This window comes from Lacrimispora amygdalina (assembly GCF_900205965.1).
Classification (GTDB): Bacteria; Bacillota; Clostridia; order Lachnospirales; family Lachnospiraceae; genus Lacrimispora; species Lacrimispora amygdalina_A.
This window is the reverse complement of sequence record NZ_OAOF01000003.1, coordinates 346,029-433,730: the sequence shown is the minus strand read 5'-3', so window position 1 is coordinate 433,730 and position 87,702 is coordinate 346,029. Positions and strand designations below refer to the sequence as shown.

Below are 87,702 nucleotides of genomic sequence, written 5' to 3'. Positions count from 1 at the left end.
CCAGCGTTCATCCTGAGCCAGGATCGAACTCTCAAATTAAATGGTGTTCAATCCACGGTCAAAATCAACTACTAGCTAATTTATTTCCCGTTTTACTTGTTGTTTGGTTCGTATACAATCACTTGTATTCGTTCTGAATTTTCTCATTCAAAGCCACTCAAACATGGCTTATTTATTAGAATTTTCAGGGTTTTACATACTGTTCAATCTTCTGTTTTCAAAGTGCTTTGCATCTTGCAGAAACGCCTGTCTCAACTCAATGCTGACGCAGAAGGAGGGATTTGAACCCTCGCGCCGCTACTAACGGCCTACTCCCTTTCCAGGGGAGCCCCTTCAGCCACTTGGGTACTTCTGCAGTAAGCTGATTTCTATGTTATTAGCGGCTAAAACCTGCCAACGGAGAGGGTGGGATTCGAACCCACGCGCCCTTGCGGACAAACGGTTTTCAAGACCGCCTCGTTATGACCACTTCGATACCTCTCCAAACGCGCTTTTACATTTTAATAGAAGTTTGTACTTTTGTCAAGCACTTTTTTCTATTTTTTCAAATCTCTTGGAGCTTTTTTTCTCTCAATTACCGGCTTCATCAGCGGCAACTTCGATAGTTTATCATTGTTTGTTTCATCTGTCAACATATTTTTACATATTTTTCAAATAATTTTTAACACCCTAATAAATACTCCAAAAGACGTTGCTTTGCCTGCTCAGCAGTGCTAAAGTTTTCTTTTATTCCAGTTATATAATACAACGCATCCTGCCATACTTTTACTGAATAATCCATTGCCGGAATATCAGAAACAATAAAACGGAACTTCCCCTTGGCTGTGGCTCCCCGCAGATCTGATAAATACATGCAGCCCAATTCTGATGCGATCCGTTCCAACAGCCCCTCCCTGGTGCCTGAATCCGTTTCTTTCCTGGTCTTTCCAGTTTCCATCTAAATGTACCTTCTTTCCTGCTTTTCATCTGTCGAAACAACTGATACTATCTAATAGCCATATGATCCTGATAGCGGATCTCTTAGTCTGATTATACATTACATACTTTATATAAATAATAATATTGTAATGAATGCAACATGTCAAGTGATCGAATGCATTATTTACTACACATATTTCATTCAATGCAATACTATGGAATCAGGAGGAGTTATCCATGTATATAGACTTCAATTTTTCCAAACGCCTCTCAGAGCTCAGGGCTCAAAAAGGTGTATCCGCACGTGATATGAGTCTTTCTCTCGGACAGAACCCCACATATATTCATAAAATAGAGAATGGGCGGGCACTTCCGTCTATGATGGGTTTTTTCTATATATGTGAGTATCTGGATATTGAACCTGCCGAATTCTTTTCCCGCGACATAAACTGTCCGGCCAAAGTCAAAGAACTTATGGATGATGCACAGCATTTAAATCGAGAGCAGCTTGAACACCTTCATCTGATTGTCAGGGATTTGTTAAAAACAGGTGAAAAAAAATAAAAGGAAGCTGCTCCTACAGCATTCCTTTTATCTGCTTTCATATATTCTGTTCAGAAATATACCGGCGATCTCTAAATCTTCCGGTGTAGTCACCTTAATATTGGTATAATCGCCCTGTATTAATTTCACCTTTTCTTTCGTCATGGTTTCCACTACCATGGCATCGTCCGTAACCCCTTTTTGAAACTGTTCTGAATCCATGAGTCTGGTATAAGCACGAAAAACCAGATCGTAGCGGAAAGCCTGAGGGGTCTGGATCTGCCAAAGGCTGTTCCGGTCCGGAGTTATAGCCGCATATCCGTTTTCATCCGAAACCTTAATGGTATCCTTAACCGGCATTCCAACAACACACGCCCCATATCTGATTGCTGCAGATTTGGATGCATTAATGATCTCTTTCGTAACACAGGGTCTTGCACCGTCATGAATAAGCACATAGGCACAGTCCTTTACCGCTTTTAATCCGGCATAAACAGAATGATACCGCTCTTTGCCGCCTTCTGTTATGCAGGAAACTTTGCGAAACCCATAGCGGTCTGCGATCTCGTTCTGACAGAATGAAACCTCACCTGGACCGGTTACCAGAACAATCTCATCCACAGAGCTATCTTCAAATGCTCTCAGGGTATAATAAAGAAGGGGCCTGCCGCACAGCTCCATATACTGTTTGTGGATCTGGCTTCCCATACGGGTTCCTTTTCCTGCTGCCAGCACAACTGCTGCTGTTCGTTCCATATTCCGTTACCTTTCCCCCAGTTTGAGATTGGGCACTGCGTTTAAATCCCAGCCGGCCCTGGCACCATTAATATATTCATAATAGGCTGCCGTACCGATCATGGCAGCGTTATCGGTACAATAGACGGGAGACGGATAATAGAATGAAATTCCATTTTTTTCGCAGGCATTCTTCATCCCTGCACGGAGAGCGGAATTAGAGGCCACTCCCCCTGCGATCGCTACTTTATTAAAACCATATGCCTTTGCCGCATCTACCGTATGGGATACCAGAACATCAACGACCGCATTCTGGAACGATGCCAGTAGATCCGGAATATTAATTTCTTCTCCCATCATATGGGCATGATTAATATGATTTAAAACCGCAGACTTTAACCCGCTGAAGCTGAAATCGTAAATATTCCCTTCCACTTTTGCTCTGGGGAACTTGATCGCGTGTGGATTGCCCTCTTTTGCCGCTTTATCAACCTTAGGCCCGCCGGGATAACCCAGCCCCACAGCTCTTGCTACCTTGTCAAATGCTTCGCCTGCCGCATCATCTCTGGTTCTTCCCAGAATCTCAAATTCTCCGTAATCCCGTACAATCACCAGATGCGTATGGCCGCCGGATACAATCAGACACATGAAAGGCGGTTCCAGATCGGGATGCTCAATAAAGTTAGCGGATACATGACCTTCTATATGATGAACACCTACCAAAGGCTTGTCTGCCGCATATGCCATTGCCTTGGCTTCTGCTACTCCTACCAAAAGCGCTCCCACCAGTCCTGGTCCGTACGTAACTCCGATTGCATCCATCTCTTCCAGCGTAAGCCCTGATTCTGTAAGTGCAGACTCGATGACCTGATTGATCTTTTCTATGTGCTTTCTTGATGCTATCTCAGGAACCACACCTCCATATAAGGTATGAAGATCGATTTGTGAGGAGATTACATTGGATAAAATCTCTCTTCCGTTCTTCACCACTGCCGCCGCTGTCTCGTCACAGGAGCTTTCAATTGCAAGTATATAAACATCATCTTCTGTATGATTCTTCTTCATGGCCATACCCTCATTCCTCATCAAATTCCAGTTCCAGTGTCCAGGCATCTCTCGCAGCCTTTGCCCTGGGGAAAATCTCACGGACTTTATCCATAAACTCCTCCGGCCTGGTTAAAGAGGGACTGTAGTGAGTCAGCCACATCTGCCTTGGCTGAGCTTCCTTTGCCAGTCTGGCGGCCTCATAAAATGTCATATGACGGTACTCTCTTGCTTTTGCCTCTTTCCCATCTTCTCCGTACATGCCTTCGCATATGAAAAGATCGGCATCCTTTGCATATTCCGCAATTACGGGTACGGGTCTGGTATCAGTGCAGTAGGTTACCTTAAGCCCACGCCTGTCCGGTCCTAAAACCATGTCAGGGGTCAGGATCTTACCATCATTGTCGATGGTTTCTCCTTTCTGCAGACGGCTCCAGAACTTTTGCGGAATACCGGCTTTACTGGCCCGGTCCACATCAAACCTTCCTGTTCTTGGAATGGAAATGGAATAACCATAGCAGACAACGTTATGATTGACGCGGTATGCATCAATTACGTAAGGCGCCATGGTTATCTTCTCCCTGTTTTCGGAGAGTTCAATAAATTGAAGTTCAAACGGAAGCTCCGGCGCAATGGTACGTAGTGCTCCCACCACCCGCTCAAGCCCTTTTGGACCAATCAGAGTTAAAGGTTCTGTCCGCTCTGCATTCCCCATTGTCAACAGAAGTCCGGGCAGACCGCTGATGTGATCCGCATGATAATGGGTAAAACAGATGATATCGATGGGTTTTGGGCTCCAGCCCTTTTCTTTTAATGCAATCTGGGTTCCTTCCCCGCAGTCAATCAAAAGATTGCTGCCATCACACCGGGCCATCATAGCTGTCAGCCAGCGGTATGGCAGAGGCATCATGCCCCCGGTTCCCAGCAAACATATATCCAACATAGAATTTCCTCGCTTTTGTCTCATTCAATGGGCATTATAAAAAAACTGCCACATAAAATCATAACACAAAGCAGAGGGAATTAGCAACTATAAATATTCCAGCTGTTCCTCTACCTCCACCGGTATCTTAAACTCAGATATCAATGCATCATAGCAGTTTTCACATAAATCAAAATGATGGATCTCCCCATCTTTCTCTGAAAAGAAGTCCCACGCGTGGTTGATGTTTATAACCCCTTCCCTGGCAATCCCTTCTGACACAATAATTTTTTTGCCGCAGCAGTTGCAAACAACTGTTTCTAGCTGACCGCCGTTTTTGTACTTTCTCATCTTAGTCTCACCTTTCCTTTTACCGCCCAAGCTTTTCTTTCCAGACATACCGGGATGCCTGCAAGGCGTTCCTTTTTCGCATTTTCCAGCTTTATCCCTTAATTTCTCTCCCCGAACGCCGGGATAGAAAAAAGGGCATCCTTACTGGATACCCCTACATTATAAACGGTGTTATGCCTTATTTTTAGTGGTAAATGTTTCAAATATCGCGGCAAACCATTATGACTGCATCTTCACACGGATTGAGGTAATAGTGCTTTCGGATCCCTTCTTCCGTAAATCCATAGGATCTATAAAGGTTTCTGGCCCGCTCATTGCTTTCACGGACCTCTAAAAATATAGATTTTACATCTTTTTGTCTGGAATAAAAAACCAGCTGGTCCATAAGTTTCTTAGAGAGGCCCCTCCCCCTGTATTCCGGACGGACTGCAATCCGAAGCAGTTCACATTCATCTGCCACAATCCGGAACACACAGTATCCTGCTGCCCCTTCTTCTGTCAGCAACAGCCAGGTATCCAGACCGCTCTTTAAGCTGTTTTCAATCATCCGCTCAGACCATGGATCCATAAAACACAGCTGCTCGATTTCCAGAATAACGGGAATCTCTTCCGAAGTCAGTTCATGAACCATATTATTCTCCTTTTAATGCCTCTTCTCTCTCCCGTTCTGCCTGCGGCTTTCGCAGATAATCGGGAGCATGCTCCGCTGCAGTGACTGTTTTCCCCTGAGAAAACAGGCGGGCTCCATAGGCCGCCACAGCACCTGCCCGCTGTCTGTTAAGATGAGCAGGGGCAAATTCAAACGGGACCTTCATGAATTCTTCTATACTTTCTTTGCAGACCGGTACTCCATCCCCAGAGAAAATCACGCTCTGTCCCATGGAATTCAGCTCTTCAATTAATTCCCTGATGTCCATGGCACAGGATTCCTTTATCACAGAAAAGCCCTTGCGGTTATCATAAATACCGGTATAGACCTGGTTTCTTCTGGCATCCATAATCGGACAGATGATAGATGCACTGCCGTAAAACTCAAAAGCCATGGCATCTATGGTAGGGACAGAAACCAGCGGCTTTTTCAGTGCCAGACCCAGACCCTTTCCTGTAGCAGAACCGATCCTGAGACCGGTAAATGACCCAGGTCCTGCAGAAACTGCTATGGCATCTATATCTTCCAAGCGGATACCGGTCATGGTGACAATTTCGTCTAACATGGGCAGCAGTGTCTGGGAATGGGTCTTTTTAAAATTAACCGTATATTCTGCAGTCAGTATGTCATCCGTCAGAAGTGCAACAGATGCAACGAGAGACGAACTTTCAATTCCTAACAGGTTCATTTACATTCCCTCCACGGTGATTTTTCTGTAGTCAAATCCTTTTTCCAAATCTTTTTCTATTGTTACTGTAATAACGCGTTCCGGTAGAATATCTCTGATCAGTCCGGACCATTCAATCAGTGTAACACCTTCGCCATAAAAACAATCTTCATAACCAATTTCATCCATTTCGCTGACATCACCAATCCGGTATACATCAAAATGATAAAATGGCAGACGCCCATCGTCATATTGCTTCACGATTGTAAATGTAGGGCTGTCCACCGGCTCTTTAATTCCAAGACCTGCGGCAAACCCCTGGGTAAAAACAGTTTTCCCCACTCCAAGATCTCCATTTAAGCAAAAGACAGAGGAAGGCTGTGCGTCTTCTCCCAGTTTTTTTCCAAATTCATAGGTTTCTTCAGGTTTCCAGCTTTCTATTACCATCACTTATATCCTCTTTCGCCTCTCAGGAGGCAGATTCTCTTTTATGAATGCAGTCAGTTCTGCTGTTTTTTCACCTGTCACAGAATCCGGAAGCAGATAGGCATGAATCCGGTCCATATAGATAATCAGCATAGTTCCGATTCTTTTGACTAAAACCACATCTTCCCACAGCAATTCAAGCTTTTCCTGCCCCTGGGTTACCACAATGCCTTCCGCTGAGATGGAAAGAGTCATCCCATCATGAATCACAGACCGTTTTGCCTGCCTGGCTGCCTTCATATAGAGAACAAACGGCTGCCATACAGTAAACATCAGTACACAGACCACTAAAAGAAGGCGGTAAGGAAGCGTTGCCGTCCTCCAGGTTGTCGCAAGCGCATACAGCGCTGCAGCACTGAAAAGGATACTGAAAATCCCCTGAAATCCCCGGTACGAATGATACATGGAGAATTTCCAGAGATCTTTAGCTGTAAGTTTTATATCTAACACAAGCGGATTATTTTGTTCCACGTTTTCCTCCTTTTGCACAGCCGCAAGCTGTATCTCTTAGAACTTCATGGTAAGAGCAATTCTCTTCTTAGGAATATCTACGCTTATCACTTTAACTTCCACGATATCTCCCACACTGACCGCTTCTAACGGGTGTTTAATAAATTTGTCCGATATCTGGGAAATATGAACCAGTCCGTCCTGATGAACACCGATATCCACAAAAGCACCGAAGTCAATAACATTTCTTACGGTTCCCTTTAACACCATTCCCGGCTGTAAATCCGTTATCTCCATAACGTCTGTTCGCAGGATTGGTTTTGGCATCTCATCACGGGGATCTCTGGCCGGCTTCTCCAGCTCTTTTACGATGTCACGAAGGGTAATCTCACCAATCTCCAGTTCCTCAGCCAGCTCTTTATAGTTATGAATCTTCTTACTGATTCCGTTTAATCCGCCATTCATCAGCTCTTTGGCCTCATATCCCAGCTTCTTCAAAAGCTTTTTCGCGGCATCATAGGATTCCGGATGAACGCTGGTAACATCAAGAGGATTCTTTCCTCCCTGAATTCTCATGAAACCGGCACATTGCTCAAATGCTTTCGGTCCCAGCTTTGCTACCTTTAACAGCTGGCTCCTGCTTTCAAACGCTCCGTTCTCCTCCCGGTAAACCACAATATTTCTGGCAATGGGCTTTGAGATACCGGATATATATTCCAGTAAAGAGGCAGAAGCTGTGTTTAAATCCACGCCTACTTTATTCACGCAGTCTTCCACAACTCCCTGTAATGCTTCACTTAAATGCTTCTGATTCATGTCATGCTGATACTGCCCCACACCAATGGATTTGGGATCAATTTTTACCAGTTCTGCCAGAGGATCCTGCAGTCTTCTGGCAATAGAAGCAGCACTTCTCTGGCCTACATCAAAATTGGGGAATTCTTCTGTTGCCAGTTTACTGGCGGAATAAACAGAAGCGCCTGCTTCGTTGACTATAATATACTGAACCTGCCCGGGGATCTCTTTTAACAGTTCCACAATAATGGTTTCCGATTCTCTGGAGGCAGTTCCATTCCCAACAGAAATCATGGATATTTTATACTTTTTAATCAGTTTCTTTAAAACTGTCTTGGCTTCCTCCACTTTATTCTGAGGTGCCGTAGGATAAATGACAACGGTATCCAGCACTTTTCCAGTCTCATCAACCACCGCCAGCTTACAGCCGGTACGAAAGGCCGGGTCCCAGCCAAGAACTACTTTACCGACAATAGGCGGCTGCATAAGCAGCTGTTCTAAATTTTTACCAAATACACGAATCGCTCCATTTTCCGCTGTTTCCGTTAAATCGTTTCTGATTTCCCGCTCAATTGCAGGTGCGATCAGACGGTCATAGCTGTCCTTTATGACTTCCCTTAACACAGGAGCAGTTACAGGATTGTCCATGGTAATCACCTGTTTTTCCAGATAACGGAGAATCACTTCCTCCGGAGCCAGGACCTTCACAGTCAGAACCTTTTCCTTTTCTCCTCTGTTAATGGCAAGAATCCGGTGTCCTGCTGTCTTCTTTAAATCTTCCTCATAATGATAGTACATCTCATAAACTGATTCCGCTTCCTCATCTTTTGCGGTTGAGAAAAGAGTTCCCTGGTTCATGGTTGTACTTCGGATGTAAGTACGGTATTCTGCCTGGTCCGAAATCCGTTCCGCAAGAATATCCATCGCTCCACTCACTGCTTCTTCTGCAGAGGCTACTCCCTTTTCTACTGATATATAATCCGAAGCAGCTTTAAGAAGCGGTGTCTTTATCATCTGAAGGGAAATCAAATCTGCTAACGGCTCCAGCCCCTTTTCTTTGGCTATCGTAGCCCTTGTCCTTCTTTTCTGCTTGTAAGGGCGGTATAAATCTTCCACTGCAACCAGGGTCAGGGCATTTAATATCTTTTTCTCCAATTCCGGTGTCAGCTTCTCCTGTTCCCGGATGGATGACAGTACCTGTTCTTTCCGCTCCTCTAAATTTCTTAAATAACGAAGCCTTTCGTCTAAGTTACGCAGAACTTCGTCATTTAAAGAACCGGTAACTTCTTTGCGATATCTTGCGATAAAAGGTATGGTATTCCCCTCATCGATGAGTCTGACCGTCTCTTCTACCTGGTTCCTGGAAATGGAAAGTTCTTCCTGCAAAATCTTTATGATATCCATGCTATACCTCTTATTTTTCATAGTTGGTTCAATTCAACTATTATAATTCATCATTCTGAGTAATGCAATACCCGTCTGGACACAGCGGTTATTTCGTGCTACAATCATACAATACAGTTATATCAGGAAAATCCTGGATGTTCTTATGTACTATACAAAAACGAGGTAAAATTAATGGGAGAAAATTATAACAGCAACAACGGCATGCTTCCGCAAACACCGAATACCGGATCGTTTTTTGCATTCTGGTCTGTCCTTTTCGGCGGTCTGGGACTGCTTACAGACTGTCTTCCCTTATTCAGTATCTGGAACCTGCCCGCAGGTCTTATATTTGGTCTAACCGGTATTGCTCTGGCCGTATTATCTAAGAAAGGAAAGCCCTTCAGCCATCAGGCACAGCTTGGTCTGATTCTTTCCATTATTTCTGCTGTCTGCGGTCTTTTACTGGCATTATTTATCATATTTGTCTATGATGTCATGGATACCAACACTCCTTTGGGGCTGTATTTCAGACAGGTATTTGAAGCAACCACTCAGGCACTGATGCCCACCTCCGGGAAATAACCTTATTTTAACGGGGGAAGCAGATCAATTCCTTTTACCACCAGCATATAATTCTTAAAAATCCAGTTTATGATCACAATAGCAGCACCCATAAGAACAAGTATCCGTTCCCTTTTTCCATGGTCAAACGGGTGCTTTCTTTTTTTTGATACCAGCCGTATGGTTATCTCTGCTATGAAAACCAAAACAGTATAAAGGACCAGCGGATGATACTGAACACTCATCCGCAGGTCCCCCTGTAACAATGTCCGGACTGCCCTCGTTCCCCCGCACCCGGGACAATAAAGCCCGGTGAGGGAATGAAAGATACAGACGGATCCTAATTTCAATATTTTTTCTAACCAGATCATTCGTTCTACCTTCCTTTAATCTGCAAGATCAAAGGCATCATGAACCGTTCTCATGGCGCGGTTTACGTCTTCTTCGTGAAGCAGGACCGTGATCCTGATTTCAGAGGTCGCGATCATCTTAATATTGATGCCCGCATTGTAAAGCGCTTCAAACATCTTTGCAGCAACTCCAGGATTACTCGTCATACCTGCACCGATGATTGAGACCTTCGCCACATCTTCCTCACTGGTTACACCCTGGGCTGTGATCCCTTCCTTATGCTCATTTAAAAGCTCCATGGTTTCCTTTAAATCCGGCTTTGCCACCGTAAAGGAGATATCTTTTCTTTCTTCCCTGCCAATGGACTGGATAATGATATCAACGTTAATGTTGTGTTTTGCCAGAAGATTAAAGATCTTAAATGCGATTCCAGGTTCATTCTTTACCCCGATCACTGAAATACGGGCTACATTTTTATCTGCGGCAACACCGCTCACCAGCATTCTTTCCAATTTTGTTTCCTCCTTGACGATGGTACCTTCTTCTCTGTTCAGACTAGACCGTACGACCAGCTGGACTCCATATCGTTTTGCCATCTCCACCGAACGGTTGTGAAGTACCTTCGCCCCCAGAGATGCAAATTCCAGCATCTCGTCATAGGAAACCTCCAGAAGCTTTCTGGCATCAGGTACAATATGGGGATCAGCCGTATATACCCCATCCACATCTGTGTATATCTCACAAGCGTCTGCATGGAGCGCAGCAGCAAGTGCCACGGCAGTCGTATCCGATCCTCCCCGTCCGAGAGTCGTCAAATCGTCATATTTATTAATGCCCTGAAAACCTGTGATAATAACGATTTTTTTCGCTTCCAGTTCATGCTGGATCCGTTCCGTATCTATCTTTTTTAATTTGGCCATCCCATAGGCTGATGAGGTATGCATGGCAACCTGTGCCGCGTTTAACGATACCGATGGTACTCCCAGAACATTCATAGCCATGGACATCAGTGCGACGCTGATCTGCTCACCGGTTGCAAGCAGCATATCCATCTCTCTCTTGGGAGGATTGGGATTGATCTCATGGGCTTTGGCAATCAGACCGTCGGTCGTCTTTCCCATTGCCGATAAAACCACTACCACCTGATTGCCTTTTTCATATTCCTCGATGCAGCGTTTTGCTACATTGAATATTCTTTCTTTGTCTGCGACGGAACTACCGCCAAATTTTTTAACAACTAACATTGATGCCTCCTGGCGAAATTAAATTTCTGCGCGGATGCGCTGTCTGATCCCGGACAGCTTTTTCGCTCTTAACCTGTATTCTTCTTCCGTCATAACTTCAGTCATAACTGCGAATTCGTCCATATGATCCAGTTCCGTGACTTCTACCTTTCCAAAGGCATCCTCTGCCTCACTGAGCCGTTTGGCCGCAATCCCCTTAATCCGTACGAAATGACGAAATGGCACGCTGTCCATGGAAGAGAGCTTCAGACTGTTTCCATCCCAGCCCATCTTCACATGATGATCCGGGTTTTTAAGGGCTTCAATAATATCCGCTACTACGGCACTGGCTGTTGGGAGCTTTCCGGCTCCGCTTCCATAAAACATGGAAGTACCCAGCATATTTCCCTTTACCAGAATGCCGTTGTAAACATCATTTACTAAATACAGCGGATGGTCCTTTCCAATCATGACCGGAGCTACAAAGGCATGAACTGTATTCCCGCTGATTCTGCTGGATCCAAACAGTTTAACAGAAGTTCCAAGAGCTTCGGCATAACGGAAATCAACGTCCGTTATATTTGTTATCCCTTCTGTATAAATATGCTCGTAATTCACTTCGTGTCCCGTGGCAAGGGCAGTTAATATGGCTATTTTCCTGCAGGTATCATGTCCTTCCACATCTGCCTCCGGATTCCGCTCCGCGTATCCCAGTTCCTGGGCTTTTTTAAGTGCCTCTTCAAAGGTCTCTCCGGCTTTGTCCATTTTGGTCAGTATGTAGTTGGTGGTACCATTTAAAATACCTGTGATCTCTTCAATTTGTTCACCGGCAAGAGATGTATACAAAGGACGGATAATAGGAATACCGCCTCCTACGCTTGCTTCAAATAAAAAATTAACCTTATTATCTTCTGCTGTTTGTAACAGCTCTGTTCCATATGCAGCCACCAGAGCCTTGTTGGAGGTAGCCACATGCTTACCTGCCTGCAGGCTGGCTTTTACAAAAGGATACGCCGGATTTAAACCACCCATGGTCTCAATTACCATGGATACCTCCGGATCTTTCTCTATAACGGAAAAATCATGAACAATCTTCTTTTCAATGGGTGTACCGGGGAATTCTCTTAAATCAAGAATGTACTTCACATTCACCGGTTCACCAACTTGTCTGGCAATGATATCTTTATTCTTATCCAGAATCTCAACAACACCTGATCCGATAGTACCATAGCCCATAACTGCAACATTCATCATATTCTCACTCCCTGGCTAAAATTTTTACGTAGTGGACCCCATCCTTTTCTTCCATATCCTCAACCATCTTCGAAACATTCCCTGTTGTTTCAAGAACCTCCACGCTTATTGTGAGGGTGGCAACGCCGTTGACCGGAATACTTTGATGAATGGTTAATATATTCGCGCGGTACACAGCTACCACATGAAGCAAATCGGATAAAAGACCCGGCTCATCATCCATCTGCATTACCAGCGTAATGGTCTTACCCTTGGCATTGTCATAAAACGGAAAGATATCATCTTTGTACTTGTAAAAGGAGCTGCGGCTGATTCCAACCCTGTCTGTAGCCTCCTGTACGGTGATAACCCGTTCCGATTCCAGTAATTTTTTTGCCTCAACTACCTTCAGCAATACTTCAGGTACAGCCTTCTGCTTTACCACAAAATATTTACTTTTATCTTCCATAAAAAAATATCTTCCCTTCTGTGTCCGCATCGGAAATACATCTGTGCTCATAGGGAAGATATTATCATATTTATAATTGGTATGCAACTATTTTTATATTTATTTTTTTCGGTATTGAAAAAAATGCATGAAAAAACTAGATATCTGCAGAATCCTCACCAGCTTTTGCTCCGGTACTCAACCAACGGAGATAGGCATACATAAACTGGTCCAATGCACCATCGAGAACGCTGTTTACATTGCCGGTTTCTGAATTGGTCCTGTGGTCTTTCACCATCGTATAGGGCTGAAGCACATAGGAACGAATCTGGTTTCCCCAGCCGATTTCCGTTACATCTCCACGGATTCCTGAAAGCTTTTGTGCATTCTCCTGCTGCTTTAACATATAAAGCTTTGCTTTCAACATCTGCATCGCCTTGTCCTTGTTCTGGAACTGAGATCTCTCATTCTGACACTGCACCACAATTCCAGTCGGAAGATGAGTGATACGGATGGCAGAGGAAGTCTTATTGATATGCTGTCCGCCGGCTCCGCTGGAGCGGTAGGTGTCAATTCTTAAATCCTCATCATTGATATCCACATCAAGATCTTCTTCAATATCCGGCATTACATCACAGGATACAAAGGATGTCTGGCGTTTGCCTGCCGCATTAAACGGGGAAATCCGTACCAGACGGTGCACCCCTTTTTCTGATTTTAAATAACCGTAAGCATTCATACCATTAATCTGGACAGTCACGGATTTGATACCTGCTTCATCTCCGTCAAGATAATCAAGCACTTCTGTCTGAAAACCTCTTTTCTCAGCCCATCGGCAGAACATGCGGTAAAGCATGCCGCACCAGTCACAGGATTCGGTTCCGCCGGCACCTGCATTCAGCCTTAAAATGGCATTATGGCTGTCATACTCACCGGAAAGCAGGGTATTAATCCGCATCTCTTCCAGTTTTTCCTTTAGTTCAGCCAGCATTTCGGCCACTTCCGGAATCAGGGACGCATCGTTTTCCTCGTTCCCCATCTGGATCATGACTCCGATGTCTTCAAACTGCTGCTCTAAGTCTTTGTAGCTTTGTACGGTATCCTTTAAATTCTTAGCAAGCTGGACGATTTTTCCCGACTTTTCCGGATCTTCCCAGAAGCCAGGTTCCTCCATGGACTTGTCTAACTCATCGATTCGCTTTAACTTGTTATCTAAGTCAAAGTGAATCCCTCACTTCCACTAATGGTTTTTCATACGTCGATAATTCGTATTTGTACTGATCTAATTCTACCACTGTGTCACCCACTTTCTGTTTTTTAATTTATCAATATAAAATTGGGGTCCGGTCCCTAAAAGGGAACGGACTCCAATCTCATAAAAATACTATACTAATTTACGTCCGCAGCACTGCTTATACTTTTTGCCGGAACCGCATGGACATGGATCATTGGGATAGACCTTATTTTCAGCCTTTTTCACCGGTGCCTTCACTGAGCTGTCATCCTTATTGGTTCCTGTCACCTTGGCAGCAGGTTCACGTTCCACCTTCTGCTCCACTCTGATGTGGAAGAGAATACGTACGGTATCTTCCCGTATGGCTGCTGTCATCTCATCAAACATCTGATAGCCGCTCATCTTATATTCCACAAGGGGATCTCTCTGGCCATAGGCCTGAAGTCCGATTCCCTGGCGCAGCTGGTCCATATCGTCAATATGGGACATCCATTTATTATCAATCACTTTCAGGAGAATTACGCGCTCGATCTCGCGGATCTGCTCTCCCTCCGGGAACTCTGCCTCTTTCGTTTCATAAAGCTTAATCGCTTCTTCTTTGAGCATATGCTTCAGCTCATTCTTTCTCACTTTTCCGTCTTGCGGAATGGTAATTGGCTGAAGAGGGATTACAGGAAGAAGAAGGGTATTCAGTTCATTTAAATCCCATTCTTCCGGTGGCTGTTCGTCGCTGATGGATAAATCCACCGCATTCTCCACGATGTCAGTGACCATCTTTAAGACAACGTCACGCATATTATCTCCGTCAAGAACCTTTCTTCTCTCCGCATAGATCACTTCACGCTGCTCGTTCATGACCTCATCGTATTTTAACAGGTTCTCACGGATTCCGTAGTTGTTGGTCTCTATCTTCATCTGTGCCTTTTCAATGGCATTGGACAGCATCTTATGCTCAATCTGCTCTCCTTCCGGTACACCTAATGCATTAAACATACCCACAAGGCGTTCGGAACCAAACAAACGCATCAAGTCATCTTCCAGAGAGATATAGAATCTGGATTCACCTGGGTCTCCCTGACGACCGGAACGTCCGCGAAGCTGATTATCAATACGGCGTGATTCATGGCGCTCTGTACCGATAATCTTCAGACCGCCTGCAGCTTTGGATTCGTCGTCCAGCTTAATATCCGTACCACGGCCTGCCATATTGGTTGCAATGGTAACAGCTTTATGAACACCTGCATCTGCAACGATTTCCGCTTCCAGCTCATGATATTTTGCATTTAAGACTTTATGGGGAATGCCTCTGCGTTTTAACATTGCGCTTAACATCTCGGAGGTCTCAATGGTTATGGTACCAACCAGAACCGGCTGCCCCTTTTCATAGGAAGCTGCCACTTCGTCACATACTGCTTCAAATTTTTCTTTCTTGGTTTTATAAACTGCATCTTCCTGATCAATACGGGCAATGGGGCGGTTGGTGGGAATGGAAATTGCATCCATTCCATAGGTGTTTCTAAATTCCTTCTCCTCTGTCAGAGCCGTACCGGTCATACCAGCTTTTTTGTTGTATTTATTAAAGAAGTTCTGGAATGTAATGGTTGCAAGAGTCTTGCTCTCTCTGCGCACATTCACATGCTCCTTCGCCTCAATCGCCTGATGAAGACCGTCAGAATACCGTCTTCCTGGCATAATACGTCCTGTAAATTCATCTACAATCAGGACTTCGTCATCCTTAACCACATAATCTTTATCCCGGAACATGAGATAGTTGGCACGGAGAGCCAGGATGATATTATGCTGAATCTCTAAGTTTTCCGGATCTGACAGGTTCTCTATATGGAAGAACTGCTCTACTTTTTCCACACCCTGTTCTGTTAAGTTAACAACCTTGTCCTTCTCATCCACAATAAAATCACCGGTCTCAATGATTTCTTCTCCCATGATGGCGCCCATCTTGGAGAATTCTCCGGAAGCTTCGCCCTTTTCCAACTGGTGTGCAAGAATATCACAGACTTCATAGAGCTTTGTGGATTTCCCGCTCTGTCCGGAAATAATAAGAGGAGTTCTTGCCTCATCAATTAAAACAGAGTCGACCTCATCAATGATACAGAAATCTAAATTTCTTAATACCATCTGTTCTTTATAGATGGCCATGTTGTCTCTTAAATAGTCAAAACCAAGCTCATTGTTGGTTACATAGGTGATGTCACAATTGTAAGCATCACGTCTCTCATCTGAGTTCATGTTGTTGAGTACAACGCCTACTGTCATACCAAGGAATTCATGGATTCTTCCCATCCACTCCGCATCACGCTTTGCCAGGTAGTCGTTTACTGTTACAATCTGTACTCCGTTCCCTGCCAGTGCATTTAAGTAAGCCGGGCATGTTGACACCAGAGTCTTTCCTTCACCAGTCCTCATCTCCGCAATACGTCCCTGGTGAAGAACCACACCACCGATTAACTGCACACGGAAATGTTCCATATTAAGAACTCGCCTTCCGGCTTCTCTTACAGTTGCGAACGCTTCCGGCAAGATGTCATCAAGAGTTTCTCCTGCTGCCAGTCTTTCCTTAAAAAGCTTCGTGTTGTTCTTCAATTCCTCATCCGTAAGTGCAACCATGGTCGGGCGCAGAGATTCTATTTTATCCACAATGGGATTAATAATTTTCAATTCTCTTTCACTATGAGTTCCAAATATTTTTTGAACCAAGTTCATGATTTATTCTCCTACTCTATCTTTCAATATACACCGTACAATCCTGTATATTGTAGCACTAACCCGTCTTTAATTCAACGAATTCATAAAAAATTAACATTCTGGTAATAATCAGACTTATTATTGCCAGGTACTGCCAAATTCATCAGCAACCTCCAGCAATTCATAAGAAAATTATGGTTAACCTGACACATTGCACAAAAAATTTGTTCGATTCCCGACTTTTCCACATTATCCACATCCGATTGTGTATTTTTCCCCCACTTTTATCCCCACCACCAACCCTCGCAATTGCGAAATAAATCAGTTATGCACCGAGTTATCCACATTATCCACATTTTTTCTCCACATATACCCAGCATTCCCATGCCAATGACAAAACCATTCATTTTTGTATATTTGTCATAAAATTTACTTTTTCGACGAAAAATTCCATTTTTCCCTTGACTTTTTTTTAGTCGTATCTATAGTTTTTCAATAAATTGATAAAATAATAAGAAGAGGATTTTTACATTAACTTTTCATAAATTATCTTAATATTTTACAACCACATTGAATTATTCTAATAAATATGATATACTATACCCATCTCAAGAAAAAGGAGCTGATGACTTATGCGTTTTACAATTACAGGAAGAAATATTGAGGTGACAGCAGGGTTACGGGAGGCTATTGAGGACAAGTTTGGAAAGCTGGACCGTTTTTTTGCACCTGCTACAGAAGCAACAGTAAGACTCAGCGTGCAGAGGGAAATGCAGAAAATCGAAGTGACTATTCCAGTGAAAGGACATATTATACGTGCGGAAGAATCAAGTGATGACATGTACGTAACCATCGATCTGGTTGAAGAGATCCTGGAACGCCAGTTGAAAAAATATAAAAACAAATTAATCGACAAAAAATTAAACGCACCTTCCTTTTCAAAAGCATTTATGGAAGATGAAACCGTTTCTGATGATCATGTGGAAATAGTGAAAACAAAGAAATTTGCAGTAAAACCAATGGATCCGGAAGAAGCATGTGTGCAGATGGAGCTTCTCGGACACAGCTTTTTCGTATTCCTCAATGCGGATACCGATGAAGTGAATGTTGTATATAAAAGAAAAGGCGGTTCTTACGGACTGATTGAACCGGAATTTTAAGAAAACCTTTTATTAAATAATTATAAAGCAAGGGCAGAAACCAGCATGGGTTTCTGCCTTTTGTTTTTACCTGACCAAAACGTCCACTACATAACCAATCATTCTGCCTTCATTTCACAACATTTTACTTGAATTTTTGTGATTTCATATGTATTCTTAATGTGGTTTATTATATTACATGATACTGAGGTATTGATCTTGATTAAAATAGCGGTTTGTGATGATGATAATAATATGATACAGGAATTGATAAGCAAGATATGTGATTATATGGATAAAACCAGTTATAACGCTGATATACTTGCCTTTTCCTGTGCAGAAGACCTGCTAAAATGCAATGAATCATTTGACATAGTCTTTCTTGATATACAGATGGGCGGTCTAAACGGTATGGAAGCAGCAAAACGTCTTAGGCAGTCCGGTTCAGAAAGCTTTCTTATTTTTGTAACAATTCTAAAAGAATACGTCTATGATGCCTTTTCTGTAGAGGCATCCGAATATCTGCTGAAACCGCTGGACAGTCAGCGTTTTCAATCCACTATGGACCGCATACTTTCCTATATTGAGGAGAAAAAAACAGCCGTCTTAACAATTCAGAAGGCATCCTGGTGTCAATCCATCCGTTTGACTGATATTTTATATTGCGAAGCCATTAATAGAAAAATTTTTGTTCATACAAAAAAGGAAATTATTGACTACTATTTCAGAATCAATGAATTGGAGAGACAGCTGTCACCTGACTTTTTTTGCTGTCACCGCAGCTATCTGGTTAACCTTCAGGCTGTCTGTGGGTATGAAAACGGCCAGGCTAAGTTAATTAATGGGGAGAACATTCCCGTTTCAAGACTTCGCAGGCAGGAGTTCATGGAAGCAATGCTCAACTATATGAAGAAAGGGGGAAGATAGATGCCAGTAGCCGGTCTGTTTATTGGATGGTTTGATTTTATTTACTTCTTCTGTATATTGAATGCCTGTCTGGCCTTGCTGGAAATCTGGTTTTTCGGCAGATTTACGGTACAAATTGTAAAATGGTATCATTATGTAGGTTACATTCTTCTCATCTATCTGCTGTCTGCAATTGAATTATTCACCCGGTCTGCATTTCCTGTCTCCACCCTCCTGGAGCTGGGAACACTTTTTTTTATTCGGATGGCTGGCTTTAAAATGTCCGCCGTCATCGTCTGCTTCTGCGGCTATACTGTCAATTTGCATCATGCAGGTTGTTAACGGCATATTTCAGTCATTGCTTAATATTGTATTGACACTCCTGTTTCCTTATACAATGGTTCTTACGGTAATAAGCAGTCTGTTAGTAATGGCAGCGGTATTTTTTTCCTATCAGCTTGCTCTCAAATGGCTGAAAGACAGGAAAGCACCCATGCTTCGTTATATGCTGATTCTTTTACTGCCCATACTCTTCGTGCTTCTGGTCATGCAGCAGGTTTTTACCACATACGGGAGCACCGTTACAGTCAGTTCAGACGGCACCAGAATCTCACCTGATATAAATGACTGGACGATGCTGATTATACAGATTGCTGCTTATTTATGTCTGTTTGCAGTGCTATTTGCTTATAAAGAACTGTTGCAAAGTTTTGCGCTGCAAATGCGAAATACTCTTTTGGAACAGCAGGTAAACGTCCAGGCTAATTCCGTCCAGGAGATGCAGATGCGTTATGAACTGACAAGAACATTCCGGCATGATTTAAATGGCCACTGGACCGTACTGGGCGGTTTTTTAAAGACAGGAGAAAATGAAAAGGCCTTAGAATATCTGGGGAAACTGACCACGATGTCAGATCAGCTCTCTTTTCCATGCCAGACAGGAAACGCAGTGTTAGATATGCTGCTGACAAACAAATTAGGGATCGCTCATCAAAAGGGAATAAATGTCGACTGCACAGTAAAAATACCGCCGAACTGTCTCATCAATGATATGGATTTATGCATCGTATTCTCAAATGCTGTGGATAATGCTGTCAAAGCCTGCAGCAGTAAAAGCAAAACTCACCCATATCTGACACTGAAAACCGTTCAAAAGGGGAACTTCTTTTTGATTGAAATTGAAAACAGCCGTTTGGACGATAATGTGATAATCAAAGGTTCCGGAATCGGGCTTGACAGTATAAAAGCAGTGGCTGAAAAATATAACGGCACAGTCCGAATCGAAAAAGATACGAAAATGTTCCGTCTAAATGTGCTTTTTATCATTCCACTACAATCAAACAGCATCTCATTGCAAAGCTCTTGAAACTTCATATTATACTGCATATATTTATAGTATCTAAAGATAAAAGGAGGCTTTACTATGAATATCAGCAGTATGGGGACTTATTCACCTCAATATTCTCAAGGAGCAGACGCCAGTCAAAAAGCTGAGCCTGACACCAGTGATATTGAGCAGCAAATAAAAACGCTGGAAAAGGAAAAAGGGAAACTGGAAGGTCAGCGGGATAAAGAACGAAATCCTTTCGCACTGCAGCAGAGCAGCAAATACAAAGATTTGGAAAAAAGAATTAAAGAATTGGACAAGCAGATTCAACAGATGAAAGCAGAGGCATCCTCCGCTCAGAAAAAAGCAGATAGCGAAAGCCCGGAGGCAGTCTCCAGCAGAAAACCCTTTGACACCTATATGCCTGAAAAGCAGGAATCTAACAATTAGCAGAGAGGTAAACTACACCCTGATAGTTAAGTACAGCTTTTTTACTGCATCTGACTATCAGGGTATATTTTAATTAAAATTATTTTACAACCACCCTGGTCTTCACCTTACTAAGCTTTGGGTCCAAATCCCGTTCCGGCGAAAGGGAAAATACAGGATTGCCATTGATGTCGAAATGAACCCTGTGAATTCCACTACACCGAATGTGATCCATTATGGATTCCACCCCATGGTATGCAATCATTAAATTCCCTTCCGGGTCCTCAAAAAAGGAATTGTGGCCAGGACCATATCTGTGTTCCAGAGAATAATAGGAAAGTACCGGTGTAACACTTTTGTTCCAGCTTTCCGGCTTTAACAGATCGTCCCCTGTCTTTGCCTTCAAAAGACCTAAGGCATATGTGTAGCCATTGGCCGCACCTCCGGAATATGTAACATATACTGCATCATCTGTTACAAATGCATAAGGTCCTTCATTATTGATGGTTCCCTCCACATTTTCCCAACCATAAAGGGGACGTGACAGCAGAACCGGATCACTGGTTAATTTCCATGGAAGCGTTTCATCTGTTGTTGCAATATAAAGCATTGATCCAGTATCCAAATCCGTACCGATGTGTTCCCGGTAAGACCATATCATATAGGAGACTCCCTTTACATTTAAATAAGTCATATCTAAAGTTATCCCCTTATCTGTCAGCCACGATCCATCTCTTTTCTGTATTCGTATGGGCTTTTCCCAGCTGTTTTTATCCAGTATATTTCCGCCTTTTTTCAGCTTCATTAAGTGGCACTGGGGAGACCATTTTTTGCCCCCGACTGCAAACAGAATATAAAGCTCACCACCTATGATATGAAATTCAGGAGCCCAAAAAGTCTGTATGAAATCATACTCTTCATTGTACTCAAGAATCAGATGATGTTTGGTACTCTCGTAAAAAAGCGCTTCCGGCGTATCTGCCTGCCGGACATAGAGACCCACGTCATTTACATTATCATTGGTTGAAATGAAATAATAGGATCCGTTCCACTGGAAAACGACCGGATCTGCAAATCCTCTTGCAAGGGGAAACGGATACTTCCGGTCTGCAACTGTTCCGTTCACCGTATATTCCCCCGGCAGTTTATAATTCACGCAGTTCTGATCCCAGCGGATTGCCTTTAACGCACTGGATCCATCTGAATAAAAGGCCGTTGCGCAAATCTGGTTTAGATCCTCCTCAGATGAAACCTCCACTTTTTCCGGAACAATAATCTCTGTATTCCTGACAGGTCTCCATTTTCCCACTATACGGTCACAGAAATCGCTTTTTACCTTTATACAATTACCAGGTACTGCTCCTTCCGGCCCTTGAATCTCCATAACTTTCCCTCTTTTTATAGCAGGCTGGGGAGCAGAAAGATCCGATGGATTGGTTATATCTGAGGTTGTATTATAAAAGAGACCGCCTTCTTTATCCTCCCATAATATTTTATAAAGACCAGTTGTCCTGAGGTACTGACACGATACCCATTGAACAGGAATATCCTTACCCAGCTTCAACATTCCTCGTTGGTTAAATTCTATAAAATTATCTGTTGTCCATAAGAAAACGCATCCCAGACTCTCCTGATCTTCACTCCCGTCTTCATTCACCCGGATTGCAAATATTCCATAGGAGCCGCCGGCCATCTCAAATACCCATGGATTTTTGAGCCCTTTGGCGCAGATGGTATTATTTCTGTTAATAACAGCTTCTGCAAACAGTATTCCATAATTCCGGTTTAACGGCTGATAGATGCGTCCATCTTTACTCCACCCAAAGTGAATGCTCCGCGCCAGTCCGTCCGGATATTGTTCCCTGTCGGGATGACGGGTATAAATCAGCAGTTCTGATTCTTTTTGTCTGTAAATCTGTTTCATTTATATCTTCCTCCTTCTGTCAGCCCTTCAAGGCGCCGAAGCTGGTAATAATCTATTTACTACTTTAAAAGAAGATTTCCCCACCTGGCTGTTGACTGCCAGGAGTTATCAGATTCATCATTAAACTTAGCTACACTAATTCGTTCTCCCCGTTCATTGCTGTCATTAATCTGAACATCAAATCCCATGCTTTTACCTATTTGTGCTTTACCTTTTAAAGGAATCTTTGCTTCTACCAGATACCCGTCTTCTGTCACTTTTACCGCTGACTCAAACCCTTCTCTCGTTCCATTACTTCCAAACGTTACAACGTTTTTGCATGACACGCGAAACTGTCCGTCGTCGTCCTGGTAAGAGTAGGATTTGTTGTTGTTTTCATCTAAGAACAATTCCACCGAATCCTGTTCATAGGCATTCTGACTATCCGTATTTAATACCTTATCTTTCACATTCACAAGAACATAAATATTCTTTTCGTCATAAAGTGTTTTTACAGTGCCGCACGCACCCTGCCAGGCCATAGTCATAATGTTAACCGGCTCTTCCTTTGCACTATTCCAGATTTCATCTACAGTTCCATCAATTATGGGTGTACCTTTTACCGCGGTTATGGTGTTCGGAACCGGAATTTCCTTAACAGGGTGTTTTCTTAAATACCCCTCCGGATCTGCGACTGCATAATAAGCTTCTTTGGCTTTGTAATTTCCGTCAAATAAACAGGGAAAATTAGAACTTCTCCAACTCTTTGTATCTGTATATCCCCAAAACGTCACTCTTTTTATAACATCTGAATATTGGTTATAAAGTTTGAAAAGCTGGGCATATATCTGTCCCTGAGCAATCTCCTGTTCTTTTGTAAGCCCTGATGCCTCAGCCTTGCTGACTACGACATCAAGCTCCGTTATTGATAGTTCAGCCCCGGTCTTTTTAAACAATTCCAGGGACTGTTCTACTGTAGCCACCGGCAGGGTGGTGCTGTAGTGTGCCTGCATACCGATTCCGTCAATGGGAATTCCCCTTTTCTTTAAATCAGAAAACATTGCGGCTGCTATCCGGGCTTTGTTTACATCGTTTAAATTGTAATCATTATAATACAGTTTTGCATTGGGATCTGCCTCATGCGCAAACTGAAAAGCCAGTTCAATATAATCGTTTCCAATGTTTCTCAGCCACGGAGTATCCCGTAAGCAGGATTTCCAGTTTCCGTCTGCCGGAAGTCTGGCACCATCCTGAATCGCTTCGTTTACCACATCCCAGGATAATAGTTTTCCACTATAATGCCCTGCAACATTGGAAATGTGATTTTTCAGTCTGCCAATTGCTTCTTCCCGGCTGCAAGTGGCATTCATCCAGTCAGGAGTCTGACTATGCCATGCCAGCGTATGCCCTACAGTCTGCAAACCGTTCTCCTGGCAGAATCCGGTCATTGCATCTGCGGATTCAAAAGTAAAAACCCCTTTTTCCCTCTGCATTGCCTCTGGTTTCATCATATTTTCGGGTGTAACCACATTGTAATGGCGGAGTATGATCTCTCTGTCCACTCCTGTTAAGTTAAAGCTGTTATAAATATTGCCAATCAGAAATTTCCCCTTATAGATATCCTTTAGAGGGGTAAGGTTTTCAAGCTTAACATCTTTCTTCTCCTGGTTTCCTGCGCCCTGACCGTCAGCCCAGCCCGTGCCTGTAGTCAGATTAACACAAACCACTACCCCAAAACAAACTGCCGCTGCTTTCCCCAATAACCTTTTCATCTCTTTACCTCCTTATATTTTTGCTGCAGACCGTTTCCCGTTACTTATCAGCCATGCTTAACCTGCTCAAATAAATAACTACGGTTACAGCCTTTGATATAATACCATTTTATTATTTTCACTTCTTTTCACAACCGGAGAAACCATATGAAAAATCATGGTAGATTATATGTTTTAACGAAGGCTGAAACCTGTCTTTCAATATCAAAAAAACTACTGACCTCAGACTCTAATAGTAATATGCTCCCTTCTCAATACAGTTAAAATATTTAACTGTTTTCTGTGAAGAGAGCATATCATGGCTGTTGTTAGTAGTTTTATTTAATATTTAATATTATTTTCCGTTTCGTGTCAGATAACGCTCCACGCTTGTAATTGCATTGGCACCGTCTGAAACTGCCGTCGAAACCTGTCTCAGCTGTTTGGTTCTTACGTCGCCTGCTGCAAAAATACCAGGTATATTGGTCTCGCAGTCTTCCCCTGCTTTGATGTATCCATGATCCATTTCCACTAGATTGTCAAAAGCTTCGCTCTGTGGATTGATTCCCACTGCTATGAACACACCATCAACGGAAAGTTTGCTTGATTCTTCTGTTTTGGAATTTTTAATGGTGAGCGATTCCACCTGATCTCCGCCTTCAATCTCTTCTACTACCGTATCCCAGATGATTTCAACATTCTTCTGGTTAAAGAGCTGTGTCTGCAGTGTCTTCGCTCCCCGCAGTTCATCTCTTCTGTGAATTAAGTACACCTTTTTGCACATTCTGGAAAGGAATATGGCATCTTCAATTGCCACATCACCTCCGCCTACAACGGCGGCTACCTTGTTGCGGAAAAATGCTCCGTCACAGGTTGCACAATAGGAAACACCCATTCCGGTCAATTCCTTCTCTCCAACGACGCTGAGCTTCCGGTACTGTGCGCCAGTTGCGATAATGACCGTTTTAGTCACATAGGACCGTTCCTGGCCGACAACTGTGAATTCTCCATCTGCCGCTTCTATACGAAGCACCTCATCTGTGGAGAACTCGGCTCCCAGCTTTTCAGCATGCTCTCTGAATTTTATACCTAAATCAAATCCATTAATACCTGGAAGGCCCGGATAATTATCCACCTCGTAGGTATTGAGAATCTGGCCTCCGCTGGCTACCTCTTTCTCGATCACTACCATTCTCAGTTCTGCTCTTTTACCATATACTGCAGCGGACAGTCCTGCAGGACCTGACCCTATAATCACAACGTCATAAATCTCATTCATTTTATCTACCTGCTTTCTTTATTTTGTAAATACAGATTCTTTTGTATTCATTATATCTCACCCATCTTTTTGTATGCAATGCCCTCGTTGCATTTTGAAGCAGAATTTGTTAAAATATAGGCATCATACAACGACAGAGAGGGTGGTTTTATGTCTCGAAAAACAGTACTTGTAACCGGCGCTTCCCGAGGAATCGGTAAGGCCATTGCTGTCAAATTTGCAAAAAAAGGATACAATGTGGTCATTAACTGTCTTCATAATGAAGACCGCCTTTTACAGACCAGGAAGGAACTGGAGTCCTATCAGATCTCCTGCCTCTCCTACATGGGTGACATGGGTGACATCAATCAATGCCAGGAACTTTTTTTGCGGATCAAAAAACAGTTTGGTTCTCTGGATGTTCTTGTCAACAATGCAGGGATCTCCTACATCGGTCTTTTACAGGATATGACAACTGAGGCCTGGGACCGTATTATACGGACCAATCTAACCTCCGCCTTCCACTGTTCCAAGCTGGCTATCCCAGGAATGCTGGAACGCAAGCAGGGTAAAATTATAAACATCTCTTCCATCTGGGGTATCTCGGGTGCTTCCTGTGAAGTAGCCTATTCCGCTACCAAGGGAGGAATCAATGCATTTACCAAGGCCCTTGCCAAAGAACTGGCTCCAAGCAATATCCAGGTTAACGCGGTTGCGTGCGGAGCTATCGATACGGAGATGAATCAGTTTTTAAGTGAAGATGAGCTGATCGCCTTAATCGATGAGATCCCTGCCGGAAGACTGGGAAAAGCCGAAGAAGTCGCAGATCTTGTCTATCATCTGGGCTATAAAAACTCCTATTTAACCGGTCAGATTATCGGTCTGGACGGGGGTTTTATTTAACAGGCTTTCCACATTCTGATTCATAATTGACGCGGTGCGGTGAAGTATCCCGATATCTTCTTTGGGAATATCTTTGTGAAGCTCTTCCACGAAGTACTTCCTGCACCGCCTGATCCGGTCCACAACCTCATCGCTTTTCTCTGTAAGCTTTAAGAGAACCAGCCTTCGGTCATTTTTATCTCTGTCTGCCGTGATGTATCCTTTCTCACAAAGAGAATCCACAGATTTTGCGATCAGACCTTTGGAGATGTTTCTGTATTGGGCAATCTCCGAAGCACTCTTTAATCCCCCATTATTTGCAAGAAACATCATGACTACTATTTCATTGGGGGTAAATCCATACTCTGACACCGACTGACTGCATAGTTTCTGATAGATCTTATCGATCTTTACAAAACATGCCAGACAGCATTCCTCTTCCAGACTCATTCTTTCCCCCGGCATATTCATTACAGTCTCATTCATTCCAACACCCTTACTAAATCATATGAGAAAACATCCACTCTGTATACTGTTTGAATCATTCTCACGTTATTATTAGTTCATTATTGAACTATTTACTTTTGAAGTATATCTCAGAAGCGATAACCTGTCAACCCAAAACAACAAAAAACCCGGAAAAAGTAATCTTTCTCCGGGTAATGCTTCTATCGATGCATTTATGCTTCTGGCTTTTCAACCTGTACAATGGCTGTCTTCTGCATAGGAATTCTGCAGTTTTTGTTGTTGCCGAATTCTACAATTACGGTATCATCCGTCATATCGATAATGACTCCGTAAAAACCACTGCTGGTTAATACGCTGTCACCGATCGCTATGCTGGCGAACATCTCCTGCTGTCTTTTCTTCTCTTTCTTCTGTGGTCTGATTGCAATAAAATACATAAAGCCTAAGATTACTGCAATATAAATTACCCAGAAACCCATGCCCATCGTACCGCCTGTTGCTAATAACATAACCGTTTCCTCCTTATAGATCGATTCTGCCGTATGCCTGTCTAAAGGGAGCGCTTTATTCCCCGGATGTGCCTGCTGCCATACCGGATAGCTTCCTCTCCTTATATTCTCCATAACGGTGATTCTCAATCGCTTCTCGAATCTCTTCCATCATTGTATTATAAAAATACAGATTATGCAAGACACATAATCGCATGCCCAGCATTTCTTTTGCTTTCAATAAATGCCTGATGTAAGCTCTGCTGTAGGAACGGCAGGCAGGGCACTGGCACCCTTCTTCTATCGGCCTATGATCCAGTTCAAATTTGGAATTAAATAAGTTTAATTTTCCTAGGTTTGTATAAACGTGGCCGTGACGGCCGTTTCTTGACGGGTATACACAGTCGAAGAAATCAACTCCCCGGTCTACAGACTCTAAAATATTAGCAGGAGTCCCCACGCCCATCAGATATGTGGGCTTATTCTCCGGCAGGTAAGGCACTGTCTCATCAAGAATGCGGTACATCTCCGAATGGCTCTCGCCAACCGCAAGACCTCCCAGTGCATATCCGTCAAGATCCATGGCAGATATAGTCTTAGCATGGGCAATCCGGATATCCTCAAAGGTGCCGCCCTGATTGATTCCAAAGAGCAGCTGATCTTTATTAATGGTGTCCGGAAGCTCATTCAGCCTTCCCATCTCAGTTCTGCAGCGCTCCAGCCATCTGGTGGTGCGGTCCACACTGTTTTGCATATACTCCCTGGTTGCAGGGTGGGGTGGGCACTCATCAAATGCCATGGCAATGGTAGACGCCAGATTGGACTGTATCTGCATGCTCTCCTCCGGTCCCATAAAGATCCTGTGGCCGTCAATGTGAGACTGGAAATACACGCCTTCTTCTTTGATCTTTCTTAAACCGGTCAGGGAAAACACCTGAAACCCGCCGGAGTCTGTCAGAATGGGGCGGTCCCAGTTCATAAACTGATGGAGCCCGCCAAACTCTTTAATTAACCGGTCGCCTGTGCGCACATGAAGATGGTAGGTATTAGAAAGCTCCACCTGGGTTTTAATCTCCCGGAGATCATCGGTGGAAACAGCTCCTTTGATAGCCCCCACCGTCCCCACATTCATGAATACCGGCGTCTGGATCGTCCCGTGAACGGTGGTTACTTCTGCCCGTTTGGCACGTCCGTCTTTTGCAATGATTTTATAGTTCATTTACAATTCCTTACTTTAATTTTTTGCTGTTTTTCGCAGTTGCTTTTGCATTCACACTTTTCTTATTCTTACTGGCAGTCATGACATACCACAGAGAGCCTGTGATGCAGACAGAAGAATAAGTACCGCAGATAATACCTACCATGAGCGGAAGGGCAAACTCCCGAATGGATGAAACTCCCATCAGAAACAGAACAAATACCATGACAAATGTGGTCAGTGAGGTATTAATACTTCTGGTAAATGTCTGGGTAATACTTAAGTTAACGATCTCAGAAAGCTCCAGCTTACTCTGAGTCTTTAAGTTTTCACGGATACGGTCAAAAATAACGATTGTCGCATTAATGGAATATCCTACAATGGTAAGCATACACGCAATGAACGTAGATCCTACGGACCATTTCAGGATTGCGTAGAAGGTAAGCACGATCAGTACATCATGAACCAGTGCCAGTACTGCACTTCCTGCAAAACGGATATCCTTAAACCGGAACCAGATATAAAGCAGCATGCAGATGGTAGCAATAATAACTGCAACAATAGCATCTCTCTTCATTTCCTGGCTGATCGCACCGGATATACTTTCCGCTGTAATCTTCTCCGCTTCCACACCGAAATGATCTACCATTGCTTTATTTAATGTTTCTCTTTCCTGTACAGTCAGCGTTTTTGTCTTAATAATTACTTCATTGGTTCCTGCTACCTTCTGAGTCTGAACATCAGTATCATTGGTAACTTCCCGCACAACAGGCACTACCTCAGAAGAGATCTTGTCCAGGGACAGATCCTCATTAAAGGTTACATTGGTGGAGGTACCGCCCTTAAATTCCATGCTGTAATTTAAGATATTCCCTGTCTGGGATTTGTTCACACCAAGCCATGCAAGTCCCACGATGATTACAAGAAGTGACGCACAAAACCAGATATTACGTTTGGATACAAAGTCAATGGACTTCTTGTCCTTTTTCATTCCATACATCTTTTCATTCTCAAAACCAAGCAGGAAAAGGCTGTTTAAAATGAACTTTGTTACAAACAGTGCAGTAATCATGGACAGTACAATACCGATTGCCAGTGTGGAGGCAAAACCCTTTACTGTACCGGAACCTCTCCAGAACAGCACCGCTGCGGCAATCAGAGTGGTCACGTTACCATCCACAATAGCAGACAGTGCCTTGTTAAATCCAACCTGTATTGCATTTTTTACTGCTTTTCCAGACCCGATCTCTTCTTTGATACGGGTAAAGATAATTACATTGGCATCCACCGCCATACCGATGGAGAGAATAATACCTGCAACTCCGGGTAGCGTAAGTGTTACCTCAAACGCATCCAGCAGAATTAATATAACGCCTACATAAATAGACAATGCAACAACTGCAGCAAATCCCGGAAGTAAATAAGCCAGAATCATAAATACTGCCACAATAGCAAATCCGATGGCACCTGCCTTTAAGCTGGTGGTAATGGCTTCCTGTCCAAGTTTTGCACCAACTACATTGGAGCGGAGTTCTTCCAGTTCCAGAGAAAGGGAACCGATACGGATGGTGGAAGCAAGTGTTTCTGCTTCTTCATAGGAGTCCATACCGCTGATCTGGCACTGTCCCTGAGTAATTGGTTCCTGCACAACCGGGTTGGAATAGATCTTTCCGTCATAGATGATGGCAATCCGTTTTCCAACATTGGCAGTGGTCGCGTCTGCAAATGCCTTTTTCCCTTCATCGGTGAAGGTCAGATCAACCATATATTCCTTGATACCGTTATTCTCAGTAATAACCGGCTTTGCTGTTGATACCTGATTACCATTTAAGATAACTTTTCCGGCTTCATCAGTAAATGTTAAGGAGCCGGGTTTTCCAAGCTCTTCCAGAATTGCATTGGCATCGGATACGCCGGGGATATCCACATTAATACGGTTGTCCCCTTCCTGGTATACTTCAGCTTCCGTGCTGTAATTCTGTACTCTCTGCTGCAGCTTGTAAATTGTGTCCTTCATATCCTCGGCACTTGGTTTTTCTTCCTTTGCCTGATAAGTAATGCTGACGCCCCCCGCCAGATCCAATCCAAGCTTAATGTCACTCATGGTGGTATATCCGAAATAGCCGAACAAACCAACCAGTGCCAGTGCAATAATCAGCCCTAAGAGGCCCTTGCCTTTGTTACTTTTCATGACTTTTCTCCTTCACATTATTCTTCAGCCAAAGCTGCCTTGATCATGATCGCACACTCAATCCGCTTCTTCTGCATCTCACAGCCGATTTCATAAGCATCGGTAATGCTTCCATGGAAATTATAGGAGTTGGCTGCACAGCCTCCGCTGCAATAAAACCTTGCAAAACAATCCCGGCATTTATCCTTAGCATAAACATTACAAAGTTTAAATTCGTCGCGGATCTGTGTATTTGTCACACCTGTATCTACATTGCCGAGAAGAAACTTCTCTTCTCCGACAAACTGGTGGCATGGATAAAAATCCCCCCACGGGGTAACTGCCAGATACTCGGTCCCTGAACCGCAGCCAGACAATCGTTTCGCTACACAGGGTCCCTGAGTCAGATCTATATTAAAATGGAAGAAATTAAATCCTCTTCCTTCTTTCTTCCTTTTAATATACTCAACAGCCAGCTTATCATACTCCTCTAAAATTGCAGGAATATCTTCCTGTCTGATGGAATACTCCTCTTCCTCCTGAGCAACAACGGGTTCAATGGACATGCTCTCAAAACCAAGATCAGCAAACTCCAGCACATCCTTTGAAAAATCCATATTATTCCGAGTAAATGTACCACGGATATAATAATCCTTTTCCCCTCTCAGTTTTGCAAACTTCTGAAATTTGGGAACAATAAGCTCGTAGCTGCCTTTCCCATTACGGAACGGCCGCATCCGGTCATTGACTTCCCTGCGTCCGTCAAGGCTTAACACTACATTGCTCATTTCCCTGTTGCAGTATTCCATGATCTCGTCGTTTAAAAGAACGCCGTTGGTGGTCATGGTAAAACGGAAGTTTTTATTATATTCTTTCTCTTTTGAGCGTCCGTATTCAACAAGCTGCTTAACAACTTCCCAATTCATCAAAGGTTCGCCGCCAAAAAAGTCCACTTCCAGATTCTTGCGGTTCCCGGAATTTGCAATCAGAAAGTCCAGTGCCTTCTTTCCAACTTCAAATGACATCAGGGCACGGCGTCCATGATACTCGCCTTCTTCCGCAAAACAGTATTTACATGCAAGGTTGCAGTCATGGGCAATATGTAAGCAAAGTGCCTTTACAACCGTCTTTCTCTTTTTAAAATCAACCACATAGTCATGGTAAATATCCCTGGTAAACAGTTCTCCTTCATTAATAAGAGACTGAATCTCTTCCAGTGCCTCTCTCACCTCAGGCTCTCCATAAGTCCCTGTAAGAGCATGAAGCACTTTATCCTCCACTTCTTTTGGAAGTGCTGCCGGTTCTTCCATATCCGGCACCAGTTCTGCTGCTATTTTTACAGCATCATACAGAACCGGATCAACCGAATGAACAGAACCGCTGTTGACATCCATAATAATATGGAAGCCATTATTGATATATTGATGGATCACTTGTATTCTCCTTCATTTAAATTTAACCTTTAATCATTTTTAGCAGACAAGCGAAGGAACCCCTACCGTCTAACGACCGTAGGGGCATCTGCTTATCTGCCTTATGGCTGGTCTATACAGTTATATACTAGCGGTTGCTGTTCTCGCAGCTCTGGTTTCCTACTGTACAGGATGTTTTGCAAGCTGACTGACAGGAAGTCTGGCACTCACCGCAGCCACCTTTTTTCATAGATTCTTTTAATGTACTGGAACTTAATGTTTTCACGTGTTTCATATAAACTTACACCTCCTGTGTTTACCTAATTCCCTGAGATTATACCACATGTTTCTAACCAGTGCAAGATTTATTCCCCCCTGACCAGGAGCTGAAACAATTTTTGGAACCGTGAATATATTTGAATATCCTCCCCAATGGACGAATATACTGAACCATAAGACAAGACGTAAGGAGTAATTACATGGAAAAATCAAAGCTTCAGGTCACACTTAGAAATCTGCTTGTCACCTACATACTGACCGGAGTCCTGCTGGTGGTCCTGGCCTTAGCGCTTTATAGATTCCGGCTGAAGGAAGGTCAGATCCGGCTGGGTGTCAATGCAATTTACATCATCACCTGTCTCTTTGGCGGTATTCTTATGGGAAAAAGCATAAAGCAGCGGAGATTCTTCTGGGGTCTGTTACTGGGTCTTTTGTATTTCCTTGTGCTTATGGCAGTTTCCTTTATACTGAACAAAGGGATCAATGGGTCGATGAATCAGATTCTGACGACTATGGCGATCTGCGCGGCAAGCGGAACCGCGGGGGGGATGCTAAGTTGATTACGGGTTGAAGGAAAATGAGGAGTGGTGTCCCCGCCTGCGCTCATGGCTCCGGGCGGGATAGGTGTAAGGGATAGAAAGCACGGAAATAAGGACACCGGCGCCATTCATCGGGTTTTCTTGATGAAAACCCGATGAATGGCGCCTAAAAAACGGACTTTGTATGTCCGTTTTTTGTCCTCATTTCCCCGCTTCCTCTCCCTAACACCTATCGACGCCCTTCGCAAATCGCCGCAGTCGGGGACACCACTCCTCATTTTCTCCCAAACAGTATCGGCCCGTCTGGTAAAAAAACATTAGCAGTCGGAGGGTATGTTTCTTACTCACGGACTTTATTGCTACTTAACAGGTGGTTTTGAAGACGTTGCGGGGAAAAAGGACAGAGCAAGAGGGGCAGAGACGGTTTGGAGGCGGGTTAGAACTTCTTAGGCCGGACAGGTGCAAAAAGCGTGGGCGGAAATTGGCATCAAAGCCAATTTCCGAGGAAACCCTGAGCGCGAATTTCTTTCAGAAATTCGGGTGAAGTGTTTCCGATCCCATGTTTTTTGTGCCTGTCCGGCCTTAGAAGTTCTCCCGCCGAAACTCCGTCTCTGCCCCTCTTGCTCTGTCCTTTTTCATCAACCCATCAACCCATCACCCCATCAAATCCTGATTCGGCAGATACATCCTAACTTTATCAATTCTGTTCTTATCCAGCGCCTCAACCACCAGCCTGATATCTCCAAAGCTTACTTCTTCGCCCTGCTCCGGAAGCCGGTCCAAAAGTCCGATAATCAGTCCGCCGATAGAATCGTAATCCTCTGATTCCAGCTCCAGACCCAGCCTGTCGTTTAAATCGTCAAGCTTCATGGATCCTTCCATCAGATATTCATAAGGTGCTACTTCCACCAGTTCGTTCTCTTCGTCTTCATCATACTCGTCCCTGATCTCACCTACAATCTCTTCCAGCAGATCTTCTAAGGTGATCATGCCGGCGGTTGCTCCGTATTCGTCTAGTACGATAACTACATTGTTGCAGGTCTGGCGCATCTCTATCATGAGTTCAGCCGTTTTTTTGTACTCATATGTATAGAGCGGTTCTCTTAAGAAATTACGGATATTAAAATTAGTGCTGTTGTCGTTTAGAAGAAGGTCTTTCATATTGATGATTCCGATCACGTTGTCACTGGTTTCCTCGTAAACTGGTATTCTGGTGTACATCTCTTCACGGAATATATCGATGAGCTCTTCGTATGTGGCGTTAACCTCTACCAGAGTCATATCAATACGGGGTATCATAATGTCCCTGGCTACAGAATCACCAAAATCGAATACATTGTTAATCATCTTTCTTTCTTCTGATTCTATGACTCCCTCTTCATGGCTTACATCTACGATGGTTCTCAGCTCATCCTCGGTAATGGCGTCCTGCTTTCTGTTTGGGTTGACATGCACCAAGCGCAGAAAATTGGAGGAAAGAATATGCACCACATAGATGACTGGTGTCATGATTGTCATAAACGGGTATATGATTTTCGCATACTTTAGAGAAATTGTTTCGGAATATAAGGTAGATATGGTCTTTGGTGAAATCTCGCCGAAAACCAAAATTACAAGCGTCAGAATACCGGTCGCAATGCTGATTGCCTTATTCCCCCAGATACTCATGACCAGTGTGGTGGACATGGAAGAGGCGGTTAAGTTAACCACATTGTTACCAACGAGAATCGCGCTGAGCATCTTACCCTGGTCTTCCAGAATCTTTGCAAGCGTAATGGCATTCTTGTTGCCTGCTTCCGCCAGAGTCCTGACCCTGATCCGGTTCACCGTTGTAAGTGCTGTCTCAGCTGATGAGAAAAATGCTGATAGTCCAATTAAAAAAATCAAAATAAGCAACTGTATATAGTCACTCGAATCCAAAAAAATCAACTCCTGTTTTATAATATTTTATGAATGATTGTACAATAGAAAAACGGCTGTGTCAAGAAGACAGCCGCTTTTTTAAGTTCAGCGTTCTTTGAATGCACGTACCATTTCAATGATAATGACGAGACCCGCCCCCAGAAAGATGAAGAAATCTCCCAGGTTAAAGACTACTTTTTTCAGCTTTCCGTACTGGATGCTGAAATAATCCACTACGTAATGACGGACTAAACGGTCATAGAGATTGCTGACTGCACCGCCCAGTGCTATGGATAAGGCAAGCTTCTCTGCATTCTTACCCCTGCTTCTTAAAAGACATGCAAGCATGCCTCCGATGAAGGAGGCAACTGCCAGGGGAATCATGGAAACCAGCTCCGGATGGTCTTTTAAATAGCCAAAGGAAAAGCCGGGATTGTGATTCTTGTATAGAAGGATCTTTCCGCCGGTTTCGTTTAACTCTTTGGGGAAATCAGAGTCACTCTGCTCTTCTATGGCCTTCTTGATCCATAAATCCAGAGCCGCCAGAACTCCTATGATACCGATATAGATCATAATTTATTCTCCTTTTTCTTATCCTCTCATCTGAATGAGAGGTCCGCCGTTTTTATCTAAATAAGCTCTGGTTATAATGACTGATCCGATGTTAGGATCCTTGGGGATCTCATACATTATGTCAAGCATAAAGCTTTCAAGAATGGCACGAAGTGCTCGGGCACCGGTTTTTTTCTTGATTGCTTCGTCTGCGATCCATTCCAGGGCATCGTCTTCAAATACCAGTTTTACTTCATCAAGTTCCAGAAGCTTCTGATACTGTTTTAATATGGCATTCCTCGGTTCTTTTAATACCCGGACAAGCAATTCCTTTGTCAATGTTTCTAAGGTGACTGTAATAGGGAGCCGTCCGAGAAATTCGGGAATCATTCCGAACTTTCTTAAGTCTTCATTGGTTACGCGGGAAAGTATGTTGGCATCCTTTTCATACTTGTCCTTTAATTCTGCGGAAAATCCTATGGAGGACTTTTCTTTCAGACGTTCCCTGATGATGTCCTCCAGATCGGGGAATGCACCTCCGCAGATAAATAAGATGTTATCCGTACGCACAGTCGTCATTGGAGTCATGGCATTCTTCTGGTTTGCTCCTACCGGAACCTCAACCGAACTTCCTTCCAGCAGCTTTAAAAGCTCCTGCTGCACAGACTCACCGCTTACATCTCTGCTGCTTGTATTCTTCTTCTTGGCAATCTTGTCTATCTCATCAATGAAAATAATTCCCCGTTCAGCCCGCTCTACATCGTTGTCTGCAGCAGAAAGAAGCTTTGATATTACGCTTTCAATGTCATCACCGATGTAACCTGCCTCTGTTAAAGAGGTTGCGTCTGCAATAGCAAGAGGGACATCGAGAAGTCTGGCCAGTGTTTTTACCAGATAGGTCTTTCCGCTTCCGGTTGGTCCGATCATGAGAATATTGGATTTCTCAATCTGAACGGCATCTTCCTCTTTTCCTGCAGTATCAGCCAGGTAAACACGTTTATAATGATTATAAACTGCTACGGATATGGCTTTTTTCGCCTGATCCTGCCCGATGATATATTCATCAAGCTTCTGGCGGACAGTATGGGGCGCAGGAATGTCTTTTCGCTCCATCTGCTTTTTCGGTTCCTTGTCTGATCTCTTCTTAATCTTCTGTTTCTTCGGGATCTCAAGGTCTTTGTTTAAGCTTCCGAGATCGTTGAGATTCAGGTTCATATAGGGCATTCCCGGAATCTTACTTAAATCCAGACCTCCCTGGGTCACCGAATCAAATGCTTTCTGCATACAGTCGTGGCATAAATTCATTCCGCCTGGCATGGAGACCATAGCACCGGCCTTGCTTTCCGGTCTGCGGCACACATAGCAGATTTTTTCGTATTCCTGCTCATCATCTTTTTTTTCTTTATCTACATCAGAGTTTTGGATCTCGTTCTCATCCATCTTCTCCTCCAGAATATCATTATCACTCAAAGTATAATCTCCTTTTATCTTTCATTCTATCCAGTATACCCAATTATTATAATGCATTTAAAAGACTCCTACAAGAGGAGACAGACAGTTTAGATTTTTTTAATGAAATGAAAAACTCCCGGAATTTAGATCTGAATTCCGGGAGACAATATATTTTGTATGGTTTTTATGTGTTATTACTGCTGTTTTACTTCAGCTGGCTTTTTGCCAAGTGTGATATCCACGTTGCGCTCCACATACTGTCCGTTTTCAAGTGACTGTACGGTTAGAGTGACTTTTGTACCGCCGGCATAGTATTTTAACATACCGGTTAAGTCATCATAAGTCTTGATTCCCTGTCCGTCGAATTTGGTGATAATATCCTTTTCACGCAGATCGGACTGGGATGCTGCTCCGCCTTCCACAATCTTATAGATAAAGACACCCTGAGGCATACCAAGCTGCTGGCTGGTGGTGGAGTCGATGTTCTTGCACTGTATTCCCAGATAGCCCTGATCATTGTCCGCAACCTGTGTTCTGGTTTTCTTTGTCATCAGACTGTCTATAATGGTCTGGGCCTTGGAAATAGGAATGGCATATCCCATACCTTCTACCTCAGTTGAAGAATACTTGGCTGAGTTAATACCGATTAACTCACCCTGCATATTTAAAAGAGCGCCGCCGCTGTTACCAGGATTGATGGCTGCATCGGTCTGGAGCAGATCGCGGTTTGTTCCGTCTTCAGTCTGTACGGAACGGTCAAGTGCACTGATATAGCCTACTGTTACGGACTGTCCATATCCCAGTGCATTACCGATGGCAACAACTCCCTGCCCTACTTTTAAGGTATCTGATTTGCCCAGTGAGGCAATGGCTATTTTGGACAATGTGTCGGAAGAAATATTTTTTAACGGAACTGCTATTACTGCCAGGTCACTCTCTGCATCAGTCCCTTTAATTGCCGCATCAACAGCTGTCTGATCGATAAAGGTTACTTTCAGCTCGCTGGCTCCCTGAACTACGTGATTATTGGTCACAATCAGAAGCTCGTCGTCATTTTTACCGACCACAATACCCGAACCGCTTCCTTCCCCTTCCTGCTGCATGGGTCCAAACCATGTCTGGCTTTCATACACAACCTTGCTTGTTATCGCTACAACAGAGGGCATCGCTTTATCAACAATGTCAGATACATCGTTTAATGTAGAAATCTTGGAGGTATTAGTTGCAGGTAGTGCATTATTGTCCGCTGTAGAGGGAATGGTTTCCGAACGGCTGATCTCTACCTGGTTCTTCTGGGTATAGGAACCTGCTGCCCAGTTGATTCCTACCATTGTACTGCCGGCAACAATTCCGAATACAAGAGCACCGCCTACGATTCCTGCTGCCTTTTTTGCAAAACCGCCTTTTTTTCTTTTCTTTTCTTCCTCGTGAAATGGAAGCTGATCCGGTGTTCTCTGATAGCGGTATTCCTGATAATGAGGAATGCTGTTATGAGACGGATCCTTTACCGGCTCCGGATCTCTCATGGTAAAATTAGTTGTTACTGCTTCTTCTTTATTGTCTTCCGGATTTACACGGCCTGTTTCTAAATTGTTATTTTCGTCATACATAGTACCAATCTCCTTTCATGTATGTTATTATCTCATCTGATAAACAAAGTCTACCAATGAAATGTGACCATTCTGTGATAAATTTATATTGAATATGTGAATTGAAAAAATCCCTGCATATTGTACTTTTTTTGTAAAAGCACAATATGCAGGGATATCTGTATTTTTTAAACGGACGGTGGTGCAGGAACTACAACGGCATCCGTTCCGCCGCCAGGAACAGCAGCTGATGTGGTTGGAGTCGTCCCTTGTGGCTGGGTTGTCTGCGTTTCACCAGGACCTGGAGCAGTTGTTTCTGTCTCTTCGGGAACAGGTGCTTTTGTACCTGAGGTGGTTCCTGGTCCTGCCTCAGCCGTCGTTTCATTACTGCCGGGAACAGTTGGTCTTGTTTCTCCCGGTTTTCCATTCCCTTTTGTGGTTTCAGAAGGCCTTGTTTCTTTCGTCGGACCTATCTCGCCTTCCGATGATTCTGTTGTCTTTACGGGATCTCCAAACTCATCTGTGGCTTCCACTGTTTCTTCCCCGCTAGAAGTTTCTTCTTCTTCAGTCGTCTTGGTTTCCTTCACCGTTGGCTTTGTTTCTTCTGTATCAAGCCCTTTATCCGTAGGCACATGATCGATGCTTTTTCCCTGTTTATACATGCCGGAATCAGCCGCAATCTTCGCACTGATCTTTTTCACCATATTTGATGGTACGTAATCATCCTTATCAAACAGGAACTTGTGAAGCTGTTCCACATTGGTCTCAAGAGTCTGGGGGATTACACAGTCGCCTTTTTTTCCCATCTTCGTATCTCCACGGGCAAATGGAAATCCTCCGGTTTCACCGATGTGATATTTTCCAATATCCAGAAGCAGTTCTGTAAAATCACTAAATGTTAAGTTGGAGCCGATCTGATCCACTTCCATAAGAAGAATACGGTTTAACAGTCCAAGATCCGCTTTTTTTGCTTTATCAAAGGATTTCTGCAAAACAAGGCGCTGACGTTCTGTTCTTGCAAAATCAGTATCCATCTTCCGGAGTCTGGCATAAGCCACAGCCTGGACGCCATCCAGATGATTGGGACCTGCAGATTTTAAATGGACGGAAGGAACACCCGATTTTTCAACGGTTTCTGTAATAAAGGAGTTGATATAGCGGAATTCTGCCTTGCTGATATCAATATCAACGCCTCCCAGCATATTGATTCCATCCGCAACCGACTTCCAGTTAAAGGTGACATATTCGGTTACATCCAAATCCAGGTTTCTGTTAATTGCCGCAAGTGCCTGGGCAGCTCCGCCGTTGGCATAGGCTGCATTGATTTTATTATAAGTACTTCCGTCATTTATATTCAGATATGTATCACGGAAAACGGATACAATTTTAATTTCTCCTGTGCCTCTGTTTATGTTGCAAAGCATAATCACGTCGGCATTGGTTCCTTTATTTACATTGCCGTCACGGCTGTCCACTCCGAATACTGCTATGGTCCTGTATCCGGTCATATGTTTCTTCTGTTCCGGAGACATCACCTCGTTACGTACCTGATTGGTGTTAAAATCATCGGGCTTTTGAATCGCACCCATAAGTCTCGCCACATAGGCATAGGAGAAAATAAGCGCGAGGGTAAAAACTTCCGCAACTGCAAGGATTATGAATTTACGGATCCGTCTCTTTTTTTCAGTATGAACTGCCATACGGCTGGCTAAAGCGGCCTTTTCCTGAGGCGATATTCTGGGCTGCTGTCTGGAAGCTCCATCTCCTATCACGATCTGATCCTTCCTGGCAGTTCCCGCACCAGTCCTTTGCTGTCCGCCCGCCGGCTGTCTGCTTCCGTTCTCAGTTCTTCTGGCACCGCCCTCCGGCTGCCTGCGTGCCCCACTTGCGGGCGATGGCTGCTTTCCTGCCGATGCTTGTCCCCTGAATATAGGCTGTCCTTCGTTTACAGACCTTCTTCCCTCTCTGCCTGCCGGACCGCTGGTACCAGCAGAATCTGGCCTCGAATCAGAACCGCGCCTTTCCTTTCGTTCATTCCCGCGGTTTAATTCATCATCAAATTCATTTCTCATTTACTTATCCTCATCCTAATTGTGTCGTATCCGAAATCAGTACGCATTTTTATTAATAAAACCTTTGAACATGGTAAGGAACAGGATTTTAAAATCAAATCCAAGTGTCCAGTTCTCTATATAATACAGATCATGCTCTATCCGTTTTGTAATGGAAGTATCTCCGCGAAGCCCATTCACCTGTGCCCAGCCTGTAATTCCCGGACGCACCTGGTGCTTGATCATATAGCGGGGAATCTCTTCTTTGAATTTCTCCACAAAAAGCGGACGTTCGGGCCTGGGACCTACCAGACTCATATCTCCCATTAAGACATTAAAAAACTGAGGCATCTCATCAATACTGGTCTTTCTGATAAAACGCCCGACTGGTGTCACTCTGGAATCGTGCTTTGTCGTCCATCTCATTTTTTCTTCTGAAGGAGCCTGTACCACCATAGACCGGAATTTGTACATTTGAAACGACCGGTTGTGAAGCCCTACCCTCTCCTGCCTGTAAATAAGGGGACCGGGAGCAGTGAGCTTGATCAATATAACGGTCACGAGCATAACCGGTGAAAATAAAACCAGGGCAAAGGCAGCGCCGAATATATCTACTGCCCGTTTTATCATGGCATTTACCGGGTCTGTCAGAGGCACACGCCGGATATTCACCACAGGAAGCCCCTGTAAATCCTCAATATAAGGTCTTGTGGGAATCATATTGTTATAATCGGGTATAAATTTGGTGTGTACGCCTGATTTTTCGCAGGAGGCCACTATCCGCTCCAGATCTGCATATTCGCTGATGCTTAAGGTAATGGCAATCTCATCAAGGGAATTAAGGGCGAGAATTTCATCTAAGTCACTCACCTTCCCAATGACATGAATTCCTTTATACTCAAAGCCCCACTCATTGTTGTTATCAAGGATTCCCTTGATCTGATACCCCCATTCGGGATTCATAAGAACCCGGTCAATAAAGCCTTCCGCTGCCCGGCTGTATCCCAGCAGAAGAATATGCTTCTGGTTGTATCCTTTCGACCGCATGGAGTGGAGCGCCATACGGATGAAATTCCTCTCAGCCGTCTCCAGAATCACATTGACAGCAAAGAAATAAAATACCATTCTGGTTGAAAAGTTACCTAAAAACGGGTTCTTCTTAGCCAGGAACAGACTGAGTGAAAACAGCAGAAGCCCCAGAACGTTGGCCTTTAAAATATTGGTAAACTCGTATCGTCTTTCCTGAACCCGCTTCGGTGCATACAGCTGGAAAATGCCGTAGAGGAGCAGATAGGTCGGCAAAATCAGGAGAAGCGCCGCAAAATAGTACTGTGGAGGCAGAACCTGTTTATAAGGACTGAATATCCGGTTACCCAGCAGAAGCAGAAGCCAGGCTATCACATAGGACAAAATAATGACCAGTCCATCCAGTACTACATGGAACCCGTTAAATTTTTTCTGATTATCTTTAATCATAGCAGCAAAACCTTCCTACTTGCATGACTCATACTCTTCCATGATAATTTCCCGTTTATTATACATGATATGTCAATATGATGCCATTAAATTATTCTTAAATTGACCTGACAATTTTTAGTTTCCTTTTCAGAAATTCCCATACATAGAGAAATGTGCCGAATATCAGCTCTCCCTCAATTCTTATATAATTTCCAAGGCGGGACATTTGAAACCGTACTTTTTTCGTTTTTTTCAGAGTCCTGATTCCTTCTTTCACACCTTCTATATAATCAGAAGCGAACCCGATACGGCGGAAAAACAAATATTTTACTGCCATACCGGCAAGAAGTGGAATCAGGTTAAGGATCAGCTGCAGCAGGGGCATATTTTTATAATTTAAGTACAGATTGTTTCTCGCAGCCAGCTTTACTTTAAAGGAGTTATATTTGGAACCGCTGGTTCCGCTTCCCACATGATAAACCACCGCTTTGGGACAGTACCAGTTCTCATAGCCCCATATCCTGGCCCGGTACCCCACATCCATGTCTTCCAGGTATGCGAAATGCATCTCGTCAAAGCCTCCGATTTTACCAAAAACCTCTCTCCGGTAGATGGCCGCACCGGCACAGGCAGAAAATATCCGGCAGGCCTTTTTATAGCCGCTGCTTTTCTGTCCCACCCCTCTTTGATAGGCCCAGCCCAGTACGCTGTACATATCACCGGCATCATCCATGAGATCTTTATGGTATAGCTGAATCATCTTGCTGCTGACAGAGAAAATCTTTGGGGAGCGCTCAATCGCCTTTACCATCTCCCTTACGTAATCCGGCTCCGGCTCCGTATCATTGTTTAATAAAATGACATAGGGAGTGACTGATTCCTGAATCCCGATATTAACAGCGCCGGAAAACCCTGTGTTCTCTTCCAGAAATATGGACGGAATCTTATGATCTTTCAGCCACGAAACGCTGCCGTCAGTGGAACCGTTATCCACCACAAGAAGCTCAAAGTTCTGATCACTTTGAGCTCTGAGGGCCTTAAAACACGGTTCCATAAATTTTAATCCATTATAATTTGGTATAATGATGGTTACTTTCTCTGTCATCTTAAACCTCTAACTGATAGGGTTCCCCTATTTTTTCTTTCTTTAAATCCCTCAGTGCAAAATTAGATTTGCGGAGAGTTAAATTGGGGTTGTAGTAAGGATCACCGTCCCGCAAAATATCCGGCCACTTTTCTGAGAATTTGCGGATCTCCCGGTTAAAGCGTTCCACCTTTTCCGGCGTATCCTCCAGTCCTCTGGACTTTGACTCATAATGGTAGAAAAGGGCATAGGGCGCATATACCACCAGTTTATTTAAGGAACGGATCTTCATGCAGTAATCAATATCATTAAAGGCAACTGCCAGATCTTCGGAGAATCCTCCCACTTTATCAAACAGAGACCGCTTACTCATCATACATGCCGCTGTCACGGCACTGTAGTTCCTTGCGCACATCGCCTGGTTGAAATAGCTGCTTTCTGCCTTATGCAGACCAATAAAAGTATGACCCGCAATTCCACCGAATCCCACAACCACTCCGGCATGCTGAATGGTATCATCGGAATACAAAAGCCGGACTCCGGTAATTCCCACATCTTCTCTCTGGCAATAGCCAAGCATTTCTTTTATGCTATCGGGATTAATCAGCTCCGTATCATTATTTAAGAATAAAAGATACTCTCCCTTCGCAAACGAGACGCCGAAATTATTGATGGCTGAATAATTGAATTCTCTCTCCCATGTTACGACATGGACAAATTCAAATTCCTTTTGAATCTTCTCGTAATAGGCAAATGTCTCAGGATCTGTACTGTTATTTTCCACAATGATAAATTCCAGATTCTGATACGTGGATCGTTCAATCAGAGAGCGCATGCTTAGATCCAGATCTGCGCTGTGATCCTTATTTGGAATAATCACTGATACCAGGGGTTCTCCCGGGATCTCAAATGTGGTGTGGTAAATACCGTAATCAATTCCCTTTTCAACGGAACGCACGGGGATATTCAACCGGTCATAATGGGCTTTGACTGCTCTCGCACCTGCCTCAAAGGCATACAGCTTGCTTTCCGGATTACTGGAAGTGGAATCCTGATGGCATCGCCAGTGGTAAAGTGCTTTTGGAATATGGCAGATCTTCCTGGCCTTTTCCGTACATCGCAGAATAAAATCATAATCCTGGGCTCCGTCAAATTCCTGTCTGAATCCGCCTACTTCCAGAAGGAGCTCATGGTTCACCACAAACAGATGACAGATGTAGTTAACACTGGTTAATAAATCCGGGCTGAAATCAGGCTTGAAATGCGGCTCAAACAATTCGCCTCCGTCAATATCCAGCTTATCTTCATCTGTATAAACCACATCAATCTCAGGATCCTTGTTAATGGCTTTTACACATTCAAACAAAGCATCCGGTGCGAGGGTATCGTCATGATCTGCAAGAACAACGAAATCACCTGTAGCCATCTCAATGGCAGCATTGGTATTGCCGGCGATTCCCTTGTTTTCCCCCAGGATCACGTAACGGATCCTCTCATCCTTTATGGCATAACGCTTCAGTACCCGTTCCACCCCTTCTCCCTTAGGGCTTCCGTCTGCCACGCAGACCTCCCAGTTGGTATACGTCTGGGCAAGAAGGGAATCCAGCATTGCGGCTAAAAAACGCTCCGGTGTCCTGAATGCAGGTATGACAATGGAAAGCCTTGGACTGTAATCAAACACCGTCTCTCTCTGCTTTGCCAGTTCTTCCTCCGTAGTTTTGGTCAGTGATACCCACTCCGGATAATCATAATCGCTGTCAATCCCCTGAAGCTTATGCCTGGATTTGATCATAAAGGCTTTCAGACCGTTCTCCATCAGGAAGTCCACGGCAGACTGCATGGTCTGTTTGTTCATCATACTCTTTAATCTGGCTGATTTCTTATGTGCGGAGCTGTTCTGCTTTTCAATAATATCCGCATTCAGTTTTACACGGACCGACTTATTTTCACATTGTATCACCAGAGTACGGTCTTTTTTACTGTCCCGGACATAAGGAATCCGGATGTCAAATCCCAGGTCCTTCTCTACCGTCTTCTTAAAATATATCTGGCTTACATCATCTCTGCGAACCGGCACATATTTAAACGGAACCGGATTTTCCTGCTCATCGAGCACCTGGAATTTCGCCGTCTCTTCCGGGGTCTTACCGATTACCCAGCCATTTAATACGATGGAATTATCGCGGATCCTTGCTACGTCAATCTTATATTTCATCTCTGATTCCCATCCTCCATGGAGGCTGCCGTAAGAAGCAGATCCTCATCTGTATCTTCCTTTGTTCTGCTTGTAAAATTAATCCGCTCTTCTTCAATGACAAGAGGACGTTTCATAATGCGGGCGTTGATCGAAAGAATGTACTCTCCTACAAGACCGATAAAAAAGATCTGAACAGAGCCAAGGAAGCACATGCCAATCAAAAGCGGAGCCATCCCTGCAGGGAAACGGTCCCAGTAAACCAGCTTTAAAATCAGATAAATGAGGGCGACCATCATGCTGGCAAAGGAACAGATGCTTCCAAATATAGTTGCCACACGAAGTCCCACCTTTGTGTAGGAAGTAATGCTCAGCATAGCTGCATCGTAGAGCTTAAAGAAATCATTGCTGGTTTTACCAGCTCTGCGCTTTGGCTGCTCGTAAGGGATCTCTTTTCTTCGAAAGCCCAGCTCTGCCACAATCCCTCTGAGAAAAGGAGTCGGATCGTCAAGCTGCCTTAAAACATGAATGAATGTTTTATCATACAGTCCAAATCCGGTAAAATGCTCAATCTGCTCCACATCCGATAGTTTTTTGATCATCTTATAGTAACAGCTCCTCAGCCAGTACATGATCCTGCTCTCTTTGCTGGACTTCTTGATTCCGATTACAATCTTATAACCATCTTCCCATTCTTTAACATATCTGGGGATCATGTCCACTGGATCCTGAAAATCTGCCGCCATTAAGATCGTGCAGTCCCCTTCCGACTGGAGCATGGCATAGTACGGGGAATTGAACTGTCCGAAATTCTTCGCATTCAGAATCCCCTTTACACCTGTATCCTTTGCGCATAACGAACGGATTAATTCCCTGGTCCTGTCTGCAGAATCATTATCAATAAAAATAATTTCATAACGGTATTGCTTCAACTCCCTGGCAAAAACGCCGGCAATCGCCTGATACATGGCTTCCACGTTCTCTTCCTCGTTATAGCAGGGAACTACAATGCTAATTGTTTTCATCTGTTCACTTCCCATCTGTCTGCACCATCACTTTTACTAAATCTGCGGGTTTTTCTTTCATCAGCTGGAGCGCAGTCTCCACCTGATCCAGTCCGTGCAGGTGATGGGTCACCAGCTTCTGGGGATTGATTCTGCCGTACTGAATCATTTTTAAAAGACGTTCGATCCTGACTCTCCCGCCTTTCGCCAGTTCCGTATGAATGGTTTTTCCAGCCATTCCCCTGCCGCCTGAAAATTTGGGGAACGAAAGATTACCGGTGCCGCCGTAATAATTGACGTTGGATATAGTTCCAATACCATATCTTGCCATATCAACTGCCTGGGTAAACACCTCATCCCCGCCTCCGCAGATAATGACGCCATCGGCTCCCAGACCGCCTGTCCGTTCCATCACCTGATCCACGATATTGCCGTCTTTATAGCTTAAAACTTCCGTCGCCCCAAATTCCATAGCCAGTCTGGTACATACCGGTCTGGTCCCGACTGCAATGATGCGTGCTGCCCCTAAATGCCTGGCCCCTTCCACTGCCATCAGACCGATGGGACCGATCCCCATCACCACTACCGTATCTCCAAAATTAATGTCTGCGTATTCCGCTCCGGTAAAACCGGTCGTTACCACATCCACACACATCAGCGCCTGTTCCAGGGTAACACCTTCCGGGATCTTTGCCAGAGTGGTATCCGCATCCGGAATCAGGAACCTTTCTGCAAATACGCCGGGAATAGACCGCCCCAGCTGATGACCGGAAAATGGAGCGGATGCATGTTTATAATTTCCTTCCTGTATCCCCATGGCTCTCCAGTCCGGAGTAATAGCAGGAACTGCAACAATCTCTCCAGGCTTAAAATCCCTCACCAGCTCACCGGTTTCTAAGATTTCCGCCACACATTCATGACCCAATACCAGATTCGGTGCTTTTCTTGAACCCCCTCCGTAAACGGTATGAACATCAGAGGAGCACGGAGCTACTGCAACAGGGCGCAGAATCGCTCCATATGATGTAAGTTCCGGCTCCGGCGCATCATGCCAGCCTGCTTTTCCCGGTTCAATTAAGACAAATGCTTTCATACTTTCTACTTATATCCTTTCCAAATGATTGGATTTCAACGCCAGAATCTCTACATTCTGACCAAATTTTTCCACAATAATCCGGGCGATCTCTTCCGTATAGCCCGGTGCCACGATTAAAATAACGTCTACCGGGTCCTTATGGAAATAGTCCGGTGCCACAATCGGCAGATGGGAGGCAGGTGCAAATCTGCCCTGCTTAAAAGGAGCGGAATCAATGATATATCTGGCAAATTCTCCGATTACAGTGGTGGAAGCAAGGGTAAATCCCTGATGACTGGCGCCCCAGATCCCAAGACTCTTACCCTCTGACTCTAATTTGCCCGCCAGGTTTTTCAGCTCCTCACCGATCATGACGCGGCTCTTTAACAGACCGGACACATCAAGCCTGGCCTGGCTTTTCCTCTTTCTGACAATAACAGAAAGCGTATCCCGGTTTACCATTTCCTCCTCAAGCACCTCAAAGCCAGCCTGATCTGCTGCAAAGCGCAGTGTATCAAAGGTATAATAGGCGATGTGATCCCGGATCAGCTCGTAATAACCGTCATACTTTAAAATATATTCAAGGCTGGGCACTGTAATTAAACCAACGCCCTCATCCGTTAAATTCTCTGCAATACAGCGAAGCATCCCAACCGGATCCGGCTGGTGCTCCAGATAATTAAAGGACAAAAATCCATCATAGGGACCGTTCATGCTGCCATCGGGAGCCGCTAAAATCTCCCCTTCTTCTGCAAACTGCTTCCAGACATTCAACCCTTTTTCTTTTCCCAGATTAACCAGGCTCTCCCTGTGCTCGATCCCGCAGGCAGTAACCGGAAACCCGGAAAGAACAGAAAGGAATTCTCCCTGTCCGCAGCCGGCTTCAATAAGCTTCTTCCCTTCCAGATGATAAGAATCGATAAAATGCCGGTACTGGCGTCTTCTTAACTCCACCATGGTGGTAGAAAAGCCTCCTGACCGGATTACGTCTTTATAATATGGCACAGGCTCACAGTCGAACTGTACCAGACCGCAGCGGCTGCACTGGTGCAGATTCAGACAGATGCCTCTGTCCTCCGCCAGCTCCTCCCGGCCCGGTATATCCTGTGCAGATGCCGGCATATGATCCAGTGTGAGCAAAGGCTCCCCATCAAGCGCCTGTTTACACACAATACAAATCCTATCTCTCATATCACAATTTCCCTTCCATGTCAATCCTTTTTTCATATCCATGAGTTTTCCAAATGCCCTCTGAAAAGCTTACATGGGGGGAGAATCCGGTTTCTTTCTCCAGCTTTCTTATATCCGGAATCAGATTTGCAAGCCCTTCTGCATTGGGACGCCTTCTTCCAAAGCTGTAACCTCCGTGATATCCCATGGTTTCATACATCTGCCGGATGTATTCCCTCAGAGGCTTTGTTTCAGGTTCCGGCGCTGCAACATTATAAATTCCGGAAACCGATTCTTTTTCACATTCCATTAAAAGCATCAGCGCCCGGACACAATCTTCCAGATATAAAAAATTCCACATTTGTGTACATTCTCCGAGGGAGATATATTCTCCTCTGCCAAATGCCCTTAAGCAGCTTTCCACCAGGGACCAGGGGTGGTCTCCTGGTCCGTAAACGCTGAAAATCCGTGCATGAATGTATTCCATCGAAGAAATCCCCGCCTGTCTCCACTGACTGGTCATTTCTTCGGCCTGCCTTAAAAATTCCAGCTTTGCCTTACCGTATTCAGAGACAGGACTGCAGACCGTATCCTCCGGCAGCGGACCGGTATGGATTCCGTATTCCGCCTGGGAACCACTGAAAAGAAAACGGCTGCATCCTAAACGCCTGGCTCCCTCCAATGCCTTTAAAGAGTCCCGTACGTTCCTTTGCTGGACCTCCCGCTTCATCCGGTTCTGGCTGCCGGATCCATCCCAGCCAAAATGATAGAATGCCTGACAGGGTTCCCCGATCACCTGATCCAGTGTATCAAGTGCTTCTAACTCCCGCTCTATTACTATAAATCCCGGCTGGTCTGCCGGTAAGTATCTCATGTTCTGCGAACCGGGACGTACCACACCATAGACCCTGCTTCCCTGTTTTAAAAGGCGGTCCGCCACCGCTCTTCCCAGGAAGCTGGTAGCTCCTGTTACAACTACGTTCACCGTATTTCCTCCCTGTAATAAGTCTAATCCCTGATTCGGGGTATGAGCATATTGCGCTCCATCTCTTCCTCGGAAAGGAACGGGGATAAATCCTCCAGGGGAGGAGATACCATGGTTCCATCAGGAAGACGCTTGGCCGCTGATTTTGGTTCAAAATTCTGATCCCTGCTGACAAACACCTCACAGATCACAGGTCCGTCCTGTGACAGGGTGTGAAGGAGTGCCTGGTCAATCTCACCATTGTGGCGGGCGCAGACATAGGGATACCCGTATGCAGCAGAAAGCTTCTCCATATCAGGAAAGCTTAAATCCCTGCTGTCTTCTCCGATTCCCACAAGGGGCTCACCAAAATAATTCTTCTGCGTCTGCCGGATGGAGTGATAACCGCCGTTATTTATTACAAATATCTTAATGGGGAGGCGGTGGTGTATAATTGTCTGCAGCTCCTGCAGATTCATCTGTATGCTCCCGTCTCCCGTCACCAGGATAATGTCCTCTCCCGGATCCGCCTTGGCAGCGCCGATGGCTGCAGGCAGATCATATCCCATGGACGCCACTGCAGAATTGGTAATAAAACGCTGGCCGGGCTTGATGACATACGCATGACCGCCCACAACACAGGCCGAACCATTGCCGACCACAGTAATCCGATCAGGCGGTAGATGCATACTTAATTCTTTTATAAATGCATAAATATTGACTTCCTTCCCCTCTTCCTGATCGTAATGCCTGGGAAGAACCACAGGATATGTCTCTTTCCACATGCGGCAGGTCTCGTTCCAGGTAAGAGAGCCGATTCCCTTTCCGCCCCGAAAGAGCGGTTCCTCTGCAGTTGCCATAAATTCATGATCCAAAAGGTCCTCCATCACAGCCAGAAGGTCTCTGATGTGCGCATGAATGCGCATATCCGCATGAACGGAGGGTTTCTTTAGTTCCTCCGGATCAATGTCATTGACAATTACAAAGGCCTCTCTGGCCCAGGTGGCATAATTATATCCCACCTGACGGATGCTTAAGCGGCTGGCAAGAGAAAGAACCAGATCACTGTTCTGGATGGCGAAGTTACCCGGACGGTCTCCCATCCCTCCTCCTCTTCCGGTATAAAGAGGATGCTCATCGCAGATGCAGTCCTGGCTGTTCCAGCCTGTCACAACCGGCACTCCCAGCTTCTTAACCACCCGGAGAAAGGCTTCATGGGCCTGTCCGATGCGGATTCCACTCCCTGCATTGATCACTGGGCGGGATGACTCTTTGATCTTTGAAAGGACTTCACGCACCGTATCCTTATCCGGTATCCGGGGAAGTATCTGGCGTTTTTCACCGAAACCGCACGCATCTTCGCGGATCTTTGCTACGGATTCAGCTGCCCAGCCGTCACCGCCCTTTTCATAATTATCTGCATCAAATCCGATGAGATCATCAGTTTCCACATAAGCCCCCTGGACATTTAACGGAATGTCCAGCCATGCCGGTCCCGGACGACCGGAATACGCAAGATAGACTGCCTTTTCCAGGCAGTAGCGGATCCTCATGGGATCGATTACCATCTCACTGTATTTGGTCATGCAGTCAATGGCTCTGGTAATATCAAATTCCTGATCCCCCATGGCACGTATTCCTACGCCGGACCATCTGGCAGTGGTATCATAGCGGACCTGTCCTGACAGAATCAGCATGGGAATGGAATCCAGCCAGCCGCCTAACACTCCGGTTATGGCATTGGTACCCCCGGGGCCTGTGGTAACGCAGACAGCCGCAATACGTCCCCTGATTCTGGCATAGGACTCCGCAGCAATGGCACAGGCCTGCTCATGGTGGTTATAAAGACAATTAAGCCCTTCCTGATGGCCCAATGCATCGTTTAAATGCATGGCACCTCCTCCTGTCACGGTAAACACCTGTAAGATACCAAGTTCCACCAGCCTCCGGGCAATATAATTGGATATTTTCATTCTCATGATTATTTTCTCCTTTATTAAGGAATGGTAATTATCTGTCTGTGATTATACCACACCGAACTTTATTTTCCTATTAAAGTTTTCTTACTTTCTAATTCCTTCCTGCATTTCCATTTTTCTTCCGTTTCTTTCTCCATTTCCTTAGAATTCTCCGGAATTTCCCGTATTCACGACATTACAGGACTCCCATACCAGAAGGGAAACCCCTGCCTGTCCACAACTTTTCTCCTATTTTGTAAGCGCCTTCCATATCTGCCATCAAACCACACTTTCTTTGTTCTGTTTATGTACGTTATAATCGCAGAGTAATGCAACTATGGATTTTCGGCCACGATCAAACTTACTGCAAAAAAGGAGAGAACATATTTATGAAAAAGCAAATGAAATTGATGGCTGTATTATCCGCTGCCGGTATTTTAACTGCTGCAGCCCCACAATTCGGGACCTTAACCACAGCCTCAACTGTCTATGCCAAAGCAACTGGCTGGGTAGAAGAAGATGGTATATGGAAATTCTATGAGGAGGGTGATTACGCCGCTACTGATTCCTGGAAGAAATACGGAAATGACTGGTATTACTTAAATGAGGATGGCGAGATCGCTACCAGCCAGGAAATTGATGAGTACTATGTAGACGAGACTGGAAAAAGAGTCTCCAATTACTGGGTTTCTGTCACCAATGACAGCTACTGGGATTCCCCTGATTCACCAGAAAACTACTGGCATTATTACGGAAAAGACGGAGAAGCCGTTGTATCCAAATGGCAGAAGATTAACGACAACTGGTATTATTTTGACGATCAGGGACAGATGCTTACCGGAAAGGTAGAGATCGAAGGTTCCACATATTATCTGGGTGACGAAAATGACGGCGCAAAGAAGACAGGCTGGTTTCAGCTTGAAAGCGTTGATGAATACTCTGAAAATGAATTTGCCTGGTTCTATTTTGACAAAGACGGTACCATGGTAACAGACAAGGTTGACAAAAAAATCAACGGTAACTACTACACCTTTGTAAATGGTGAAATGCAGACTGGCTGGTACAAACTTCCTGTAACAGCAACTCCTTCAGAAGCGGCCGAAAATACTGACAACAATACTTCCGCAGCAGGCTATCAGTACTATGACGAAAGCGGTGCAAGAGTCGATGGCTGGAAAGAAATCGAAGGCATCGAGGACATCAGCGCAGAAGGCGAACAGCACTGGTTCTTCTTTAAAAACGGTGCACCTTACTTTGCGAAAAAGGGTATTGAAATATTTACTGTAAATTCCGAGAAATATGGATTTAATACAAAAGGTGAAATGCAGACAGGTCTTAAAGTTGTTACTCTTGAAGACGGAACTACTGCAAACTACTATTTCGCAGACAACGGCGTTATTAAAACTGGTAAACAGTCCATCTATGATGACGATTTAGGCGAGAACCAGATCTGGTACTTTGCGACTTCAGGTTCTAAAAAGGGCCAGGGCTATACCGGCATTCTTGATGACACTCTTTACGATAACGGTTTAAGAAAAGAAGCTGATGACGATTTAAGAGTTGCTCCATATACTCTGAACGGCAAGAACTACCTGGTAAATACCAATGGTTCTCTTCAGACAGCTTCCTCTACCTCCAAGTCCACAATTAAGCCAGAGCTTGGCGCAGGCTTCAGAGATTATAAAGACACCAACGAAAAGTTCTATGTTGTTGATGTAAATGGTGTTATACAGTAATACAAAGCACCTTATAAATGAATCATCCGTTCAATTGCCAAAAAATCCGCAGCGAATTTGCTGCGGGTTTTTATTTGTTTTATACAATTGCAAGCCGATTACGTGTACAATATAGATAAATAGAAATATTTTTATCGATATCACTGTTTTTGCGTTATATTTTTGTCGATTGTACGTTATACATATAGGAGTAGGTTGTTTAATATCTAAACAAAAAAAGGAGGAGACTAATGAGAGAACTTTCCGTATACTATTGTTCCAGATGCGGGTATTATGGTTATTATCAGCTGGAAAGGAACGCGGTATGCCCGAAATGCAAGGTGGACATGCTGCCGTTGTCCATCAGTTATCAGGCTTTTATGGATTTGTCCTGTGAAGAAAGGGACGAACTGCTGTCTTCCCAGATCATTGCCTCGTCGTCTCCTTATGTGAAGCGTCTGCTTATCCCTCACAAAGTTAACAACAACCGGGAAGTCATCGCCCGAATGGGCGATCGCATTACCGAACTGGAGATTGAAAATGAAAAGCTGAATAAAACCATTGAATGGATGCATCAGACAATCTGGGAAATGGTACGCAAAAACAAAGGACTCAACATGAATGAACAGGAACATTCCCAAGAGGGGACTGATCCCTGACAGGGACATACCGGGAGTGCCCCCCTGCACTCCTTACCCATCCCCTGTCAGGCGATTTTGTCAGTACTTATGTAACGTCCGATCAATCTGTTCAGCGTCTGATTCAACCTTTCAATCACTTTATGGAGTCTCGAATTTTCTTCCATCAGCTTCTCCTTCTCCATCTCTACAATCCGCAGCTTCTCAGCATCTGTCATAAAAGATACCCCCTCCTTTTCTGCTTTACTTGTAATCAATATAAGTCCTTTCGATGTGTTTGAAAAGTAAATTTTATCGCATTTTTCGACATTTTTTATATTTTCCTGTCCAAATCCTTTCATTTTTCCATGGTGATTTTTAACAAAGTACTACATATGCCCTGTCGAAAAAAGACAGGCACTAAATGTGCGATTCCCTTAAATCTTATATTGTCGACATAATTGATATCAATTATCCTGGTTTTTTTCCCTATTTTTATAATTTATTCTTAACTTTCATATCTCGTCAGATTTTTGACAATTTTAATGCCATATATCTATTTATTGATTTTTCAACCTCAAAAAGCCGGATTAATGTCCGGCTATCAATATCTTTCTATAATCAGGTATTTCATTTAGATTCACTAGTTTTTCACTCTTGTCATAAGAAGAGGAAACTTAAGCTCAAAAAGCACTTCGTTGATACGAAACAGAATCGGAACTGATCCATCGGTCTTTCTGTCACCGGTAAGGAACCAGCAGACAACCGCATCATTGGGAAGAGACGCTGATAATGCATAACCTGCCTTTCTCAGCAGGGATTGTATCTCGTCAATCCCAAGTCCCAGCGAGATGGCAATTGCCAGCAGCGTTTCCTTTGAGGGCCGCTTCTGACTCCTGCTATACTGAAGCATCCGCTCGCTGACGTTGGCTGCCTCACAGATGGACTTGTATCTTCCCCTTCTGCCATCTAAATACTGTCTGAAATATCCGCAGAAATCGTGGTCACTAAAAATGGAGAGTCCGGCCTTATTAGCCAGAAGCTCTGCTTCCTGCGGATTTAAGCCAAACACTTTCGCGCAGGAAGAAATCACCTGTTTTTTGGATTCCCTGGCCTGAGTACTGTACGGGTGGTTTTTCCACCAGGATAAAGCCTGTTTATTTACCCCCAGTTTCTGATAAACTTCCTCAAGAAGTCTTAAGTCATTTGATACCTTGTAGGACTTTGCCAGGTTATTTATTGCTGAATAAAAGCTTTCCTCCAGTATCACGCCATGATCACTGAGCCATAGTTTCGTTTTTTCGTAGTCCATTTGATTCCGCCTTCCTGATATGCTGTCTCCGGCTTTTTTCCATAAAAATAAGCCAGCTGGTTTCTCTTCACCAGCTGGCTACATTATATCTATATTTTATTTTCCGGAGGCGGAATTTCCACAAGATGCAAAATAACGCCATAACCAGTAAGATCAGCGTGATAAACGGTTATAAGAATCCTTATAAACCTTCATAATCAACGGTTCCAATGCAGGTTAAGTTTAATGTATTCTGAAATAAGTCACATGGAGAAATGAAGTACTCTCTCATATCCTTCAGCTTTTCCAGATAGTAAACAGCGTCCTCCCGGGTTTTGTCTGCATCCTTTAAAAATGTCTTTACAAACTGAATGCAGAAACGGGTTATTTCTATAATAATGCTGTCCGGCATTTCCGGAGCGGTCAAAAGCCTTGGAGCAGCCTGGTTCTTACTCAGAGCTTCATATAACTCACTGACTGCTTCATCCACACTTTCGTCGGTTACCACCCGGTTTTCCCCATTTAAAGCAAAGATCCGGCTGTTATACCGGGCAGGATCCTTCTGTATTGCCTCCATCATCTGGTCGATCAGACAAAAACCTGTATCCCCCTTTATGTGAATCTCATATTCTGCTCCTGCTTCTTTATAACAGTGATAAGCAAACTGAGAGCACATCATGGCTTCCCTGCCCTTATAAATCGCCGCATCCTCCAGTTCCATCAAAATCCCCATGGCAAGCTTCACAAGCTTTGTTATAATGCCCTGCAGCCCGGTATCCCCCAATATGTTATTGGAGATGCAGTAAAGACCGATAAAAGGCAGCTGCGCCCGTGCATACGGCAGTTGATCGCTGACATACCGGGCTGCAATGTCCATGACCGGCTGACAGCTGCTTTTTTCCGGATTTAACCGCATTACATAGGCTGTCCTTGCCGTTCTCTTAAGAATGGTATCCTCGATTGCGCACGGAGGGGTTTCTTCAATCACAGTTCCTGTTGGTTTGCAGGGACCGCAGCTCAATGCAGTATGACTTACCGCCGATCTGGTGACCCATGCAATAATCTTTGAGATCTTGTCTTCACTTGGTTCCAGCAAAAGAATATCTCCTGCCTTCAATTCACTTACCCTGACTTTTTCGCTCATCTTTCTGCCTCCTAAAGTTAATTGAAATATTGTTTCAGTTCCTTCACCTTGTTCCGGCTGACCAGTATCACATCCGGAATATCCTTAAAATACATATCATAGGTATAATTAATCCGTGGGCGGAACCGGTCTGCCCTGGCCAGATTAGCCAGATAACACTTATGAGTCCGGAAAAATGAATTCTTTTTAAGCTTCTCTTCATAAAAATTCAAGGTTTTATTGCCACGGAAAACATGATCCCTGGTATGTATCATACAGGTCCCCTGTAATGCTTCTATATAGAATATATCAGCCGCAGGTATAAGAACAATATCTTCCTCGTTAAACCCGCAGATCATATCTAAATTATATTCATACTGCCCGCTGATCTCCTGGTATATCCCCTGCCCTGCTGCAGCGTTTTTTAATTTATGAAGACACTTGAAAAACCGTTCTTCCGTGTAGGGTTTTAACAAATAATCCACTGCATTCAGTTCAAATGCCTTAGCCGCATAACCATTATACGCTGTTGCAAAACAGATTTTGGTCTGCGGATGAAGACTGGTGATCTGTTCTGCAATGTACATTCCGTTAATTCCCGGCATATCAATATCCAGAAACAACAGATCACATGGATTTTTCAGTAAATATGCCAGTCCCTCTCTGGAATCAGTAAATGCGGCGGCTAAAGTAAACTCTCCTTTTTTCTTCAATAATTCCGTGAGATATTCAATTGAATTTCTTTCATCATCGATTACTACAACCTGCATTTAAACTATTCTCCCCTCTTTGGTATCTGAAAGCTGATCTTCGTTCCTTTTAACCACTGGCTTTCAATGACCAGTCTGCTGTTAAAACATATGTTAAGCCGGTAATTGATATTGCTGATTCCTACCCCATCTTTTGAAGTATTGCTCCGGCCTATGGTCTCAAGGACTTCCGGAGGGATTCCTTTCCCGTTATCCTCGGCACATATTACCAGTGTCTCTCCGTTTTGTTTAACGCTGATGCGGATTTCCAGCTCACCGGATTCATATCCATGCTTAATGGAGTTTTCCACAAGGGGCTGTAAGGTAAGGGGAAGGATGACATTTGAAAGGAGTTCATCCGGCGCATCAATGATAAGCTTTAAGGCACCATTCATTCTCACATTCTGCAGTTCTACATAGGATCTCACCAGATCCAGCTCTTCCCTTAGCTGATAAAGCATATAGGTCCTGTAATCAAACCGGTACTTCACCCTTAAAAAATCAGACAGACACATCAGCATATGTTTCGCTGTCTTAACATTGGTGTCCATGAGGCAGTATATATTATTTAGAATATTAAACAGGAAATGAGGGGAGATCTGAGCCTGCAGAGAGGCGATTTCCATCTCATGGGCAAGTTCCGACTGGCGGAAGGTGTCTTCCACATTAACTGCCAGAACGTAGCCCTGGCTAAGCAGGAAAAAGAGTACACCAAAATAATAGAAATTAAAATCACTTATGTAAGCTGCATCAATGTTATGCTGAATATCCACAATTTGTAAGATGCAGGACAGGACATATACACAATACCCCAGAAAAATCGGGCCGGCATTCGTCTTTTTCAAACGAAATGCTTTAGCAATCAGCAAGAAATAACAAAGCGCATTGATCACCATAACCGGCACAAAAATCCTGTCATCATATAAAACAGGCATGACCGGAAGAAAGATTAAAACAGCAGTATAAACAAAATCCAGACCCTTTAAAAAATAAAGGGGATGAGCTTTACCCAGCTCTGGAAACATACTCCACAGAAAATACTGAATGGCTACGATCTGGACCATAAAGGACACATACTCAATCTTTAAAACTGCTTCTATGGTTAAAAATGGAAAAATACTGACCAGGCTCTCACCATCTATAATGGAAGCAGCGACCAATACGGAGATACAAAAAATCCATAGATATACAGACTGTGCTTTCTTATTCAGGCACCAGTTAAATACATACAAATAACACGCCATGCCGGCCAGAATGCCAATAAAGCCTATATTTTTCATGAGATTGAACAGTTGGAACCGGATAAGAGGTGCCTGTCTGCCAAAATAGACAGGAAGTACGATGCCTCCGTTGTTGCAGTGAAAATTAGAAACCTTAAGACGGATCACCAGATCCTTTACATCTGTATGAAAGTAGACAAACTGAGATGTCCAGCTTGGAATTTCAGAATTCTTATCCATTCCAATCCTTCCGTTCTCAAGAATCCTTTTGTTATTAACGAAAAGTTCATATGCGCTGGAAACATAATTAAGCTTCATGCAGTAATCTCCGGGAGCGGGGACTCTTAGACGGAGTTCATACACGCCGATGCCGTGCTTTTCAAGTTTTTTCCCATTTATTACCGTCCCCCGCCAGCTTTCCGGCACCATTAATGTACCTGCCGGCCGGGAGCCGTCAGTAACGAATGTACCTTCATAAAATTTCCAGGTACCATTTAAGCGGATTGCCTTTTCTTCTATGTTCTCATTTGACAGGTTTAAGAATCCGTCTGATATGGGATATGTAATATATTGATTTCTGATACTGACCAGCCCTGATATAATGCATACTGACAGAATTAAAAATAACAGGGCGTTTCTACTTTTTTTGCGTTTTTCTTTCATTATTTTTATCTTCCCTCAGACCAGTTGCATTTTTGTTTCATTTTACTATCTGAGGAAAAATATGGCAAGATAAATATTTTTCTTCTAGTCAAACATAAGAAAAAGAGCAGGCGGTTATTGATGCTGCTTACCGCTTACTCTCTCTCATTTTTCGTTTCTGGGAAAAGACAGGTTAAGAAATACGAACCCCATCCGGTCCTACCCGATGTCCATCCGGAGTTTCCGTATTTTTCAGCATGGAACCTTTTGTTCCGTCTTCTGCCTCGCTGAAATAATACCACTTTCCTTCTATCATATTCCATCCCATATACATGTAGCCTTTTTTACCGTCACTGACCGGATTTAAATAATAGACATTTCCTTTGTATTCAAACCAGCCAGTTATCATGTAGCCTTTTTCATCAAAGAAATACCAGTCCTTCGAACCCAGCCAGTCCGTATACACCCATGTGTTCGCTACTCTGCTTCCATCTTTTCCGGATAGTCTCCAGCCAGTATCATCCTTGTTCCAGGTACCGGGATAGTAATGATCCTCGTCTCCGCCCGCTGATTTCCTTCCAGGCTCTATAATCTCCCTTTCATCATCATCGTCATCGTCATCACTGCTGTCATCCCGCGGCGGTTCTTTCACCCTGACAGTAAATTCATCTTTAAACTCTTTCTCATCACCATTGCGGTCGGTTCCATAATAAATAACTTTCACGTGCCGCGTTCCTGTTCTGGTAAGATTATATTCCAGATCATACTGATCCTCTGATAAAGCAACTTTTCTAACAGCATTGGAAGGACTGGCTTTCTGATATTCTGTTACCTCAAGCCCCTGGGTATCCAAATCCTCTCCAAGCGTATAGCTTACCTTATCCGGTCTCTTTGTCACTTTGATCCGAAGAGTGTAGTATTCCTGCTCTTCCTCTTCTTCCAGGACAGTTACCTCAACGGTTACATCCAGAGAGATACCAGCCGGGTTGATTACGTTATCCGGCAGCTCTACGGTTCCATCTACAGTAAATGTCTGTTCTTCACTTAAACCAGGATCATAGGAACTGGAGTCCAGATCCCAGTTCACATCCGCCTGAACGTTACCGTCATCGGTTCCCAGCAGTACTTTAGCTGGTATCCCCAAAGCGGTTACTGTTTTGGCAGTCCCGTTTGTAATGCCTTTTACGGGAGAGATTGAATAAATCCGCTCCAGTGTTTTATCAGTCAGTGATTCTGCATCAACGGTTACTTCTGCAGTGACAGAAAGGGATACCCCATCCGGGTTAACCACTTTGGCAGGAAGGCTCACTACGCCCTCCACCTCGAAGGTCTGAGCTGTTTTCTGGTCCGGATCATAGGTACCAGATTCCAGGTCCCAGGTAACACCGGCTGATATATTTCCCTGATCAGTTACAAGAATCACATTGAGAGGCAGATTCAGTGATAAGACCGTTTTTGCTGAGCCATTGGGAATGCCGGTAATGGGGGTTACCGGTACAATGCTCACCAGAGTCATATCCGCCGGCAATTTAGATTTAACCGTTACACGGACTGTTACATCTAAGGAAATACCATCCGGATTACTGATATAGTCAGGAAGACTGACTGTTCCTTCCACATCGAAGGTCTGCTCTGGCTCCTGATCCGGATCATAGGAGCACGCTGCCACATTCCAGGTGACGTCTGCGTCTTCAGGTCCTGAATCAGTAACAAGTCTTACTGTTTCAGGCAGGCCGAGTGCAGCAGCTGTTTTTGCTGAACCATTGGGGATTCCGGTTACTGCGTCAGGCTGCGTGACTGATCTGAGTGGGATTTTTGTTGCTGTAATTGATATAGTAAATGTTTCGGTTGATTCCAATCTCCCGTCAGAGGCTTTAAATACCAGGGTGTGGGATCCTGCCGAAGTAACTGTATAGTTAAAGTTATCATCGGCTGATACTTCAGGGTTATCGTCAATCTTTACCATAAAGTTCAATGGATCATCGTCCGGATCCTCAAATACATTTTCCAGGCCTATATAAAATTGGGAATTTACCGAAGCTGTAAATGACATTGATTCTTCTAATCCACTTTTCCTGACCGGTGCACGGTTTGGCTGTTTTACATTCAGTGTTACTGTGTATGTGTCCGTGGAGTCATCAGTACCGTCATTTGCTTTAAATATTATGGTGTATGATCCTGTGGCGGCAGGGGTAAATGTATAGTCTTTATTGATGATCTCCTCCGCATTTTCATTTACCTTTACTTTATAAGTCAGGGGGTCCTGATTCTCATCTTCAAATATCTCTGTTAAATCAAGAGCATATGCCATACCCACAGTTAAACTTTCATTTACTGATTCCTCAACATTACTTTTTCTTACCGGAGGGGTATTTACTGCTGTAATGTTTACCTTATAGGTGTCTGTAGAGTATGCACTGCCATCATAGGCTCTGAATCCCAGCGTGTATGCTCCTTCAGAAGCAGGGGTATAGGAATAGTCCCCGGCCACAGCCTTCTCCTCTCCTCCGTTCACACTTACCACATAAGTTAATGAATCGCCGTCGGCATCTTCAAAAATTGTATCCAAATTAATTTCACAGGCTTTATTCACTGCAATGGTTTCCAGCTTTGTATCACTCACACCAGACTTTCTAACGGGAGGCGTATTAGGTGCCTTCACATTTAGTGTTACTGTGTAAGTATCCGTGGATTCATCATTTCCGTCATAGGCATGAAATACCAGTGTATACGTTCCGATTTCTGTTGGGGTGAAAGAATAGCTGTTTCCAGTCGACTGTACGGCCCCCTCATTTACTTTAACCTTATAAGTCAGTGGGTCATTATTTGTGTCTTCAAAAATTGTAATTAAATCCAGTAAATATGGTGAATTGACCGTCCTGTCTGATGTATCAGAGGCGGAAACTCCGCTTTTTCTGACCGGAGGATAATTCACATTAACAGTTATAAAGACTGGTTCTGATGCGTTGTTGTTATCTGAAACAGATACCATTACAGTTCTGGGGGTTGTATTGGGATTTACTGTGTTTGTATTCCTGTATACAATAGCTTTAATCAAAGCTGCTACACTGATATCACCGGCATCGGCATTTAATGAAACGGACAGGTTCATTTCTGCCCCCCCTGCTGAATACGTTCCAATAGATGTTCCGTTATATAAGACAGAACCACCAGACAGGGTAATGCCGCCTGTCTGGGCAATCTCCAGTACATCTTCTGAAGCGATGCCATTACCAGTAATGGACGCAGTGAGCGAGCCGCCTTCGTAGGTTCTGCCAAAACCGGAATCTACCTTTACTGTTATATCCTGATCTTTATCCAGTGGTATTGGGGGACCACTTTTTGTAAATACCGCTAAATCATTATTCATATTAGTTATAATGGGGGGCGTGGCAGTTGGGGCAAGCGATACACTTAAACCATCAAAATCGATATAGTGGTATTCATCAATTTCCTCTGTAGCTGCTTCTAAGACCAATCGAATCATTTTAGCCCGAGGAGTCAGATATACATTATTGACTGAAACGGGGTCCCAATCTCCAGTCTTGTATTGGGCTGACGCAGATGAACTGCTGATTGGGGATCCCGTTCCAGCAGTATTATCATACACTTCAATTTTTAGCTTACCTGTATCATTGGAGAATTGTAATGCAATCTCACCAGATGCTGACAGCATATAATAACCAGGAGTAACCGGTAAATCCTTATAGATCGTACCTTTACTGTTATCTCTTGTATTATAAAATGGGCAATACTCAAACATATCTCTTGTTCCATCAATTGAATCTGTAGGAGAAATAATATTATACTGAAATATATCAATATTCTGATACCAGTTAGTTCCTGGACTAGTTGTGCTAAAATCGAAATCATTTCTTGGATCAAACTCCCCAACCCATCCTGCTGTTGATTTTGCGTCCCTGTCATCCTCACTTAAAATCTGTCCTGTCTCAGCATATACGCTTATGGGAACAGCGCAAATCAACATTGCTGAAATGAGAACGCAGCTTAAATAACGCTTACTTTTAAAAACCATTCTATCACTCTCTCTGTCAAAATATAAAATTACGTGCTTTTATTTATATTAAAGATATAATTTCTACTGTCATCTCCGGTTTTTGAGGTAACAGTAACATTGATTGGATTCAAGCCCTCATTTAAAGGAATCTGCTGGCCGCTGCTATATACAACATCATTTAAAGTGATCTCAACCACTGCCTCCGGATCTTCACTTGCCGGTATCACTGCAGTTTCGGTAAGCCTGCTGGTACTCAGATCATAACTATACGTTGTTTTTTCAAATACGGAAAAACGCAATCCTGCTAATTTCACAGAGGTCAGATAGGGACTGCTGGCCCTTGTAACTGCGACCTGGTAGGTTACAGTAACGCCATCTGCCGAAGTCACCTTAATCTCTACTGTATTAGATCCATTATTCATCTCAACGGTGGCTTTTCCATCTGTCAGTCCCTGCCCGTTTACCGTGATAACTGCTGTCGCTTTAGAAGCAGCCGGAATCACTGTAATCCAATCAGAGTCGAATCCCACATTGGAAACATAGATAAATGTATCCGGGTAAAATCCAGGAGTCAGCGCTACATCATTCCCATTGTTATCTTTTATTTCCAGCGAAGACAAAACGGCTGCATCTGCTTCTATCAGTTCCAGTTCCATAATGGATGCCGCTGCCCGGTTAGCTTTTAATCCTCCCCCACCAGGAACGTAAAGTCTGAAATATCTGGCACATACCGGGCTTGGAAGTACTCTGGTACATAGATTGCTGTTGTTCCCAGTCACAGAATCCACAATGGTCCAATTGGTGCCGTCTAAGCTGCTCTCCAGGCGAAATGATGTCATACAATAGTCCACCGGCCAGCCAGCCTGATTTCCCGGACTTTTTACAGTCCACTGGCCAATCCAGCGGGAATTCTTTAAATCAAGGCTCAGCCACCCTGGCAGAGCCGCACACAGCCATCTGGAAGTGGGGTCGCTGGTTATACCGTTTACTGCTCTGTAAGGTACATAGGGATCCACATAACTGCTTGCAGTGATATATGCATTTAAAGCCAAATTGTTACCCATATTTATCTCATCAATCCTTTCAGGTAAATTGAAATTAGTTATTTATCGGTATCAGCGGTTGACTAATACCGATCAGGAAACAGACCATCTGTCACTATTACATAGTGAACATGAGGGTTGGATTCAAATCCCTTTAAATTGGGGACGCAAAATGTGGTAGAACCATTGCCTCCATACGTAGATCCGATTAAAGCAAACAGTGCCTGAAACATTTGAACCGGGTACTCCTTCCCGTCACAATACAGGGTGCCTGCTGGCGCAAACATATAGGGTACAGGAATGATTTCACCTATTAAAAATTCATCCATGCATTTTCTCTCCTTTCCTATCTGTGATGAAGAACTGATGAATCATCAAGATCTTTGGGGGTACAGGCCCTGAGCCGCTATGTAATATTTCATCTGGTTTGTCATGGCAAGTGGATTGGCGTTTCTTAAGTCGGGGATGTTAAAAGTCGTCGTTCCATTGCCGCCAAATGTAGTTCCTATGAGAGAATATAATGCCTGATTTTGCATGACCTGCAGTGATCTTCCATCGCAGAGGATCCATCCTCTGGGTTCAAAATTGTAGGGAAACAGCTGTATCTGGCCAATATATGGGTCCATAAAAAATTCCTCCTTTTTCTCCTTCTTATAGACAGCGTGGGTAAAGCCCGGACATTGGGAGATGAGCGGGGATGCAGCGTTATACCATGCTGTTGATACCTTAGGATACTATATTGGGAGGGGGAGATACACGAAATAAATTTTGACTTTTGGGATTTCTAAATAAGAATATAAAGATAATAATCAGATTTTAGTTTTGTTTCTTCGAGGACAGCGCCCCGGATATCTTAAACAAACTGCTCCATCATGTTTTCCTGATATCCGGGATGTCTGTATTCTTTTAAAAGTGCTGCTATTGCTGTCAATCTCTCATCTGTAAGACCATCAAGCATCTTAAGCCGTGATTCACTGATGTCTTCCAAAGACATGGATTTGAGATATAATTCTTCCTCATAGTGCCAAAGCTTAAGCTGATTTCCATAGCGGGAAACCAGCTTCTGGGCGATACTAAGCCCTTCCGGATCAAAATCCCCGGCATAATAAATTTCTTTTCCGCTCTCTGCCAGCAGATCCAGCAATACAACCACGGAAAGGCGGAGCTGGCCGCCAGAACAGACGCAGGTATAATCCTTCTTATTCCGTTCTGTAAGGCTGGAAAAAACAGAAGGATTTTCTACTACATAAATCTCATGTCCAACTGGTGTTACAGATTCTAAATAACTTATATTCTGCAGTGTTAAAATCTGGGATTCCTTTCTTTTTACGTACACTTCCATTCCTTCATGAAGAACTCCGCCCGATATAAATCCCCTGATTCCATGACAGAGAACCCAGTTATTTAAATCATCTTTCATAATCCCTGCACGGTAAAGCATTCCGGTTCTGCCTTCCACTGCGGTCTTATAAGGGCTGCTTTCTCCCAGAAGTGTGCGGATTCCAAGTAAAAGGTAGGTCAGACTTCTTTTTCCTTCATCGAAATAATGGGGATTCCCGGAAACAGAGGCGGCAAACACGGGAAGCCTTTCATAAATGCCTGAAAATACCGGGAGCTGATTGATCCCTCTGCATATGACAGGAAGCTGATTCTCCAGCCAATCAGGATTGGAATGGTAATCTCTTACCATCATAGAGTTTAAAACGCTCCCTTTTACCAGAGCGTCTTTTAACCACGTTCCTGCATAAGTCCCCTGAAAGAGGCTTTCATACTGCCGGAAATAATTCTCCCTCTGGGCTTCTTCCTTTGTTTTTCTGTCTTTATTTGAAACCAGTGTGTCATTTAAGACCGCAGATACAAGCGTCTCTAAGCTGCAGCCTGCAAAACGCGTCTGATCCATGGATTTTTTAATACGTTGGACCGTAATGGACAGCGTTTTTCCCGGTTTTACCTCCATCTGAAGAAAACCTTCCAGTGACTTCGCCTCTTCCTCAGTCAGTTCCGGAATAACAATACTTCCGCCCAGCCTGGAAAGGGACTGGTATTTTTCCCTCAGTCCCTCCATTAAGCGCCGGAATCCCGGACAGCTGAAATACTCCACTGCCTCCTTAAGGAGCTCATCCCCGTTCCATTTCTCCATCCTTTGCGGGCCTCCGTACCTTTCCATTCCAGATATAGGGCAGCACTGAGACAAATTTGGCATTTTCCTTCCGCAAAAGCTGGTAAATCGCAAGCTCCGGAACGGTCTCGCAGTCTCCCCACAAAATCTGTGAATTAATAATAAACTCAAAATCCATATCAACCATGAGCCGGAACATATCACTGATGTTCTGCTCATCCACACCGGCAAATGCCTCATCTAAAGACACCAGCCTGGGCGCGTCGTCTCGGGCACCGTCATATTTGGCCACTACAGATGAAAACAGAGGAACATACATGGACATGGCCTTTTCTCCGCCGCTGAAGGTGAAGAACGCATTATTGGTAAGCTCTTTTCTGTTTTCTCCCGTTTTCTGAAAAAAGAGCTGAAATTCAAACCACTTTCTGTAATCCAGTACCTCTTTCATGACTGCATGGAAGCTCCGGACACTTCCTGTATCCTCCATGATTCGCCGCGCTTCCTGGACCTTGGTCTGAAAATGAAGGGACAGCTGTTCCAGTTCCTCTTCCCTCATCAGTCCTGCGTCCTTTTTCAGCAGCTCTACCAGTTCCCTGGTATCCAGCTGACCTTCCTCCTCCGCTTTTTTCTTCTTCCACACCAGACTCAGCTTCAATCCGCTGGAGGTATTCATACTGCCCATGAGCCGGTTCATCTTTTCCACCCAGCTCTCACTTTTATAGATTTTATAACGGATTTTCTTGCTTACTGTATTGGCCAGTACATCTTCAAACAATGTTCTGTCGCTTTCTTTTACAAGACTTTTCTGAATCTCCACATCTCCCGCAAGGCCATCTAGAAGAGTATCATAGGATACCTCTCTGCCCTTATATTTGGCAAGTATGACAAGACGTTTAAATTCCGGCTCTATTGTCCCTCTCGGCAGATCCTCGTAATCTTCTTTCCCGAACACCGGCTGAATGGTCAGGTTATAGTCCACCAGTTCACTTAAATTCTCGTAAAATCTCTGCTGGAGCAGGCTGCTTAATTCTCCGCTGCTTCTTAAACTTTCTGATTTCAGCTGACGCAGAACGCTGCCCGCCGCTTCAGAAGGATTCTCCCATGATAATCCTTCCAGTCCGCTTACAAAAGACAGATTTTTCTCATCAATAAGGGCCTTTTTAAGAAGTTCCAAATCCAGTTGTCTTTTTTCCTTCTGCTCCCGAATGGCAATCAGCCTGTCCTTACCGAAATTATAATCCTTTTCATAACCGCTCTGCTTTAAATAACAGTCCTTTAACTCATCCGGAATGGCAGCAAGACGTTTGATGCAGTATTCCAGCTGTTCTCTCACAGCTTCATAATCCTTTGCTTTTAACTGTTCGTCACACGCGGAAATTGTACTGTTCAGGCTTCCTATTTCCCGATTCCTTCTGCCGATCTCATAGCGGACCTCATCAAGAAGAATAAAAATCTCTTCCATACGGTCTTTTAAAACCTGTACATTTTCAAGCGTATGAAGATATGACTGATGCAGCAGCTCCAGGGTTCCGATGGAATCATAATAAGACAGAGCTTCCTCTTTTGCTTCTCTGTATATAGAGAGCTCGGCCTTTAAATAAAGCCTTTTACTGTTTTCCGCTACAGCCAGTCCTGCTTCCGTCAGTTCCTTTTGAAGCAGGGAAACTTTCTTTTCCTTCTCCTCTAAATCTGCTTCCAGTTTCTCTATGTGCTCCAACGTCTCATGCAGCTCACTGACCGCCTCCCTCACATCAAACTCTGAGGGGTATCTGGAATATTCTTCCTCAAGACATGTAATTCTATCTCTGTTTTCTGTCAGCTGTTTTTTTGTTTCTTCCAGCTTTCCGGAGTATTCAGAAAGCTCTTTCTCTAAATCCTGTATCTTTGCCAGGCGGTACTGTTCCCTAGCTCTGACACCAATAAATTTTGCTTCGTAGGAATGGGTAATGGTACCTTTTAATATTCCCAGACCAAATCTTCCCTCTTCATCAATCCAGGTCTGACCGCCGGCTGCCGTAGCAACCGCTCCCAAAACATCAGAAAGCTCCTGATAAAATACAATGTCATCCACATCAGAGGAGACCTCCAAGAGTCTGGCAATATTCTCCTTCACCTTGCCGATATCACCAAAGATATAGGTATCTCTCATACCCTCTCTGGCTGCCAACACCTGCTCCTGGTAATTTGCAGGCACAACCACGGCATCCAGCATACCCATGCAGGAGAGCGCCTCCTCCAGCCGGTTTCTTTTACCTGCATCAAGAGCTTCTGCAAAATCCACAACCTTATAAAAAGGATAGTAAGGGATGCGTTTTTCCTTCAGCCACAAACGGTTTGCAAGTACAGGCTCCTGTTTTTCAGGCTCAGGGTCCTTCCGGTTCTTCCAGTCCTCAAGCTCCTTTCTCTTGTTCTCACAATCTGCTTCTTCCAGATCTCTCCGGTGCTCCAGCTCCACACCTGACTTTTGAAGTGATTGAAGGATTCTGTCTTTATGCTCCCGAAGCAGCTCCCTGGCTTCAAGGGAGTCAGTCAGTGTATCGTAGGAACGGATTCTTGAGGTATAGTAACGTTCTTCCTCCTCGGAAAGTATCAGCTGCTGATTGCTTCTGACCCACTTATAAAATGCCTCTTCCCACTCACTTTTCACTTCTCTGCACTGCTCTTCCTGATCCTTTTTAAGGAGAAGCAGGCGTTGCTTTTCCTGTCTGGTTTTCTCCAGTCCGACCAGTTCCTCCTCCTGCTTTTCAGCAATCCGCTGCCTTTTTTCCAGGAGACCGATTCCCAGATCAATATCGCGCCGGATCGACGCCATCTGGTCTCTTAAGGTATGAAATGGATATGGCACAGTAATCTCTTTCTTTAAATCGCCGGCCATAAACATATGCTCATCAAAGCTGAGCACCTGAAGTCCTGCTTCCATCTCATCAAGGGCTTCTTCTATCTCATTTTCCTGCTGCTCCAGTTTATCCGTCTGCTCTTTTAAGGCATGGGAAAGCTCGGTTTCCTTCCTGGTTCTCTCCTCCAGACTTTTTTCCTTTTCCTCCAGCTCCTTCTTTGCCTGAAGAAGCTTATTTTCTGCCTCCAGCTTTTGTTCCATCAATTTTGAGAGATCACTGCTGTCCAGACGTTCCTTTTTTTCCTGAAGTGTGTTTTGTTCTATATTAAGGGCTTCTTCTTTCTGAATTTCCTGCTGACGGTTCTGGCTGCTTTCTTCTATCTCCTGCTGTACCCCTGAATATTCCTTCTCATATTGCCTGTATTCCTGATCCGCCTTCCGATACTGATCTGCTTTTTCGTACAGCACTGCACGATTGTACTGCTGATAGACTTCATTGATTCTGTCCGCTGCCTTTTTGCCGGTTTCCAGCTCCGTAAGCCTTGTCTTTAAATTATCCATATTCTCAATCGCCTCTGACATGGGGCGAAGGTCTTCATCGGATAGAGGTGATAAGGAACCGCTTAATATCTCGTTCAGTACGGTGGGTTTAAAGTCCTTAGAAAGCTTGGGCGTACGAAGCTGTATGAGCAGATCCACCAGTTCCTTGTACTCTTCCACATTTTCATAACCGAAAAGAGTATCGTTGACCAGCTTCATATAGTCGTTCTGACCATCGATTACCTGACCGCCTTCTCCCAGACGGTTGGTAAGCTCCACTCTGCTTAAGGTAATCTTATTTTTCAGTTCTTTGTAAAGGAAAAAATCCCTTCCTATGCGCCGTCCATCCCGGATAATAAAATGCCAGGAATCCAGCTTTTTATTTCTCTTTGCACAAAGTCCGATCCCAATCGTAATGTAGGAATCGCTGTCCTTTCGCTTAAATTCCATATATAAATAGCCGGTCCGCTCTTCCCGTCCGTCATTTTCCTCAAGAAGGTAGTTCTCCAGCTTTCTGGCTCTGGTCCCGAAGGGATCCAGACGCTCCGCTGCCTTGTTGCCGTCTAAAAGCAGGGGAATAAAGCTCTGCATGGTAACAGACTTTCCCGATCCATTGGAACCGCGCAGCAGCAGACGCCCATCCCGGAAATGAAATTCTTCCTCATCGTAATACCAGAAATCAATCAGTCCGATCCGGTTAATCACCCATTTACTGGTTTTCATTGGTATTGTCCTCCTCGCTTAATTGTCCCAGATAACGCTCCGGATATCTTCCTGTGAGCTTACCCGCCACAGGCATAATTTCTGCTTCTTCTGTGACCGGATCAATTCTCAAAAAATCCAGATCTTCCATCTCTTCTATAAGAATCTTTATAAACTCATGGTCCGGCATCTTACGAAACGCCTTTGAAAATCCGCTTCCATATTTCGCCCTTGTGGTCCGTATGATATCCTCTAGCTTGATCAGCGGAAGGGCGATTCTTTCGTTGACTCCTGTCTTTAGCTCCCCTGCTTCAACCTGACATCTGATCTCTCCATGGAGAAGCAAAACAGCGTCAGATAAGCTGTTTCTGGCCGGAAATATTTTTCCAAGATCTCCTGTTTCCCCAAGGATTAAATAAGCACTGGATTTGTAAACCTGAAGAGAAGCATCGATTAACTGTTCCAAATCATTCTCAATGACACTCCGGTAATTCTTTACATAGTTAAAATCCTCATCCTGCCCGTTCTCCCGGTACAGACCAAGGGAAAGCAGCAGCTTGCGGTATACCCTCTGCCGCCTGATCACACCTCTGTCTTCATTCATGTCCAGCCATTCACTCTGAAAAAAGTCAGACACTGTTTTATTCATACTGATATCCCTGGTAAACGTTCTTGTAAAATATCTGGAAAGGCCTGTATTTTCATATAAGGCTTCTGTCTCTAGATCAGCAGCAAACTGATCCCCATTCCCGTCATCCATAACAAACAGATCGTTTTTCATACAAAACTTCATCACACGTACCAGTCTCTGACGATTGGAAAAGACGGTCCACGGCATCTCCCCTTCCGGATAGTTCCCGGTAATATATTCCGTCAGCTGGGAAAGAACAAACTGTTCCTCCGCTTCCTTGTCTTCCAGAAACATAAGAATCACGCAAAAAAGAGCATAATCAGAGGTGTCCTTAAATTCCCTGATCCCCATCCAGGGAAGTGCTTCTCCCGGCAGCTTCTCAAGCTTTACCAGGCTGCTGTTGCTGATAATCCGGTATCCCAGCTTTTCCACAAGGAAGGGACGGATCTCACTGATTTCATCCTTAATACGGTAATACTTATCCCTGTCCCGGTATTTGGATATCCACCTCTCATTCATCAATTCTTCCAGTATATTCACAGTTCCTTTTCCTCCTCAAATCGAAGCACAAATGCTGGCATCTCAAAGCTGCCATCCTGGCAGTTTACGATGCAGCGTTCTCTGGTCTGCGGGTTTTCCACACGGTAAACCCTCCCGTCTCCTGTTTTCCCCAATCCGTCACCTTCCAAAGCCCTGGCAAGCCAGCGAAGGAGAATATTCCTGGCACTTTTTTCAAGAACAGGAAGTTTATCAAAATGGATTTCTCCGTCTTTTAAAAAGCTGTCCATCATAAACTGCTCCCTCTCCTGCTTTTCCATCTCCTCTTTTCTGGCCTGCTCCTTCTCTGCAGAATAATCTCTGATGAAGCTGCGCTCTGCTCTCTCTTTGTACTCCCGGATCCTGGGGGCTATCTCCAGGATACAGGGAGGTTCTTCATAAATCCCTGCATTGATGCTGTCCGTGGTCTTTTCGAAGTTCCCCTTTAAATGCATAGGTCTTTCCACACCAAATACAACGGCTGACAGGCAATGCGCCTCCTTAAGATCACTGCAGGCTAAAAATGTCTCACACAGCTTTCTGTACTCCTCCTTGCGGTTTGCGCCGCTTGTAAACTGCTCACTGATCTGGGTGGCATAGCGGGTGATTCTCCGGATGCTTTCATTGGTCATGTCAAATAACCGGGAGGCCTCACTGGGCACCCCGGCTGTCTCCATAAACCATTCTTCCATACTTGTAAAACGCCCTCTGGTGCGCTCGTAAAGTTCTTCTCTGTCCGGTTCCATATCCAGACGTGGGATAGAAAGCTCGTATTCTACTGTTTTTTGAAAAATCAGTTCAAGGACCGGGGGAGTAATGCGTTTCATGATCTCCTCGATTACTCCTACATTCAACTGGAGACCTTTTACGAAGGAGCGGAGATATTCAATGAGCTTGTCCTTATACATGAGAAACTGGGCGGTCTTCATTAATTCCTCCGCTCTTGCGCTGTTTAAATCTCTCATGTAGTCCTGATAGTTCTGGTTGAGGCGGATGAAATCGTTGTTTAAGCTATTCCACCAGCCGTAAACTTCTAAGGGGGATTTTTCTGATATTTCAAAGATTTTTGATAGTTCCAGCCGTATTTTTTCAAGGAGAGTAGGCTCGAGGGAGGCGCCTTCCACGAAGAGTTTTTCTAACCGAATGGTCATTCGCTCGATCTCTACCGAATATTCTGCAAGTTGATAACGGTACTGCCTGTTTTTAAAGGCTTCGATGGAGGTCACCCGCTTGGTATCCTGCATGGTGAGAAGGTTTCCCCAGTGGACCAGAGCATCTAAATCCTGGCGGCACTGGTCGATGGTATAGTCGGAGAATTCCGGGTGGGATGAGAGTTCGCGGTGGATCTCATCTTGTTCCATCCAGTACTTGATCTTCTCATACTGCATATAGAAATAGCGGAGAATGACACGGTAACGTCTGGCATTCTCCGCCGTTAAATAGGCTGTTTCACGAATTGGCTTTAATAGTTTATCGGTTAATTCCATGGCTTTGCTCCCTGACTGCGTATTCTGTTGTTATGATAGCAGATGGGGGGAGGGAATTCAATGGTTACAACGATAATTTTGTAATTTATCCTGAAAATAGTTCATGGGAATCGTAAAATCAAGCTCCAGAAGTATAAACGGAGTCCATAACAATATATCCCAACACTTTCTTATTCATATTAAGAGCCGTCTCCAGTTCTTTTTCAATCTCTCTCATTTTAGACTGTCGGCGCACTACTACTAAAATAACAGCATCATACATCTGTAAATTTTGTAAACTTTTAGCATTATGAAGAATATCAGTTCCAAATCCAATCTTAAGTTCACTTAATCTTTGCTGGATTTCTCCAGAGAGATCAGCCAGGCGGGTTTCTTCTACTATTCCGGTTAAGTATATGGATTGTTCTGCCTCTAACATTCCATGGATGCTCGTTGCAGTAAGATCACAGACTAAATCATCTGGGATCAATTCTTTTCCTTCGATCATATCCAGCCAATTATCAATAGCTAAGAATGCTTTCTTTTTCCTATTTTCCTTAAAACTTCCCAAATTCCTCAGACCAAACCGATTCTTCAAGTCCTCATTGGTATTTATTTTTCCATTGAGCAAATATACAACACATACAACAAATGCTACTAAAAATGCTCCGGCAAACCAGCCAACTATGCCATACTTTACTCCTGCTTTCACGATCGACATCCTGGATAAAGCAATTGGCTTATTAGGTTTTTCTAATTCTTTTAATCCCTTTTCCGCATCTTCTAAGTTTTTATTTGTAGCAGCCAAATCTTCTACCTTTTGTTTTTGGTAATCTGCTAATGTCTGATCAGTAACTACACCAATATCCTGATTCATGACAGATAAACTATGCTGACCTAAATGATCCTGAATGTCCGGATACATAGACTTTAAATTATCTACAATCTCATTTAAAATCTTGCCTGCTCCTTCTTTATCTGTATAGGTAACACTTACATTCAGCATATTGCTATCATAGTCTGTTGTAACTTTTATCAATTCTTTTAAATAAATCAGATCAATTCCCATTTCATCGGATAAAGTTTCTAAAAATCCCCCCTGCTGAATCGCGGATGCATACGCCTTTACTACTCCATCTGCAAAATCCACAGGGGTTACAGTTATCCCATTCTCTTCTGGAATCTCTGCCATTTTAACAAAGACATCCACAGAAGCAGCGCCCTTATTATAAGGGTCTATTTTCAGCAATATGGAATTTTCCTTATACTTTTCCTGATATGCGATACTTGCAGTGAAACTGTCAATATCGCGTTCATATCCTTTCTCGGATTGCTCATACTTCTCTTTATCAGTCTGATACTGCTCTTTAAGCTCCGTAATATATGCTTCATCATTCTGATTCCTTAACTCTTTTACGCATTTGTACCCTCCCAATATTATCGCAAAGGCAAAAGCAAAAAGTATAATTGGGCGCCACTTCCTAAAGACCGCAAACATTAGATCCTTTAAATCTATTTCCTGCTCATATGTGTTATTTTCCATTTTTTTCTCCTCTGATATGTTTAAAGTCTTGTTCTAGCGGGATCCTTTTCCTGTCAGGACAACCCAGACTGTCAAAATCAAAATCTTAATATCCTTTAAAATAGACCAGTTATCAATATACTGCATGTCTAACTTAACGACCTCATCAAAATCTTTGATATCACTGCGTCCGCTGATCTGCCATAAGCCAGTAAGACCAGGTGTCATGCTAAGCCGGCACTTATGTTTGGCTTCGTACCGTTCAAATTCATCCACTGTCGGTGGTCTGGTCCCCACTAAGCTCATATCCCCTCTTAAAACATTCCAGAACTGAGGCAGTTCGTCAATGCTGGTATTACGAAGGAATCTTCCCACCCTGGTAATTCTGGGGTCATCCTCCATCTTAAACATAAGACCTTTGACCTCATTTTTTTTCATAAGCTCTTTCTTCCTCTGTTCCGCATCCTGATACATAGAACGGAATTTATAAAACGTAAACTTTCTTCCATTTTTTCCGACTCTGGTTTGTCCGAAGAAAATAGGACCAGGAGAATTTAATTTTATTGCGGGAGCTACGAAGATGGTTGCGATTCCAAGTATTATTATTCCCACAAGGCTTCCAACAATATCCAGCATTCGCTTGAGTAATATTTGCCGGTTAGAAAATATATTTCTGGCAAACGTAACAACCGCATATTTCCCAACTCGGTTCAATACTTTTTTACCACTTGAAGGGATATTAAAGATATCTATATTTAAATCAACAATCACTCCCATATTTTCAAGTTCTGATATCCATTCCCTTAAGACTGGTTCCTGCATTATGGTGCTATCATTTATGAACACTTCATCAACGTTATGATGAACGACATAATCAAGAAGTGTTGTTCGGTCAGCTACAATCGGTAATCCACATACAGCTTCCCCGATCTGCGATATATCGGTCAATACCACTCCCACCAATATGCGGTTCCACTCGTTATAACCAATAAGATTCTCTAGTACAGTTTCTATCTTCATGGAAGTGGTTGCTATTAGAAGGCGGCTACTATATTTACTTGTTTTATAAACACGGGTCATAAATTGCTTAAAAAGAATCCTGAACGAAAAAGTTAAAACTATATTTATTACAAAAAAATAACCGAAAACCAATCGTGACAGCTCAGACGATTTATGAATTAAAAATAGAATTAATATCCAAGATATGGTAAATATACATTGATTACGGACTACGGATACAAATTCTTCAAAATTACCCCTTCTAAAAAAATGGTGATTAAAATCAGTAAAAAAATTTAATAATCCATATAGTAAACTAATGAGTGTGATCTGCCATATCTGATCTATATGACTATTTCGACCAAATAAAAAACCATAGCGTAAACAATATGCTATACCACTACTAATCCAAATGGCTATAAAATCTATTAATAATATCAGTAATTTCTCAACTGATTTTCTCTTTTGATACATATTTTTACTCCTTTTACCGCACTCTAGTTGCATATTATACATAAAACATCTATAATCATTTTAACAGATTCGCCATTAATGAACAATTAAGATTTTTATAATTTTTTACTGCTAGTATTTATCTCCATCTTGATTAAACAAAAAATAAAGAAGAACTGACATGTACTGCACTCAATTATTTTACATCTTTAATTATAAAACTTATACAAAAAGTGTATTTAATTCTTTTGCTATTATACCCTCTAAATATTCGGCCTCTTTGGAGTTTCCTGCACTGATAGAAATGTAAATCTTCAATTTAGGTTCAGTTCCTGAAGGTCTAATAACTACAGAACAGTTATCTTCAAGCAGAAATTTCAAAACATTTGACTTTGGAAGACCAGCTAATCCCAGACTATAATCAAGGCAACTAAGTACCCTTTTTCCTCCAATTGCTTTTATTCCATCACGAAAGTTTTCCATAATTTTTTGCATTTTTGCAAAGCCCTCTGCCCCTTCAAATTCAAAAGAATGCAAGGTATTTAAACAAAAACCATATTGAAGATACAATTCATTCAGTTTTTGTAACAGACTAACTCCTTGAGCTTTGTAATAAGCAAACATCTCACAGATCATAAAGGCACTATCAACTGCATCTTTGTCTCTAACATGCGAGCTACTTAAATAGCCATAACTTTCCTCGAATCCAAAAATGAACGAATTTATCTTTCCTTTTGCCTCCAGTAAGCCAATCTGCTCTCCAATAAACTTAAAACCAGTCAAAACATTAATTGTACGCACTCCGTAATTTGCTGCAATGCGTTCTGCCATATCAATGCTTACAATAGTCTTAATTAAAACCGGGTCTTCGGGCATCTTGTTCATTTTCTGACGTCGTGAACAGATATAGTCAAGCAGAAGCATTCCAACTTCATTCCCTGATAACAATCTGTATTCACTATTTTCATTTTTTACAGCAATCCCCACACGATCACAATCTGGATCTGTTGCCAAAAGTAAATCAGCCTTATATCTTTTTGCATATTCCATTCCTAGTGCCATTGCTTCTTTCATTTCAGGATTAGGATAAGGACAAGTTGGAAAGTTACCATCTGGCTGTTCCTGTTCTTTCACCACCGTAATATTCATATAACCTGACTCTTTTAAAGTACGTAAAACAGGCTTTCGACCAGTGCCATTCAACGGTGAATATATTATTGATACATTTTTATCCAACACCACATCATCAGACAACATTGTGTGTCTCTTTATTTCTTCTACAAACGCAGTAAAAACATCATTTCCTATATTGGATATTTTCCCTGTCCTTAAACCTGTTTCAAAGTCCATAGTCTTAACATCATGAAAAATATCCAATTTATTAATTTCTGTCAATATCTGAGTCGCTGCTTCAATAGTTATCTGGCAACCGTCTGATCCATATACTTTATACCCATTGTATTCACAAGGATTGTGAGATGCAGTTACCATGATCCCAGCAGCACAGTTAAGCTTTCTTACCGCATAAGATAAACATGGTGTGGGCATAAGCTCTGTGTAAATTTCTACCTTGATTCCATTAGCAGCAAATACTCCCGAAGCCACCTGTGCAAATAAGTATGACTTATTACGTGAATCATAACTGACTGCAATCTTTCGGTCTTTCTCCACAAAGTTTTTTATCACATAATCTGCAAGACCCTGAGATGCCTTTGCTACCGTATAGACATTCATGCGATTAGTGCCCGCACCAATTATACCGCGAAGTCCACCAGTACCAAAAGCAAGATTAGTATAAAATGCATCCTCTATTCTTTTTTTATTCTCTGCTATTTCTTTCAGCTCTATTATTAAATCATTATCAGCAGTTGCCTCTGAACACCAACGCTGATATTCCTTTTGAATACTACTATCCATTTTCATCCTCCTGTGATTTGAATGGAAAATTATATGGGGACACGCTTAAATGCTTAATCCGAAATTAATTAAATTCAAACTTTTGTTTGTCATGTACACTGATTTCAGTTCCTAATTGCACTTCTATCACATGAAGTTCAGTATCTGCAATGATTGTATGTTTACATCCTGCAGGCATCGTCACTACATCACCTGCTTTTACTTTTTGCTCTACCCCATCCATAACTGTTCTGCCCTCACCATAAATGATTGTCCAAACTTCATCTCGGAACTCATGGCTATGATAATTCATTCTATGTCCAGAATTTAATGTCACTTTAATGGTCATATTATTTTCTTCTATATCCAACACGCGAAAACTTCCCCATGACTTTTCCGCAAACATTATTTGTTGGTCTATGGCATCCACAAAAGGTTTGATATAGCTAGACTGATCCTTATCAGAAACTAAAATTCCTTCAGGACTTGCAGAAACCACAACATCTTTTAATCCCATACAAAGAACAGGTACATTTAGTTCATTTACTACATGAACATTCTCACATTCTTCATTAAAAATCGCCTCTCCAACAGCCTGGCCAGCCATTGACTCTGTTAGCGTATTCCATGTACCTAAGTCTTTCCACTGACCCGCAAAACGCATGACCTTAATTTTCTCTTCGTGTTCAACCACAGCATAGTCGAAACTGATTTTTTGTAACGTTTCGTACTTACTGAAAAGATCTTTATAATCTTTAAAGTGAATCAGCTCATGGGCACGCTGTAGAATATGTCCTAAGCGAAAAGCAAAAACTCCTGCATTCCAAAGCGCCCCTTGTAATATATATTCTTCCGCAACCGTTTTAACTGGCTTTTCCTTAAACATGGATACGCTGCTGACATGATTCTTATTTTCTGGAATGATATATCCGTACTTTTCGCTTGGATAAGTCGGCTCAATTCCCATCAGTACCAGGTTGGCATCCTCAATTTCTACTAAATCACCTAATTTTTTTATTGCCTGAAAATAGTCCTCATCCACATAAGGATCAACTGGGCAGACAACAACGGATTCATTTTCGTCCACTCCTTGAATATCATGAAGATATGCACAAGCCAGCGCTATTGCAGGAAACGTATCTCTTCTACATGGTTCAATACTGATGCCGACTTCATCTCCCAATTGATTATGTATTGCAGAAACCTGAGATTTGGAAGTAGCAATTGTAACTACAGCATCTGAATCTATACTCTTAATTTGGCGATACACACGTTGAACCATAGATTCATAACCATCTTCTGTTTTAAAAATCTTTATAAACTGTTTAGACCGAATATCATTTGATAGCGGCCAAAGTCTTTTCCCAGAACCGCCAGATAATAATACTATATTCATCCAATTCTTCCTTTTCATCATCAAACTTGTACATAGAATTGTTGCTGTTTGTATTCATCGCTCTGCTCTTATTGGATTTTTTAAGAAGTCCTCATAAGACAATCGGATGCCATCTTCGAGAGTTGTCTTGTATGTCCAACCCAGATTAGCTGCCTTAGAAACATCTAACAATTTACGAGGAGTACCATTGGGTTTACTGGTATCCCAACGGATTTCTCCATGATATCCAATAATCCTGGCGACCAACTCCGTCAGTTCTTTTATAGATAATTCTTTGCCGGTTCCTGCATTTACAGTCTCATTTCCACTGTAATGATCCATTAAAAAGACGCATAAGTTTGCCAAATCATCTACATACAAAAATTCTCGTAAAGGAGAACCATCCCCCCAGCAGGTAACATACGAAAGATTTTCTTCTTTCGCCTCATGGAAACGACGGATCAATGCAGGCAATACATGGCTATTAGTTGGGTGGTAATTATCATTAGGGCCATATAGATTCGTAGGCATGACGGAAATATAATCTGTTCCATATTGCTTATTTAAAAATTCACAATATTTCAATCCAGAAATCTTGGCTAAAGCATAAGCCTCATTACTTTTCTCCAATTCAGAAGTAAGCAGACAGTCCTCTTTCATTGGCTGAGGAGCCAGCCGTGGATAGATACAGGAAGATCCTAAAAACTCCAGTTTTTTACACCCATTTTTCCATGCAGAATTAATAATATTCATTTCCAAAATCATATTTTCATACATGAAATCTGCTAACGCATTCTGGTTGGAGACGATCCCCCCTACCTTCGCAGCGGCTAAAAATACATAATCCGGCTTTTCTGCTTCAAAGAATGACTCAACAGACTCCTGACGGCATAAATCAAGTTCTACACGTGTGCGAGTTATTATATTGTTATATCCCTGACGCTCCAGTTCGCGAACAATGGCAGAACCAACCATGCCGCGATGACCGGCTACGTATATTTTTCCATTTTTATCCATAAAACTTACTCTCCTTTAATTACAGATAATATCCATTAGTTCAAGGCTGTTCTTACTGCCTTTTCTTTTTTAGCAAGCTCACGATCATGCTCTGCCATAATACTAACAAGTTCCTCGTAACTGGTTTTCTGTGGATTCCAACCTAAAACAACCTTTGCCTTTGTTGGATCCCCCCATAGGTTATCCACGTCTGTTGGACGAAACCACTCAGGATTTACACATACCAACATTTTCCCAGTCGCTACATCGTATCCCTTCTCATTCATATCAGAACCGTCCCAGCGAATTTTAATACCATTAGCTGCAAACGCCTTTTCAGTAAAATCACGAACCGTATGCTGTTCCCCTGTGGCAATCACAAAGTCTTCTGGTTTATCATGTTGTAACATCAGCCACATACATTCAACATAGTCTTTGGCATATCCCCAATCACGTAGAGAATCCATGTTCCCTAACTCCAGATGATTCTGTAAACCTTCTGCAATGCGTCCAGCCGCAAGTGTAATCTTACGAGTCACAAAATTCTCACCTCGACGTTCAGATTCATGGTTAAAAAGAATTCCATTTACAGCAAACATACCATAAGCCTCACGGTATTCCTTAGTGATCCAAAAACCATACTGCTTTGCAACAGCATAGGGGCTATATGGGTGGAAAGGAGTCGTTTCTTTTTGTGGAACTTCCTCTACCTTTCCGTACAATTCAGAAGTGGAGGCCTGATAAACTTTTGTTTTTTTAGTCAGACCAAGAATGCGGCAAGCCTCCAGAATACGTAAAACACCAAGTGCATCCACATCACCGGAATATTCTGGTACATCAAAAGAAACCTGAACATGACTCTGTGCTGCTAAATTATAGATCTCATCCGGTTGAACAATACTAATAATGCGTATTAAAGATGAGGAATCAGAAAGATCTCCATCATATAAAGTAATAGCATTCTTAGCAATTAAATGATTAATTCGAGTGGTATTAGACATTGATGAACGACGTGTAATTCCATGAACCTCATATCCCTTATCCAACAAAAATTCCGCCAAATAGGAGCCATCCTGACCTGTAATACCTGTAATTAATGCTTTTTTCATCATAGTCCAAACCTCAACTTTCATTTATTTATAAATTTCTCTTATATTTTGCTCTTATCAAATATTATACACAATTCTAAACAAATTTTCAAATAGCCAACGTGATAATGCCAAATCTTAATTTCCGCCTTCCCTTCTTAACACATTTATGAGCATTCTGGCTTTCATTGGTTCTTTACAATTACACGTTATTCATTATTTTTACTCAAAAGCCCACTGTTTTTTACCAACTTGTATATTAATATACTAAATAACAATCACAGTGTTATTCCTTTATCCTATAACTTTGGGAGGATTCATTGAGAACTTTTACATTCTCTAAAAAAGATATTTAACCCATGCTATATTGAAAGATGTTTTATTTAAAATTATTCTAATCGACTGACATATAAGCAATGAAACAAGTACTCCTAATAACCCAACAATGTAATGATTATGAATCGATCTTGAAATCAATCTATCTATGATGGAAAAGATAAATCTGTGTAGCGCTAATAATAAAATAGTATTTTGTCCAATTAAAGCCAATCCTTTAACTACAAATGTATCTTCAAATATCTTACAAACAAGTGCATAGCTGCTTGTTCCAAGAACTCCTATTATAATAGTGTCAGCCAGCAAATTATAATTCCAACCGGCTGTAACTTTACTGCAAATTAATTTCTGCAACTACATATATTACCTATCGGTACGTGCTGTATTTTACTGCACGTTTTTTTCTGTCTTTCTATTGACCATTTCTTCTCATTCCCATATAGTTTTTAATGTAACCATAACAACAAAAAAAGAGAAAGAACAGCCCTTCCTACAGTTCGTCCTTTCTCTTCACCAAACTAAGCGCCGCATGCAGGTCCCGGTTCAGGATCTATGTCCTATTTATGGTTGCCTGTCAAAAAGCAGTCTGCTTAAGTCCATCTCTATGATAAGAAAAAACTCTCTGTTTTGCAAGATTATTCGTATAAAAACTTCATCAAAATTTTTATTTCTTGATTTCATGCGCTCTTTTCAGCCCAAAACCGTGGAATGTCCCATCTGTCATTCCAAAGGAAACTGTAAGATTCACGCTTCCTATTCCCGATCAATCATAGATATCATCCATGGAAAACCGGTCTATCAGGATATCTGTGTTACAAGGATCATCTGTGAAAGCTGTGGTCATTCCCATGCCATTCTTCCAGATACTATCATTCCTTATTCCCAGTATGGTATCTTTTTCATTCTCCGTGTTCTTGCGGAGTACTTTACTCACCTTAAAACTGTGGCTTCTCTTTGTGAAGCTTACAACATCACTCCTTCCATGCTCTATCGGTGGCGTGACATGTTTCTACAAAATCGTTCTGTCTGGCTCAGTATTCTTGATCAGAAAGAGCAACTTCCAAAGGATTTTATCAGATTTCTATGCCTCATGGAACATTTCTCTGATTTCTCCTCTGGTTTCTTCCGGCTTACAGGCTCTTCCTTTTTGCAGAGCCACGCGAATCCCACTGCACTTTTTGGCCGGAAGCATTTCTGACCTGTTTTAAATTCCGTTTTCCACACAACGTGGGAATAGGCATCTTTTATTCTACGGTTTACCATAGATTCATAACCAATGAAGGAGGTAAACATGCCATGAATGAACATAACAATCTATCAAACGCAGCTGCTGTTGCACAGTTTCGATTTGCCCTCATCGCTCCGGTGATCCAGGACTTATTTCCTGATGTTTCCAAAACCGCCTATTACAAGAGAGTCACTGAAAAACCCTTGATTCTTCCAGACGGTACAACAAAAGTCTACGATTACAAAACCGTTGAGAAATGGGTCTCTCAGTACCGTCTTGGCGGCATTGATGCCTTGATGCCAAAAGATCGTGTTGATAAAGGCACTTCCCGTGCTCTTTCTGATACTGCAATTGAAGAAATCTACCATTTAAAAGAAAACTTTCCAAGGCTCAATGCCACTCAGATTCACCAGAAGTTAATTGCTGATTCCTTTATCCCAGCTTCCGTATCTGTAGATGCCGTTCAGCGTTTCATCAAACACAATGATTTAAAATCAGCTAGAAATCCAAATGTCCGCGACCGCAAAGCCTTTGAAGAGGATATGTTTGGCAAAATGTGGCAGGCTGACACCTGTTATCTTCCACATATCACGGAAGACGGGCACTGCCGCCGTGTTTACTGTGTCATGATTATCGATGACCATTCCAGACTGTTAGTAGGCGGTCAACTCTTCTATAACGATAATGCTGCTAACTTTCAGAAAGTATTAAAAGATGCCATTGCTACTTACGGCATTCCCGATAAACTTTACGTCGACAATGGTTCACCCTATTCTAACCAACAGCTTTCCATGATTTGTGGAGCAGTTGGTACTGTGCTTTTGCACACCAGAGTCCGTGACGGAGCTTCCAAAGCAAAAGTAGAACGCCATTTTCGTACACTGAAAGAACGCTGGCTTTATACGCTTGATATTGAACGCATTTCTTCACTGGCTGAATTTAACAGCCTTTTAAAAGACTACATGCGCTCTTATAACACAACCTTCCACACAGGTATTGACTGTACTCCTTTTACCCGCTATCAGTATACAAAATCTCATGTAAGATGTCCTGCATCCAGAGACTGGCTCAATGAATGCTTCCTCAATCGTATTTCCAGGAAAGTGAATAAAGATTCCACTGTTTCCATCAACAAGAACAGCTTTGATGTTCCTATGCAGTTTATTTCTATGAAAGTAGATATTCGTTATCAGCCAAATGACATGGATTCTGCCTTCATCCTCTATGACGGTAAGCACTTTCCTCTTCTTCGAACGGATAAAAATGCCAACTGCCATACCAAGAGAAACAACGCACCATCGATTGACTACTCAAAGATGGGAGGTCCTTCTAATGTATAACGACTTTTACGCACTTTCCTTCAATCCCTTTGATAAATCCATTTCTGAGAAGGACTCCTTTGCTTCCAGAGACTTTAAAGAGATGTCCCACCGACTGGATTACTTAAAAGATATCCGTGGTATCGGCATCTTTACTGCAAGACCCGGCATGGGAAAATCCTACTGCCTCAGATGCTTCTCCAAAAGTCTGAACCCCAATCTTTACCATGTAGCTTATTTATGCCTGTCTACCATCTCTGTTGCAGAATTCTACAAGCAGTTCTGTTCTGTACTTGGGGTCAGTGATAAAGGTGGTAAAACTGGCATGTTCAAAGCAATTCAGGAGCAGATCTACTACCAGTACAAGGAAAAAAGGCAGCCACTTTTGCTGGTCATTGATGAAGCACAGTATCTGAGTACTGGAATTCTCAATGACATCAAAATGCTGATGAACTATGGTTACGATTCCATGAACTGTTTTACCCTAATTCTTTGTGGAGAATCCCACTTGAATGACATTCTCCGTAAACCCGTTCATGAAGCTCTTCGCCAAAGAATTACTGTCCACTATAATTACGCTGGACTTGATGACAAAGAAGTTGCTGCTTATATTCTGCACAAGCTAGAACGTGCAGGAGGCTCTAAATCCATCATTGATGATGCAGCACTTGCCTCCATCCATGGTTATTCACAGGGAAATCCCCGGTTAATTGATAATCTAATGACCGATGCCATCGCTTTTGGCTCTCAGGCTGGCAAACATACTATTGATATAGATGTTATTCTTGCAGCTGTAGATAATCAAAATCTTTCATAATGAAGTTTTTATTTTTCAAGGTTCAAAGGCTGTGAGCTGTGGCTCATGGCCTTGTTTCAAAGCAGGAATATCCTGTCTTGAAACAAGACTACGAGAGTGTGCAGTTGTTCAGGTATTTTTGCGCAGTTATAGATGACACTGCGCAGTCTGGTCGGTATCAGTCGGGAATTTAGTTTGCCGTTATTCCCGACTGTAATTCGCCGTCTGACATAATAGTTAGGACAATACTTAAAACACCATATTTGCCATATTCTCTAACACTTATATTAATTCCAGGATTAAAATAAGCCAATAATATATATATAATTACTATACAGTATATTACCAATTTTTTTTGATTAAGATTTTCCAAATTAATTCTACGAATTAATAATCCAAATAGCATAAATACTGTTCCCAAAAAAGCTGTGTCAAGACTCCATGGCAAAAGAACTGGTAAAAAGGACATCCAGATAGTTATAGTTATACATATTATACAACTAAACAAAATCTGCTTACGATTCGATTTGGGTATGAATTCAAATATAATAGATGTAACAAACGCCGCTGTTAGGTACCACAGCGGACTTACCTCATTCGCTAAAAAACGTATATTTTCATTTGCTGTTCTGGGATACAAACAATATCTCGAATATAATAAACTTATCATCCCAAATAATGTGTTATTTAGAATATTTCCACTTCTCATATATTTAAATACTGCCAGAAGAATAACTAATACGATTCCATAAAAAAAATAAGGAATGAGTAGTCTATTTATTTTATCTGTCAAATACTTCTTTATTCCCTTTTTACTATAAGTATATCCTGTAGATATAAAAAATAGCGGGATAAAACATGCATTAAGTACCCTCCCCAAATAAGGAATCACGAAAGAATGACTAACCATTATTAAAATTATACCTATGCCCTTTAAAGCATCTAACCACCGCAACCGATTCATATATCTATACCAACCAATCTATAATTCAATTTTCATACCTCTTTCCAATTTCATTAATGTTTTTTCAATAATTTTATTGCCATTTTAAATATTATCTTTTGTTCTCTAAGTTCAGTCATTAATATAATTAAAATAATCACTACAATGAGTTCGCATAAAGAACCAACCATAAGAAATCGCACTAGCTTATTTGAGATAGATAAATAATCACTAGCTCTCGTGCATATAAACACAGTTCCAACTAATATAAAAGCATATATCATATTTCGCCACCAGTATTTAAGATATCTTCCTATATTCTGTTTTAAACAAAATCTATATACCACCCAACTCCGTCCAATCCAGAAAATCATTTGACTAATGACTGTTCCTATTAAAACTCCAGGTATACCCCAAAAACCTACTAATATGAGCGATGATAAAATATTAGTTGTAGCACCCAATATCTCTATATTTCTTTCCATTCTAAATAAACCTGCACCATTTATAAAGTCAGCTGTTGCACTATGTACCAAATGTATATAAAAATCAACGCCCAATAGAATAGGAACCGCTCTTGGCATTACATACTCATTACCAACCCACATAACAATAAAATCATCAATTAATAAAAAAAAGGGAACTACTAAAATCATTGCTAATATATACCGAATATGCGTATATATTAGAAATGTTTCTTCCTTTTTTTTATTGTCATATTCATCCACAAGGTAGCTTCCAATTATAGGAATCAAAGGGCTCAGTATGCTATTTGTTAGATTTTTAATACTGTTTGTTATAGTGGTATAATTTACAAACCATGTAACCATTGATGTTCCCACAAAAGCAGAAATTATTAAATTATCAGTTGACGTGTAAATATATGAAGCAATCCTACCAGCAAAAACATTTTTTGCATCATTCAATATTACTTTAAATATCTTCTTATTCAAATGCTCTGAATGTAAATATGGATGCTTATGAGAACTATATATATGCACAATTATATTCGAAATTATTGACTGTCCAATTTTTAATACAAGGTATAGATAATAGCTTTTTAGCTTAATAATGATAATACATTGAACAATATTTATTAAAGTATTAACTAACATATCTATCGCTTTAGATATATAATCATGTTGATCGGCGTATAATAAAGTGCGTTTATATGCAAAAAAATATGTACTCGCAGATGCTACTGCTTGCAATAAAAAAAATATATATATATCATTTGTAATTTCAATACCTTTAATAAAAAAGCTTAGAAATGGCATAATCAAAAGAGAAGTCAAAATAAAAAATATTCCAATACATCTATATATCAATTTAAATACATTCATCACAGAATTTATGAGTATTGTATCTTTTTCATATATAGGTTTATATAAATTAAATGCAACTGCGGATTGAAATCCCAACTCAGATAATGCTAATGTATTAAGAATAGATGTAAAAGTTCCGTTAATTCCCAATATTTCAGATCCAATATATTTGATAAATATTGTTCTAGTTAGAAAAGTGAAAAATAATGTTATAATTTGACTTAATAATCCCATAAAACTATTGTTATATATGCTTTTTCCTCTATTCAATGGTTTTATCCCCAATGTCTATAATCTTCCAATCATCCTGATATAACTCAGAAGTATCTATATTACTTCTCATCCAGATTGAAGGAGCATAAACTAATTTATTATTATTATCATTTAAATACTGCGCCCACCAACTAAATGTGCTATTAGAAATAATAAAATGTCTGCAAGATTTCATTAAGATAAAATCATCTAAATCAGAATGACAAGTATCAATTAATTCCAGATTTATATATTTTATACAATATGGAAATTTATAGTTGTTTTTAATGTAATTAGCGTCATCTATAGAATTAGTAAAAATATAAAAAACAGGGTTTACTAACTCCTTTAAAGCTGCATCCATTGCCCTTTTATAATAATCCAAATTACAAATATTAAGATGTGCATATTGAGCCTCAAGATAATCGCCTCGTCTCCAATGAACACATACTGAATTAACCTTTTTGATTTCTTCCTGTAAGACCAGTACTGATATTGATGATTTCTCTTTTAACACAAAATCAGCTCTTAATATATCCTTAATATCATCAAAACATCGATGAGATTGAAATAGACCCTTTACATATTTATTTTTTGATAAACAAATTTCAGTTGGATAATAAT

At 42.7% G+C, this 87,702-nt stretch carries 75 protein-coding genes and 2 tRNA genes (1 of these 77 cut by a window edge); 14 read left to right on the top strand and 63 right to left on the bottom strand.

The features are described from left to right. Nucleotides 1-266: 266 nt before the first annotated feature. From CRO04_RS06815 to CRO04_RS06805, 3 genes are all read right to left on the bottom strand, one after another. Nucleotides 267-355, bottom strand: a tRNA-Ser gene (locus CRO04_RS06815). 42 nt (nt 356-397) lie between these two features. Beyond that, nucleotides 398-483: transfer RNA gene (locus CRO04_RS06810), tRNA-Ser, on the bottom strand. A gap of 178 nt (nt 484-661) precedes the next feature. Next, entirely contained in the window at nt 662-937 is a 276-nt protein-coding gene (locus tag CRO04_RS06805; RefSeq protein ID WP_097003470.1) for a hypothetical protein, read from the bottom strand. A 218-nt stretch (nt 938-1,155) separates the two neighbouring features. Here CRO04_RS06805 and CRO04_RS06800 point away from each other — a divergent pair, with 218 nt between their 5' ends. Then, on the top strand, nt 1,156-1,482 hold the full coding sequence (locus CRO04_RS06800; RefSeq protein WP_097003469.1) for a helix-turn-helix domain-containing protein: 327 nt from the start codon (nt 1,156-1,158) through the stop codon (nt 1,480-1,482). A 27-nt stretch (nt 1,483-1,509) separates the two neighbouring features. Here CRO04_RS06800 and ispD read toward each other — a convergent pair whose 3' ends face one another. The 9 genes from ispD to CRO04_RS06755 form a co-directional block, all read right to left on the bottom strand. Next, nucleotides 1,510-2,217, bottom strand: coding sequence for a 2-C-methyl-D-erythritol 4-phosphate cytidylyltransferase (ispD, locus tag CRO04_RS06795; protein ID WP_097003468.1), 708 nt, complete (start codon nt 2,215-2,217; stop codon nt 1,510-1,512). A 6-nt stretch (nt 2,218-2,223) separates the two neighbouring features. Further along, nucleotides 2,224-3,261 (bottom strand): tRNA (adenosine(37)-N6)-threonylcarbamoyltransferase complex transferase subunit TsaD, encoded by a 1,038-nt coding sequence (gene tsaD, locus CRO04_RS06790; protein WP_097003498.1) that lies wholly within the window; start codon nt 3,259-3,261, stop codon nt 2,224-2,226. A gap of 10 nt (nt 3,262-3,271) precedes the next feature. Next, nucleotides 3,272-4,183, bottom strand: coding sequence for a ribonuclease Z (locus tag CRO04_RS06785; RefSeq protein WP_097003467.1), 912 nt, complete (start codon nt 4,181-4,183; stop codon nt 3,272-3,274). 87 nt (nt 4,184-4,270) lie between these two features. Beyond that, the gene (locus CRO04_RS06780) at nt 4,271-4,513 is read right to left on the bottom strand and encodes a hypothetical protein (RefSeq protein WP_097003497.1); all 243 of its coding nucleotides are present in this window, start codon (nt 4,511-4,513) and stop codon (nt 4,271-4,273) included. Between the two features lie 199 nt (nt 4,514-4,712). After that, nucleotides 4,713-5,144, bottom strand: a complete 432-nt coding sequence (rimI, locus tag CRO04_RS06775; RefSeq protein WP_097003466.1) for a ribosomal protein S18-alanine N-acetyltransferase — start codon at nt 5,142-5,144, stop codon at nt 4,713-4,715. A 1-nt stretch (nt 5,145) separates the two neighbouring features. Beyond that, entirely contained in the window at nt 5,146-5,850 is a 705-nt protein-coding gene (gene tsaB, locus CRO04_RS06770; protein ID WP_097003465.1) for a tRNA (adenosine(37)-N6)-threonylcarbamoyltransferase complex dimerization subunit type 1 TsaB, read from the bottom strand. Continuing rightward, nucleotides 5,851-6,276, bottom strand: a complete 426-nt coding sequence (tsaE, locus tag CRO04_RS06765) for a tRNA (adenosine(37)-N6)-threonylcarbamoyltransferase complex ATPase subunit type 1 TsaE (RefSeq protein ID WP_097003464.1) — start codon at nt 6,274-6,276, stop codon at nt 5,851-5,853. A gap of 3 nt (nt 6,277-6,279) precedes the next feature. After that, nucleotides 6,280-6,786, bottom strand: coding sequence for a YcxB family protein (locus tag CRO04_RS06760; RefSeq protein ID WP_166432490.1), 507 nt, complete (start codon nt 6,784-6,786; stop codon nt 6,280-6,282). Nucleotides 6,787-6,822: 36 nt separating this feature from the next. Continuing rightward, complete coding sequence (locus CRO04_RS06755; RefSeq protein WP_097003463.1) at nt 6,823-8,964, bottom strand: Tex family protein; 2,142 nt, start codon at nt 8,962-8,964, stop codon at nt 6,823-6,825. 174 nt (nt 8,965-9,138) lie between these two features. Here CRO04_RS06755 and CRO04_RS06750 point away from each other — a divergent pair, with 174 nt between their 5' ends. Continuing rightward, the gene (locus CRO04_RS06750) at nt 9,139-9,528 is read left to right on the top strand and encodes a sodium:solute symporter (protein WP_097003462.1); all 390 of its coding nucleotides are present in this window, start codon (nt 9,139-9,141) and stop codon (nt 9,526-9,528) included. 2 nt (nt 9,529-9,530) lie between these two features. Here the strand turns inward: CRO04_RS06750 and CRO04_RS06745 are convergent, their stop codons facing one another. From CRO04_RS06745 to secA, 6 genes are all read right to left on the bottom strand, one after another. Next, nucleotides 9,531-9,878, bottom strand: coding sequence for a DUF2752 domain-containing protein (locus CRO04_RS06745; RefSeq protein WP_097003461.1), 348 nt, complete (start codon nt 9,876-9,878; stop codon nt 9,531-9,533). Nucleotides 9,879-9,893: 15 nt separating this feature from the next. Beyond that, nucleotides 9,894-11,102 (bottom strand): aspartate kinase, encoded by a 1,209-nt coding sequence (locus CRO04_RS06740; RefSeq protein ID WP_097003460.1) that lies wholly within the window; start codon nt 11,100-11,102, stop codon nt 9,894-9,896. Between the two features lie 18 nt (nt 11,103-11,120). Then, nucleotides 11,121-12,335: a homoserine dehydrogenase gene (locus CRO04_RS06735; protein ID WP_097003459.1), complete on the bottom strand. Its 1,215-nt coding sequence runs from the start codon at nt 12,333-12,335 to the stop codon at nt 11,121-11,123. A 4-nt stretch (nt 12,336-12,339) separates the two neighbouring features. Then, the gene (locus CRO04_RS06730; RefSeq protein ID WP_097003458.1) at nt 12,340-12,783 is read right to left on the bottom strand and encodes an ACT domain-containing protein; all 444 of its coding nucleotides are present in this window, start codon (nt 12,781-12,783) and stop codon (nt 12,340-12,342) included. Between the two features lie 136 nt (nt 12,784-12,919). Then, nucleotides 12,920-14,057 (bottom strand): peptide chain release factor 2 gene (gene prfB, locus CRO04_RS06725; protein ID WP_097003457.1). Its coding sequence is split into 2 segments (ribosomal slippage): nt 12,920-13,981 and nt 13,983-14,057, totalling 1,137 coding nucleotides; the frame shifts between segments, so codons are not numbered across the junction. An 89-nt stretch (nt 14,058-14,146) separates the two neighbouring features. Continuing rightward, complete coding sequence (gene secA, locus CRO04_RS06720; protein ID WP_097003456.1) at nt 14,147-16,717, bottom strand: preprotein translocase subunit SecA; 2,571 nt, start codon at nt 16,715-16,717, stop codon at nt 14,147-14,149. Nucleotides 16,718-17,331: 614 nt separating this feature from the next. Here secA and hpf point away from each other — a divergent pair. From hpf to CRO04_RS06695, 5 genes are all read left to right on the top strand, one after another. After that, nucleotides 17,332-17,859, top strand: a complete 528-nt coding sequence (gene hpf / locus CRO04_RS06715) for a ribosome hibernation-promoting factor, HPF/YfiA family (RefSeq protein WP_097003455.1) — start codon at nt 17,332-17,334, stop codon at nt 17,857-17,859. Between the two features lie 198 nt (nt 17,860-18,057). Further along, complete coding sequence (locus tag CRO04_RS06710; RefSeq protein ID WP_097003454.1) at nt 18,058-18,765, top strand: LytR/AlgR family response regulator transcription factor; 708 nt, start codon at nt 18,058-18,060, stop codon at nt 18,763-18,765. Further along, nucleotides 18,766-19,086, top strand: coding sequence for a hypothetical protein (locus CRO04_RS06705; RefSeq protein ID WP_097003453.1), 321 nt, complete (start codon nt 18,766-18,768; stop codon nt 19,084-19,086). Nucleotides 19,087-19,174: 88 nt separating this feature from the next. Next, nucleotides 19,175-20,110: a sensor histidine kinase gene (locus CRO04_RS06700; protein ID WP_166432489.1), complete on the top strand. Its 936-nt coding sequence runs from the start codon at nt 19,175-19,177 to the stop codon at nt 20,108-20,110. A gap of 57 nt (nt 20,111-20,167) precedes the next feature. Beyond that, nucleotides 20,168-20,521: a hypothetical protein gene (locus CRO04_RS06695; protein ID WP_097003451.1), complete on the top strand. Its 354-nt coding sequence runs from the start codon at nt 20,168-20,170 to the stop codon at nt 20,519-20,521. A gap of 79 nt (nt 20,522-20,600) precedes the next feature. Here the strand turns inward: CRO04_RS06695 and CRO04_RS06690 are convergent, their stop codons facing one another. From CRO04_RS06690 to trxB, 3 genes are all read right to left on the bottom strand, one after another. Then, the gene (locus CRO04_RS06690; protein WP_097003450.1) at nt 20,601-22,424 is read right to left on the bottom strand and encodes a family 43 glycosylhydrolase; all 1,824 of its coding nucleotides are present in this window, start codon (nt 22,422-22,424) and stop codon (nt 20,601-20,603) included. Between the two features lie 59 nt (nt 22,425-22,483). Next, a complete protein-coding gene (locus tag CRO04_RS06685) occupies nt 22,484-24,175 on the bottom strand; it encodes an endo-1,4-beta-xylanase (RefSeq protein WP_097003449.1) in 1,692 nt (563 codons plus the stop codon). A 334-nt stretch (nt 24,176-24,509) separates the two neighbouring features. Next, nucleotides 24,510-25,433 (bottom strand): thioredoxin-disulfide reductase, encoded by a 924-nt coding sequence (trxB, locus tag CRO04_RS06680; RefSeq protein ID WP_097003448.1) that lies wholly within the window; start codon nt 25,431-25,433, stop codon nt 24,510-24,512. 150 nt (nt 25,434-25,583) lie between these two features. On the opposite strand from trxB, the gene ymfI reads away from it, so the two are divergent. Next, nucleotides 25,584-26,315, top strand: coding sequence for an elongation factor P 5-aminopentanone reductase (gene ymfI / locus CRO04_RS06675; protein ID WP_097003447.1), 732 nt, complete (start codon nt 25,584-25,586; stop codon nt 26,313-26,315). Here the strand turns inward: ymfI and CRO04_RS06670 are convergent. The 6 genes from CRO04_RS06670 to scfA form a co-directional block, all read right to left on the bottom strand. Next, a complete protein-coding gene (locus CRO04_RS06670; protein WP_242974361.1) occupies nt 26,274-26,780 on the bottom strand; it encodes a MarR family winged helix-turn-helix transcriptional regulator in 507 nt (168 codons plus the stop codon). The two genes, ymfI and CRO04_RS06670, sit on opposite strands and share 42 nt — an antisense overlap. A 194-nt stretch (nt 26,781-26,974) precedes the next feature. Further along, on the bottom strand, nt 26,975-27,271 hold the full coding sequence (gene yajC, locus CRO04_RS06665; RefSeq protein WP_097003446.1) for a preprotein translocase subunit YajC: 297 nt from the start codon (nt 27,269-27,271) through the stop codon (nt 26,975-26,977). Between the two features lie 55 nt (nt 27,272-27,326). Beyond that, a complete protein-coding gene (gene tgt, locus CRO04_RS06660) occupies nt 27,327-28,469 on the bottom strand; it encodes a tRNA guanosine(34) transglycosylase Tgt (protein WP_097003445.1) in 1,143 nt (380 codons plus the stop codon). Between the two features lie 10 nt (nt 28,470-28,479). Then, nucleotides 28,480-30,639, bottom strand: coding sequence for a protein translocase subunit SecD (secD, locus tag CRO04_RS06655; RefSeq protein WP_097003444.1), 2,160 nt, complete (start codon nt 30,637-30,639; stop codon nt 28,480-28,482). Between the two features lie 17 nt (nt 30,640-30,656). After that, on the bottom strand, nt 30,657-32,051 hold the full coding sequence (scfB, locus tag CRO04_RS06650; RefSeq protein WP_097003443.1) for a thioether cross-link-forming SCIFF peptide maturase: 1,395 nt from the start codon (nt 32,049-32,051) through the stop codon (nt 30,657-30,659). Between the two features lie 127 nt (nt 32,052-32,178). Next, nucleotides 32,179-32,325 (bottom strand): six-cysteine ranthipeptide SCIFF, encoded by a 147-nt coding sequence (gene scfA, locus CRO04_RS06645; protein WP_097003442.1) that lies wholly within the window; start codon nt 32,323-32,325, stop codon nt 32,179-32,181. 184 nt (nt 32,326-32,509) lie between these two features. Here scfA and CRO04_RS06640 point away from each other — a divergent pair, with 184 nt between their 5' ends. Beyond that, nucleotides 32,510-32,869, top strand: a complete 360-nt coding sequence (locus tag CRO04_RS06640) for a TIGR04086 family membrane protein (protein ID WP_097003441.1) — start codon at nt 32,510-32,512, stop codon at nt 32,867-32,869. A 633-nt stretch (nt 32,870-33,502) separates the two neighbouring features. Here CRO04_RS06640 and CRO04_RS06635 read toward each other — a convergent pair. The 13 genes from CRO04_RS06635 to CRO04_RS06575 all read right to left on the bottom strand — a co-directional run bounded on the left by CRO04_RS06635 (nt 33,503) and on the right by CRO04_RS06575 (nt 51,322). Continuing rightward, the gene (locus tag CRO04_RS06635) at nt 33,503-34,768 is read right to left on the bottom strand and encodes an HlyC/CorC family transporter (RefSeq protein ID WP_097003440.1); all 1,266 of its coding nucleotides are present in this window, start codon (nt 34,766-34,768) and stop codon (nt 33,503-33,505) included. Nucleotides 34,769-34,855: 87 nt separating this feature from the next. Then, entirely contained in the window at nt 34,856-35,323 is a 468-nt protein-coding gene (locus CRO04_RS06630; RefSeq protein WP_097003439.1) for a signal peptidase II, read from the bottom strand. Between the two features lie 18 nt (nt 35,324-35,341). Continuing rightward, nucleotides 35,342-36,742, bottom strand: coding sequence for an ATP-dependent Clp protease ATP-binding subunit ClpX (clpX, locus tag CRO04_RS06625; protein WP_097003494.1), 1,401 nt, complete (start codon nt 36,740-36,742; stop codon nt 35,342-35,344). A 206-nt stretch (nt 36,743-36,948) separates the two neighbouring features. Then, on the bottom strand, nt 36,949-38,364 hold the full coding sequence (locus tag CRO04_RS06620; protein WP_097003438.1) for a S1C family serine protease: 1,416 nt from the start codon (nt 38,362-38,364) through the stop codon (nt 36,949-36,951). 167 nt (nt 38,365-38,531) lie between these two features. Next, complete coding sequence (locus CRO04_RS06615) at nt 38,532-40,415, bottom strand: LCP family protein (protein ID WP_097003437.1); 1,884 nt, start codon at nt 40,413-40,415, stop codon at nt 38,532-38,534. A gap of 36 nt (nt 40,416-40,451) precedes the next feature. Then, complete coding sequence (locus tag CRO04_RS06610; protein ID WP_097003436.1) at nt 40,452-41,870, bottom strand: undecaprenyl-phosphate glucose phosphotransferase; 1,419 nt, start codon at nt 41,868-41,870, stop codon at nt 40,452-40,454. Nucleotides 41,871-41,967: 97 nt separating this feature from the next. Continuing rightward, nucleotides 41,968-42,957, bottom strand: a complete 990-nt coding sequence (locus CRO04_RS06605) for a glycosyltransferase family 2 protein (protein ID WP_097003435.1) — start codon at nt 42,955-42,957, stop codon at nt 41,968-41,970. Between the two features lies 1 nt (nt 42,958). After that, nucleotides 42,959-45,151 (bottom strand): glycosyltransferase family 2 protein, encoded by a 2,193-nt coding sequence (locus CRO04_RS06600; RefSeq protein WP_097003434.1) that lies wholly within the window; start codon nt 45,149-45,151, stop codon nt 42,959-42,961. Continuing rightward, complete coding sequence (locus CRO04_RS06595; RefSeq protein WP_097003493.1) at nt 45,148-46,155, bottom strand: glycosyltransferase family 2 protein; 1,008 nt, start codon at nt 46,153-46,155, stop codon at nt 45,148-45,150. Before CRO04_RS06595 ends, CRO04_RS06600 begins: the two co-directional genes overlap by 4 nt. A 4-nt stretch (nt 46,156-46,159) precedes the next feature. Further along, entirely contained in the window at nt 46,160-47,227 is a 1,068-nt protein-coding gene (locus CRO04_RS06590; RefSeq protein WP_097003433.1) for a zinc-binding dehydrogenase, read from the bottom strand. Nucleotides 47,228-47,236: 9 nt separating this feature from the next. Continuing rightward, on the bottom strand, nt 47,237-48,400 hold the full coding sequence (locus CRO04_RS06585; protein ID WP_097003492.1) for a class I SAM-dependent methyltransferase: 1,164 nt from the start codon (nt 48,398-48,400) through the stop codon (nt 47,237-47,239). 1 nt (nt 48,401) lies between these two features. Further along, entirely contained in the window at nt 48,402-49,364 is a 963-nt protein-coding gene (locus tag CRO04_RS06580) for an NAD-dependent epimerase/dehydratase family protein (protein WP_097003432.1), read from the bottom strand. 23 nt (nt 49,365-49,387) lie between these two features. Further along, the gene (locus CRO04_RS06575; RefSeq protein WP_097003431.1) at nt 49,388-51,322 is read right to left on the bottom strand and encodes a thiamine pyrophosphate-binding protein; all 1,935 of its coding nucleotides are present in this window, start codon (nt 51,320-51,322) and stop codon (nt 49,388-49,390) included. A gap of 368 nt (nt 51,323-51,690) precedes the next feature. Here CRO04_RS06575 and CRO04_RS06570 point away from each other — a divergent pair, with 368 nt between their 5' ends. Together CRO04_RS06570 and CRO04_RS06565 are read left to right on the top strand one after the other, a co-directional pair. Next, nucleotides 51,691-53,037 carry a cell wall-binding protein gene (locus tag CRO04_RS06570; RefSeq protein ID WP_097003430.1) on the top strand — a complete coding sequence of 449 codons (1,347 nt, stop codon included), beginning with the start codon at nt 51,691-51,693 and terminating at the stop codon, nt 53,035-53,037. Nucleotides 53,038-53,267: 230 nt separating this feature from the next. Continuing rightward, the gene (locus CRO04_RS06565) at nt 53,268-53,675 is read left to right on the top strand and encodes a hypothetical protein (RefSeq protein ID WP_097003429.1); all 408 of its coding nucleotides are present in this window, start codon (nt 53,268-53,270) and stop codon (nt 53,673-53,675) included. Nucleotides 53,676-53,722: 47 nt separating this feature from the next. On the opposite strand, the gene CRO04_RS26130 is transcribed toward CRO04_RS06565, so the two are convergent. From CRO04_RS26130 to CRO04_RS25960, 20 genes are all read right to left on the bottom strand, one after another. Next, entirely contained in the window at nt 53,723-53,872 is a 150-nt protein-coding gene (locus tag CRO04_RS26130) for a hypothetical protein (RefSeq protein ID WP_166432488.1), read from the bottom strand. 404 nt (nt 53,873-54,276) lie between these two features. Beyond that, a complete protein-coding gene (locus CRO04_RS06555) occupies nt 54,277-54,945 on the bottom strand; it encodes a hypothetical protein (protein ID WP_097003427.1) in 669 nt (222 codons plus the stop codon). Nucleotides 54,946-55,126: 181 nt separating this feature from the next. Further along, nucleotides 55,127-56,068: a hypothetical protein gene (locus CRO04_RS06550; protein WP_097003426.1), complete on the bottom strand. Its 942-nt coding sequence runs from the start codon at nt 56,066-56,068 to the stop codon at nt 55,127-55,129. A gap of 17 nt (nt 56,069-56,085) precedes the next feature. Further along, nucleotides 56,086-56,817: a LytR/AlgR family response regulator transcription factor gene (locus tag CRO04_RS06545; protein WP_097003425.1), complete on the bottom strand. Its 732-nt coding sequence runs from the start codon at nt 56,815-56,817 to the stop codon at nt 56,086-56,088. Between the two features lie 5 nt (nt 56,818-56,822). Continuing rightward, entirely contained in the window at nt 56,823-58,679 is a 1,857-nt protein-coding gene (locus CRO04_RS06540) for a sensor histidine kinase (RefSeq protein WP_097003424.1), read from the bottom strand. Between the two features lie 172 nt (nt 58,680-58,851). Then, complete coding sequence (locus CRO04_RS06535) at nt 58,852-62,694, bottom strand: bacterial Ig-like domain-containing protein (protein ID WP_097003423.1); 3,843 nt, start codon at nt 62,692-62,694, stop codon at nt 58,852-58,854. Nucleotides 62,695-62,723: 29 nt separating this feature from the next. Further along, nucleotides 62,724-63,740: a cadherin-like beta sandwich domain-containing protein gene (locus CRO04_RS06530; RefSeq protein ID WP_097003422.1), complete on the bottom strand. Its 1,017-nt coding sequence runs from the start codon at nt 63,738-63,740 to the stop codon at nt 62,724-62,726. Between the two features lie 62 nt (nt 63,741-63,802). Then, complete coding sequence (locus CRO04_RS06525; RefSeq protein WP_097003421.1) at nt 63,803-64,048, bottom strand: phage tail protein; 246 nt, start codon at nt 64,046-64,048, stop codon at nt 63,803-63,805. Nucleotides 64,049-64,093: 45 nt separating this feature from the next. Next, nucleotides 64,094-64,345 carry a phage tail protein gene (locus CRO04_RS06520; protein ID WP_097003420.1) on the bottom strand — a complete coding sequence of 84 codons (252 nt, stop codon included), beginning with the start codon at nt 64,343-64,345 and terminating at the stop codon, nt 64,094-64,096. Between the two features lie 227 nt (nt 64,346-64,572). Continuing rightward, a complete protein-coding gene (locus CRO04_RS06515) occupies nt 64,573-65,859 on the bottom strand; it encodes a TIGR02679 domain-containing protein (RefSeq protein ID WP_166432487.1) in 1,287 nt (428 codons plus the stop codon). Beyond that, complete coding sequence (locus CRO04_RS06510) at nt 65,837-69,937, bottom strand: TIGR02680 family protein (protein ID WP_097003418.1); 4,101 nt, start codon at nt 69,935-69,937, stop codon at nt 65,837-65,839. Before CRO04_RS06510 ends, CRO04_RS06515 begins: the two co-directional genes overlap by 23 nt. Beyond that, nucleotides 69,924-71,087, bottom strand: a complete 1,164-nt coding sequence (locus CRO04_RS06505) for a TIGR02678 family protein (RefSeq protein WP_097003417.1) — start codon at nt 71,085-71,087, stop codon at nt 69,924-69,926. Before CRO04_RS06505 ends, CRO04_RS06510 begins: the two co-directional genes overlap by 14 nt. After that, nucleotides 71,084-72,571: a TIGR02677 family protein gene (locus tag CRO04_RS06500; RefSeq protein ID WP_097003416.1), complete on the bottom strand. Its 1,488-nt coding sequence runs from the start codon at nt 72,569-72,571 to the stop codon at nt 71,084-71,086. The genes CRO04_RS06505 and CRO04_RS06500 overlap by 4 nt, the downstream gene beginning before the upstream one ends. A 118-nt stretch (nt 72,572-72,689) precedes the next feature. Then, entirely contained in the window at nt 72,690-74,093 is a 1,404-nt protein-coding gene (locus tag CRO04_RS06495; RefSeq protein ID WP_097003415.1) for a hypothetical protein, read from the bottom strand. Nucleotides 74,094-74,126: 33 nt separating this feature from the next. Further along, nucleotides 74,127-75,545, bottom strand: a complete 1,419-nt coding sequence (locus CRO04_RS06490; protein ID WP_097003414.1) for a sugar transferase — start codon at nt 75,543-75,545, stop codon at nt 74,127-74,129. A 201-nt stretch (nt 75,546-75,746) separates the two neighbouring features. Continuing rightward, a complete protein-coding gene (locus CRO04_RS06485) occupies nt 75,747-77,441 on the bottom strand; it encodes a phospho-sugar mutase (RefSeq protein WP_097003413.1) in 1,695 nt (564 codons plus the stop codon). A 64-nt stretch (nt 77,442-77,505) separates the two neighbouring features. Further along, nucleotides 77,506-78,816 (bottom strand): sugar phosphate nucleotidyltransferase, encoded by a 1,311-nt coding sequence (locus CRO04_RS06480; protein WP_097003412.1) that lies wholly within the window; start codon nt 78,814-78,816, stop codon nt 77,506-77,508. Nucleotides 78,817-78,870: 54 nt separating this feature from the next. After that, nucleotides 78,871-79,812, bottom strand: coding sequence for a GDP-L-fucose synthase family protein (locus CRO04_RS06475; RefSeq protein ID WP_097003411.1), 942 nt, complete (start codon nt 79,810-79,812; stop codon nt 78,871-78,873). A 35-nt stretch (nt 79,813-79,847) separates the two neighbouring features. After that, entirely contained in the window at nt 79,848-80,903 is a 1,056-nt protein-coding gene (gene gmd, locus CRO04_RS06470) for a GDP-mannose 4,6-dehydratase (protein WP_330400790.1), read from the bottom strand. Between the two features lie 315 nt (nt 80,904-81,218). Continuing rightward, a complete protein-coding gene (locus CRO04_RS25960) occupies nt 81,219-81,569 on the bottom strand; it encodes a hypothetical protein (RefSeq protein WP_141400950.1) in 351 nt (116 codons plus the stop codon). Between the two features lie 250 nt (nt 81,570-81,819). Here CRO04_RS25960 and CRO04_RS25955 point away from each other — a divergent pair, with 250 nt between their 5' ends. The 3 genes from CRO04_RS25955 (at nt 81,820) to CRO04_RS06460 (ending at nt 84,579) form a co-directional block, all read left to right on the top strand. Further along, nucleotides 81,820-82,413, top strand: coding sequence for a DUF6431 domain-containing protein (locus CRO04_RS25955; RefSeq protein WP_141400949.1), 594 nt, complete (start codon nt 81,820-81,822; stop codon nt 82,411-82,413). 98 nt (nt 82,414-82,511) lie between these two features. Beyond that, entirely contained in the window at nt 82,512-83,783 is a 1,272-nt protein-coding gene (locus CRO04_RS06465; RefSeq protein ID WP_097003410.1) for a DDE-type integrase/transposase/recombinase, read from the top strand. Beyond that, complete coding sequence (locus CRO04_RS06460) at nt 83,776-84,579, top strand: ExeA family protein (RefSeq protein ID WP_097003409.1); 804 nt, start codon at nt 83,776-83,778, stop codon at nt 84,577-84,579. The genes CRO04_RS06465 and CRO04_RS06460 overlap by 8 nt, the downstream gene beginning before the upstream one ends. Nucleotides 84,580-84,748: 169 nt before the next feature. Here CRO04_RS06460 and CRO04_RS27410 read toward each other — a convergent pair whose 3' ends face one another. The 3 genes in view from CRO04_RS27410 to CRO04_RS06445 are tightly spaced (at most 53 nt apart) and all read right to left on the bottom strand, a layout consistent with a single transcriptional unit that may run on beyond the window. Beyond that, the gene (locus CRO04_RS27410) at nt 84,749-85,522 is read right to left on the bottom strand and encodes an acyltransferase family protein (protein ID WP_097003408.1); all 774 of its coding nucleotides are present in this window, start codon (nt 85,520-85,522) and stop codon (nt 84,749-84,751) included. A gap of 53 nt (nt 85,523-85,575) precedes the next feature. After that, the gene (locus tag CRO04_RS06450; protein ID WP_097003407.1) at nt 85,576-87,096 is read right to left on the bottom strand and encodes a lipopolysaccharide biosynthesis protein; all 1,521 of its coding nucleotides are present in this window, start codon (nt 87,094-87,096) and stop codon (nt 85,576-85,578) included. Beyond that, nucleotides 87,089-87,702, bottom strand: the 3' portion of a protein-coding gene (locus tag CRO04_RS06445) for an alpha-1,2-fucosyltransferase (protein WP_097003406.1). It continues 307 nt past the right edge of the window; the window shows 614 of its 921 coding nt (coding positions 308-921); the start codon falls outside the window, past its right edge — the gene reads right to left on this strand; it ends in the stop codon at nt 87,089-87,091. Before CRO04_RS06445 ends, CRO04_RS06450 begins: the two co-directional genes overlap by 8 nt.

Coding starts and splice junctions, on each gene's coding strand:
- CRO04_RS06805 (WP_097003470.1), bottom strand. CDS start 937: ATGGAAACTGGAAAGACCAGGAAAGAAACGGATTCAGGCACCAGGGAG.
- CRO04_RS06800 (WP_097003469.1), top strand. CDS start 1,156: ATGTATATAGACTTCAATTTTTCCAAACGCCTCTCAGAGCTCAGGGCT.
- ispD (WP_097003468.1), bottom strand. CDS start 2,217: ATGGAACGAACAGCAGCAGTTGTGCTGGCAGCAGGAAAAGGAACCCGT.
- tsaD (WP_097003498.1), bottom strand. CDS start 3,261: ATGAAGAAGAATCATACAGAAGATGATGTTTATATACTTGCAATTGAA.
- CRO04_RS06785 (WP_097003467.1), bottom strand. CDS start 4,183: ATGTTGGATATATGTTTGCTGGGAACCGGGGGCATGATGCCTCTGCCA.
- CRO04_RS06780 (WP_097003497.1), bottom strand. CDS start 4,513: ATGAGAAAGTACAAAAACGGCGGTCAGCTAGAAACAGTTGTTTGCAAC.
- rimI (WP_097003466.1), bottom strand. CDS start 5,144: ATGGTTCATGAACTGACTTCGGAAGAGATTCCCGTTATTCTGGAAATC.
- tsaB (WP_097003465.1), bottom strand. CDS start 5,850: ATGAACCTGTTAGGAATTGAAAGTTCGTCTCTCGTTGCATCTGTTGCA.
- tsaE (WP_097003464.1), bottom strand. CDS start 6,276: ATGGTAATAGAAAGCTGGAAACCTGAAGAAACCTATGAATTTGGAAAA.
- CRO04_RS06755 (WP_097003463.1), bottom strand. CDS start 8,964: ATGGATATCATAAAGATTTTGCAGGAAGAACTTTCCATTTCCAGGAAC.
- CRO04_RS06750 (WP_097003462.1), top strand. CDS start 9,139: ATGGGAGAAAATTATAACAGCAACAACGGCATGCTTCCGCAAACACCG.
- CRO04_RS06745 (WP_097003461.1), bottom strand. CDS start 9,878: ATGATCTGGTTAGAAAAAATATTGAAATTAGGATCCGTCTGTATCTTT.
- CRO04_RS06740 (WP_097003460.1), bottom strand. CDS start 11,102: ATGTTAGTTGTTAAAAAATTTGGCGGTAGTTCCGTCGCAGACAAAGAA.
- CRO04_RS06735 (WP_097003459.1), bottom strand. CDS start 12,335: ATGATGAATGTTGCAGTTATGGGCTATGGTACTATCGGATCAGGTGTT.
- CRO04_RS06730 (WP_097003458.1), bottom strand. CDS start 12,783: ATGGAAGATAAAAGTAAATATTTTGTGGTAAAGCAGAAGGCTGTACCT.
- secA (WP_097003456.1), bottom strand. CDS start 16,717: ATGAACTTGGTTCAAAAAATATTTGGAACTCATAGTGAAAGAGAATTG.
- hpf (WP_097003455.1), top strand. CDS start 17,332: ATGCGTTTTACAATTACAGGAAGAAATATTGAGGTGACAGCAGGGTTA.
- CRO04_RS06705 (WP_097003453.1), top strand. CDS start 18,766: ATGCCAGTAGCCGGTCTGTTTATTGGATGGTTTGATTTTATTTACTTC.
- CRO04_RS06700 (WP_166432489.1), top strand. CDS start 19,175: ATGGCAGCGGTATTTTTTTCCTATCAGCTTGCTCTCAAATGGCTGAAA.
- CRO04_RS06695 (WP_097003451.1), top strand. CDS start 20,168: ATGAATATCAGCAGTATGGGGACTTATTCACCTCAATATTCTCAAGGA.
- CRO04_RS06690 (WP_097003450.1), bottom strand. CDS start 22,424: ATGAAACAGATTTACAGACAAAAAGAATCAGAACTGCTGATTTATACC.
- CRO04_RS06685 (WP_097003449.1), bottom strand. CDS start 24,175: ATGAAAAGGTTATTGGGGAAAGCAGCGGCAGTTTGTTTTGGGGTAGTG.
- trxB (WP_097003448.1), bottom strand. CDS start 25,433: ATGAATGAGATTTATGACGTTGTGATTATAGGGTCAGGTCCTGCAGGA.
- ymfI (WP_097003447.1), top strand. CDS start 25,584: ATGTCTCGAAAAACAGTACTTGTAACCGGCGCTTCCCGAGGAATCGGT.
- CRO04_RS06670 (WP_242974361.1), bottom strand. CDS start 26,780: ATGAATGAGACTGTAATGAATATGCCGGGGGAAAGAATGAGTCTGGAA.
- yajC (WP_097003446.1), bottom strand. CDS start 27,271: ATGTTATTAGCAACAGGCGGTACGATGGGCATGGGTTTCTGGGTAATT.
- tgt (WP_097003445.1), bottom strand. CDS start 28,469: ATGAACTATAAAATCATTGCAAAAGACGGACGTGCCAAACGGGCAGAA.
- secD (WP_097003444.1), bottom strand. CDS start 30,639: ATGAAAAGTAACAAAGGCAAGGGCCTCTTAGGGCTGATTATTGCACTG.
- scfA (WP_097003442.1), bottom strand. CDS start 32,325: ATGAAACACGTGAAAACATTAAGTTCCAGTACATTAAAAGAATCTATG.
- CRO04_RS06640 (WP_097003441.1), top strand. CDS start 32,510: ATGGAAAAATCAAAGCTTCAGGTCACACTTAGAAATCTGCTTGTCACC.
- CRO04_RS06630 (WP_097003439.1), bottom strand. CDS start 35,323: ATGATCTATATCGGTATCATAGGAGTTCTGGCGGCTCTGGATTTATGG.
- clpX (WP_097003494.1), bottom strand. CDS start 36,742: ATGGATGAGAACGAGATCCAAAACTCTGATGTAGATAAAGAAAAAAAA.
- CRO04_RS06620 (WP_097003438.1), bottom strand. CDS start 38,364: ATGTATGACGAAAATAACAATTTAGAAACAGGCCGTGTAAATCCGGAA.
- CRO04_RS06615 (WP_097003437.1), bottom strand. CDS start 40,415: ATGAGAAATGAATTTGATGATGAATTAAACCGCGGGAATGAACGAAAG.
- CRO04_RS06610 (WP_097003436.1), bottom strand. CDS start 41,870: ATGATTAAAGATAATCAGAAAAAATTTAACGGGTTCCATGTAGTACTG.
- CRO04_RS06605 (WP_097003435.1), bottom strand. CDS start 42,957: ATGACAGAGAAAGTAACCATCATTATACCAAATTATAATGGATTAAAA.
- CRO04_RS06600 (WP_097003434.1), bottom strand. CDS start 45,151: ATGAAATATAAGATTGACGTAGCAAGGATCCGCGATAATTCCATCGTA.
- CRO04_RS06595 (WP_097003493.1), bottom strand. CDS start 46,155: ATGAAAACAATTAGCATTGTAGTTCCCTGCTATAACGAGGAAGAGAAC.
- CRO04_RS06590 (WP_097003433.1), bottom strand. CDS start 47,227: ATGAAAGCATTTGTCTTAATTGAACCGGGAAAAGCAGGCTGGCATGAT.
- CRO04_RS06585 (WP_097003492.1), bottom strand. CDS start 48,400: ATGAGAGATAGGATTTGTATTGTGTGTAAACAGGCGCTTGATGGGGAG.
- CRO04_RS06575 (WP_097003431.1), bottom strand. CDS start 51,322: ATGAGAATGAAAATATCCAATTATATTGCCCGGAGGCTGGTGGAACTT.
- CRO04_RS06570 (WP_097003430.1), top strand. CDS start 51,691: ATGAAAAAGCAAATGAAATTGATGGCTGTATTATCCGCTGCCGGTATT.
- CRO04_RS06565 (WP_097003429.1), top strand. CDS start 53,268: ATGAGAGAACTTTCCGTATACTATTGTTCCAGATGCGGGTATTATGGT.
- CRO04_RS26130 (WP_166432488.1), bottom strand. CDS start 53,872: ATGACAGATGCTGAGAAGCTGCGGATTGTAGAGATGGAGAAGGAGAAG.
- CRO04_RS06555 (WP_097003427.1), bottom strand. CDS start 54,945: ATGGACTACGAAAAAACGAAACTATGGCTCAGTGATCATGGCGTGATA.
- CRO04_RS06550 (WP_097003426.1), bottom strand. CDS start 56,068: ATGAGCGAAAAAGTCAGGGTAAGTGAATTGAAGGCAGGAGATATTCTT.
- CRO04_RS06545 (WP_097003425.1), bottom strand. CDS start 56,817: ATGCAGGTTGTAGTAATCGATGATGAAAGAAATTCAATTGAATATCTC.
- CRO04_RS06540 (WP_097003424.1), bottom strand. CDS start 58,679: ATGAAAGAAAAACGCAAAAAAAGTAGAAACGCCCTGTTATTTTTAATT.
- CRO04_RS06535 (WP_097003423.1), bottom strand. CDS start 62,694: ATGGTTTTTAAAAGTAAGCGTTATTTAAGCTGCGTTCTCATTTCAGCA.
- CRO04_RS06530 (WP_097003422.1), bottom strand. CDS start 63,740: ATGGGTAACAATTTGGCTTTAAATGCATATATCACTGCAAGCAGTTAT.
- CRO04_RS06525 (WP_097003421.1), bottom strand. CDS start 64,048: ATGGATGAATTTTTAATAGGTGAAATCATTCCTGTACCCTATATGTTT.
- CRO04_RS06520 (WP_097003420.1), bottom strand. CDS start 64,345: ATGGACCCATATATTGGCCAGATACAGCTGTTTCCCTACAATTTTGAA.
- CRO04_RS06515 (WP_166432487.1), bottom strand. CDS start 65,859: ATGGAGAAATGGAACGGGGATGAGCTCCTTAAGGAGGCAGTGGAGTAT.
- CRO04_RS06510 (WP_097003418.1), bottom strand. CDS start 69,937: ATGAAAACCAGTAAATGGGTGATTAACCGGATCGGACTGATTGATTTC.
- CRO04_RS06500 (WP_097003416.1), bottom strand. CDS start 72,571: ATGGAATTAACCGATAAACTATTAAAGCCAATTCGTGAAACAGCCTAT.
- CRO04_RS06495 (WP_097003415.1), bottom strand. CDS start 74,093: ATGGAAAATAACACATATGAGCAGGAAATAGATTTAAAGGATCTAATG.
- CRO04_RS06490 (WP_097003414.1), bottom strand. CDS start 75,545: ATGTATCAAAAGAGAAAATCAGTTGAGAAATTACTGATATTATTAATA.
- CRO04_RS06485 (WP_097003413.1), bottom strand. CDS start 77,441: ATGGATAGTAGTATTCAAAAGGAATATCAGCGTTGGTGTTCAGAGGCA.
- CRO04_RS06480 (WP_097003412.1), bottom strand. CDS start 78,816: ATGAATATAGTATTATTATCTGGCGGTTCTGGGAAAAGACTTTGGCCG.
- CRO04_RS06475 (WP_097003411.1), bottom strand. CDS start 79,812: ATGGATAAAAATGGAAAAATATACGTAGCCGGTCATCGCGGCATGGTT.
- gmd (WP_330400790.1), bottom strand. CDS start 80,903: ATGATGAAAAAAGCATTAATTACAGGTATTACAGGTCAGGATGGCTCC.
- CRO04_RS25955 (WP_141400949.1), top strand. CDS start 81,820: ATGATAAGAAAAAACTCTCTGTTTTGCAAGATTATTCGTATAAAAACT.
- CRO04_RS06465 (WP_097003410.1), top strand. CDS start 82,512: ATGAATGAACATAACAATCTATCAAACGCAGCTGCTGTTGCACAGTTT.
- CRO04_RS06460 (WP_097003409.1), top strand. CDS start 83,776: ATGTATAACGACTTTTACGCACTTTCCTTCAATCCCTTTGATAAATCC.
- CRO04_RS27410 (WP_097003408.1), bottom strand. CDS start 85,522: ATGAATCGGTTGCGGTGGTTAGATGCTTTAAAGGGCATAGGTATAATT.